This is a genomic window from Pseudobutyrivibrio ruminis CF1b (assembly GCF_000424005.1).
In the GTDB taxonomy this organism is placed as follows: domain Bacteria; phylum Bacillota; class Clostridia; order Lachnospirales; family Lachnospiraceae; genus Pseudobutyrivibrio; species Pseudobutyrivibrio ruminis_C.
This window is the reverse complement of sequence record NZ_AUJB01000009.1, coordinates 230,095-345,437: the sequence shown is the minus strand read 5'-3', so window position 1 is coordinate 345,437 and position 115,343 is coordinate 230,095. Positions and strand designations below refer to the sequence as shown.

The window sequence follows — 115,343 nt, the reverse complement described above, 5'->3', positions numbered from 1 at the left end:
TCATGCAATATATTTACACAAAAAATAAAACGTTTGTTTTGCTAATCCGTTTTTCTAATCCTTTATGGAGACTATTATAGCCCGGCATCTGCCGGGCTACTACATTCCTAAACCTCCACCTTACAAACCAACTTCTTCACCTTCTCAGGTCCACCAACCTGCACACATCCCATATGAGGTACATTTTCCTTGATAACCATAATGCTTCCTGGTCTCATGATAGTCCTAGATTCTATTATTCCATCCTGCCAAAACTCTGCATCAGACTCTACATTGTACTCACCAGCGCTAGTCAAGCCCGAGCCAGCATACAAGGTAATCCATTCACTTCCGGAAATGACAAATTGCACATCAATGTGCTCCCTATGGGATTCGATTATGCAATCCTTTGCATCTTTAGTTTCATATTCAGAGATTCTATAAGGTGTTCCATCTGCCAAAATTCCTGAAGGTACATCCTCGTATTCACCTGCTAAAAGCATTTTAGAAACTCGTTCTATTCTCGCGTCTATATCATTAATAGTTTTCAAAATCGACAAAAGTCCTTTCTTCTTTGTATTGTATTTCATGACCTCATGCTCAGTTCGGTCCGAACTCACTCCGGCGCCTTCCACTCAGCGACAACACCCTCAGGTGTCCCAGTGAAAGCCTCCATAGTAGCAGCTGTCTCTGAACTGATTCCGTCTCGCTTCAGCACTACTCGAACGGTATCCACCAAAATCTGCACATCTAACGCAAACGAAACATGCCTCACATACCACACATCCATCGCAAACTTATCTTCCCACGACACACTATTTCGTCCATGTGCCTGCGCATACCCAGTCAATCCTGGACGAACATCATGGCGATGACGCTGCTCCGCATTATACAAAGGCAAATACTGTACCAACAACGGACGTGGCCCAACAATTGCCATATCCCCTACCAAAATATTCAAAAGCTCTGGCAACTCATCCAAAGATGTACTTCGTAAGAATCTGCCATACCTATTCAGTCGCACCTCATCAGGCAACAACTCACCGTCAGCACCTCTACGATTATCCATGGTCCTAAATTTAATCAGTCTAAAAACCTTTTCATGATATCCTGGTCGTTGCTGAGTAAAGAAAGGATTCCCTCCCATAAAAACGCATCCCAAAACAATCAATATCACAAAAAGTGGAGACAGCACAACTATCCCCACTAAAGCTAAAACAAAATCAATTACTCTTTTTAAACATCTTGCGTACATAAACTCCAGCCTCGTTTACATTCTCATCTAGGAGCGCTCCTGCACCAGCGACCACGCCAGGGCAAACCGATACCTCGTCAGTAACCTTCGCACCAATTCCAATCCAATCGCCAGCACAAATATTACACTGTGAACCAACAACAGCCCCAACGGATACATGAGCAAAATCAGCCACTTTACTATCCACACTGACGACAGCTCCAGTATTTACAATACAGCCTTTACCTACAGTCACACCTTCGCTCACAACTGCCTTCGCCATTACAACTGATCCCGTACCTATCGCAGCATCATAGGCAACCACCGCACTAGGATGAATTAGTACTGGTACACATGCACCAGCAAGTTCCAGCTCGTCCATAATCCTACGTCTTATATCACTATTACCAATAGCTACGAAAAAATCTGCACCTGCTTCAACAAACTTTGGAATTTCCGATGACGTCCCTACAACCTCAAAATCTCCTAGCGTCTTAATAGCAGGATTATCATCCAAAAACACAATTTCATCGTATCCATTCAACAGTGCTATGTCCGCCACCACTTTCCCATGGCCACTAGCACCAATGACTACCAATTCCTTCATGCACTACCTCAAAAACGCCTCAATCTGCCTATCCATCACAGCTCCCACATCCTCGCCATTCAGATAAGCCACAGACCATTCAACTATCTTTTCCATAGTGGTTTCTACATTCCAAACTGGCTTCCAACCAAATGTAGTCTTCAACTTGCTACAATCAAGCTTAAGGAAATTCGCCTCATGTGGTCCACCATCATGCTTGTTAATCCAAGCAGCCTCATGCAACCCAGCACCACCAGCAGCCCCATTCCACTTATCGCAGAACAACTGCACTAGCTCACCTGTAGTCCAGCAATCACTATCATCTGGGCCCACATTATAGCTTCCAGCCAGTGCCCTATCCTTGTATTGCGCCTCCGCAATCATAAGGTACGCCATAACCGGCTCCAGCACATACTGATATGGTCGTGTAGAATATGGATTGCGCACTACAATCTCCTGCCCAGCCGACACCGCACGCACACAGTCAGGTATGATTCTGTCATTTGCAAAATCCCCACCGCCAATCACATTACCAGCACGGCAGGTTGTAACTGCAGGCGCATCCACACCATAAAGCTTCTGATACTCCGCATCAGTAAAGAAGGAATTCCTATAGCTAGATGTAACCAACTCCGAGCAAGACTTGGAATTAGAATATGGATCAAACCCATTGAGTTCCTCATTCTCGCGGTAGCCCCACTGCCACTCCTTGTTCAGATAAACCTTGTCAGTAGTCACATTCACAAAGGAACGAACGCTTGGTGTGCGACGAACCGCCTCGCAAATATTCACTGTTCCCATCACATTGGTCTCGTATGTATAAACCGGATCCTTATATGAATCGCGTACAATTGGCTGTGCCGCCATATGTATTACAATCTCTGGCTTCACCTCTTCGAACACGTTAAGCAAATGTGCCAGATTACGGATGTCCCCCTCCACAGAATTCATCTGTGTAGCCAGCCCAAGCATATCAAAAAGACTTGGTTCTGTAGGCGCCTTCAATGCATAGCCTGTCACATCTGCTCCTGCGTTTATCAATGCCTTACACATCCACGAACCCTTGAAGCCTGTGTGGCCTGTGATTAATATTCTTTTTCCTCTATAAAAATCCAAATTCATTTCAGCTCTCCTATTTCTATTCTCCCATCTTCACAATAACTCTGCCATCCACAATAGCGATAGAGCCATCATTTGGATATGTTGGCATAGCCTTCACTGCTGTTTCCTGAGCTACAGTACCGTCATCCACTGATACCTTTTCATTGCCAAAGCCAAGGTGCTCACGCATGAAGAAGAGTGAGCCTTCATAGCTAACTAAATCTGTGTATCGTGGGAATTTCTCTATCTTTACAGCGTCCAGCTGGTCGCTGTTATCTACTAATGCAAAAGTACCATCTTCTAGTTCAGCCTGACCTACAAGGATAATCTCCATATCCTCTTCAAATCCTTCACATGTCTTGATAGCTGTAATCATCTGATTAAAATATGCAACTGCCTGTTCCTGAGCAATCTCGCCTTTCATATATGCGGCATTATCCATATATGTATATCCGAGAGTCATTATCGTAATTGCGATAATCTGAATCCATGTAGCTCCTACGATTATCGTATTTACGAAACTATCTTTAGTCTGCATGCTCTGCATTTTCTCTATCAACAATAATGGCAGTATATATACAAAGATATCCCCATAAAGCATCAGAGAATCCACTTCAAACTCGCTACTTGTGGATAATAGATACACTATATTCATTCCTATTGGAAGAAGAACCAATCCAATAAGACTAAATAACTTAATAGAAATCTTTGCTTTTGCCTGAATCAACAGATAACAGATCTGCATCAATGTAATCACAAAGATTAATGCTGTAAAAGCTCGCTGATAAAGAACAGCGTTAATGCCTTCCTGTGAAAAGCCAAGGAATGCCTTTACCATTCCGATAAACACCTGAGGAAGCTTTTCCAACTGATACCCCTCATCCATGCCCTTGTAATCTACAGCCACGATATGCTTAACAGCCATGGTAACCTTGCGAAGAACAGCCCACAGTGCCAGGCTAACACAAAGATTAACAAGATAAATAAGACCAGTCTTCACATAAGCTAATGGGCTATCATAACGTTCATCTAAAACACCAAAGAAAAGCTTGATTAAATAAAGCGCTATTACCACTCCAATATATGCTTGATAGATTCCAAGGCTGACAGTACAAAGAAGTGCTGAGATTATAAATGACTTCACAACGCTCTTCCGGCATGAGATAGCATCCACTAAAACCTTTGCAGAAACGACTGCCAACAATAATGCCAGCTGATACTCCCAGCTGGTAAACATAAATGAGAATATACTGGTGACTACAGGGTACACCACCATAATCACACCAATAGCTGCAGCTAAGAATCTGCTTTCCACTTCAAAGAGCTCTACCATGAACATAGCAGCTATTGCTATAAATAAGATAGATAATATTCCATTAAATACAGGTACTGCAAATAGCTTTGTAGTCATCATCTGGATGTCATAGAAGAAACCAAGCATCCATCGACCTGATTCGTAAGTACCACCCAGGTTAAAGAGGCATGCGGTGTTGTCATGGTAAGAGATTCTATTAAAAATCACATAACCATGAGCGACTAGTCCTGCTATCAGAGCAGCTATAAAAGCATAGGCCTGCTGCTGATTAAAACGGCCTCTTAACTTCTCAAAATAATTTTCTATCGGTGCTGTAAAATTCATTGATAATCTCCCATCAAATCAATATAGCTTGAAAGAGTTTTTTCCTCTGTTTTTACTTTTTCAGTTCCATAGTGTGACACTTCACTAATTACACCGCATACCACCAGGCCGATGTACCAAAGGTAAGCGAACTGGTAAGCAAATGCCTCCACGAAGTAATATAAATTCACTCCTACAAATGCCGAAAGCAAAAGTGCCTTACAGAAAATCCCAACATGCTTATTAGCTGCAAGCATAATGGCATCTTTAATAGTTAAAATGAAGAATATAAATAGTGTTACAAACACTAGGATTCCATAATCCCTGCCATAATCCAGCCACATGTTACTAGTACTGTTATTGTATGTAAGGTCCAATCCAAAATTACCCCAGTGCTTAGTAATAATAAGATGCACACCCTCCTTGAAAGCAAGGAAGCGTTCTGTCTTCACATACTTGTATAACAAGCCAAGCAAAAGAATAACCAAAAGCCCTGTCCCTATATATGGTCTCGCGTTAGAAATTTTCTCATTTCCTGATGTCATTTTATAAATTAAAAAGAAAACACCAGCAATAGCAAAAGCTCCAATGAAAATAAAGTTAAAATAAAATGTGATTCTATTTGTATAGAATGTATCACCAGTAAATGCTACTGAATAATATCCCATTGGGTAGATTGGAGATCTTTTTGTAAGATGCCAGTCTAGCAATCCCAACACAGTAGTACCTGCAGTAATGCAACCCATAACTATCACAGATTTTTTTATAGGCTTCTCTGCCACCAGCACCTTGCCAAACAAATACATCAACATTGGCATTGCTATAGTAGTGGGTACTATTGCCTCTCTTCCTGTGTGCTGATCCAGCATTGCTTTTACAAAAAATGTCTCCATCAAAAACAAAAGGTTAATATCAAATCTTAACCTTCCTGCACATAAACTCAACACACCAATAACTGGTATAGTGACCACCATCACCCAGATATTTGCCAGCGAATTATAGTACAGGCCATAAAAAGCCAAAAACATGCAGGCCGTCACGAATATAATATTTATAATTGTATTTTTATTTTTTACCATCACTAATAAACTCTTCCAGTTTTCTCATAACATTTATAAAGTTTTTATCACAACATTCTTCCCTGAAAAAGCTGCTCCGATTTTTATAGTCTCAGCCACACCCAAATCCTTCATTTCTATGTCATAAGACTTAGCAGATATTTGAGTCAGTGCCTCCTCCGCTAAATCAGATAGAGCCTTTTCACTGAGATTATTCTTCCATTTAAATTCCATTATTATTCCCGGATACTGATTTTCTCTTGGGAAAAGAGCTAAATCAAACCTGCCATCACCGGATTCTCGATTCGATTTTATGCGATAAGTATTATCCATCATCGCGACAATTCCAAGTGTCAGGCCATGATAAAATCCTTCTGCACTTGCATCATAGAAGCTCATAGACTTATTCATGTATTCAACTAAAGCTTGTTGTAATAACACAAAATCACGAGCATACAAACTTTCAGCAATTCTATTAGCAGTGCTCTGCTGAACAGCACCCACCTGTAACAGATGACTCATGATTTCAATTTTAAATACCGCAGCAATTTCTTGATTTGGTATTTCTATTTCACATAAATAAGAACCATCCATTTGTATTTGCTTATTAACCGGCTTAAGATAACCTGCCATTAATAATAAACTATATATATTTGCAGGATTTTCTGTAAGAGACCTATAGACTACATTCTGATCTATCCTGGCTATCACTTTTTCTCCAAGCAACAGCATATTTAATCTTTCTGAGATGTCTTCAGTAGCCACATTCAGGACATCTTCCAGCACTTCGTTTTTTCCAGTGCTCACCCAGTATGCCTGGGGCAATCCATTTTTAGATACATAGTTTATTATTGACCATGGATTAAAAATTTCTGTACTTCCAAAGCAGTATCCATTATACCATTTTTCTGCTTCAGATATGTTCTCACCCATACCAAAATCATATAAGATATCAGCAACTTCTCCTTTAGTAAAACCAAAGAATTCACTATATTCATCATCCATAATGGTATTGACAGTGATATTATTAAGCCCGCTGAAAATACTCTCTTGGGCAATACGAAGAATTCCAGTTAAAAATCCAAAGGATAAATTCTTATTATCCTTAAACCCTCCAGAGAAGAAATTACGCATAAAATCTATAATATCTCCATAGAAATCTTTTGAATATCCTTCCTGGATTGGAGTGTCATACTCATCTATGATGATAATTGGAGCTGCTCCATAGTGATTATTGAGCATGCGGGATAAATTTTCCAAAGCTGAGGAAAGCTCCACTTTATTTGCAGATTTGCTCAGGACTTTGGAATAGTATTCCTTTTCATAGTCGAGCAATGCATCAGATGTCATAAGCTCCTGATGTCTTCCAAATTCAACCTGTACCAATTCTGACAGCTTATCAAATGTCTCCTCCCAGGTATCAAATTTAACATCTTTGAAAGAAAGGAATATCACAGGGTATTTACCCTGATAATCCATATATTTCTTTCCAAATTTTGCTATTTTTTTATCTTTAAAATACTTTTCCGTATCATCGCTACTAATTTCAAAAAAGACACGGAGCATATCCATATTCAATGTTTTTCCAAAACGTCTAGGTCTGGTAAAAAGTGTTACTAAAGATTTTTGATCTAAGATTTCTTTTATTAGCAGGGTCTTATCCACATAGTAATAGTCAGACTGTGCCCTTATATAATCAGAAACCCCTATAGGCATAGCCTGAGACTTTGTTTTGATATACTCACCTGTTTTAATACGACCATCATCTGGTCTCACCGCGTCGTCAGGAAGTACCCATTTGCCATTATGTTTTTCCGCTCCAAGTATTCTTCCGGCTATACACATATCACGTACAGCGCGCTCAGAAACGCCCCATTTTGTAGCAGCTTCGCTAATAAGCATAGTTCTTTTCCCTTTCCAAAGACTTTATTTATATGCTCATTATAACAAATTGCCGGAAGATTATCAATTCTACTTGATATTCTTCCGGCAGTATTCTTCCGCAAATTTTATTCCTCTCCCAGCTTCCTCTTAAAATCATCTGTAACCCTATATAAATCCATCTCGAAATCCTGTCGGTTCTTCTGATAGATTGTCTTAAGAATGATTCCAGAAAAGAATGACAGAATCGATGCAATCATCGCAAAACCGCACACAATAAGAGTAGGATACTTTGGTACCAAGCCTGTCTCCTTATAAGTCACGAATACAGGTATAAAGAAGCCTACCGATAATGCAGCTAAGATTAAAGCTGTAGTTCCAAAGAAAAGAGTCGGACGATAGAAACGGAAAAGTCTTATGATTGTAAAAAGAACCTTTGCTCCATCACCATAAGTATTAAGCTTTGACTCGCTTCCCTCTGGTCTGTCACGATAATCAATAATTACATTCTCCACAAACATGTTTTTATCAACTGCGTGGATACTCATCTCTGTCTCGATTTCAAATCCCTTTGAAAGAATAGGGAATGTCTTTACGAAACGATATGAGAATGCTCTGTAGCCAGTCATCATATCCTTTATATCGTTCTTGAAAAGTCTGTTGATACTCCAACGCACAATAGCATTTCCAAAATTGTGGAAAGGTCTCTTGTTTTCCTCGAAATATGTGGATGAAAGTCGATCTCCAACAATCATGTCCGCTCTGTCCTCAAAGATTTTATCTACCATCTCACGAGCAGCATCTGCTGGATATGTGTCATCACCATCTACCATAAGGTAACACTCCGCATCGATTTCAGAGAACATTCTGCGAATAACATTTCCCTTTCCCTGCTGGTGCTCATAGCACACCACAGCACCTGCCTCACGTGCTATCTCATCTGTGCCGTCTGATGAATTATTATCGTAAACATAGATTGTAGCTTCAGGCAAAACAGCCTTAAAATCTCTTACAACCTTCCCAATTGTAATTGCTTCGTTATAGCATGGTATTAATACCGCTATTTTATCCATAAATAAATCTCCTATTATTTACAAGCTTAGCCCCTGAAAGTGCTAACTGTATCTCTAATCTTTTGAACCACATCATCGGCTTCGTTCTCATAAGCCAGCTGCATAAGACTCTTTAGATTTCCTATAAACTCTTCAGAATCAAACTTGATAGGTTCAGCCACATGAATAAGATGATTCTCTGTCTCTTTCAGGCCTTCCTCACTCATAAGCTTTTCCTCATAAAGCTTCTCACCTGGACGAAGACCAATATATTCAATCTCGATATCCACATCTGGTTTTAAACCAGCTAACTCTATCATGTTTCTTGCAAGATCAAGAATCTTAACAGGCTCTCCCATATCAAGAACAAATATCTCGCCACCTGAAGCATTGGCTCCTGCCTTAAGTACTAATGATACCGCCTCTGGTATAGTCATGAAGTATCTAATGATATCCTTATGTGTAAGTGTCACAGGTCCGCCCTGTGCAATCTGCTTCTTGAAAAGAGGGACCACCGATCCATTAGAACCAAGAACATTTCCAAAACGTACCGCCACGTATTCACAATGTGCGCTACCTGGCTTTACGCATTCCAGCTCATTAGAATCCACATCCACATTGTGAGTGATGAGGCAAGGCATCTCATTTTCCCTATTGGAACGAACCATATAGTCGAAAGTTTGAATAATCATTTCGCATATACGTTTTGTGGCACCCATAACGTTGGTAGGATTTACTGCCTTGTCTGTACTGATAAGTACAAACTTATCACAACCATACTTCATGGCTGCATACGCTGTCTTATAAGTACCAACAGCATTATTCTTAATAGCCTCACAAGGACTATCCTCCATAAGAGGCACATGCTTGTGCGCTGCTGCATGATAACAAATGTTTGGTCTATACTTCTCAAATACAGACTCCACACGACGTGCATCGCGAACAGAACCAATCAGAGTAACCAGATTCATATCTGGATATTTACGCTTCAGTTCCAGCTGAATATCGTAAGCATTGTTCTCATATACATCAAAAATTATCAGCTGCTTAGGCTGATATTTTGCTATCTGTCTGCAAAGCTCCGAACCGATAGAACCGCCACCACCAGTAACTAAGACTACCTTTCCCTGGAGCTGGGCTGCTACATCTTCCTGATGAAGCTTGATAGGGTCACGCCCCAGTACATCCTCGATAGTAATGTTCTGTAAGTTACCGGCACTGATAACACCCGCCTTTTCTGCGTAGATATTAGGCAGCTGCTTTATACGGCAGCTAGTCTCCTTGCATATGTTTATAAGGTTTCGCTTCTCACTAGGAGTGATATTTGCAATAGCAATATAGATTTCCTTAATCTCATACTTTTCTACAGCGTACAGAATCTTATCTCTGCCACCGATAACCTCTACGCCATCGATATAACGTCCCCATTTGTTAGAATTGTCATCGATGATAGCCACTACCTTTGCCGAACCGTGGGCACCACCGTTTACAAAATTAACATCGCGAAGAATCATACGTCCAGCAGAGCCCGCACCTATAAGAAGTACATTGGTATCAGCCTCCACTGGAGCGCTCTGGTCTCTCATCAACAAAACAAATCTGTATGAGAATCTGATTGCGATTCCAAACATAAACTGGAATCCTGTGCCAAAAACAAAATACGAAACGGGCATTCTATATACCAGCAATATCATACCAAATATATTCAAAAGAGATGTAACCACTGTGGCCATAATCATCTTTTCCAGCTCATAAAAGCTGGCAAATCTCCAGATGCTTCGGTACAAACCAAATAGCCAGTATATTACTATTGAAACAGCAGCATATGGCAGTATACCCATCATATATGGATTCAGATACGATGAAGGAATAACAGAAAAATGACAATCAAATCTAAACCATAATGCAATGAAATAAGAAAAAACTATGGTAACAAAATCATAAGCTACCAACAAGTAAGCAACCTTATGCCAATGCTTTATTCTATTAATTAAATCCATTAAGATTCTACCCTTTCAAATTTATCACTCATTACATTTTACACAAATTACGTGCAATATTAAAGGGATGCTCTTGGCATCCCCTAACGATTTACTTTACTATCTCGTCATACCTTGCGCTGACCTTAGCCCAATCTAACACTTCGAAGAACTCTTTTATGTAATCTGCTCTAAGATTCTTATATTTAAGATAATAAGCATGCTCCCAAACATCCAGTGCAAGAATAGGTATCATTCCTGTGCCATCGGAAATTGGATTGTCCTGATTTCCTGTCTTTGAAACAGAAAGCTTTCCAGATGCATCTGTAGAAAGCCATGCCCAGCCAGAACCAAACTGTGTGGTTGCTGCTGTAGTAAGCTGTTCCTTAAGAGCATCGAGGCCACCAAAAGTCTTATCAATAGCCTCTGCTAGCTTACCAGTAGGAGCTTTAGCTGGATTTGGTGAAAACATTTCAAAGTAAAGATTGTGGTTATAATATCCACCGCCCTGATTCTTTAATCCTTGACGAAGTGTAGCATCGCTTACTTTATCCAATGACGCAAGAAGCTCCTCTACTGGAAGAGTAGCCATGCCAGCCTTCTCAGCAAGCTCATTGAATGTCTTAGTGTAAGTGGCATGATGCTTACCATGGTGTGTCTCCACTGTAAGCTGATCTATATGTGGCTCTAAAGCGTTTGTTGCATAAGGTAATTTGATTTGTTCGTACATTGTAATGAACCCCCTTTTTTCTTTGATTATTCCCCATGTAGGTATAAATGTCAATGAAGATTTTCTACACTTCTACAAACTCAGTACCAACAACTTCTACATCATACTCTTCTAACTTATTCCTAAGCTCTACAAGAGCTTTATATTCTGTTTTCCCACTGATAACTTGAATGAAAACCGGACTTAAATCAAGAAAGTATGAATCCCTCTTAGCAGATATTTCTCCTGTAATGTTCTCAACCTTTGTTTCAATTCCTTTAGATTTTAAAACAGCAACTTGATTCTGTACTAACGTACTGAATCTCTCATTTGCACTAATATCTCCTAATGATAGCAATGTGATATTATTCTGCTCAATATAATTAAGCTTAGTAGCTAAATCCTCTGCTATTTTCGCTGTTTCTGAAGACTTCTTTATACGCTTATATATAGCTTTATGATGTGCCAGCTCATTCAAAATCCCTCTATATGGATACTCATATGTGTTACCGTAATGACGAACCATCATAACGTTCTCAACTTCATAAGCGTTTGTAATGTACTTATTAAGTACTATAGTTAAAGAGTAAAATATTACATACATGAAAACGCCTATCCAAAATCCTATAATGATATTTTTCCCATTATATAATTCTTGCATTGATGGCATTGCCGCTTTTTTCTTATCAGCTTCAATTTTCAAATACCAACTATCATCTAAAGATTTTTTTGCAGAATTAATATTCCCTGCTTGAATATCTTCCAATTTTATTTTCTTTACAAGTGCAGTAAATACCTTTTTATTATCTTCTAATAGTGAGCCATAGGCAGCACTATATGCGTTTCTTGTATCCGAATATTCTTTAGCCAATACACCAAGTTCATCATCGCCAGAAGCCATTTTATCGTTGTATTCAATCTCTAAAGCTCGATATTGCATATATGAAGATAACGCAAAAACCATTATTTCATACTGATTTTCAAGTTCTTCATTTGAGACAACTGCTGAATCTTGTAGCAATTCTTTTGCTCCAAGGCCTAAAGGAAAAATCAACAAAAAGCTAATACCAACAATTAATATAACACGCCACTGCTCCAATATGTTCAAAAACAGCTCTTTTATCCTAAGTTCTCTTTCACATTGTTCACTGCAATACATTACTCTCCTACCTTCCATTTTCCTCTAGTAATTACCCTTAACCCATTCTTCAAACATCAACATATACCATACTTTAGTCACTCCATCACCTGTCTTTAAAAAGTGTTTCCAGGTTCTTGTAACAACCTTTGGATTAAGTATACCTTCCATTCGTATCTTATCTTCATTTAGTAAATCCTCAGCCCACTCTTTAAGCTCAGAAAATCTTAACCAATGGTCTATTGGTACAGCAAACCCTTTTTTGGGTCTCTCCATCATCTCCTTTGGAACATACTTATACAAAACATTTCTAAGCACGTTCTTTCCAATTTGTCCATTTTTATTATACTCAGTAGGTAGCGACCATGCGAATTCTATTATATCTCTATCTAATAAAGGTATTCTAGATTCCAGCGACACTGCCATGGCTGCCCTATCCACTTTCACTAATATATCATCCGTGTGATACATTAATAAATCCATTAGCATCAGATTCTTTTCTTCAGATTCTTCTACATATCCTTTACTGTATTGATTATATGCATATGGGGGAAACTCGGTTACATAGGTTAATTCCTTTGCCCAATTACCATTTCCTATTCTGGCATAAAAGTCCTCAACAGAGTCTGACGACAACAACTTTCTCACTCCCTCAATAGTTTTTTCCCCAGTATCAGGAAAGCATCCTGTCATTCCTGCCATAACCCTTCTGATTCCTAATGGAACTGTATTCAATTTTCGATATAATTGTGGGACAGTAAAATATGAATTATATCCACAAAATAACTCATCTCCACCGTCACCACTCAAGGATACAGTTACCTGTTCTCTTGCAAGTTTGCTTACCAAAAATGTAGGTATTTGAGAAGAATCTGCAAAAGGTTCTGAATATATGTAGGATAATTGTGGAATTACATTTTTTGCATCACTTGGGCTTATATAACACTCTGTATGATCCGTACCTAGATGTTTTGCAGTATCTTTTGCGAAACACGCCTCATTGTATACATCATCATCAAATCCAATAGAAAATGTTTTAACCTTTTGAGAGGAAACATCCTGCATAACACTAACTACAGCAGATGAATCTATTCCACCTGATAAGAATGCCCCAACTGGAACATCTGCTACCATCTGTCGTTCTATAGATTTATGTAATAGATTATCCAACTCATTTACCGCCTCATCAAACGAGCCTTGGAAAGGATTTTCAGAACCTCTTTTTGCTACCTCTGTGACATCCCAATATTTCTCTATATGAACACCAGCTTTTGAATATGGTCTTGAAACTCTGGCTATACATCCTGCTTGCAATTTTCCGATTTCATTATAAATAGAATATGGTGCAGGTATATATCCATAGGTAAAATATAGTGAAAGGGCAGATTTATCTATTGTTAATTCATTTCTAAAAACAACTGAAATGGAACCTATATCTGATGCAAAGCAAAATCTCCCATTTACGAAGCCATAATACAAAGGCTTTTCTCCCATACGATCACGTGCGAGAAAAACCTCTTTTGTATCCTTATCAAATAATGCTATGGCAAACATTCCTACGGAATCTTGCAAAGCAGTCTTTAGACCATATGCACTAATATATTCCAATAATATTTCTGTATCAGAATGACCTCTGAAATCTATGCATTTTTTTTCATTAATCAATCGATTTTTCAAATCCTTATTATTGTATACTTCTCCATTGAAAACCAAAACATATCTGTCATCATGCGAATGCATTGGCTGCCTTCCGGCATCTGATAAATCTAAAATAGAAAGTCTTACATGCCCAAATGTCATCTCATCGTCATCACTATGCCAATACTCCTGTGCATTTGGTCCTCGATGAATCATTCGGTCGTTCATTTTTATAATTGTATTTTTCCAAAAATCATTGCCGAAAAACCCAGCTATTCCACACATATTCTTCCCTTTTACTATTTTTATTTTACAGTACGCTAAGTAAACTTAGACGGGCCATATAGTCTCTTCTTGATAATTTTGTAAATGTTTTTGTCATTTCATTGGATTACTTTAATAAATTATTTTTCGTTTTTTGAAGTATAACACTATACAAAAATCCAATTATTTTTTTTATCTCTCTCCAATAAATTATTATTATTATCCCTAGAAAACATATCTGATAATTAGAATACTTTCCAACTAAATGTTCTACTCCAATTTGGATAATAAGTATTCCATATGAGAACATATGTTTAGCAAAATAAACCTTCATTTCTACGTATTTTTTTGCCATAACATATCTTGTTCCCCAAATAACCAAAAATGAAATGGCAGTTGAAACTGCAGCGCCAATTGTTCCTATTATATTAATCAAAATAATATTTAAAATTACATTTATTATTGTTGCCAATATAGTTGATTTTGCATATATGTCAGTCTTCATTGTCTTAATAAATGCACCACCTAAAAAAACACTCAATGCATTAAAAATTGTAGAAATTACCAAAATTGATGAATACTGCCATGCTGCAAAAAAATCTTTAGAAAATAATAATTTAGAGAGCGGGATATTAAAACATATAAGACAGCTAGCTAAACCTACTAATAAACAATTATATAAATTATATGTGTTAGAAAAAAAACCATCTTCATCGTTCTCACTGACATCTTTGATAGCTGATAACGACCACGCTTGTCCAAAAACACCATTTATAGTTGCAATAATTAGCGGGATTTTGGAAGCTACAGAGTATATTCCATTCTCATCAACTCCAATCATATAAGTAATACAATATCTGTCAAACGCACCGTTAACCCACCATGCAACATTACTAAATACAAGTGGAATACTATAAAAAAGCATTCTATCTCGAATCTCTTTGTTACATTTATTTTTAAATATTTGTATACCTATTGGCAATTCTAATCCTATCCAATAATATACTATTACAACAATTACTCCGAGTAATATAGACAATAAATATCCTAATAAATGCATTTTTAAAATCAACAAACATACAAGATTTGAACAAATAGTAACTGTTGTACCTAGTATTCCTGCAACACCTACCATCTTAATTCTATCTAATCCTCTAGCATAATTTGATAATATCCCGTTTATTGCAGAACTAAAATACATAACAATTAAAAACAAGTAACAATAGCGTGGCCATGAAAACAAATGAAACCGACATAGGATTATAGTAATAATACTACTTATCAATCCCCCTCCAATAACTATTTCTATTGATAAGGCTAAAATTGCAATAGGCTCATCTAATCTTTCAACAACAAATCTTAATACCGCATCACTTATGTTTAGTGAAAAAATATATATCATAAGAATACTTGTAGTTGAAATCAAATCAGCTATACCATACTCACTGGTTGTTAAAACTGAAGTATATAAGGGTACTAAAAGAAAGGACAAAAATTTTGTTGCAAATGAACTTATTGTAAAAATAATTGTATTTTTTATTAAGTATCCACTTTTATTTCGCATTACTTACGTACATTTCCCTTGCATTTTTTTCTTATAAAAAATTATTAATTGCTAGGTTATATATTATAAATATCTACCTTATACTTATCTAAGTTGTGTCTTAAAAAATCAATTGTCTCAGCAAGACCCTGCTCGAATGTGTACTGTGGCTTCCAGTCTGTGAGCTGAAGAATCTTCTCATTAGAACCAAGAAGACGATTTACCTCTGACTTCTCTGGACGAAGTCTGTCCTCGTCGCAGATGATTCTAGCGTTTGGATTGATCTGACGGATAAGCTCCTCAGCAAGCTGTCCGATAGAGATTTCCTTCTGAGTAGCGATATTGATTTCCTGACCGATAGTCTTATCGCTTTCGTACATAGCGATGAAACCGTTGGCTGTATCCTTTACATAGTTGAAATCACGTGTTGGTGTAAGTGAGCCAAGCTTGATTTCTTCCTTACCTGCAAGAAGCTGTGTGATGATTGTAGGAATAACCGCACGAGCTGACTGACGTGGTCCGAATGTGTTGAATGGACGCACGATAGTAACAGGTAAATCGAATGAACGATAGAATGACTCTGCAAGTCTGTCTGCACCAATCTTTGTAGCTGAATATGGTGACTGGCCCTGGTATGGGTGCTTCTCGTCGATAGGCACGTACTGAGCTGTTCCATAAACTTCTGATGTAGATGTAACAAGAACACGCTTTGTTCCAAGGTCTCTAGCAGCCTGAAGGATGTTAAGAGTACCCTTGATGTTTGTGTCTACGTAAGCATCTGGGCTGTGGTATGAGAATGGAATAGCGATAAGTGCTGCAAGGTGGAATACTGCGTCGCAGCCCTTCATAGCCTCGCGGACACCGTTAGGGTCGCGGACATCACCAGCGAATACCTCTACGTGATCCATGATGCTCTTATCAAGTGTGTCGAGCCATCCCCAGTTGTTAAACGAATTATAGTAAACGAAGGCCTTTACTTCATAGCCCTTCTTAACCAACTCTTCTACTAAATGTGAACCGATGAATCCATCTGAACCTGTAACTAAAACTTTACTCATGTTTCATCTCCTTAAAATAATTATACATAGACTCTGCTACAAGCTTGATATTGTCGTCCTGTAATCGAGCCTCACTCATTACGTAAGTATTACCCGGGCGTGAGCAGCTCATATAAACTGCAAGGTACTGAATAATGTCCTCGCGGCTAGGCTGCTTGTAATTTGCCAGTGCGCTCTCGTAATTTCCAAAGACCTCCTCAAGGTGCATAACACCAGGGGCTCCTGTGTAAACAATGTCTCCACTCATGAATACAGGGTGGCGAAGAAGCATAGCCTCCTGACCTGCTGTACCTGTAAGTGTGGCAACACATTCACTCTTGTCAATGAGGTTGATTGAATCCTCCCATGGGTCGATGAGGACCACATTTGGATACTGCTCAAGCTGCTCGTAAAAGCTGTTTGGGCGGATTCCAAGGAAGGAATAATGTTCCTTAACATAAAGTACAGTATCTGCAGGCAAAGATTTCACCAAATTATCGATGAAATAGAGCTGCTTTTCGTACTTTTGTGCACATACAATTGTGGTAGCTTCTGGCTGAAGATGAAGTGGGAAGTATACGAACTTCTTGCTGTAATCAGCCTTCTTGAAATACTTCTTAGCCTTCTGATATCTGAAATACCACTTGATTGGGTCCAGTGTAGCCTCGTAAGCCTTGTAATAGATGTATGAACCCTTATCCCTTGTGTGAGGATTAAAATACTTCTGTCGGATATAGAATAATGGAAGGATGAAAAATCTAGCCTTCCATGTAGGCTTCTTACCTGAAAACTGCATGAATGCAGGCTTTGAATGCTTCTCCTCAAACTTTGTAAGGAAAGTCTCTGCCTCTGCCTTCTGCTCTTCTGTCACAGGAATATTTGCATAATCCTCTGGCATGTTGTAAATCTTCTCAAATGGATCATTTAAAATGTAGTGATGAGTAAGATCTCTGCCGCAAGCTCTCATAAACATAAGTGAATAATAGCCTGTGTTTGTCTTCTTTCCAACAAGATATGCTGCGTAAGTTAGAAGTGTAGCAATAACCTCATCGTAATAGAAATCCACGTGATATGTAGTGAAAACGTGCTCCCAGAACGCAAAAAGACCTGCAGCTGTGTGCACGCAGTAATCATAATCTCTGTAAATTAAAAATCTGTCTGTGTAGATATATTTCCACATTGGAGCAGCATCATATTTCTGCTCGTATTCTTTGAGCTTTTCAAGTGTGAACTCATCCCAGTGCTCATTCATGAAGGATGACATGTCGCATACAACTACTTCGTCCTTACCGAACTTATCGTAGATATATTTAGATTCCTTTTTATCACAGGTAATGAAAACGCCTCTGATATCAGAATCGAATTCTTCCTTAATCTTCTTATACACGGCAGGCGAAAAATCATTGAATGGATGCCTTGCCATAAAACATATAGTGTACAATTTATACTCTCCTAATCTAAGCGGCTTTTAATAAGATAAAAAGCCTCCGCATAATTATAGTAGGCTGTAGCGCCTCTGTAGGCAGCCAGCCCCTTAATAGCTTCAGCATTTCTAGGAAATGGTGGAGCTGTAATTTCGCTTTTATATACCCTCATTATTTCAATTTTCTTGTCGATGTAATCTGTCACATCTACAAAAACGTTTGGCACGAAGCCATTTTCCTGCATGGCCTGATCTGTCTCTGAAAGAATCTCCATGGCAAGCACCGTCTTAAGATATGGTGCACGGAAAGATTTTGTGCATGAATATGCTGCCTCGAAAATCACGCGGTGATCTGAGTGCACATCGTGCTGATATGGAAGGAGTAAAAGCTCTGGCTTTACCTCCTCGAAAACTTCCTTGAGCATAGGAATGAATTTCCCAAGGTCAATCTTATCAACCCCTGCTGGCTCCAGCTCAAGGTTGTAAAAGCCGTCCACTCCGTAGAGTTCCTGGACTTTTTTAATCTCGGCGTTGCGCTCTGCAATACGCTCTGGTGTGTAGCCATACTCTGGCTTCATGTTTGTGATATTAAGCCAGTAGATCTGATGACCTTCTGCCTTCATTTTTAAAAGTGTTCCACCTGCGCCCAGAGTCTCATCATCTGGATGTGGTGAAATTACCATTACCTTCATTTAGAGATAATCTCCTTCTTTTAAGCTGACAGCGTCGCTGTCTATTATATGAACGATTCCGTCGTATGCTTTGATGACGAAATCAGTCTGTGAATTCACCTTTAATACCTTACCTGGCTCCAGGTTCTCATATTCATCTGTGAGCTCATACTCACATTTCCAAACCTTTACCTCTTTGTCCCCTGCCATAAAGTGGGCACCTACATAAGGATGTGTCAGTCCTCGTACCAGGTTGTAGATGGCTCTTCCTGACATGCGCCAGTCTATCTGTCCATCCATGCGGCCACGCTTTCTCCAGGCATTTCCTGCTTTAGGATCCTGCTTCACAGGCTTCACTGCATCCTCTGCAAATTCCTTTGTAAAGGTAAGCACCTGCTCCTTTGCCACCTCAAGAACCTTGTCATATAAATCCTGAGCGTCATCAGTCTCATCGATGATGACCTCTCTCTGGCTGATAATGTCTCCTGTATCTGCGCCCTCATCCATAATGAAAAATGTGGATGCAGTCTTTTTAAGTCCAAGCACCAACGCCCAGATAAGTGGGTGTCTTCCCTTGTTACAAGGAAGTGCTGCCGGATGGAAACCTACCACGCCATATTTTGGAAGTGCTAAAAGCTCCCTTCCAATAAGACGGGACCAGCCGAAGCAATATATTACATCAGGTGCCTTGGATTTTGCAAATCCTACTGTCTCTTCATCGTTTACATTCTTTGTGCAGATGTAATCGATGCCATATTTTTCTGCAAGTGGAACTAGTGATTTAAAGTCTGAGTTGATGGCTGAGCTTTCCATGGTAATGATTCCATCTACCTTGTAGCCCTTCTCCAGCATCGCTTCCAGCAATACATAAGAGCTTTCTACACAGCCGATGAATAAAGTTGTTTTCAATTATATACCTCTTTTATAGTAGTAACAAATATATTATTAAGCCCGGAACAATCAGTGCAACTGCAGGTCCCCAGCTTCTGATAAGCAGTTTTGTGAAGGAATATTTGAACCTTCTTGAAAGCTTGATAATCAGCATAAGTGAATACAGTGCATATGAAAGTCCTGTACCAATGGCAACCATGTTTATACTTCTCTCCACAAACACAACAAGTGCGCTTGAGAAGATGATATTGAAAATACAAAGTGCCACTGAGTTTGCAATCAGTGACTTATTCAGCTTGAGGACGCTGAAGATATTTCCATAAATCATGGTAGTGGCATATACTGCCACGCCGATTACAAGTATCTGGGTAGCTGCTGTACCGTCTGTGTAGTTAGGCATAAAGTAATGTACAAAAATCGGCATTACATAGAATACAAACAGACAGGCTGCTCCGGAAATCAGAGCTGTAATGCTGGTGAAATATCCAGCCTTATCAAGCAACTCCTTCTCATCCTGATGTGCTCCATAAAGATGAGAAATCTTTATATAGAATACCTGGGCGATTGTCTGTGGCACCAGCACCATTGTGGTAAATCCCATAGTAGGTACTGAGTAGACACCCAGTGCATCTGTATCCATAAATGTAAGGATTACATGCTTATCAACATTCTGTACGATAGTCCAGATTAAGCTGTTGATAAGAAGTGGAAGGCCTCCAATGACCATCACCTTCATGTAACTAAGGTCAAAATCAAATCTTGCACCCTTAAGAGAATCTCTATGGAAAAGAAGGATTCCAAGGATTGCTGATGACATTGTCATTCCATAAAGGCCATAGTATCCCACTGTGTTCAGCATCACCATACCGATGCCAAGAGCCAGAATAGTTCTTACAAAGCCTATGATGGCTGATTTATTATACTTTCCATTCATTCTGACTGTGGCATTTGACATATCATCAAAGCTCTTCAGCAGAATCATGATTGGGCACATGGCATAGCCAAATGCATAATAGGTCTGTCTTTGACTTACACCTATTTCGCCGTGATATCTGAATAATACCCAAGCCTCAAATACTATAAAAATCAGTGCGTAAATCATGAGCATAAATGTCATGGCACTGTTTTTCATCTTGTTTGCTGAATCAAAATCCTTTCTTCCAAGTGCCTGTGGGTAATCCCTGTTATATGCATTGAGTACACCAAACTGTGCGTAATTCATATATGTCTGTACAATAAGGCAGGTACTGTAAATTCCCATAGGGCCTGTGGGCACCTTGGATTTTGAATACACGCTGAAAATAAATGACATTGCAGAACATGCTACCGTCGATAAAGTAACCAATATGAAATCTGCACTTTTCAGCTTATTAAACAGTTTTGTAAATATCCTCATAAATTTTAAATACTTCTTCCATGTAAGTGTCAAAGTTATTCAGTGCTTTGGCACGTTTTCTGGCTCCGTTGGACTTCATGCGATATATCTCGCTGTTGGTCAGGAGCTCTTCTATATTTGAAACAAAAGCATCTCTGTCGATTGGCTTTTTGTCATTTCCACAAATCTTACCGCAGCAATCATCCACTGTGACCATAAATCCGCCCACCTTGCTGGTGAGGACCGGCTTTCCAAAGGCCATAGCTTCTACAGCCGCCATTCCAAATCCTTCGAACTTGGATGGTGCCACAAGTATCTTTGTCTGATTCATATAGATGTATGGGTTATGCTGCATTCCCGCCATCTTTATGTTGTCCAAAAGTCCAAGCTTTGTAATAAGCTTCAGACATTCGCTTCCTAAATCTCCACCACCTACGATAGTCGCTTTGACATCAGGGTGATTCTTGCTTACTTCTTTTACAATCTTAATAAATTCCAGAGGATTCTTGTCCTCTGTGAGGTAACCTACAAAAAGCAGGTCTGATTTGAAGCCTTCCAGCTTCTCCTTTGTCATCTCAGTAGCAGCCACATATCCCTTTTCAAAGATAGCCACTGCATTAAATGGAACGCCAAGCACAACAGTCCTGTCTTCCATCTTGTCCCTAAACCATGATTTTTCAAGCACTGCACTATTAGGAACAATTATTTTGGCAAAGCTCTTGCAGGCTCCGCCGTACACAACAGCCTTTGGACCAATTCGCTCTACCCACTTTGGAAGTGAGTAAAGATGGCTGATGATAGGAATCTCATCTGTCACCTTTGTACACATGAGACTCACCTCATATTCATAGGCATGGATGATGTCAGGCTTCACCTCGTCGATGACTTCCTTGATGGCCTTCTCATCTATTTTCTCCATGCCGATGTATTCAATGTTGTTGTCCAACAGCTTAGTCTCTATAGAACCGGTGGCTGTGAGATATACACAGCGCACCTCATCTGGCATGGATTTCATGATATTTATAGCCACGTTTTCCATGCCGGAGTATTTGTTTGACTTAGATATGTGTAAGACTATCATAAATCCCCCTCATGATCTCATTAACCTTCTCTTTATCAAACTCTTTCATTGTCTCGACATTGATTTGTCCCATCTCGTGACGCTTGTCCTCGTTATCTACGAGGGCTTTATTAAGAGCTGCAACCAATGTCTTGGCATCCTTTGAATCGAAGAGATATCCGCCTTCACCGTCCTGAATCAGGTCGATATTTCCTCGAATCTTTGAACAGACAACAGGCATTCCCACAGACATGGCCTCCATAAGCGCTACTGGAAGTCCCTCCTGATGTGATGGGAACACGTAGATATCGCTGGCTGCAAATACATCTGCTACATCTCTTCTAAATCCCAGAAGCTGTACATAATCCTGCAGGCCAAGGTGCTTGATGCTCTCCTCCAATTCCTTTTGGATCTTGCCTCGTCCAGCGATAAGATATTTAATCTTATACTTTGGCTGAACACGCTCATCGCTGTCTGGTGTAAGCAGTGTGCCGTTGTCCTTCATGATCTTCAGCGCTCTCAGAACCTCCCCATGGTTCTTTCTGTGAATGAGCTCGCCAACTGAAAGAAGGACGATGGTGTCGTCATCTATGCCAAGCTCCTTGCGGACACGGGCTCTGCCGTCTTCGCTTGCCACAAACTTGTGGGTATCCACTCCTGCTCCAGGAATGTATGCCACCTGCTTCGCATGAAACTTTCGTGCATTGTCGTAATCCTCTTTGTTGATGGTTATCAACAGGTCGGTGAATTTAGAACAGTACTTTTCCACATTGTAGAACACAAGCCAGTTCTTAAATGGTGCGCCCTTGAAGAAATGGAAACCATGGGCTGCATAAACCACCTTGGTTCCATACATCTTTCTGGCCCTTCTACATGCCAGTCGACAAATAACTCCGCCGATTGGTGACTGTGTGTGTACAATCTGGTATTGATTAGCCTCTACCTCTTTTTTCAGCTCCAAATAAGCCTTACGAAGTTCGCCAATATTGAATATCTTGCGCATGCTGGCCTGCTCGATAACTCGGCATCCCAAATCATCAAGCTTCTTACGGCGCTCCTTCATAGCCTCTGGGCTGAGAGCGCTGTCTTCATCTTTCCAACAACAGGCCACATCTACTGTGTATCCTAAATCCTGCAAAATCTTTATGTTGTCAATATTAAACTGGGTCACCATGTACGCCGTATGGGCGTGCATAAGTGCTTTTTTACTTGTGGACATTAGCGTTTGTTTCTCCCTCGGCCACACCCTCTGTGGCATCTTTTGTGAATATGACTCGAAGAGTCATAAGTATTAACTGTATGTCGAGAAGGACACTACACTTCTCACAGTAAATCATATCAAGCTTAAGCTTGTCGTATGATGTAGTGTTGTACTTTCCGTATACCTGTGCATAACCTGTAAGACCGGCTTTTACATGTGTTCGGAAAGCAAACTCTGGCACTTCCTTAACATATTCAGCGATGATTTCAGGACGCTCTGGTCGAGGTCCTACCACTGACATATCACCGAAGAAAATGTTGAAGAACTGTGGCAACTCATCAATTCTTGTTGCACGGATGAAATGGCCTATTGGTGTAATTCTGTCATCATTTACACTGGCAAGGCGTGCCTTTCCATCCTTTTCCGCATCCATAATCATAGAGCGGAATTTCATAATTTTATATTCTTTTCCACCGATGGTGCAGCGAGTCTGTTTATAAAGTGCTGGACCGCCGTCGTATCTGTGGATAAGTATTGCTGTTACAATCATGACTGGAGATGTAAGGATGATTCCAATTCCTGAAATCAAAATATCTCCTGCACGCTTGATTGCTGCTGAAATTCCATCCATTCCTGTATTCTTGCAAAGGTAAAGAGGTGTATCAAAAAGATTTACCTCCTCGGAACCTTTAATGAGAATATCTGAAATCTTTGGAGTGAAATATACTCTTTTGCCTGTAGCAAAGCATGCTTTTACAATATCATTTCGTGTCTCCGCTGGGACATCGTTGATAAGCACTGCGTCGTAATTTTCAAGCTCTTTTGTAATCTTCTCTATTGGCTCTCTGCAGCTAATTTCACCTGTGATGCTGTACTTGTCAGCACGCTGGTTCATTTTCCAAACCAAATCATTTTCATATCCACCAAAGATGTTAAGGATAGAAAATGGTGGGAAAATCATGCGGTAAAATTTTGTGCTGAAATATGTAACCAAAAGCACCGCCACCGCATCTACTACTGTAAGTACGATTACGTATGCAAGTGTAATCCACATCAATGCCTTGATTCGTGTCATCAAAATCAGGATGAAGAATTCCAAAACATTTACAAGTCCCATGGCAATGGCCTGTGACATGGTAAGGATAGAAATACGTCCTGTACCAATATCGAAGCCCTTGAAGGTGTTAATCATCAAAATGGTGATAACCATATATAGGGCTATCATCAGATAATTTCCTTTGCCAAGGAATCGTGTGTATGGATTCATCAGGTACTGAAATCTCATGTACCACATAACGCCAAAGAGCGTGGCTAGTACTACTACTAAAACCACGCTACTTACGAAGCGGAATAATTTTTTGTTTGTCTCTGTCGTATTTGTATTATTCATATAATCTTTCCATTAGAAGAAGGACTTATTCATATCTACGTGACCCTTGATACCAGGAACTGAACCCTTTGAAGAATACTGCCACATTGAATACTTACCGCTGTAAGTACATGATGTGTTGTACTGAGCGATCCAGATGTAAGCGTTGCCGTTGATACCGCCTGCATTCATTCTCTGGTTCATCCAGTTCTTACTGCAGTAAACACCAGCCTTGTAGCCTGATGACTGTACTGTAGAGATAAATGCGTTTGCGATAGCTGTACGCTGTGCAGCTGATAATCCGCCGCCTCTTGCTGTATCCTCCATATCGATGAAGATTGGGTATGGGCATCCACCTGCGCTATTGGCCATAGCTACAGCCATTGATGCTTCCTGTACGGCCTCTGCCTCGTTGACAGCACGTGAGAAGATGTAAACACCTGTTGCAACGCCTGCCGCCTTGGCCCCCTTCATGTTCTGATAGAAGTAAGGGTCCTCATGAAGTTGTCCGTCGGTCTGTCCGCGGTATCCGCAACGGATGATTGCGAAGCTTACAGCTGACTTAGCCTGATTCCAATCAATCTTTCCCTGATACTTGGAAACATCGATACCATTGCCCTTTACAAGAAGGCCTCCGTCAGGACCAAAGTTGTATTTAACACCCTGGATTACCTGCTCACCTGTTACCTTGTTTCCGTTCTTATCGAAGAAATAGCTTACTCCGTTAATTGACTGCCATCCGTAATATACATAGTTTGGAGCCTTATAGTAGAAAGTCTTGTCTGCTGCAAAATCTGCTGCAGTAGCTGGCTTTGTAAGTCCCTCATCAAGGAAGAGCTCATGTCCTTCCTTATCCTTAAGTCTTTCTGTAGATGCTGTGCCATAGCCTGAAACTGTGTAAGTGACCTTCAGTGTATTGTCTGTGGCCTTATCTGAGAATGTTGCCACACCTGCAAGTGTGTAATCTCCATCCTTTGTAACTGTAAATGTACCCTTGCCATCCTTCATTGTGACAGCTGTGCCATTTACTGTTACCGAACCAACATTATTAGTAGCTGAGATAGTAAACACACCGTTAGAGTAGCTCATATCAAGAGTAGCCTTTTCCTCTGTAGTGTTTGCTGCAATTCTTCTTGAAAGCTTTGCTGCCATGAATCTAGTCATGTTCATAGAAGCTGCTACTGGTCTGTTAGTAATGATTGCTGCACCATCAACAACTGTAGGACTTGGCTCCGTTGTGCTAGGGCTTGGTGAAGCACTAGGACTTGAACTTGGAGCCTTTGAAGGTTCCTTAGTAGGCTCTGTTGTTGGCTCCTTAGTAGGCTCTGTTGTAGGAGTTGGTGTAGCTGTAGGACTTGGAGTACTTGTTGGTGTAGGTGTAGCTGTTGGGCTAGGATTTACACTTGGTGTAGTTGTAGGTGTAGGACTTGGCTGGTTCTTCTTGTACTTGAACTCAACTGTAATGTTGTCCTTATCAACCTTTATCTTCTTCTGTTTCTCAGAAGAAAGAGTATATCCATCAATTGTCTTTGCTTCAAATGTCTGCTCACTGTTCTGAGCAAAAGCTTTGGTTTCTTTGCTAAGCTCCTTACCATCTTCTGCTACACATTTGATAATTACATTAAATGTCTTAGCTGCGACCTTGTGTACTACAGAAGTAACTCCGCCATCCTTCTTTGTAGCCTTGCTTGTGCCCTTTGTAGACTTAGGTGCTGCAATGTCAGAACCCTTGATTCCCTTTGCTGAGCCTCCGCTTTCAACCTTGCTTGAAGCTACATACTCTACTGTATCCTTGAGAACTGCCTCTACAGGAGCTGCTTCCTTAGGCTGATTATCCTCGGCTGCTACATCCTTCTTGATTTGCTTTTTGATTTCCTTCTGAACCTTGAACTCAACCTTGTCCTTTACATTGACTGCAGTTGCAAAATCTGAAGGCTCATAAATCTCTTCGTTGTCGAAGTCGTACATGAGGCAGGCTACATAATCGCCTGGCTCCATGTCCTTTTCAGCGATGACACCATCTTCATCTTCATCAGTGACGATAGTACCCTCCGCTTCCTTTACAGCCATAGCATATGACTGAATTGCTGTTTCTTTATCGAGAATCAGCTGATAAAGTGGGTCATCCTTGATGCGACCCTTCTGAGTATCAACAACTTCTCCATTCTCGTCAGTTACTGTAATATCTACATTTCTTGATTCGAGTAATGCAAGAATCTTTTCTGAATCAGATTGTGCTGTCTCCTCAGTAGATTCCTCTGTTGTCTCTTCTTTAACTTCTTCAGTATCTTCTGCCTCTTCTGTACCTAAAGCTCCGCCAGCCATCTCTCTGATGTCTGAATCAATCTTCTTAATCTCATCAATTGATGCCTGTAAGCTCTCAGCCTCCTTAGGCTTAATAAGCTTAATCTGGAAAGGCACGCCTGTAATAGCGTTGTCTTCTGTATCTGAAATGTAAATTGTTAAATCCTTTTCAAGGGATTCACTTGTGAGGACGATGTTTTTGAAAGCTGGGATGTAAACATCTTCGGCTGCTGCCTCTTCTTCCACCTCAACTTCCTCAACTACCTCATCTGATGCGACGTCATCATTTAAGATTGCATAGATACCTGCGCCACCTGCACCAAGTGCTGATGCTCCCACAACAGCAGCTAAAGCAATACGAGCCGCTCTGTGTGTGGCGAAGAAAAACCTTATGCCCTCAATTATTCCTCTCATTTTCATCATCTCCCAAATATATCATCTAGTATGTGCGATGTTGTCTTATCAACCAATTACTTTCCTGAATACATATCGTTGTAGTACTTCTGGTAATCACCTGAAGTAACGTTCTTCATCCAATCCTCGTGCTCGAAGAACCAAGCGATTGTCTTCTTGATACCTTCCTCGAAGCATGTCTCTGGATACCAGCCGATTTCAGCCTTGATCTTGTCTGGAGCGATAGCGTAACGTCTGTCATGACCCTTGCGGTCTGTTACGTACTTAATAAGCTTCTCTGATACGAGCTCCTTACGTGGGTCGCCCTCTGGAAGCATCTCCTGAAGTGTATCAAGGATGATGTGGATAATCTGGATGTTCTGCTTTTCGTTGTGACCACCGATATTGTATGTCTCGAAGAGCTTACCCTGCTCCTGAACCATATCGATACCCTTAGCGTGATCCTCTACATATAACCAGTCACGTACGTTCTTTCCATCACCGTATACTGGAAGGTCCTTGCCCTGAAGCGCATTGTTAATGATAAGTGGAATGAGCTTCTCTGGGAACTGGTAAGGGCCGTAGTTGTTAGAGCAGTTTGTAATGTTTGCAGGGAACTTGTAAGTATCCATGTAAGCCTTTACAAGCATGTCTGAGCTAGCCTTTGAAGCTGAGTATGGTGAATGTGGATCATATGGTGTTGTCTCATAGAAGAATGCGTTGTCATCATCTGGAAGTGATCCGTAAACTTCGTCTGTAGAAACGTGAAGGAACTTCTTTCCCTCCTTGAATGAACCATCCTCGAGCTCCCAAGCTTCCTTAGCACAGTTGAGCATTACAGCTGTACCAAGTACGTTTGTCTGAACGAAAACCTCTGGGTTTACGATAGAACGGTCAACGTGTGACTCTGCAGCAAAATGTACTACACGGTCGATATCGTTCTCCTGGAAAATCTTTCTGATTGCTTCCTTATCGCAGATATCAGCCTTTACAAATGTGTAGTTGTCGCGGTTCTCGATATCCTTAAGATTCTCGAGGTTACCAGCGTATGTAAGCTTATCAACGTTGATGATTCTAATCTCGTTGTCGTACTTCTTAAACATGTAATGAATGTAGTTAGAACCGATGAATCCTGCTCCACCTGTTACTAGATAAGTTCTCATAATTATTAAATTCCTTTCTCTCTCCCTAATCCATTCATAATCCCTATATTACTTCACTCTTTAGAATTTAAATACTAAAGAAATCTAAAGGATTTGAATTGGAAGTCTTATACATAGTCCTTTGCTTTTGCAATTAATCTATTATACGCAGAGAATAAACTGCGGATAGATGCTCTTGTAATATTTGAGCTTACGCCAACACCGAATGTTGTGTTGCCGTGGCGCTCATCACGCATCTCAATATATGCTGCAGCCTTAGCTCCAGAACCCTGTGACTGAGCAAGTGTATGCTCTGTGTAGTCGATGAGTGTGAACTCAAGCTCTGGTACGCACTGCTTGATTGCAAGCTTAACAGCATCGATAGGTCCGTTTCCTTCTGCCTCTGAATGGAACTTCTCTCCATTGTAGCTGAAGTCGAGAACTGCAACTGTATCGTCTGTCTCCTTGCTATCATGAATAACAACGTATTCAAGAGTAAGTGGCTCCTTGTTTTCAAGATACTGAGACTTGAATGCCTCCATGATGCGCTGTGGTGTAACCTCGCCGCCCTGCTTTTCAGAAATGTACTGAACAACATCAGCAAACTCACGCTGCATCTTCTTTGGAAGCTTGTAACCGTAAACTGTATCCATAACGAAGGCTACGCCACCCTTGCCAGACTGGCTGTTGATACGAACCACTGGCTCATACATACGTCCGATATCTGCAGGATCGATTGGAAGATAAGGAACCTCCCAGTAAAGATTCTGACGATCCTTCATAGCGCGGACGCCCTTATTTATAGCATCCTGGTGTGAACCAGAGAACGCTGTAAACACAAGCTCACCTGCATATGGGTGTCTTGCGTCTGTAGGCATTTTGGTAACTCGCTCACAAACCTCAACGATTTCCTTGATATCCTCAAGGTGAAGTTCTGGGTTAACACCCTGTGAGAACATATTGTAAGCGATTGTAAGAATATCTACGTTACCAGTACGCTCACCGTTTCCGAGAAGTGTTCCCTCTACACGGTCTGCGCCGGCAAGAAGTCCAAGCTCTGTAATAGCAACGCCTGTACCTCTGTCGTTATGTGGATGAATTGAAAGGATGATGTTTTCTCTGTCCTTGAAGTGTGTGCTCATCCACTCAATCTGGTCTGCGTAAACATTAGGTGTATTCATCTCCACTGTTGCAGGAAGATTGAAAATGATAGGTGCAGGAGTGGCTTTGTTCCATGTTTCCTGCACTGCTGTACAAATATCGAGTGCGAATTCAACCTCTGTTCCAGTAAATGACTCTGGTGAATATTCAAGCTGTAAATTTCCATCGAAGCGGTCGAGACGGTCTTTTACCATCTGTGTACCCTTCTTTGCAATCTCGATAATCTCATCCTTTTCAGCATTGAAAACAACATCACGCTGAAGAGTAGATGTGGAATTGTAGATGTGGAAAATTACATTTTTGATACCCTTGATAGCCTCAAAGGTACGGTCAATTAATTCTTCACGGCACTGAGAAAGTACCTGGACTTTTACGTCATCAGGAATCTTATTCTCTGCTACTAACTGTCTTAAGAAGTCAAATTCTATCTGGCTGGCTGCGGGAAAGCCAATTTCAATCTCTTTAAAGCCTAGTTTGATTAGGAGGTCAAATAGTTCCATTTTTTCGTCAACCGACATTGGTTCGACGAGAGCCTGATTGCCGTCACGTAGGTCAACTGAGCACCAAATTGGAGCTTTAGTGATCTGCTTTTCAGGCCATGTACGCTCAGGAAACTTTAACACTGGGTTCGCTTTGTAACGCTTGTAGTTCAACATTATTCTGTCCTCCTAATATATCTCTCGCCTGTTACGGTAACAAGCCATATGATTTCTACACTCAGCTATAGAAAGCTTCGCTTAAGAAATATATGAGCTTGTCTCCTACAGGCTATTTTTACTACTCTCCTAATCCTGCTTCAATTGAACTAACGAGATCTGCTAAAGCATCTATCTCGTCTGCCCCATCGCAGCATATCTCAACTTCTTCACCACTTTTAACACATGCACCAAGTACACTTAATACTGACTTTGCATTTGCTTCATAGTTGTCACCGGTGTGAAAAGTGACTTTACACCCATATTTCATGGCTATCTCGCAAAGTAGTCCCGCTGGTCTCAGGTGCAAACCTGTGGCATTCTTAATCTTTACTTTTTGTGAAACCATTCCAAATCCCTATTCTATGAACAAAGCTTTACATTAAACTTTGAATTTAAAGCATTGTATTTGTTATTAATTCTGCTAACGCTTTGGCGTCGTTTTCGATTTCTGTCTGGTCCTTGCCCTCAATCATGACACGAACCAAAGGCTCTGTGCCGGATGGGCGGATAAGGACACGGCCTTCACCTGCGAACTTCTTCTCAAGCTCTGCGATTGCTGATGCAATCTCAGGATACTCCATGTAGCTTTCCTTCTTGTGGTTTGGTACCTTTGCATTTACAAGTGCCTGTGGCAATACATCCATAATAGATGCAAGCTCTGAAAGAGATTTCTTTGTCTCCACAAGAACACGAAGAAGGTGAAGAGCTGAAAGAAGTCCATCACCTGTGGTGTTGTCATCTAAGAAGATAACGTGACCACTCTGCTCGCCGCCGATGTTGTAGCCCTTGGCAAGCATGTTTTCTAATACATATCTATCGCCTACCTTTGTAACCTCTACATTGATGCCCTGTTCCTTTGCCATCAGTGTGAAGCCAAGATTTGTCATTACTGTAACAACACAGGTATCTTTCTTAAGAGTACCCTTGTCCTTCATGTGCTTAGCGCAGATAGCCATAATCTGGTCACCGTCAACAAGGCGTCCCTTCTCATCTACTGCAAGCATTCTGTCGGCATCGCCATCAAATGCGAGACCAACCTGTGCATTCTCTGCAACAACACGAGCTCTAAGCTCATCCATGTGAGTACTTCCGCAGTTGCTGTTGATATTTGTTCCATCTGGATTGTTGTGAATTGTGATAAGCTCAGCACCCATCTCTGAAAGGCAAGCTACGCTTGTGCGGTAAGAAGCACCTTCAGCACAGTCGATAACAATCTTTAATCCTGATAAATCAAGTGGAACTGTCTTCTTAAGGAAATCTACATACTCGCGACCAAGATCGAAACGATAATCAATCTTTCCAATCTCTGCGCCAGTAGGAAGGCTTACGCCCTTCATATCTGCTTCGATAAGAGCCTGAATCTCATCCTCTAACTCATCAGAAAGCTTGAAGCCATCTCCGTTGAAGAATTTGATTCCGTTAAACTCCATTGGGTTGTGGCTGGCTGAAATAACAACTCCAGCGTCAACCTTGTGCTTACGAGTAAGGTAAGCGATTGCAGGTGTTGGAAGTACTCCAACGTAAACTGCATTTGCTCCAACGGAGCAGATGCCTGCCATAAGTGCAGATGCAAGCATTGTGCCTGAGATACGAGTGTCACAACCAACGATGATTGTAGGCTGGTGGCTAGCCTCCTTTGTAAGCACGTAAGCTCCTGCCTGACCAAGTGCACGAGCAAGGTCTATTGTAAGCTCAGAGCCAGCTACTCCTCTGACTCCGTCTGTTCCAAATAATCTTCCCATTATTAATCCTCGTTTCTTTTTCTTCACTGTAAGCGAAATCTATTCTTTTTTCGCTTCAATTACCGTAACAGTGACTGATGTATTCTGAACAGTGATACCCTCAAGGTTATCAAACTGTAAAGCTGCGTTTTGACCTTCGCCAACGCTGAGATTAGAGCAATCAATGTAGCCCTTAACATTATCAGCTTTTAGTCCAGCCAAAGCTTCTTCGCTACCAAATACATCGGTAGTGATTTTTTCTACATCCAATGAAACTGCTAGTCCCTCAGGAACGTTTCGAAGTTCGATGTTGTCCGCCGGAACAGTGACTGTAGATGCGGTCTCATTAGCCATAGTGACATAGATAGAAACCTTAGAAGAGGTACCCTCTGCCAGCTGAACACCCTCAGGCAGATAAGCTGAAATATCTACTGATGTGGTGAATGAGCCTGTAAGGTTTGACAGATTGATAACTGTTTCTGGAATGGTGATGTTGCTCACTTCATTAAGTGCGCTAGGCTCACCAATAATCATTACAGATGATGGATCTGTCTTTATACTTCCAAGGGTAAGCTCAGGCGACAGGATGCCGCTGGTCTTAACCACTATGTCTGCTGCCTTCGTATTTACGAATGAAACGCTGACGCTGACAGTAGATACTGACATGTTCAGTGATGATGTATCTACCACCTCGCCCTTAGCATCGTAAAACTTAGGGATAACGTTTTCTGTAAAGTTGCCGGTAACACCAGTGATGTTTGCTGAAGCAACAACAGATTCAATCTTATTTACAATATCCTGTGGTCCCGTAACAGTGATAACTGTAGGGCTGCAGGTCACTTCTTCAACTGCAAGCTCTGGCTCCAATTCGCCAAATGTCTGAGCATCAATCAGGAATCTCTCTGTAGTAAGATCTTTAAGATTTACATAGAGATAATTCTGTCTGCTGGAAATAGTGATGTAGTTAACGTATGATTTCGCCGCAATTGTAACCGGCACACGCTCACTGTTTTCCAGGTTGTTCATATCAGCCACCGCAGAGAAATCTGAAGGCGAAAGCTTCTCTATAATAGAACGCTTTGCTGTAACTCTGAAGCTGACTGTATTGACGCCATCCTTTATCTCGTAAAGCTTACCAGCCTGGGTAAGCACATCCTCGTTGGTAACTGTAACAACTGAGGTAAATGTTCTGGTCTGCTTAGGATCATCGATATTTACAACAACAAGCCAAAGCAGGAACGAGAATACGATAGCTAAAATCTTTAATCCTACGTCCTTTGTGAGGGCATTAATTATTTTCTGCTGCATTTATTTGCCCTCCTTTTCACTTTTTGTGAACGCTTCTGCCGCTTCCTCAGGATTCTGGAGACGCTTAAGCTCTGCAATAAGCTCGTCTTCCTTTACATCGCGAACGATGCGTCCCTCTCTGGCGTAAGAAACAGTTCCTGTCTCCTCGGAAACAACGATAGTGAGGGAATCAGATACCTCACTGATACCAACTGCCGCTCTGTGTCTGGTTCCAAGGTCCTTTGAAAGGGCCATGTTATCAGAAAGTGGCAGATAGCAGGTAGCCGAAACCACCCTGTCTCCGCGGACGATGACAGCTCCATCGTGAAGTGGAGTGTTCTTTTCAAATATATTGATAAGCAGCTGTCTGCTGACCACTGCATCAATGCCAATACCTGTACGTTCAAACTCTGTGAGCTGCATATCCTTTTCCACGACGATAAGAGCACCAGTCTTAACTGCTCCCATCTCGTAGCAGGCTGTAACAAGACCAACGATTGTAGAGTCATCGAATTTCTTAGCGCCTGTCTTAAGGATGTTCCATGTGAACAGCGAAGTGATTTTTCTTCGACCAATCTGCTCCAGTGCTCGACGAAGCTCTGGCTGGAACACCACGATGAGCACCGTCACCGCTACTGATACCAGCTTCTCGCCCAACCACAGAATGGTATTCATCTGGAAAATAGCTGCCAGTAAGAAGAACAGCATGATAATCAGCACGCCTCGGATAAGCATCCAAACGCGGCTGTTCTTAACCCAAACCAACAGGTGGTACATAAAATATGCAATTATAAAAACCTCGATTACATCTGTGATGGAAACATCGGGAATATTTACATTGAAATAATCATCGATGAAGGCATCTACAGCGTTTACAAAATCAACCACCGAAATTCCTTCCTTCTACCCAATGGGAATTTATTATATTTTCTTTACTTCCTTGTCCTCTTCTGCAAGTCGAATCTTTGGAACTGCTGTGACGTAGTAGTAATAGTCATCATCCTCAAACTGAACCTTTTCGATTCTTGAGTAATCCAAATCCAATACAAAATAATTCAAGATAAAACCAACCGCAAATACGATAATGTTGCCGAGAATGAGGCCTGGAATCTCTCCCTTCTGGCTGGTGAGAAGATATCCTGCAAGCATGATGATAAATTCAACTGCAACACCTGCTGCATTGGCAATCATCCAGGACATGTTTATGCTGGACTGACGTAGCATATAAACCACCAAAAACATGGCAACCATGGCTGTGATGAAGAACCAGAACATGCGGTTCTGCAACATCTGCTCCTGAACCAGTGAAAGCACTGATACATCGGAAGTCTCGTCCACAATCGCAGTGGTATTATCCTTGATAACATGGAGATAAAATGCGATAACCGAGCCGCATACTACTGATGTGAGCTCGTTAATATTTGACATCAGGCCTGCGCCCAACGACATGACATATGGCGCACCAAAGGAATAACAGATTGGTACGGTCACCATATTAGAAGTAACTTTGCTTCTAAAATAAGCACAAACAAAGTAACCCACTACCACCAAACCAAGTGCCACAACGGCCACCATTGGCGAAAGTGAGACCAAATTGATCAATAAAACTATTGTAAGAATAATTGAAACACCCTGAATAGGGAAAAATGCGCAGATGATAGCGATAATAATGGAAACCCAAAACTGGCTCACGTGCTTATTGTGTCCAAAATTGGCTCTGATACACATGAGACCTACGAATGCCACAAGGGCGCTCCATATTTTTAAGAAAAGCATTTCTCGCGAAAGTACAAATCTTCGTACATCATCTCGTAATCTAATAAAAGCGTTCATTTAGAATTCCTCTAGTCCTTTTCTGTCGTCGTAATCTCTGGCAAGAAATGGGCGTGTTTGCTGCATTTCTGCCTCGTACATATGATTGAGCTTTGAGTATTTTACTGCCAGCTCCTTGATAAGGCGTTTGCCGTGCTTGTAACGCTTTGCTGCCCGTGCTCTGGCTGAGTGCACATGGATAATAATGTAGGCTGCGTAAACTAACAGCCCGGCCAAAGCTATCATTAATATGTACATAGTAGTGATATTCTCAAGAACGTTGCTAACCAGATATAAAGCAATGGCTGCATATATAACACCGTAGAAGAGAGTTCCTGCTAAAAAGCCTCCCCAACCGTGAAGTGCAATATACTCTTTCTTCGAATAGCGAAGCATAGGCTGGTATTCAGGGCCCATTTCCTTCTCGAAAATGGCCATAGCAGTCATATGCCTAACGCGCTCTTCATTTATCATAAACAATTATCCTCTGTCTTCTACACCTAGTAATTCAGAATCAGTATAGCATAAACAGTTTCTAAAAAAAACACCTACCGAGATTAGTCGGTAGGTGTATATTCGTATCGCTATTGAATAAACCTCATCTTGTTTTCTTTCTTAGGTTTCTGTACAGGTGGTGGTGGAGCCTGTGGCTTTTCGATAGACTTAGACAAAGCGTCAGCTGTCTTATTTTTACAGTTCTCACAATACTTACCTGTTTTAATAGTAGCTCCGCAGATTTCACACTCAATGCCTATTGGAGAATCATCAGAAAACTGCAGACGCTCTTCACGAATCCACTGGCGAATCTGCTGTGGTGAGACCTCGTTAGCCTCAGAAATCTCCTGAATGTTTGCACGAGGATTTTCTCTGATATATTCCTTGGTATTCTGGAACTTCTGCTCAATGTCAGCGCGGCAAGCCTCGCAGATACTTGGGCCGCCTAAATAGTTAAACAACCTTCCACAAGTTTTACAGTTACGCACATCCATAGATGATACCTCCTAATTTACTGCATCTCTCCAATGCAGACACTCATGCCATAAACCTGGTCTATTCCCCCTTGCTTAAGCACTTTAGCGACCTCATCCATTGTTGTTCCAGTTGTGTATATATCATCAACTAATAGCACTTTTCTAAATTGTACATCATTTTTTCGTAAACTGAAAGCTTTTAACAGATTTTTCTTTCTTTTTAGGGCATTTAACTGTTTCATTGCCTCGGTATCTTTTTCTCGTTGCACAATTTTATCTTCCACCGGAATGCCTGTAACTTCGCTTAAAGCCTGGGCAAACACCGTAGCCTGGTTATATCCACGGCTCTTTTCCTTAGGTTTATACATGGGAACCGGCACAATTGCCTCTATGCCTTTCTCGCGGATCCAGCTTCCATAATAATGAAGTCCGTGGGCGGCAAAGGTCCTAGCGTAACATCTTCTGTTTCCATATTTAAATCTATACATGGCGTCCTTCATGTCGCCTGTGTACTGATAAATAGCTTTGCTTTGGACGAAAGCCCGGGAGGTCTTTTTGCAATCTTTGCAGAATTCTTCTCTGGCATCTGCTATTGGGGCGCCGCATTTCATGCAGACCACCGGCCCCACCAGCTTCACTTTTGTACTGCAGGAGGCGCAAAAACCCATTTCTTTTTCTATTTTTAATAAAACTTTGTCACAAGCCACGCATCGTTTTGGATACAATACACCTAACAAGGGGGCTATAATACCTTTTATATGTAAATACATTCAATACTCCTTGAAAAACACAAATCACTGCATATATAATTTAGTCACCAAATAAAAAAGGAATTTTAATATGAAAAAACGATTTTTAAGTTTGATTTTAATAGCAACCATGGCATTTTCCATGACCGCATGTGGAAATAAGACTGACTCGCAGCCTGCTAATGAGGTAAAAGATGAATCTGAAAATGATTCGTATTGCTATAATATATCAGCACTTTTGTCAGAAGACAATACCTATAATCAGGTTCTGCTTCAGGGATTCACTGATTGCCTTACTGATTACTTGGGCCAGCAGCATTTCAAAATCTCCACAGCAGTAGTCAGCGAAGAGAATTCCAGCGAGATGCTGGCAGCCCGCGCCATTTCAAAATCACCAGATATGATTTTCACAGCCGGCAAATCCACTCTTCTTTCTGCAAAGTCAGGCACTGACATTATCCCTATCGTTGCCACAGGCATTATCGATTTCAAGGGTACACTTCGAATCGCCAGCCTTAATGGTAAGTCATGGGACAAGACCACTGGCACAAACGTTACTGGTGTCAGCAGCAAGCCTAGCATTGTAGATCAGGTTTCACTTATGATTGAGGCCACTGAGGATTTACAGACTGTAGGTATTCTTTTCTCGGCTGAGGATACAGATGCTATCTATCAGAACGAGATTTTCGAAGCATATTTAAATCAGGCCGGCATCCCATGGAAGGAATATTTGATTCCATCTCCTGTGGATACTACTGTTACTGAAGATCAGAATTCTACTGCCCTTTCAGCCAGCAAATATGTAGCTTTTTCGGCTAAGCAGGGCATGGACAATATGGTTGTGTCTCTGGGCGAGACAGACGAAGACCCAGGTCTTAACTCTACATCTTCTACTCGTGTAGCTTTGATTTCTGAGTTCTGGGAAGGCGGCAAGGTTCTTCCTGCTACAGAGACTGAGGCTGAGGAAGATGGTGAAGCTTCTGAGACTGCTGAGGCTTCTGAGACGTCATCTAAGGATGCTAAGTCAGGCAAGGCTTCTGATGAGGAAGAGGCTGCTCCTACTCTTGAAGAGCTCATTTCTGAAGTATGTTCAGAGTGCTCAGCTATCTACATTCCTTACGGCAGCTCACTTTCTGGCGAGATGGATGTCATAGGCGACATCACTACAGCAGCTGGTGTTACTGTAGTTGCTGGGGACACTGAGGTTGGCCAGCACTCACTTGTTACACTTTTCCAGGATCCTTACACTCTCGGCTATGCCGCTGGTAAGAAGGCTGTGAAGGTGTTCAACGGCGATGAGATTTCTTCTATTAAAATTGGCACAGGCGACGGCGATGACGCTGTTAAGCTTTACAATGGAAAAATCGCCGAGAAGTTCGAAATAGAATTTCCAAAGTCATTCAAGGAAATCAACGAGTTCCTTGAGACTTATGAATATGGCAGTACTACAACAAGATATACTGCTTCGGGGGAAGAATAATTTATGATTCTACACGTAATCAAATCCAACATTTATTCCGGTGCGGAAAATGTTGTGTGTAACATAATCAAAGGGCTTTCAGGCAAGGAGGAGTTCATTTACATGGCTCCTCACGGCCCTATTGAAGACAAGCTCAAATCTATCGGTCTCTATGATTGCTACTACGGCATCGACAAGCTGGACGTAGCCACTATCAAAGCCGCTGTGGACAAGTTCCATCCTACAGCACTCCACGCCCACGACTTCACAGCCAGCGTTCTTTGCGGGCTCGCTGTACGAGGCAAGGTTCCAGTGATTTCACATCTTCACTGCAATCCACTCTGGCTCAAGAATCCATTACATCCAAATACAATTTCATATCTGTTTGCCAGCAGATGGTTCAACCAGATTATCACCGTATCGGAATCTGTGGAGAAGGAATACTGCTATTCTTCCAGATTGAAGTGCCCTATCAATGTACTGGGAAATCCATTCTCTGCACAGACTGTTTTGGATGCTGCCGCTGATTGGGATAATTGCGATGAGCTGACTTCGGACCTGCTTTATGTGGGCCGCTTCAATCCAGCAAAGAATCCACTTGGTGCTATAAAAGTTTTCGAGGCCCTTCCAAATAGAGATAATCTTGTATTTAGAATGGTAGGAAACGGCGAGCTTTTGGACGAATGTAAAGAATACGCTGCCAGCCACGGCCTCACCATCAGCTTCGAAGGCTTCCAGGATAACGTATACAAATACATGAAGAACACCAAAGTCCTTCTGATGCCATCCATCTACGAAGGCTTCGGCCTCGTCGCTTTGGAATCCATGACCCTCGGCGTTCCCGTCGTCTGCTCAGGCGTCGGCGGCTTACCAGGCATCGTGGATGATAGTTGTGGATACGTATGTAAGGAGACTTCAGATTACGTCGATTCGATTACAAGTTTACTATCATCAGATTCGTTATATAGTTCAAAATCATCATCTGCAAAAACCAAATCTTTAAAGTTTGATAATTTATCTAGTTATTTAGATACTGTTTCGGATATATACCAAGATTTAAAATAAGGCTGGTAGGTATCAAGCTCTGAGTGATACTCAAGCGAAGCATTCCCGCTGAGCGGAGTATTATCTCAGGCTTGAGACCGTAACCAGCCTTTTCTCAACCCTGGATTGAGAGCGTAACCAACTTTTTCTATATCTAGGTTAATTGTCTGAAAACATTACAAAATATGGTGTGTTTACAGATTTTATTTTGTATGGTATTATGATAGTAACTATAAGTATCGATATCTGTGTCCCGGCTTAGGCAAAGGATTGTCGCAGGTTATTTTATCAAGGAAGAAAGGAGGGACGTCTCATGGCACGCATTGATGCAGCGTACAACTATTTCATGACCACCTATGGCAGTAACATAGGCTCTCGTTATGAATCCCATAAGAAAAGTGAGTTACGCGACACATACAATAAAATAGTGAAGGCCAACAAGGACGCTCCTCTGTACAAGATAAAAGACACAGAGGACATGGGTCAGTTTGCCATTGATATCAAAGAGCACGCCAACTCTATGTCTCTTTCTGTTTCTAATCTTTCTTCTGCGGGAGACAGCATTGAGGATATTTTGAATAAGCGTATTGCTTCATCTTCTAATCCAGATTCAGTCGAGGCAGTATTTGTCGGCGACGAATCTACACCAGCAGATGATTTTACGATAGATGTTCGTTCACTTGCTACTCCACAGGTTAACATGGGCAATTTCCTTCCAGCAGATGGACACAACTTCGAGGAAGGCCAGTACTCATTTGATTTGGATATTAAGAATCACTCTTATGAGTTCCAATTCAATGTTAACGCAGGCGAGTCTAATCAGACAGTTCAGCAAAAGATTATCCGTCTGATTAACAGCTCTGATGTTGGCCTAAGTGCATCGCTGATGACCAGCAGCAATGGGGACAACGCTATACAGATTACTTCCAAGGCCACAGGCCTTCCAGAAGGTGACACATCTCTGTTTAATATTTCTTCTAATATTTCATACAGAGAGCTGAATATGCTTGGCATAGACAGGACCGTTCAGGAGCCAGTCAATTCCGACTTCTCACTTAATGGCGTTGATCACACATCTATGTCCAACACCTTCACAGTTAACAAAGCTTACGAGATTAGCCTGCGAGCTCCTTCAAATGGCGAGGTTACAGTTGGTCTTATGAACGACACAGAAGCCCTCACCGATGGAGTTAACCAGCTGCTCACCAGCTACAACGGCATGATTAACATAGGCCTGAAATACAATCGTGCTCACCAGAACCGCACCCTTTTAAATGAGATTTCTTCTATCGCAAAGGGTATGCAGAGCAGCCTTGAATATGCCGGCATCCACATCGACGAAGTTGGCCATTTGATTTTAAATGAAGCCCAGCTTTCACAGGTGATTAACAGCGACGACAGAGCCGAGGCTTTCACAGTTCTCAATGAATTAAAAGCAGCCATCAGCAGGGCGGCCTCAAAGGCTTCCATTAATCCGATGGCTTACGTTGATAAAGCTGTAGTTGAATATAAGAATCCAGGAAAGAGCCTGTCAGCACCGTACGCTACCAGCGCTTATTCCGGAATGCTCATGAACTACGGTCTCTAAGATTATATAGTTTCTAAGATTTCTTTAATGCGCTGCTCATATGAGCAGTGCATTTTTATGTACTCATATCCTTCTCGGGCAATTCGCTGGCGCTCAGTATCGTGGCGCAGATAATAATCTACCTTCTCGTATAAATCCCTCTGGTTGTAATACCATACCATGTGTTTTTCATTCTCGAAAAACATTGGTAGCTCCGCCTGGAAGTTTGTAATGCAAAATCCCCCTGCCCCTAAAATATCGTAAACACGAAGTGGCACTCCGCTCTTGATATTTGGGATAGTCATGTTCAGATTGATTTTCGAGCCACGGAATACCTTTGGCATCTCCTCCCAGTAATCTACACTACCCCTGTAATTTACCCTAATCAAATCATGCACATTCGAGTTGGTGTAAATGCTCACATCGTGATGCTTTGAAAGCTCTATGAGAATGCTTCTGCGCTGCTTTTCTGCTATCTTAAATCCCAAAGTTGTCACCGAGAAAATCAGATTCAAATCAGACAGGGAATCCTCTGATTTTTCCAGCTCAAAATACTGCTGCAACTCCATAAGAATTTCTGGTGTCAGCATCCTATCAATAATGTTGATTCCATGCAAATCCTTCTGTGCTTCCATGGTAGCTTCAAAGTATCCTCTCAAATAATCAGGTAATGTAAACTCCATCTTGTCGTAGGAATTTTTCTCATAGAGGGAGCCCACAAAGCTTATCTCATTTTCATATAAATCAAGGTCTGTGGAATTTGCAAAAAGATAATCCAGTCTCTCTGTGTCCACCGCCAGCGGAAGGTGATAGATATGGTCTGCACCCATTCCCGAAAACTCTTCCACATTTGTCAGGTCAAATAGAAAAATACGGTTCACATCGTTGAACACCGATTTGTGGTACATGGAAATCAGCGGATTGTCGCAGCTCCAGCACACATAAAGGAGCCCGCACTCCTGGCACACATTGGATATGAGAGGAAAATAATTTACGGTGAAGAAGAATTCATATACGTCTTTACGAATTATGCCCTTTAGCTTTTCGGCGAACTCTTCATCCACATCATAATTGAGGAGGTCCTGGTAGACCTCCTCCACTTCGTACCCCAATTTTATGAAGGTATACTTTATATCTTTGTAGTTATACGCTTTCCAGCGATACATTAAGATTTTCATACATGTAAAGTTTCCACACCATATGTGGACTTAATCGCCATTATCAACTCCTGATAAGTCGCTACTGCTTCATCCACCTGCCCCGCAGCATCCAGCTCCGCTATCTGCAAAAGTATCTGCTCCTCCAGGTTGTACATCTCCTGAAATTTGACTGGATTTTTTGCCCTGAGGGCATCCAGCTGCTGCTTCCTGCCGTACATATCAGCCAGCTCTCCAATTGCTGGGTTCATAACAGGTCGTCTTCCAATCATATCTTTTATGTAAGACAGCGCCTTTGGCACATCCTTGCTTTCACACTCTATGAAGTCATTGATATCACATCCCAGTTTTGTCTCCTGAGCCAGTGTGAAGGATGGATTCTCTGATGGGAACATTGAATCATGGACTCGCTGCCACTTCACAGTCAGCTGTGCATAAGCCTCCAAAATATCTAAAAGCTGCTTGAAGCTGTCCCAGGATTCGATGCTGGATATCTGATGCTCCAGGATTCTCACATCCATGAAAAGGTTCAGTTCCTTTTCACCTTCAGTAGTCTTGAAGGCGTTCTTAATATTCAGCAGGCCTTCCTCATCAAAATCAATCACTGCTTCATCTATGATTTTCTCAAGAAGATTTCTAAAGCCTTCGCTGGTGAAGAACTTGTTCAAAACATCCCTGATTTCTTTTTTGTATCCTACCTTGGCCGCCTCTGCCACAAGAGTCATAACAAAGCCTCGGTTCAGTCTCACAACTTTCGAATTCCAGGTGATTCTTCTGTAGTAATGTACCAGTGGGCCATAATCTCCCTGGCGCAAACCGCAGGTCATAGCGTAGCAGTACATCAGATTCATGTTCGTCTCATTGAAGGTATCGTTTGAGAAAATACCGCCCTGAATAAACATGAGACCTATATCTTTTCCTACCTTCTCATACACGTCAAAGTAGTAATCTATCTCCGCCTTACACTTATCATTCTCATCGTTGATGAAGTGGACCTTGGCTGCATAGAAGGCAATCTTTGCCATAGGAAGCGGGAACAGATTCTTCTTTTTCTTCAATTCCTCGTAGAATGCCATCAGCTCATCCAGCATCTCAAGCCTTGCCATGGCAATGACAATACCACAGGCAAAGCTGCCGCGATATTTCTTATCAACTTCTTCCTTGCTGTCGGCTATCTTGTTATAAGTAGCAGTGCAAAGGTCCAAAAGCTCTTTATTATATTTGATAGCCTTGTACTCCTGAGCCAGCTGATATGGCCAGCGCAGCTCGTCAGGCTCCTCTTCCATCATCTCGATGAGGAGTGGAATATTTCTGAGGGAATGCTTTACATTTTCCTCTTCAGACTCGTATACGTATCCGAAGTGACCGGCTCTGGCATCCATAAACATGGTGTTGCCGCAGCCCGGATAAATGTACTCATGGATTTTTCCCTTGAAGCACACATCAGGATCCACGCGGCACATTCTCATTACCTCTGTGTCCTCGTACTCCTTGCCTTCAAAGTCCAGATAATTTCTCTGGAAATAACCACCCACGTTGTACTCAGTACATCTAGGGTCCTTGAAAAACTCGATGATATATGTGGTATCAAGGAACCACTCATCATCGTCTATATACAAAAACATCTTGCCGTTAGCCTGATCCAGCTGGAAATTTCTGGCTGCTGCAAAATCTTTAACCCAGGTAAACTCGAAAACTTCATCTGCATATTTCTCGATAATCTTGCGAGTCTCCTTGCTGCATCCAGTGTCGATAACCTGAATTTCCGAATCAATTGCCTCGCGAATAGGCATCAAAGATTTAAGGCAGCGCTCTGTTGTATCAGGTCTGCCACAACATAAAAGTGAAATTGTAAGAAGCTTAGTCTTTGGTTTATTATTCATTTTTTCCCCGCCCCATAATCACCAAAAGGCTCGTCATGTGACGAGCCTTACTTTTTTATTATTAGTATGTTCCGATTACTAGTGGTCTGTACATTTCCTCTCCTTCTTCAAGTGGTCCTGCACTGCTTAAGCAGGAATCAATCAATCGATTGATTTCGTTGCTAACGATGCGTTTCTCTCCGGGAGCATCTACCAATCCTCTAAAGTCGTAAATATCAATACTTCTAATTTCTACTATTCTGTTTTCTATCTCGCTAATGATGTCGCAAATCTTGTGATCGATTCTAGCTTTTCTGTCCATTACTAAAACTGTATCACTAAGGTTTTCACTTATATCGTAAACCATGTTGCAGTAGTTTTCAAATTTTTCTACGATGTCCGAGTAATCCATGCCCATCGATTCTAAGTACTCACCAAGTACTAAGGCTTTCTGCTGGCAAGCGATGAGGACTTTAAGATCTTCTGCATCATCCCCTGTACCGCCCTGTGCGAATCTTGTGTTCGCTGTGTAAAGCTCCAAAACCATTGTTAACATCTTGTTTCTTGTAAAATATGCCATAAGCCTTACCTCTTTTCTATCTATGAATCCACCGAAGTGGAATTGTTTTCTTAGTTATTAGTCCTTCTTAGTAATTTCCCCACCTCGGTGAGGTGGGGAGTGAGATTATGGTATTTATCAACAGGTGTTACTGTAGGAGATTCATAACACCCTGTGTTGCCTGATTAGCCTGAGCCAGCATTGACTGTCCTGCCTGCTGTAAAATGTTGTTCTTGCTGTACTCAACCATTGTATCAGCCATGTCTGTATCACGGATACGAGACTCTGCAGCTTCTGTGTTCTCAACTACGTTGTCGAGGTTTCTAATTGAGTGCTCTAATCTGTTCTGGATAGCACCAAGTTCTGCTCTCTGAGCTGATACTCTCTGGATTGCATCGGCGATAGCGTCGATTGCGTATGTTGCTGCCTTACCTGTTGCATCTGATACGTTAAGTCCGTTGATACCGATTGACTTTGCGTTCATAGCTTCAAGAGTAACGTTGATCTTGTTTGTCATGGCTGCGTCTGCACCAACGTGAAGGTTAAGTGTAAGTGCGTTCTGGATATTTACGTAGCCCTTTGTAAGTGTGAAGCTGATTGATGTAACCTTTGTTGGCTCCTTATCACCACCGATTGTCTTAGAGATGACTGCCTGTTCCCAAACAGATCCAACACCATTCTTATTATCTTTATCCATATCTACAACTGCTGCTGCGCCGTCTGTTGCGCCTACAGAAGATGCTGCTTTAAGCTCTGTTGCAACCATGTTGTATGCTGCAGTAGCCTTGATAAGTGTTACGTTAGCATCATCAATACCTGTCTTTGCGTTGTATGATGTTGAGAATCTCTGTACTTCGTTACCGTTGTACTTAATAACTGAACCTTCAGTAATAAGCTTGTTGAGGTATCCGTTTGTAACCTTTGCGTTAGCTACATCTGTTCCTACTGTATCAGGATTGATTGTGTATGTCTTGCCATCGATTGAAATGGTATCACCTGCATCAATTGACCATGCACCTGTTTTTTTATCGTATGCACTTTCAAGGTGAAGAGCCTTAGCTGCTTCTTCATTTGTTGTAGCACCGATTGTGTACTGGATACCACCGATTCTATATTTCTCACCTGCTTCGAGGGACTCCATTGTGAATGTAGCCTTTGTTGTATTCTGAATGAGAGTTCCATCAAGACCTGCATCGTGAGCGTTGATATACATTCTCTTTAATCCGATATCGCCCTTAAGAAGGAATGTCTCGTTAAACTTTGTTGTAGAAGCGATTCGATCGATTTCCTGTGTAAGCTGATCAATTTCGTTCTGGATATCATCACGATCTGATTCTGAGTTTGTACCATTAGCTGCCTGAACTGCCAACTCATTCATTCTCTGAAGCATGTCATGAACTTCTGTGAGGGCACCTTCAGCTGTCTGTACTGAAGAAACACCGTCTGAAGCATTTGTAGATGCCTGGGTCAAACCACGAATCTGTTTTCTCATCTTCTCAGAAATTGAAAGACCAGCTGCATCATCTGCTGCTCGGTTAATCTTATAACCACTTGAAAGCTTTTCAGTACTCTTTGACTGAGAGTCTGTTGTAATGTTCAATGTTCTTGAAGCATTAGCTGCCTGCATGTTATGTTGTACTACCATAATAATTCCTCCATGAGATTCTGCTAAATCCTTTTAGCATTTAAATCCGTTTTTGCTGATAGCCCAACATCCGTGTCCGGCCCTGGTTATTTAATTTGTTTTCTAATAAGATTCGAATTCGATTTTGTGAAGGAAATTGTTCCTTACACCTTATTTATCGAGACCCTGTCCAAAAACTTTACCCCTTTTTCTAAAAAAGTTTCATTTTATAACAATTTTCTCATTTTGTGCGCAATATAAAAAACTCGCGCAGCCCTTGATTTTACTGGGTTTGCGCGAGTTAAAATTTTGTCTGAAAATTTATTAAATTTTTTGTTACATTTTACTTCTTTTTGTCCCAAAAAGCCGGTTCATCCACCTTATTATGGGCCATCATATTCTTATAATATGATGAAACCACATCCCCGGACTTCTTCACTTCCCTCAGATCCTTCTTGATATTTGAGAAGCGGGTCTTGGCATATTCCTTGTTCTTATATTCAGTAGCCTCCACATCTGCAGTGAGCTCTGTAATCTTTCTTATCAAATCCTGCATCAGACGAATCTCATCTGCATAGGTCGCCCTATCCTCATCCAGAATCGCCTTCACACGGTTGAACAGCTGCTCGAACCCATCATCCAGCATCACAATCCTGTCAATGAGCTCAGACTTCATGTTCATATTCTTCTCCAAATCATCTGGCGAAGTATTAGGATCCTGCAATATTGCTGCCTGCTCCTTATTTCTTATAAGAAGCACCTCCAAAATGTCCACCTTCTTCTCCAGCGACTCACGTAGCATCACTACATAATCCATATTTTCCATAATCCCCTCCTCCATTTGTTACGCTCTTAGCATAAAATATGGCTCCTCGGATTACGAGGAGCCACATTACGTTTACGTGTTATCCAGCCTGCTGCCCATCCAGCTTTTTACCATTGGCTGTGAGCTTCATAACATCCTTCCAGGTGTCGCGCATAGTGCGCAGGTGCTTCAGCACCTCCTGCAAGGTTTCTGGATCCTTATCTATCATAGCATGTCTTAAACAGCTCCTAAGATAAGAATACACAGCATGGAAATCCTTTGCAACAGGATATTTCTCGTCGAGGGTAATCTCAAACTCCTCGATAATTCTGTCTGTCTTGCGAATATTAATGTGAGCCTTTTCAATATCCTTATTTTCACATGCCACAATTGCTATATTACAAAACTTTATTGCTCCTTCATACAGCATCAATGTCAGCTCTGCGGGACTAGCTGTTAATATTCTGTTTTTTGCGTAAGCATCATACCCATTCATTGGTGTCATATAAACCGCCTCCTCGTAAATCCTTTTTGCTGTCTATACTTACTAGTCTCATCATCCACCAAGCATTGATGTAATTGAAGATGAACTATTCTGCAGCTTAGCCAGTGCTGACTCCATTGCGGCGAACTTCTTATAATAAGCGTCCTCCATATCGGTAACTCTGTCAGCCCAGGTTTTGATAAGCTTTGAGTAATTAGAATACTCTGAAGCCATTTCCTTATCGTTGTAAACCGTGTATACAGATTTAACTGAGGTAGACTTCATCTTGGCATCCAAGTCAGTATAGAGTCCTGATGTAAGCTGTTTCAGGAAATCGATAACAGCATCAGGATCATCTGCCAAAGCTTCTCTCAGCTTATCCTGCTTTCCTGAGGTCTTGGAATCCTCTGAATCACCATCAATATGGTATGCATAGCCCTCATTCTTTTCTGCATTCAGGCTACCAAGAGTGTGGATTCCCAAAGTACCACTTAATGACCATGTCTTTCCATTGATTTCGTAGGTCCTCATCATGGACATAGTCATTGTAGAAATGATACTGCTCAAGCTTGTATCCCTGCGCAGCAATGAATCCTTGATCTTCTGCTCCCACTTCTCGATTTCGCTTTCGGACATCTCATTCTTCTCATCATCTGTAAGAGGTTCATAGTCCTTGGCAGAATCTGCATTGTAGAGCTTCTGCATTTCATTCATTAAGCTGTTGTACTGTGATAAGAAATCCTTAATCTTGTCATATAAAGCATCTGTATCGTTAGATACAGTTACTGACAATACTTCGTCCTCCGCTGTCTCGCCAAGGGCTTCAACGGTAAGACCATTTACAGTAATTGAATTGGTGCTGCTGGTGTATGTAACACCGTTGAGAACAATCTCAGCGTCAGTACCATCAACCTTTGTACCTGTGTTAACCTTTGTCAGATCCATCTCTCCTGACTCTATCTTTTGTGCCAGGTCGATTCTGTACATTACACTGTCTGCAAGTGCAAGGTTATCACTCTGTGACCAGAATTTACTGTAGCTTTCATCAGTGTCACTATTTTTACTACCAAAGGTATTCTGAATATACTCAGCCCATTTTGCATTTGTTGGATCTTCAAGAGCGGTATCAACTTCTGCCTGTGCTTCTGCAATGGCTGCTGCTCTAGCTGTTTGCTCTGCAGCCGTCTCGTTAGGCATAGCATTAGCTTTTTCCAACTTAACATATGCATCTCTGACTGCATTAATGGATACAACTAATCCACTTCTTGTTTCCGCTAATGAAGTTGAATTTATTTCACCTTTGTCATATATTTCCTTGCCGTAAGCTGTAATCTGCTCATCAGTCAAGGTAGACCAGTCAAAACCATCTTTAGATTCAAGATACTCAACAATATTCCTTATAGCAGGTTCACCCAATACAGCTTGAGCCGCTGACTTGTCTTCATCTAATGCGCTAGCATCATTGAGAGTGGCTTTCGCTTCCTTAGCATCTTTAATCCATTCTGCAAATCCACTGGCTGTAGCAACTCCAGCGCCATACTGCTTCTTAATAAGGTCTGCACCTTCAGTACTTGTGGTTCCGATGGAGTTAAGCTCTGAATCTGTAAGAAGTCCTAATTTTGAAAGAGCATCCAAACCAAGTGCATTATCTGCCTGAAGAGAAAATTCTCCAGCTTCACCAGACTGCTTTCCACTTACGAATATTCTGTGATTCTTGGAATCATAATTAGCCTGTACTCCAGCTTCATTCAACTTAGAAATAAACTGATTTACAGTCATGCTGCTTTCAATGTCTATCTTTGTAGTACCGCCACTATTAGTTTTAACCTGAATAGTCGCTTTCTCATCAGTACCAGTTTTAATTCCTAAAGCCGCAAGTGTAGAGTCTGAGCTAATATTACTTGCAAGCTTACCACCTGTGATATAGGCAGTCTTTGCAAGTGAATTAACCTTCAGAGTCTGGGTGCCGTTGATTGCTTCACCACCTGCTGTAACCTTAGCCTTTGAACTATTGCTTACAGATGCCTTCTTGGTCACATAGCTTGAGCTGTAACGCATGTTACTAACAGATGTATAGAAGCTATACACCTTTGTATTCAGGTCCTTCCAGGCATCCTGTTTCCACGAGAGCTTGGTCTGGGCTTTTTCGTATTTTTCTTTCTTAAAACTGTAGGCAGATACCAGAGCCCCTACAATGGACTCGGTATCAAGACCCGAAGTTAGTCCCGAAATTCTAATAGGCATAAATAACCCTCCTATCGTCGAAACATACTATCTCTTCTCATCGACCATAATTCCTGCAAGCTCCCAAGCTTTAGCAATAAGGTCAAGTGTTTCCTCTGCTGGGAATTCCTTGATAACCTTCTTTGTCTGCTTATCAACCATCTTGATTGTTACGCGGTTTGTACCCTCATGGATACCAAACACTGCTTCAGCATTGCCCTGAGCAGAATTGATTTTGCTGATGGCTTCCTTCAATGAAGATGAAGCCTGCATAGCCTTATCTTCTGCTTCTTCCTGCTCTGGATTTGAATTAGGGTTTTTATATTCAGGCTCGCTTGCGCGTATTTCCTTAGCTGCTGTTGCGAAATCTACTGGTGTACTCTGTGTAGCTTGAACTGGCGCTGTCTTTCCTGAACTTCCCTGTCCCTGGTAGTTGCTAACTGCACTACTTACTTCGCCTATTTTCATGGTACTCCTCCTTTTAAACTTCCTTGTATATATAAAAAGTTTTATAGTCTTCTAACTCCTATATCGTACGTATAGCTCTAAAAGTTTATAGTAATTTTGAAAAATTTATAAAAAAAATAAGCTAGTCAATAGACTAACTTATTAGATGAGCTAGTAGGAAACAAGCTCTTAGGTTTCTTAAGCGAAGCTTTCTTCAGCTGAGCGAAGAAACACTAAGGCTTGTTGCCGTAACTAGCGGGTTATAATAAATTCTTGAGTGCTTCAACATCATCCATTGAAATCTGCTGAGCTGCCTCGTTCTCTTTCTGAATCTCAAGGTAAACTTCCTTGCGATATATTGTTACTTCTTTTGGAGCTGAAATACCTAATTTGACCTGATCACCGCGAACTTCAAGGACTGTAATCTCGATGTTGTTGTTGATCATAATAGCGTCGCCTGTTTTTCTAGTTAATGCCAACATCGCTACTCACCATCCTTTCCATGTATTGCGTCATGAATAAGGTATCGTACCGGCTCATTTCCGTCAATAATTATTTGGTCACCTACGTTAATGTCGGTATTGATTACGATAGGAGCCTTTAAATTGATAGATGCTTCCTTTGGATTCTTAGGTACTCGTACAGTAACAAGTACGTAAGTATTATCTTCTGTCAAATCACCAAGTGGCTCTAAGGAATCCTCGTTTAAAGCTGGAGCATAATCCGGCTTAACTACGTGAGGAAGCATAACTGGCATAGCAAAATCCGGTTCGTCCAGAGATTGCAGCCACATGATATTGCCTTTGTCCTTCTTTTCTTCGTCGAAAATGAGAGTGTATCTCTTCATGTCTGGAAAACCTATAAGCCCATGAACAAGATTGATGACTTTTTCATCGGAAATTTCAATTTCGCCGAATAGTCTGGTTTTTACGCGCATTATCCTTTCTCCTTTGTGAAATAATTGGTTACAAGTAATTCAACAACGTAGACTCGCCCAGCTTTCCAGCGGCTGTAAGCGAGGCCTGATATGCGGTGTAAGCGGCTGTATAATCGATAATTATCTGGGATAAATCTAAATCATCGTTTGTAGACTGAAGACCTTGTACAGTTTCTCGCTGATCCCCCACGCGCTTTTCAGTAAGCTTAAGCGAGTCCTTCTTACATCCCAAATCAGTAATACCTAAACTTATTGTAGCATAATATTCATCTATTTTGCCTAGTTCTGTACTAAAAAGTTTTTGTAAATTGTCCTCGAAGTAATCTGCTTCCTTCTTTAAGGCATCGTACCAGGTGGTCAGATACTCCTGATATTCATCAGATGCATACTGACTTTCGCCCTTCATCTTTGTGATTTCATCCAGCTTATTATGTGCCTCGATTGTCTTCTTTACAGCGTCAATCATCTCTGCCAAATCACGCTGAATATCGCTTGTGAACACATCACACGCCTCTGTATTAATGGTAATAGTCTGATTGGCTGCTACCGTATATTCGATATCGAAATAGATTCGCTTTCCATTTTCATCAAACTTTGTGTAAGGAATGTTAGTATCTACATCGTTAGGGTCATATCGCTTCTGACAGTTGTAATAGTACTCAGGTCTCAGCTCGCCCTCTTTAAATCCAGTCTTATCGTACTGAATGTCAATTGTTGCATTATTGTTCTTCAAAGATGCAGCAACATTCTTTCCAAGAATGATGTCACCAGTCTCTTTAATAATTATAATCGCATCATCAGGAACAGTCTTAGTTCCCTTTGCGCTCAATATAGTTGATGAGTTTGTGGCATCAGTAATTTCTGCATTGCTCCAGTCTGTCTCATTTGCAAATACAAACAGATTAATTCCACCATCTATATGCTGGACTGAATTATCATTTACAACCACATCTGTTTCATCTTCAGTTAAACCTGTTGTTGTATCAAAATAAGAGAATTCTGCTATCTGATTTCCATTGCCATCTTTAATTGTCATCTTATTTATAGAATCGGCATTATCAGTCAATCCATAGTTCAGACGCATTCTGTAGTAATTGGTCTGCTCCATATCATCGATGAAAGTATAATTAGCATCTGTTGGGTCAAGACCAAGGAATGGATTCTTCACTTCATCAGCTGTGGTAGGCACCTTATTTACGCCATCGTAATATCTGTGCTCTTCCATGTCTGTCTCTGCTGAGAGAGTCTGATTAATTCTATATATAGTGTCGTTTTCATCCTCTGTGAAAACCAGATTACTGTTGGTTCTGTAGCCTGTAAAAACAGTACGCTTTGCATAGTCAGCATTACCTTCAGCAAATACCTGCTTCTGGAGAGATTCGAGCTGAGTGATCATTGTGTTTCTGTCTTCTGCATTGTATGTATCTGTAGAACCTTTAACTGCAAGTGAACGGCAGTCTGTCATAAGACTTCTGATATTGATAAGAGAAGTCTCTGTAACGTCCAGCCAGCTTGTTGCGTCAGGAATGTTCTTGCTGTAGTACTGTGTTACCTGAGAGAGTGTTGTAGACAATCTGAGGGAACGAACAGCAACTACCGGATCATCAGAAGGACGATCAATTTTCTTCTGTGAAGTCATTTGTTTGTTTCGTGTGTTGACGCACTCCTTCGCGCTATTGATATTTGAAGATGCGTTGTTCATTATCATTTTGTTTGTAACTCTCATAGTACTACCTCATCTGGCTAAAAAACCTTAAACTCCTGTCTGTAAAATCAATCTATCATATATTTCGGCGAATACTGAAATACACTTAGATGCCAGGTTGTAGGCATTCTGGAATTTCATCAAATCCAGAGCCTCTTCATCTTCATCAACACCTGATACCGACATTCTCTGCTCAGTGATTGTGGTACTGATGTTGGTAAAGTTCTTTGTGAAAATGTTGCACTCCTGGGTATCTACAGTTACATCTGCGTAAATACACTGAAGGAATGAATCTCCACCGCCACCTCTAAATAACTTTGTGGTGCCCTGTAATCTCTGCAAATCTTCTACCAGGTGTGCTGCGTCTACACCATCTGTGTAGTTACCCTTTGTGGTGGTAGCAAATGCGCCAGCATCCCTGTCGGATTCTTTTGCTATTGAAACATTCTTCGCTGTCAAAAGATAATATGATTCATATTTTCTAGTGTCGTCATCCACATCACCAGCGCTGTAAATAGTTGATGATGTAATGTCAGTTCTCATCTGATGCTCAACGTTAAGGTCGATCTTATCTTTGGCGATAAAGAACGCATTCATCAAATCACCATTAAGGTCTACTCCCATCGTGTTGATGATGCTGTTGAGCTTTTCCTGATCATCGATAACATTTCCTGCTGCATCATATACTTCATTAATCTTAATGTCGTTGATGTCCGTTACAGCATTTCCATTTGCATCATAAACTTCTGCACCAATTTCGATTTTATTGAAAGCCTCGCAGAAGTTTCTCAGGAAAAGATTCATCTGATTCTGGTAATAAGGGATTCCCATGTAATCCACATCATCGCCTGCCTGAAGCTTCTTTGAAATCAGATTTCCCTGCTCTTCCACTGTAAGCCCCTGGTTCAGATAGAATGTGATGTTGGTAATATTTCCCTTCTCATCTGTCTCATAGGAAAAGCTGTTGTATGTATATTCCTTGTTGTTTACATCTAGTGAGCCACGTGTTGGCATGTTCAGCTCGTTGATATCGGTAATTGTTGGGTAGCTGACGGTAATTGTATCGCTACCTGTTGCTGTTACCACACCGTGAAGATTCTCGTTGTTGTTACCATCGCGAACCTCAAACATGGCCTTCAGCTCTCCACCATTTCCACTTGGAGTAGCGTTGAACTTGTTTCCATCAACAGTCCAAACGATTTCATAAAGACCATCGATATCTGACTGATTATGATTCTGGTCCAGCTCTCTTGAAACTACTGCAAGAGTGTTGTGCTCGTAGGTATCTACCAGAATCTGGCCGTTTATATATACCTGATAGTAGGTTGCACCTGTTTCCATATCAGGATTATTGGAATTCTTTACCTTCTTTTCAGTAGCAGAAACATCTACTATCTTGGAAAGCTTGTCGACCAGAACCGCGCGCTGGTCGCGAAGCTCGTTGGCATGTCCTCCACCCTGCTCAATAATGTTTATCTGCTTGTTAAGGATGGCTATCTTTTCTGCCATGGAATTAATATCATCTACTGCTGTTTTAATTTCATCATTGATTGAGCTCTGTAAATCATCAAGCTTTGTAGACAACTGGTTGAAGTACTCTGTCAGCTGCTTTGCTGTAGATGTAAACTGCTTTCTTACTGTCATATCACCAGGATTTCCCTGAAGGGTACTCATGGCATTAAACATCTTTGTGTAGATGGTGGTAAATCCTGTGTCCAGATTGGTTTCATTGAAGTAGTTTTCAATCTGCTTCATGTAGTATTCTTTCTTCTCGTAGAAACCAAGGGCAGAAGAATTATTCCAATATTTTTCATCGTAATATAAATCTCTGCGCTGAGTTACTGACTCCGCCTCAACACCTGTACCGGTAGTACCCCAGCTCTGGTAACAGCGAAGTGCTGATGAAGCTACGGTGTTTACAACCTGACGGCTGTATCCATTCGTATTTACGTTAGAGATGTTGTTTGCAGTGGTGTTAATCTGGGCCTGTGATGTATTCAGACCAGATGCTGCAATTGTTAATCCAAAGAATGTTGATGACATAGGCTAACCCCTCCTGTCATTTACTGATTAAACATGTCCAAGTGATGTAACAAGATGTTCAATCATTTCGTTTACTACATTTATATATCGGCTGGCAGCGTTGTAAGCTGACTGATATTTAATCATTATTGTGAGCTCTTCATCAGAAGATACGCCGATAACGCCCTGACGGCTAAACTCGATTTCTTCCTTTGTTCCTAGAAGAGATTCTGCTGTAGTCTTGTATACGTTACCTGTATTTCCGATTTCACCAATCCACTTTACATAGAATCCTGAGTATCCACATGGAGTGGTATCACTAGGATTAAGATTGAAGGTCTGATTGGTCCAGATCGCACTGAGGGCTGCTCCCAAATCATGGTTTACAGCTATCTTATTTTCCTTGTACATAAGATGAGGAATATAAGATTCCTGCTTCTCAAGTACCTCGTTCATTCGAAGGTTCTTTAATGTATAACAGGTGTTGGCGTCGCTTAAATCTTCTTCGTTGTATACATATACCTGAACTGTCTGTTCATAAGTTCCGCCGTTGCCATCGTCTATTGTGAGTTTCACATCCATCAGCTCGTTATTTTTAAATCTGTCGTAGGCGCTTCGTACGAAAAGCTCTCTTGGTGGATATTCCAAATCGCTACCCAGTGAACAACTTGCTGTATCGAGAATGTGAACCTTGCTTGCATCAAGTGTTACTTCCTCACCATTTTCATCGATGTATGTGGCTGTAAGTGCACCTGAATAAACTTTGTCCACAGCTATGATTGGGCTGTAAATGTTGTTGATTTCAGTTACTACCTGATGAATCAATGTATCAAGCTCTGCCTCTGAGTTCATCATGATGGAGTTTGCCACGCCATCTTTATAAACATCAGATGCAATGTAATTCCCATTCTCATCATAGAAATCTCTGTAATCACTCCAGGTCTCACCTCTTGCCATAAGAAGTGCCTTTACCTCTCCAATATCTGAATCTTTCTCTGCGCTGACGTTTGTCAAATCATATATTGGATAGTAGTAATTCTGAGTAGGGTCGTCAGGATCATTAATCTCTGACATGTGTGGCCAGTATGGTGTTACGAATCCAGTCTTTCTGTCTGTAAGATTTCCAACTGGATGATATGTAACCTCGTCGATAAACTCTACTTGCTCCAGCTCCACATGAACAACCCCCATGTTGTCCTCACGATATGTGATTCTTGCAAGTCCTGAAAGTTCATCTATCAACAGATCTCTCTTGTCTCTAAGGTCCATGGCCTTCTCAACACCTGCCGACTCAATGGCCTGTATTCTTAAATTCAACTCAACCATCTCTTTTCCAATCTCATTGATGCGGTTAAGCTTCTCAGAGATTTTGGAATTGATAATGGTCTGATAATCTTCAAATCCATCTTCAACCGCTGTTGCGCGGGACAAAAAAAGGCTAGCCTTCTGCAATACCAGGTTCTGGTTAACAGTATCTGAAGGATCTTTGGCAAACTCCTCGAAGGCCTCCTCAAAATCTTTGATGGCTGCCTCGAAAGCCTGGCCGTCAGATTCCTGCAGATGAGTGATAACCTCCTGCACTGCTTCTGAACTAGCTTCATAAAAAGAATGTCGCCCATTCTCACTTCGATATGCTTTATCTAAAAAGATATCGCGAGCGTGGACGATCGTTCCTACTTCCACACCGAGTCCACGATACTGTGTACTCACTGCGGCTTCACCTATTTTTTGATAATTTCTATCTTCATAAACAACCTGCTCACGAACATAACCTTCGGTGTTGATGTTCGAAAGGTTGTTAGCTGTTGTATTTAAACCATGTGATGCTGACTGTAGGCCAGATGCTCCAACATATAAGCTTCCAAAACTATTAGCCATAGGTCCTCCTTAAAGCTTGCTAATCTTTAAGGACATCCGTTTCCTACTGTTTAGCGTCAAATCCCGATTTACCTAACAAATCTCCTGTAGTCTCTGCATCCCTGCCATAGTTGGACGTCTGTGGTGCCTGTCTTGCACTCTTGATAAGGGTAATGTCAAACTCAACCATCTCAAGCGCCTGGCGCAGAAGATTTTGAGTCTGAATATTAAGCACCTGTGCATTGTCAGCTGCTTGTATTAATTTGCCCCTGGCAGTTATAAGTTGTTTTCTCTCTACAGGCTGGTTCGCCAAATTATCGATCATCCATGAAACGGTAATCTGCTCCCCGTCGTGACCCATTACTGCTGCTATATGGCGCAGTAACTCGGCGCGTCGTTTCTCCAACTCCAATAAGGAGTCTGCGATGGCTTGCTCCTGAGAGGTAATAGCTTCCAGTACGTCAAGCTTCTTATGGATAATAGAATCCTTCTTTTCTCCATTAAGACTAATTAACTTTTCATACTGCTCTGTTTCACCGTCCATAGTTAAGAGCAATTCATCCATTAAACTAGCCACGCATCTTTCCTCACTAAACTAAATCTGACCGAACTGAGACAATAACTTCTCTGCGAAGTCCTCTGTGCTGACTTCGTAAGTACCAGCTTTGATTCTAGCTTTGATGTCTGCTACTAGATCTTCTCTGATATCTGCCGCCTCAGATACTGCTGCCTTTGCTACATGGTAGTCCTTACCTGTAGATGAAATCTGAACCTGGTCACGGCCCATTCCATTTGTTTTTGCAGCCTGTGTCGTGTTTTTAGTGTTTGATGACTGATAGAGCTGAGCTACCTGATTGTAAGCCTCTATACGCATATCGCCACACTCCTTTCCTCCCTGATTTTGAACCATTTTATTCTTCTTACATTCCATTTATCGGACGACTTAATATAAAACTTTATAGTCATTCTAAAATTTTTTAACAAAATTTTCAAAAATATTTTTGTCATTATTTATATCGGCTCTAAATAAAAAAAATTGACCCCGAGGTTGAGAGGTCCTCGGGGTCTGTGTTGAGAATTGTATCGGATAGAGAATTACGAAATAAGCAATTTAGTTAATCCCAAGGAGCTAAATCTCCGTCAGGATCTTCGTAGACATAGTCATCTGAATCTGAATAACCATAGCTTTCATACTTTCTTGAGAAATCATAATTTGTGATTAAGTCTTTCTCATCTGAGTAGAAGCCCTCATCCTTTAATGCCTTCAATGTGTTTGTGCAGTCTGTATTCAACTCTACATAAATGCTCTGCTCGTGCAGTACATCTCCGCTGGTTCCATAATCATTGTCGTAAAATGTGTCAGAATCAGAGAAGTATAACACGTCTGGATTCTTTATTACAAAATCAAACGAATTGTACAATGTTGTCTTCTGGTTAGCGTCATACTGGTAATCGTAGCCGGCGAAACTCTGTTGGAATACTTTTCCTGCATCTACATCTTTAAGGAATTCATCGTACACTCTCTTGAACTTAGCTTTTTTCTCCTTAGTAGAAAGCTCGTCAAACTCAGTGTACTCCATGTAATAATCATGTGTCTCTGGCACATCTATTACAATGCCGAAGTCCATAGACTTAACCTCGCAGTTATTCCAGATATTTCCAATGACATGTTCCTTGATTCTTCCGGGATTATTTACGAAATCAAGGATTGGCTGTGTGGCTGCCAGATACTCTGACGATACCACTGACGCCTCTGTATTAATAACAGGATAGCTTCGGATGACTATATCTCCATTTTTTAGCTTGTAGCGAATAGAGAATGTTTTTCCATCCACATCTGGATAATTGTAATTAATATTTCTAAGTTCCTTCTTATCTGTAAGGAAATTCTGGTGCATCTGTCTGAAGGCTTCAATCTCCATCTCATCTGTAAATACCATGGTGTAATCGTTCTCGATGCCTGCCCACTCAATATCCTTCAAAGCTGGAACTTTATTCTCGATGCCAATCACATCAAGTCTCATGCAAAGTAAAATAGCAAGTGCTGCAAGTGAGTAAATTCCGCAATGGAATGCTTTCTTTGCGCAGAAAACTCTAAGAGTCTTCTCGATAAGCATCTGAGTAGCAAAGTATATAATAACTCCCAAAATCAGTGCTGAAATAATGGCGATTCCAAATTTTGTGTCGTAGCTAAGTGGTGTAAGCGCTTCAACCATTCCAGAAATGAAAGCGCCTGCTACCATTGAAATGAAGAATGACATTCCAACAGAGAACACTGGCTTCATAAATGGAACAGCGATGAAATCAAGCACTGTCTCAAGCTTCTTAAATCTATATAACTGATAGCTGACAATAATAATTACAATGGCAGCTACTGCATAAATTGCAAGGATATCTCCTCCCATAAAGCTATGATCGAAATGAATGACCTGTGTGTAATTATCATCCATAACTATGTTTGAAAGGACTTTAGCCTTGTCTGGAATATATAACACTGGAGTCCAAATCTTGTACTGGATTCCGTTCATGGTCTCAGAAAGTCCCCAGATAAGGATGCTTGCTGTAAGGCGGAATGCAATTTCCATCATAAGATAAAGGAAATTGAATATAAAATAGAAGATAATGCCTGTAACAATCTGTCCTGAGATCATCAGGGAGAATATGGCTATAGCTGTAAATAACAATGTAGATACCGCTACGATAAGCGCCCAATACCAAATGCAGACAAGTCCACTACATCCTCGCGCAGCTGCTGCAATCGTCATGATAACGGATACCAAAACAACTGGCAGTAAGCTGACAGTAAGACTAGATAAAATACCTGTAAAAAATAAGCTTCTTCTGCTTACTGGGAACGAATGCATCATGTAGTTATCTCTTCTATTAAACAGGTACCAAAATGTAATTCCTGTAACAATGATGGAAATAATGATAGCTAGAAAGGTGGTTGGAATACTACTCATATGCTCATAAAGTCGCATCTCCATTGTGTAGCCCAGTCTTGTGTACCAATCATCTCCATTTATATTGGCCGTGTTGATTACGAAATATACTGGAAGCATCAACAGTAGTAGGACGAAATATAACAGTCCGGCAATCCAGGTTCTGCTTATGTTCTTTTTGAACAAAGCCATATTAAAAAATGATGTCTTTGACTGCATAGTTCTCACCTCCCAGCTCATAAATAAATATCTCTTCAAGGGTAAGTGGAAGCACATCCATCAGAAGAGGATTCATCTGACCGATAGCCTGCTCTGCAGCTCTGGGTTCTCCCTTGACTATAAGTGTATGTACTCGTCCGTTTGTAATCTTCTTTAAAACTGTAATATCATCTGGAAGCTGTGGCATATCGCCTTCAAATGCAATCTGAATCTTTGTAATGGAAGTCTGAAGCTCATCAAGTGAACGCTCAATAAGAATCTTTCCATTATTCATGATTCCCACATGGTCACATACGTCCTCAAGCTCTCTAAGGTTATGTGAGCTAACAAGAACTGTAAGACCATTCTCCGCAACATCGGACATAATAAGGCTCCAAATCTGACGGCGCATAACAGGATCAAGACCATCCACTGGCTCATCCAAAATCATAAGCTCTGGTCTTGCTGCAATAGAAAGCATAAATGCTACCTGCTTCTGCATACCCTTTGAAAGGCTACGAACCATCTTCTTAGGATTAATCGCTGGAAAGCAATCCATAATCTTCTTGAAGAGTGCCTCATCAAAGTTTGGATACATATTCTTATAAAACTTCATCATGTCCATTGTGTTAGCCTGTGTGAAAAAGAATATGTCATCTGGAATCACTGTATATCTGCTTTTGATGGCCTGATTTTCATAAACTGGCTGTCCATCAATAAGCACCTGACCAGCATCCTGCTTATATACACCACAAAGGTGGCGAATGATTGTAGACTTACCTGCACCATTTGGCCCTACCAAACCATAAATGGCGCCCTTCTCTACATGCATATTTAAATCGTCAAGGGCAATGAAGTCTCCAAATTTCTTAGTAACATTACTTACCTGAATCACTCGCTGCCCCTCCCTTCGCTATCTCTTCAATTCTTCTGATAAGGATATCCTTATCCTGGCACAGATACAGAAGTTCTTTTACTATCTCATCGAATTCTTTCATAAGTTCTTCATTCCTCCCAGTTGCAACATCTGCTCTTTGAGCTGCATAGCTGCCTTTACCTGCTATTGTGTAAATGTACCCTTCCTGTTCCAGCTCTCTATAAGCCTTCTGGATGGTATTTGGATTAATTGATAAGCTTGTGGCCAATTCACGCACACTTGGTAGCTTTTCATCTGTCCGTACAGCCCCAGACACCACCAAACGTCTAAGACCATCCTTTATCTGCTCATATATAGGCTTAGAATCTCTGTAATTTAGATGAATCAAGCTAGTACCTCCTCACGGTGTTAACTTATACTGTATTAGCTGTTCTAATACACTTATAGCACACCACATATTTTGTGTCAAATACTTTTTTGCAGCATCCTAGTTTTTCTTGCTCCCGCAAGCCATCTCCCATCTCAGAACCTTTGACTACATGTCAAAGAACCTGAGCGGGGCCGTCTCCGTTCCACTCCGGTCGGTGCTGAACAAAGGTCCACTGGACCTTTAGCACCTTGCTCGCGCTTGCCTAGTCTATGCAGCTGCAAATTAAAAGTCCCTCTCATAATGAGAAGGACTATAATGTATTAATTACTTATACGTCATCTTCCTTTGCTAAGTCCTCTGCACTCATGTATTTACGGAAGACGCGCTCGAGGATTGGGTGAACGGAAGATGCAATCATTCCTGGAAGGAATAACAGGAAAATTGGGAATCGATATACTAATAGACCAAGAAGTACCAAAACTCCAAGTATAGCGATACTCCAACCAATATTAAGTATCATGAATATTGCTGATACCTTAAAGGATTCTTTAAATCCATTCGAAAATCGTGCAATGTAAGCAAAATGATAAATCGCCCAAATAATAGTAACCACTAGCAACACTGTAAAGAAAATAAACATTCCAGCAAATGGGCTATCGTGACTAATAACATTTTTGGTGATATAAATATCTCCTGAAAGGATTCCAAACATCACCATAAAGATAAGCCATGATAATGTAGACTGCTTGAAGTTTTCCTTAAATGAGTGAAAGAACTCTAATGTGTAGCCTCTGCCCCTATAAACACATTTGTGAATCGCATAATAAAGTGCTGTAAGGCTGGCTCCAATTGTAAATAAAGGAATGGAACAAACTAAAAAATAAAAACCTATTATAAGCATGTCTGTAATCTTGGAGATGCTATCAAAAAATCTGCTGTTAAAAAATCTTCCCACAATTATTCTCCTGTTTCTATCTCATATAATAATTTATAAAAATTCTGCAAATATTCTTCGCTTCCACTGAGGTCCGCAATCATCAGATACTTCATATTCTCATCAAGTCCAAAGTATTCCTGAATTCCCGTACCGCTGATATCTACTGCTACATCATAATTTCCAGTGATGCCGTCATCATCTGTCACATCTACATTGTATAATCGACCTTCACTGGTCCACAAATCCAAAAGCTTATCTGGTGCTGTTGTTTTTAAATCTCGAACAACACCCATATCTACTAGATATTTAACTCCCACTTCGTCAGTAAAAGCAAAATCAAGCTGACCAGTCATAATATAAATATCCAGCTTGTTTCCATAGCCACCCATGTTTTCCGTATCATTGGTGTAGAAATCTCCAGAGAGGCTAAAGCCATCGTGCTTTTCCATCCCCAAGGTGTCATGCATGGATTTGGCAACCTGCTCATTGTACTGGCCAGAATTGATAATCATTCCATAAAACTTATATTGAACATAAGTCATGGCATGATGAATGCCCCAGCTGATAGCTCCGATTATTAATAATGTCACTAATATATGTAGCTTGTAGTACTCCCATATATATTCCAGCTTTTGTCCAAAGGTCATTTGGGAAAGCTTCTTTTTCTCACCCTTTAAGGTCTTGGTGACCTGTTCTTGTTCTTTATCTACGTATTCCATATTTACCTCTTACTGTTACGCTAATTTTCCTATGCAACAGCCATTTAAAAACCTAAGTGATATGTTAACGTAAAAAAAAGGCTACTTCAATAAGAAGTAGCCAAATTTTATAAAGATTTTATAGTCACGTAATTAGATATCAAGTAACTTTGCATAAGCTGCAAGGGCGTCTGATGTATCACCTGAAAGAACCTTCTTTGCAAGTGTCTTTCCAAGCTGAACACCTTCCTGATCGAATGAGTTAAGGTTCCATACGAATCCCTGGAACATAACCTTGTTCTCGAAGTGTGCAAGGAGTGCACCAAGTGTCTCAGGTGTAAGCTGATCACCAACGATGATTGATGATGGGCGGTTACCCTCGAAGTACTTGTTTCTGTTGTCGTCATCCTTACCACAAGCGAAGGCCATAATCTGAGCTGCTACGTTAGCGCAGAGCTTCTGCTGTGATGTGCTATCCTCGATAACAACATCTGTAGCCATCTGGCTCTTCTTGAAGCCAACGAACTGAAGTGGAATGATATCTGTTCCCTGGTGAAGAAGCTGATAGAAGCTGTGCTGTCCGTTTGTACCTGGCTCACCAAAGATAACTGGTCCAGTAACATAATCAACAGGCTCGCCGAAACGGTTTACACTCTTTCCGTTTGACTCCATATCAAGCTGCTGTAAGTGAGCAGGGAAACGGCTAAGTGCCTGTGAGTATGGAAGAACTGCTGTTGTCTCGTAACCGAGTACATTTCTCTCATAAACACCGATAAGAGCATCAAGCATTGCAGGGTTCTTGCGAACGTCTACGTTGCGAGCAAGCTTATCTTCTTCTGCTGCACCATTTAAAAATCTAGCGAATACATCTGGACCAAATGCAAGTGAAAGGATTGCGCCACCTACTGAAGATGTAGATGAGTAACGTCCACCGATGTAATCATCCATGAAGAATGCATCAAGGTAATCAGCTGACTTTGCAAGTGGTGAAGCATCAGATGTAACAGCAATCATGTGCTTAGATGCATCAAGTCCAGCCTTCTTTAAAGCGTCCTTAACGAATGACTCGTTTGTAAGTGTCTCAAGTGTAGTACCTGACTTAGAAACGAGGATGAAAATTGAGTGAGCAACATCAACACCAGCAAGAACTGATGCAGCATCATCAGGATCTACGTTTGAAATGAAACGAGCCTCCATCTTGAATGTGCCTGTTACCTTTGCCCAATTCTCAAGAGCAAGATACATAGCGCGAGGACCAAGGTCCGATCCGCCGATACCAATCTGAACAGCTGTAGTGAACTTCTCACCCTTTTCGTTAACGATTTCACCTGAGTGAACCTTGTTAGCGAACTCTGCGATACGCTCCTGCTGCTTAACATAGAACTCCCTTTTGTTAACCCCATCAGCAATAACATCCCCGCCAAGCTGACCACGTGTAAGCTGGTGAAGAACTAATCTCTTTTCCCCTGTATTAATAACCTCTCCATTGAAAAGTGCTGAGTATTTGTCGATAAGCTCTGCTTCGTCAGCAAGTCCCTGAAGTGCTTCAAGAACAGTATCATCAACCTGCTTTGCAGCGAAGTTGTATGCCATACCATTTGACATTGGAACTGAGTACTCTGCAACACGCTTTGCACCGTTTGCTCCAGACATAACTGACTTAAGCTCTACCTGATTCTTCAACCCCTGAAGAGTCTTGTAAGATTCAAGCTTATCAAAATTATTCCATGCTACCATTTTCTTACTCCTTTTATTGTGTAAATACTAAAAGCTCTCTTAAAATAGCTAAAACGTTTTCTAAGCAAAAATTTTATAATAAAACAGGGTGTAATACAATAGATTACACCCATTTTTTCATCATCTAATTTCAGTTAATACACATTGTTTTTTATTAGTGTTTGAGCAACTTTGCGCAACCTTTAGATTGCCCCCAGCTGCATCTTATAATACTTCTCGTAGATGCCGCCTTCTTTGATTAGCTGCTTATGTGTTCCGCGCTCTTTTATTCCATCTCCATCTAAAACAATAATCTCATCTGCGCCGAGAATTGTTGAAAGTCGATGGGCAATTGTGATAGTAGTTCTTCCCTCAGCAAGCTTATCCAGGCTCTCCTGAATGTATCTCTCACTCTCGTTATCAAGAGCTGATGTAGCCTCATCCAAAATAAGAATAGGAGGATTCTTAAGGAAGACTCTTGAAATAGCGATACGCTGCTTCTGTCCACCAGAAAGTCTGGTGCCTCGCTCTCCTACCTCTGTATCAAATCCATTTGGAAGGCTCTCGATAAACTCGAGAAGATCTGCATTTCTGGCAGCCTCCACAATCTCTTCCATTGTGGCATCAGGCTTTCCATAGGCAATGTTCTCTTTAATGGTTCCATTGAAAAGGTAAACGTCCTGCTGCACGATTCCTATATATGATCGAAGTGACTTTTGGCTCACTGTTCTGATGTCCACTCCATCGATAAGCACCTGTCCGCCTGTTACATCATAGAATCTAGGAAGCAATGCGCAAAGTGTAGTCTTACCACCACCTGATGGTCCTACGATTGCCACTGATTTACCTGCTTCCACATGAAGATTAATATTCTCAAGGACTGTCTCCTCGTCCTCATAAGCAAATGAAACATCCTTGTAGTCAATTACACCCTTAACCTCTTTAAGCTCACCTGCGTCAGGGGCATCAAGGATTTCTGGCATGGTATCCATAACCTCTGTGAATCTCTCGAATCCAGCAAGCCCCTTCTGAAGCTGCTCAGTAAATTCTACAAGCACGTTTACAGGGTTGATGAAAATATTTATATAGAGGGCATAAATCGCCAAATCCTCGCCTGTAAGCTGTCCCTTTGCAATAAAGTATCCACCTGCAACTAAAACTGTAATGAACATCAAACCTTCAAAAAGACTATTTCCGGCATTGAAGGTACCCATGAGCACATAGTTCTGTCTCTTTGAAGAAAGAAAAGCGATATTGCTATTATCAAACTTGTTAAGCTCGATATCCTCACCTGTAAATGACTTCACTACTCGGATTCCTCCCAGAGTATCCTGAAGAGATGAGTTGATTCCTGCTATCTTCTTGCGATTGTCAGCGAAAGTTGCACGCATCTTTCTGTTCTGCTTTACGGCAAAAATAGTCATAAAGAATACGACTACCATCAGGCATGTGGTCATCGGTACATTGATTCGCATAAGAAGAATCAGTGAACCGATTATTTTGATTACAGAGATGAAAATATTCTCAGGTCCATGATGTGCCAGCTCTGAAATATCAAACAAATCAGATACCAGCTTACTCATCATCTCACCAGTGTTGTGATTGTCATAATATGAAAATGAGAATGCCTCGTAGCGCTCGAAAAGCTCTCGTCTCATTCCCGATTCCATCTTTGCACCCATCATATGTCCCTGATAGCTGACATAATATCTGCAGGCGCTTCTCACAAGGTACATTGCCAGCAACAGGGCTGCGATAATACCAAGTTTGCTGAGAATCACTTCTGGCTCTTCAAGAAATAATGTAGCCCTTAAGATTCTCAAGAACTGCGGAAATGTAAGATCAATAATTGAAAGCACTGTAGCGCAGATCAAATCTAAAATAAATACCCCAATATATGGTTTGTAATATGGAATAAATCTTTTTATTAGTTTCATATAGCTCCTTTGTGTAAATTGATTGTGTTCAATTCATATATGATACTAAAAAAAATGCAGATACTCAATTGGTATCTGCATTTTAGAATTTCAATTTTATTCTGCCTGAGTAGCTGTCTCTTCCATTGCTTCGGCTTCAACCTCGCCTCTTTCAATCTTCTTTTCATATCTTGTGTAGATAATCCAAGCGCCAAGACCGAATACTACAGGGCCACTGAGTGACCAGAATGTAGTCTTGATATCACCATCAAGAGCTGGCTGAATAATCGCAAATACATTAGCGAAGAATAATGTAAGTGTAACGATGTATCCCCAGAAGTTTGCTGAAGTCTGTGACTTAAATACAACGAAGCTTCTGTCAATTCCGTTAAGCTTCTTGAACTTAGGGAATGCGAATGAAATAAACATGTAAGGTACTGTCATACCAACGTTAACCATAGCTGTAAGGATAACGAAGAACTGCTGCATTGTATCGCCACCGAATGAAACCATGAGGACCATGATGCTAACGATGGCGCACTGAATCCACATAGCGTTCTTTGGCATACCGTCCTCTGCAAGCTCACCCATCTTACCTGGCCAAAGCTCCTTTGGAGTACCTTCGATAATCTGCTTAAGTGGTGAGTAAACAAGTGTAAACATAGCACCCATAAGTGCAAGAAGCATGATAAGTGCATATACACGAGCAAAACCGTGAGCAAGAGAAACCTGTGTAGCTACTGAAGCGCCAAATACCTTACCAATCTCTGCTGCAAAGTTTGACATGATTACATATGAAACATTTCCAAGTGTAATGCTGTCATTGCCAAGGATCTCACTGTAATTTGTGAATGAACCTACTAACATAATAAGTGAAGCATATCCAACTACGATAACCATAGCTGCAATAACGATACCCTTAGGGAAATTCTTCTTTGGATTCTCTGTCTTATCTACAAGACCACCAACTGCCTCGATTCCGCCGTATGCGAAAAGTGCATACACGATGAATGACAGAAGCATGATAGGGCTTCCCTGATATGCAACATTAAGTGGAGTCTTAAGTGACTCAAGGCCCTCAAATGGCTGCTGAAGCTGACCACCACGGGCAATAATCATAAGTATTGAACCAACAACTACCATGATGTTGATTGTAAGAACGGCTGTACCACCGATAGATGTAACCTTGCTAATCTTATCGACACCCTTTGAATCAAAGTATGTGATGAATGCAAAAAATACTACAGCCATAAGACCAAGTAATCTTGAACCTGATAAAAACTCTGAGCCAAAGAATGACCAGCCTGAAGTACAGTCCTCACCAAAAATAAGGTTTGATACTGGAACCCAGATACCTGAAGAAACATTTACCATCCAAAGTACATAAGATGTGTACCACATAAATGTTCCGATGAATGCGTACTTTGGACCTACTGACTTGCACATCCATGAGTACATACCACCTGTCTCATCCTTAAATGCTGAACCGAACTCTGCTACCATAAATGCAAATGGTACAAAGAATAAAATACCTGCAATAACAAACCAAGGAATAGCTGCATAGCCCATTAAATAATAAGATCTTGGAATGTTGTTAAAACCATAAACTGATGTGAAAATCATCAGTATGAGGGACATAAGCCCTAACTTCTTTTCATCTTTCATTACTAACTTCCTTATAACAAAATATATTCTTTATTTAATTTCCGGAAGGCCGAAAACTTAAATATTATATCATGCCACAGGGTAATTCTCTATATTTTCGTTATATAAAACAGCGAAAATACAATGCATTAGCACTTTAAAACGCAAAAGAAATATAGACCATTATTTATTTGTGACGAATAGCATTCATCACAAAAAAATGTCGTTCAAAACATTATGATTAAAAATCCATAAACGTTAATGTAATATCACAATGTAACAATAAAGTTTTATGGGTTTTTATGTTTTAAAAGAAAGTGGTAATATCTATGGAAGAAAAAAGAAGTCTTTTAGCTGCAAAGATTGTAGTATCCTGCTGCATTTTAACAAATGTTTGTCACATAATTTTTTATAGGACAAATATCTTTAACATATTAGCTATAGCGATGGGAATAGTTGCTTTGGTTTGTTTTACCTTAGATGAAAGAAAAAAATAGAGGTGCCGACGATTGGCACCTCTTTTATTTTTATTAGTATAATTTTGCACCAGCTGGAATGTGGTTATCTACCATGAGAAGGTGAAGCTCCTCACCGTCTGAATCCTTAAGGTTGTTAACTGCTGAAAGTAACATACCGCATGACTCGATACCCATCATCGCACGTGGTGGAAGGTTTGTGATAGCGATAAGTGTCTTACCAACAAGCTCCTCTGGCTCATAGAACTCATGAATACCAGAAAGGATTGTTCTGTCTGTGCCTGTACCATCATCAAGTGTGAACTGAAGAAGCTTCTTTGACTTTGGAACAGCCTGGCAAGCCTTAACCTTTACTGCTCTGAAATCACTCTTTGAGAATGTCTCAAAATCAACTGACTCCTCGAATAAAGGCTCAATCTTTACATTTGAAAAATCAATGCTGCTGTTAGGAGCGAAGAAACCGCTCTTGTCATCTGCAGCTGTTGCACTCTTCTTTGGTGCATCAAGGCTCTTCATTGTAGGGAAGAGTAATACATCACGGATAGCCTGGCTATCTGTAAGAAGCATGCAAAGTCTGTCGAGACCGTATCCGATACCGCCTGTAGGTGGCATACCAATCTCAAGTGCGTTGAGGAAGTCCTCATCTGTGTGCTCAGCCTCATCATCACCAGCTGCTGCATTAGCATCCTGAGCAGCGAAACGCTCACGCTGGTCGATAGGGTCATTAAGCTCTGAGTATGCGTTACACATCTCCCATGTATTGATGAAGAGCTCGAAACGCTCTACCTTTGTAGGGTCGCTTGGCTTCTTCTTTGTAAGTGGAGAAATATCAATTGGATGATCTGTGATAAATGTAGGCTGAATAAGATTCTCCTCACAGAACTCCTCGAAGAAGAGGTTAAGGATATCACCCTTCTTGTGACGGTCCTCAAACTCAACGTGCTTTTCTCTGGCGATAGCCTTTGCAGCCTCGTCATCAGCGATTGTATCAAAATCAACGCCTGCGTACTTCTTAACGGCGTCAGTCATTGTCATTCTCTCGAATGGCTTGCCAAGGTCGATTTCGATTCCGTTGTAAGAAATCTTTGTAGAACCAACAACCTTCTCAGCAAGACGACGGAACATAGTCTCTGTAAGCTCCATCATGCCTTCGTAATCTGTGTATGCCTGGTAAAGCTCCATAAGTGTGAACTCAGGATTATGACGAGTATCAACACCTTCGTTACGGAATACACGACCAATCTCGTAAACACGCTCGAAACCACCAACGATAAGTCTCTTAAGGTAAAGCTCAAGAGAGATACGAAGCTTAACATCCTCGTTAAGTGAGTTGTAGTGTGTCTCGAATGGACGAGCTGCTGCACCACCTGCGTTAGAAACAAGGATAGGTGTCTCAACCTCCATGAAATCGCGCTCTGCAAGGAAATTACGGATTTCCTTCATCATAAGTGAACGCTTAACGAAAACATCACGTGATTCCTTGTTCATAACAAGGTCAACGTAACGCTGACGATATCTCATATCTGTATCTGTAAGTCCATGGAACTTCTCTGGGAGAATCTGAAGAGACTTAGAAAGAAGTGTAAGCTCCTCAGCGTGGATTGAAATCTCACCTGTCTTTGTTCTAAAAGCCCAACCCTTGATACCATAGATATCACCAATATCAGACTTCTTGAAATCCGCGTAAGACTCCTCACCGATTGCATCTCTCGCAACATAAACCTGAATGTCACCCTTGCGGTCACGGATGTTGCAGAAGCTAGCCTTACCCATTACACGCTTGAACATCATACGTCCTGCAATGCTAACGTGGATTGGCTGAGCATCCATAATTTCACGGCGCTCATTGTAATCATCGTTAACTGCCTGCTTTGCAGCCTCTTCGTCCATGCCATCAGTGTTTACTGGCTGACGACCTGCAAGAAGCTTAGCCTCGTGCTCTTCGTATAAATTTCTAGCCTCATCTGTGTGATGAGTCTGGTCAAACTTTGTAATCTGAAATGGGTCCTTGCCTGCCTCCTGAAGTGCAACAAGCTTTTCGCGGCGAACCTGAAGTAACTGATTTACGTCCTGGTTGCCACCATTGTTCTGCTGTGCCATATTTTCTCCTTTATTATTTCATATATATTTAATTAGATTAGTAATTACATAAAAAGTCATTCAATTATAGACCTAGAAAACTCTAGGTGTCAAGGGTACATCCCTGAGAGTTTATACCATCTGTACAAGCCAAACATCACTCTTCACCATGAAGTATCCCATGATGTTTTTGATGAGCTCCGTGCCCTGTACAAAGAAGTAAACCCAAACGATTCCAAGCCCTGTGTAATGAGCAAGAATAAATGCACATGGTGCCACAACTATCCATGTAAACACTGAGTCGAAAAGGAATGTGACAAGTGTCTTTCCACCGGAACGAAGTGTGAAATAAGAGCAGTGACTAAAGCTGCATGATGGCATCCAGATTGCAGCCACCGCAATAAATCTTGTTGCGAGAGAGCGAATCTCTGGAGCGACATTGTATATGCGTGGGAACAATCCACCAAAGGCAAACATAATGATTGCCATGATTGTGCAGCAAAATACGCTGAAGGCAATCATCTTATTATCTGCATCCTTTGCTTCCTCAAGCTCACCAGCTCCCAGATGCTGACCAACCACAATACTGATACATGCACCAAGCTGTATGAATACAATATTGAACAAGTTCGCAATGGTATTCGACATACTAAGTGCTGTCAGTACATTCATTCCTCTAACAGAGTAGCTCTGGGTTACCATACTCATGCCCGCAGCCCAAAGGACTTCGTTTAACATAAGTGGCGCGCCCTTTATAAGAATCTGTCTGAAAACATCTGTTGGAAGACCAAAGCCTGTGTATGCTCCCTCAAGATATCTATTAAGCTCTCTGTGTGAGTGAGCCCATATCAATACGATTGCGCACTCTATGTATCTTGCTATAACTGTAGCCAGCGCTGCACCTCTTACACCCATTTCTGGGAATGGTCCAAAACCAAAGATTAAACAGTAATCCAAAACAGCATTAGTAGCTACTGCCACCATACCGGCCACCATAGGCACAACCGTCTGGCCTGTCTCTTTGATGTTAGTAGCATAAGCCTGATTAACTGCAAATGGAATAAGTCCCACAAGGATTATTCCTAAGTACTGAAGACCATACTCCAAAGCCAGCTCTGGCGAAGCGCCTTCACTTTCTGTAAGGAAAAGTGAAATTAGCTGACTACCAAAAATCTTGAAAATCAAAATTCCTACGAAGGTGGCCAGCAATGTTGCATAAAGCTTAAATCGGAAAGTGTACATGTGACCTTTGTGGTCTCCCTTTCCAAAATACTGGGCACCATAAATACTTCCTGCTGAGGCTGCACCAAATACTGCTAATGCAAATACGAAGTGAAGCTGGTTAACTGTTGCGACGGCAGAGATTGCTTCCTGTCCAAGCTGACCTACCATGATATTATCCAAAAAACTTACAAAGTTTGTAATGAAGTTTTGGATAATCATTGGAGTAGCAAGGAAAATGTATCTTCTGTAAAAAGCTTTATCACCAATAAAAGTTTTCTTAAATTTTGCTAGCATTTTGTCCCTCCTGTGAATGTAAGCAAGTCATTAGTCTTCCCCATTGAAAACTAAAAAAGGCCACAACCCATCTGGTTGTGACCTAATAATATACCTAATTACTTAGACTTCTTAGCTGCAAGAATCTTGTACTCGAATGCACCAGCCTCAGTCTCAACTGTAACTGTATCGCCCTTCTTGTGTCCAAGAATAGCCTTACCTACTGGTGACTCGTTTGAAATCTTGCCCTTAAGGCTGTTAGCCTCTGTAGAACCAACGATTCTATACTCTACTTCCTCGTCGAACTCTACATCAAGAAGTGTAACTGTCCAACCGATGTTAATGTTCTTTGTGTCGTGCTCGTCTGTAACTACCTCAGCGTTCTTAAGAATCTTCTCGATCTCCTCGATACGAGCTTCGATATCTCTCTGCTCATCCTTAGCTGCATCGTACTCAGCGTTCTCTGAAAGATCGCCCTGCTCTCTGGCTTCCTTAATCTTCTGAGATACTTCTTTACGTTTATTGACCTTGAGATCCTCAAGCTCATCCTCTAATACTTTAAGTCCTTCGGCTGTAAGTAAATTCTTCTTTGCTTCCATGTTTTTCCTCTCCATTCGGATGTATTTTTCAATGGATTTTACGCATAAAATCCCTCTTATTTCTTAGTAACTTAGTGAATTATAAGCCACACACATATTGATGTCAAGAATTCCCATATTGGTTCATAAAACTTTCAAAAAGTTTTTCTAAATCATCATATGACTCAACATTATTTATTGCCCCACGAAGCTTGCTTGCGCCCTTATAACCAGCGGTGTACCAGGCAGCATGTTTTCTCATTTCTCTGATACCAAGATAGTCGCCCTTAAACTCAATCTGAAGCTTTGCGTGACGAAGCATTGTCTTCACCATTTCTTCCATAGGTGGCTTTCCAATGAGCTCACCTGTCTCAAAATAATGAAGAATCTGATGGAAGATCCAAGGGTTACCCTGAGCACCTCTTCCTATCATAAATCCATCGCAGCCAGTCTGCTCTTTCATGGCAATTACATCCTTTGCATCAAGGATATCTCCATTTCCAATAACTGGAATTTTAACAGCTGCTTTTACATCAGCGATGATGCTCCAGTCAGCTTTGCCAGAGTAATACTGCTCTCTGGTACGTCCGTGAACTGCTACAGCAGCTGCGCCAGATTCCTCTGCCACGTGAGCCATCTCTACCGCGTTAACATGTTCATCGTCAAAACCTTTTCGAATCTTAACTGTCACCGGCTTATTAATGGCCTTTACCATGCTCTCGATAATCTTTCCTGCAAGCACAGGATTCTTCATAAGAGCAGAGCCGTCTCCATTGTTGACAACCTTTGGTACAGGGCAGCCCATGTTGATATCCAGGATATCAAAATTTCTGTGTTCAATCTTTGCAGCCATGGCTCCCATAATCTCTGGGTCAGAACCAAAAAGCTGAAGGCTGACAGGACGCTCTCTCTCATCAACAGTAAGAAGGCTCTCAGTATTTTTATTGTTATATAAAATTCCTTTGGCACTAACCATTTCCATGCAACAAAGGGCTGCTCCCTGTTCTTTGCATAACAAACGAAATGGCAGGTCTGTTACGCCTGCCATTGGTGCCAAAATCAAATTGTTTTCTAAAGTTACGTTTCCGATTTGTAATTTCTCTATCATTATTTCTTCTGCTTATCGTAAATAAACTTCATACCGTAAAGTGTAAGATTTGGGTTGTAAATATCGATGCACTGAGTCTCACTTGAAATAAGATTTCCAAGACCACCTGTAGCTACAACCTTAACATTTTCATAGCCACTTTCCTTGATCATATTCTTAACAATATATTCTGTCTGACCAATCTGTCCGTAAACAAGACCGGCCTGCATAGAAGAAATTGTTTCCTTTGCAAGAATCTTCTCAGGCTTCTTGATTTCGATCTCAGGAAGCTTAGCAGCGTCTTCCCAGAGAGCCTTTGCGCTGATACGAATACCAGGCGCTGTAACTCCTGAAACGAATGCCCCGTTTGCATCCACCAAATCATAAGTGGTAGCTGTACCAAAGTCAAGTACAAGAACTGGTCCGCCGTAAAGCTCGTAAGCACCTGCCGCATCAACGATACGGTCAGCACCAATCTGCTTAGGATTCTCTGTAGCGATTCTGATACCTGTCTTAATGCCAGCCTCTACGATGATTGGCTGAATATCAAAATATTTAATGATTGAACTTGTAAGTGAGTGCATTACGTTTGGAACAACAGATGCAATAATTACATCATCAATCTCTGTGTAGTCTATATTATTCGAACGAAGAATCTCACGGAATGTGATTCCGAATTCATCTGATGTACGATTAATCTTTGTAGTAACACGGAAGCTTCCTAAAAGCTCCTCGCCATTAAAAACACCTAAAGTGATATTTGTATTTCCAACGTCAATTGTAAGAAGCATTACATGCCCTCCCCTAAGAATACTACTTTATAATATGTCTCAAGAGCTTCAAATAATTCCTCGCGCTCTCTTTGCATTCGCTTTACTATCAGTGCCGAACCAATCTCATCATAGAGAAGGTCGTCCTCATTGTGATCCACCTCAATGCGAAGGCTGCCTTCCTCATCGTAAATCATCTGGATGGTACCGCTGACTTCCTCTGTGTACATAACGCACATGATTTTCAGCTCATCCTTTACCATTGGAGGGAGTCCCTCAAAGTCTGGATTTAAATAATATTTTTTAGTGTAGCAGCTGGCGCCACAAAGTACTACTTCATCTTCCATTAAACGTATCCATATATTCCGCGAACGGAAACCTCTCCGGTGCGGATTATCCTTTCTACTCCATCGACTTCTACTATCAGTTCGCCTCGGTTATTAATACCTTTGGCCACTGCTTCGTAAGAATCTTCCTGAGCCTCTATTCTAACACGATTGCCCCGATTAGCAAGATGATTTTCATATTCTTCTCGAAGGCCGGTCATATCCTGTGTCTCAATGAAGATATTATAATACTTTTTGAAACTGTTCCATATCTCTTTTGTAAGTTCTTCTCTGTGGCCATGTCCGCCACCTGTTTTCGCCAGCTCCAAATCCACCGAAGTAGCCTTGAATGCAATATCCTCTGGGAAGTTTTTATTATGTACATTTACGCCGATGCCAACTACAACATACCAGACCTTCCCATCCTTCATCTCCATCTCGGTAAGGATGCCGCAGATTTTCTTTCCATCAAGCACTATATCATTCGGCCATTTTATTTTACCATTTAATCCGTAAATACGATACAGTGCATCTCTCACAGCCATAGCCGCCACCACAGTGATGGTAGGGATGGCCTCCAAGGAAATCTCCTCTGGTCTAAGTAATAGGGATGTGGCAATAGAGTCGTGAGAAGGTGATTCCCATTTGCGACCGATTCGTCCTTTGCCGGCAGTCTGCTGCCCTGCGGAAATAACCAGGCCCTGAATCTCATCCTCACGAGCTCTTAGCCTTATTCTATCGTTGGTTGAATCTACTGATTCAAAATACTCATATCTAATGTCGTTAAGCATTTCCTAATGTTGCGTACATAACCGCCTTGATTGAGTGCATACGATTCTCTGCCTCATCAAAGACAATTGAACGCTCACTTTCAAATATTTCGTCTGTAACCTCCATACAGTCGATTCCAAACTTCTTATGAATCTCTTTACCGATGGTAGTATTTAAATCATGGAATGCTGGAAGACAGTGCATAAACTTCGCATCTGAATTCGCATATGCGAATGCCTTTGCATTAACCTGATATGGTGAAAGGTCAGTGATACGCTCCTCCCATACCTCGTCAGGCTCTCCCATTGATACCCATACATCAGTATAAATCACATCTGCATTCTTGCAACCCTCAGCTACATCCTCTGTAAGAGTAATGGTAGCGCCAGTCTCCTTTGCGATGGCCTGACACTTCTCCACAAGAGATGCCTCTGGGAAATATTTCTTATTTGTGCATGCCACGAAATCCATGCCAAGCTTTGCACATGTGACCATAAGCGAGTTACCCATATTATAGCGGGCATCACCCATATATACAAACTTAATTCCTTTGAGCTTTCCAAAGTGCTCCTTGATTGTCATCATGTCGGCAATCATCTGTGTAGGATGTGACTCGTTTGTAAGTCCGTTCCAAACAGGTACGCCTGCATATTTAGCCAAATCCTCTACGATGGTCTGCTCGAAACCACGGTACTCGATACCATCATACATGCGACCAAGTACGCGGGCTGTATCAGCAATAGACTCCTTCTTTCCAATCTGTGAACCAGATGGATCAAGATAAGTAACATTTGCTCCCATATCATAAGCTGCAACTTCAAAAGAACAACGGGTACGTGTAGATGTCTTTTCAAATATTAATGCAATATTCTTTCCTGCCATGTAATCCTTCTGAGACTTACCCTGCTTCTTCTCAGCCTTAAGCTGTAAAGATAACTCAATCAAACCATTGATTTCTTCAGGTGTAAAATCCAACATCTTTAAAAAGTTCTTTCCTTTTAAGTCCATAACGTACCTCCTTTGTTCAAGTGCATAAATATACAATAATGGTGAGTTATTATGCATTATATACCAAAAAAGCCCTTGGGTAAACCCAAGAGCTTAAATTTTTATAAATTTATCAAACTAGTAGAATACGTGGTTTCCAATTATAAGACCTTCTCTAGAACCAGCGCGTCTAAAGTGTGTACGTCCACCTGTAGGGTCTGCACCTGCCATAGCGTCCTGTGCTGCCTGAATGCAAGATGCCTTTGGTCCCTTTGAAATAACGGAAGACATACGTGATGTAGCAAACTGACCCTTCTGGAAGATAACGCCTTCGATGTTGTTTGTGTATGAACCACTGAGAACACGATTCATTACAACTGCACCTACTGCTACCTGACCATCGTAGCACTCGCTTCCTGCCTCAATCTGAATAATAGCTGCAAGAAGAGTAACGTCATCTGCTGAAGTAATAACTGCCTGCTTTGCTGCAGCTGCTTCTGCTGCTGCAATCTTAGCCTGCTCTGCCATAGCAGCCTGCTCTGCTGCCTTTTTAGCTGCTGCTTCCTCTGCTGCCTTCTGAGCTGCGGCCTCCTCCTCAAGAGTAATAGCCTCGCCTGTCTCCATATCTACGTCAACATAATCTGCCTTAACGTAGCCTGTCTTATTTCCAGAAGTAACAGCTATCCAGCCTTCTACTTCCTCTGCTTCATCATTTACCTCAAGCTTTGTTCCCTTAGAAACAACCTTGATAATCTTAGAGTCTTCTGAAGCCTCGCTTCTCATACGAAGACCATTAACGTCTGTAGTAGCATATGTATCGCATACGTCTAAAGCATACTCGTATGCATCGATACCTGTAATGCAATGCTCTGCTGAAACAAAACCGTGAGCATTTCCAGACTCAATTTCGTACCAACCATCAAATACATCTACTAATGTAGCGATGTCGTTTTTACGAAGTTTTCCTATAACCTCTGATGTCTGATCAGCATCCTCACGGATATAAAGGTAATCATTAATGTCCTTAGCCATTACCTTATCTGACCACTCATCATAAATATCATCATCAAATTTAACCTGATCTGAAGTAGCTGCAACTACAGAAACATCTGCAGACGCAGAAACTAAACCAGTACCAGCTGACGCGTCCATTGCTGAAACCGCAGAAAATACACCTGCTGTGCTAGCTGGCTGGATATCAACATTTGTTGTAACCTTTCTTTCTGAAGGGGCACAAACTACAGCTCCTGAGATTAAAAGTACCATGGCCACCGATAGAGCTGCTGACTGCATGGTTCGCTTGTTTAAATATTTCTTGTTCTTTGTACAGAATGAAGAAATGGTATTGCTGTTTCTAATCATAATCCTCCGCTTTTTAAATTTAGCTTTTTACAAAAAATACAAAATATTACAAACTTGTTACGTTGCTTAATATAGCATTGTTGCACAAAAAAGTCAAATTTTGGCCATTTGACTTTTAACAAAACCTTGATATTATAGTGTTTGTAGCCATTTTTAGTATGGTTTGTACAGATAAATAATTACGAGGATTTACATATGAAAACAATAGTAATGACAGGTGGTGGCACTGCCGGCCATGTCACACCAAATTTAGCTCTTGTTCCTTATTTAAAACAAGAAGGTTACGAGATATTCTACATTGGTTCCTATAATGGGATTGAAAAAAAGATGGTAGAAAACGCTGGAATTACCTATTATGGTATCTCTTCAGGAAAGCTTCGTCGCTATCACGATTGGCAGAATTTCACTGATCCTTTCCGTGTTATCAAGGGATTTTCTGAGGCTAATCAGCTTTTAAAGCATCTTAAGCCTGACGTGGTATTTTCAAAGGGCGGATTTGTTTCTGTTCCTGTTGTTATGGCTGCTGGACGTCAGCATATACCTGCCATCATCCATGAATCAGATATGACTCCAGGTCTTGCAAACAAACTTGCTATTCCTTTTGCCACAAAGGTTTGCTGCAATTTCCCTGAGACAATGAACTATCTTCCTAATGGAAAAGCTGTTCACACTGGCTCACCTATTCGCCAGGAACTTTTCACTGGTAATAAAGAAGCTGGACTTTCATTCTGCGGATTTAATAATGAAAAGCCTGTTATGCTCATTATGGGCGGCAGCATTGGTTCCCGTTTCATTAATAATGCAGTTTGGGAATCACTTGATACTCTTCTTGAGAAGTTCCAGATTGTTCACCTTGTAGGTAAAGGAAATATCAACAAGGAGTTTGAGGGCAAGGCAGGTTATCAACAATACGAATTCATTAGTGAACAGCTTAATGATATTTTTGCAATGACAGATTTGATGATTAGCCGCGCCGGCGCCAACTCTATCAGCGAAATCCTTGCATTAAAGATTCCTAACATCCTGATTCCACTTTCTGCAAAGGCCAGCCGTGGTGATCAGATTCTTAATGCTGAAAGCTATGAAAAGCAGGGATTTTCAACAGTTCTTCAGGAGGAAGACCTTACTGCAGAATTGCTTATCAACTCTGTTAACGATGTATTCGCACGTCGCGATGAAATCAAAGAAAAAATGGCATCCAGCAAGTTACTGGACGCCAATAAAACTATCATTGATTTGATTTTACATGCTTAATTTAGAAACAACTTCTTTTGTCTCTTCTTCGCTGAAGCTAAGGTGATCCCATTCCTTGATTGCCTTATCATCAACGTAACGTGGAATTACATGAATATGGAAATGGTGAACTGTCTGTCCGGCAGCTTCACCATTGTTCTGTAAAACATTCACTCCCGCACATCCAAGCTTATCCATCATATTTTTAGCAATCTTCTTTGCAAGTGGAAGTGCCTTTGCAGCCACCTCATCATCAATCTCAAAAATATTAGCAAAATGATTCTTTGGTAAGATAAGTGCATGTCCCTTTGTTGCTGGCGCTGCATCAAGAATTACCTTGAAATCATCATCCTCATAAATTGAGTTTGTAGGAATGTCTCCGTTTGCAAGCTTACAAAAAATACAATTGTTGTCCTTCATTTCATTATCCTCCATTTATTTAGTTAAAAGTAAATATCTCGTCGAGAGTTCTAAGGGTTCTAAAATTACCCTTTGCTGTCATATCACCTACAGAGAATGCTCTCTGGAAGGTCTCTCTGCCAGCCACGATGTTATCCATGATGCCGCTGTTGAGCTTCATGTAAACATCTATATTATCCTCTTTTCCATAGTGGCAATCCATCTGATCCCCGGAAATCCCAAGGAATAGTGGCTGTTCCTTGCCATCTATCATAAAGAGATATTTTGCTGCGAATTCTGGATTCCCCTTAAAGTGAATCTCAAAATCATTTATATATTCGTTGCTGCTGTCTTCCTGCTTTTTGCCCATCATGTCTCTGAACATGCTAGTGAGATCTGCAATATCAGCCTTCTGTGTCTGAACATATTCATCGTCAGAAACAAATTTTGAAAGCTGCTCAGACTCCTGAGGAGAAAGCTCCAACTGCTGTGTACGCAATATGCTTCTTGTAACCGCCTGATTGCTGGTAGGCAATCCTTTTGTATGCTGGGAAATTGTTCTGTAAAGAGTCTCCACCTTTTTTTCGATGATGTGAGCATACTCAGTGTTCTCTCTGAATTCCTTCACATCCTCCACATAGCCGCAGAAACCTGAGCATGGCAATCCTCCAAGAATCTCCCATGCATTTTCAAGAGTAACCATGGCTTCGCGCTCACCATAAGTGGTGGACATAACCACAGGCTGCATGTATGTGGTGGCAAGTGCGGTCTTGTCAGCATAGAGCCAGCAGGCATCCAAAAACTGATTCATGTATCCGCCGATTCCCAGCCATTCTACTGTGGTGGCAAGAATGATTCCATCTGCGTCCTTCAAAGTCTGTGGCAGCATGGAAATCGCATTCTTCTGCTCGTAGATGTTGTAAAGATGAACTTCAACCTGAAGCTCGGTAAGAACCTGCTCCATCTTGTTGATTACGTAAAGTGTAGGGTCTTCAAGCAGACCTCTACCGCCATAGTAAATGTTTACCTTCATAATCGCCCCCCGCGAACCTTCTCTCCCTTAATTTTAAGTATAGGGATTTTCCTCATCAAAATCAACGTAACCATCATTCTTCAAATTGTGAATTAATGTTGGTATTCCGTAACTTATAAATGTAAGAATAAAACCTGCTATCAAACCTCCCAAATGTCCCACATTGTCCGTTCCTGCTGTAGCGAACCCAAAATATAATGTAAGAACTGCCATGAAAATCATTCTCTTGGCGCTGATACCCTTATATCTTCCCTTATTTACAAGTACAACTATTATCATTCCACCAATAATGCCAAAGATGGCTCCCGATGCGCCTGCAACAATATCATTTTTCCCCATGAGACACATATAAAAGAACGACAAGAAGGAACCTGCCAGGCCAGAGCCCAAGTAGATTCCCACATATCTGGTGGTACCTACTGCTCGCTCGAAAATCTGCCCTAAAAGGAATAACAGCAGCATATTGTTAGCCAAGTGCTCTATTCCAAAGTGCATGAATGTGGCTGAAAACAAGCGGTACCACTCGTGATTATATAAAACGAGATACGGATTCATGGCGCCACTATATAACATAAAGGCGCCGTCCTCTGTATCTCCTTGAATTTCCAACACAATAAAGACAATTATATTAATTGCCACTAATAAAAATGTGATTGGACCGTTTTTTGGTTTTAAAAAATCTTCTTTATTACTTTTCACACTACGCAAGCATTTCCTGTGGCATTCTGCTGAGCAACTGGCTCATTGCCACCTTATGCTTATCCTCCATCTCTGTAAGTGGTAGTCTAAGACTACCTACATTAAATCCTAACATATTCATGGTGGATTTAACAGGGATAGGATTTACCTCGCAGAAAAGTGCATCCACAAGCTCGAGATAATCAAGCTGAAGCTTGCGTGCCTTATCTTCGTTGCCATTTAAATATTCCATAACCATGTCGTGTGTGCCCCTAGGTGCCACATTTGAAAGTACAGAAATAACTCCAACTCCGCCAAGGGAAAGAATTGGGACAATCTGATCATCGTTTCCAGCGTAAATATCAAGGCATCCTCTGCAAAGGCTTGCAAGCTTTGTAATCTGAGAAATGTTTCCACTTGCTTCCTTAATACCTACTATGTTTCTAAACTCGAGAGCAAGCTTCATAGCTGTCTCTGGAAGAATGTTGCAGCCTGTACGGCTAGGTACGTTGTACATGATAATAGGAAGATCTACTTCCTTAGCGATTGTCGAATAATGCTGGTATAAACCTTCCTGTGTAGCCTTGTTGTAAAAAGGTGTAACAATAAGAAGTCCGTCCGCACCAAGTGCTGCAATCTTCTTAGATAAATCGATAACAAGACGAGTGTTGTTTGCACCTGAGCCTGCGATTACAGGAACGCGGTGATTTACACGCTTTACAGTGTACTCAACTACTGAAAGCTTCTCCTCCTCGCTCATTGTAGCGGCCTCACCTGTAGTGCCGCATACGATAATCGCATCTGTTCCACCATCAATCTGTCTGTCAATAAGAGTTCCAAGCATGTCATAATTTATGGTTTCATCTTCATTGAATGGAGTTATAAGAGCTACTCCTGCACCTTTAAATAATGTCATTGCCATCCTCCTTAATAACATCGGCGATAAGCTCGCGCTCATCCATGTGGTGTTTTACACCCTTTATTTCCTGATAGTCCTCGTGGCCCTTGCCTGCAAGAACTACAATATCTCCCTCTTTTGCATTTACGAGGCAGTAACGAATAGCCTCCTTGCGGTCTGGGATTGTAACATACTCACCATCAGCCTTCTTTACGCCTGTAAGGATATCGTTAATGATGTCCATTGGCTCCTCGTTACGAGGGTTGTCTGATGTAATAACTGTAAGGTCAGCAAGCTTTGAGCTTACCTCACCCATCTCATATCTACGTGACTTTGCTCTGTTGCCACCGCAACCGAAGAGGCAAACAAGTCTGCCTGGGTCGTAAGCCTTAAGAGTTGTAAGAAGGCTCTCAAGTGCCATTGCGTTGTGAGCGTAGTCAATCATAACTGTAAACTTCTTTGAAACTGGAACAAGCTCAATACGTCCCTTTACGTGAACGTCCTTAAGAGCTGCCTTAATCTTGTCCTCAGCTACACCGAACTGCTTGCAGATAGCAACTGCAGTAAGTGAGTTGTAAACAGAGAATGTACCTGGAACGTTAACCTCAACGTCCATATTCTCCTGTCCTGAGATGTGATACTTAACACCAAGTGCACCGTGCTCTTTTAAAAGCTCTACATTCTCAGCAACAAGGTCATTGTCCTTGCCGTAACCATATTTAATAACGTCGCATGTGTGATTCTTTAAGATACCCTCGATGTGCTCGCTGTCACCATTGAAGATACCTGTCTTACACTGCTGGAAAAGTAAGCTCTTGCAGTGCATATAATCTTCGAAATCCTTGTGCTCATTGTCACCAATGTGATCTGGCTCAAGGTTTGTAAATACGCCAATGTCGAAAGTGAAGCCTGAAACTCTGTGAAGCATAAGAGCCTGTGAGCTTACTTCCATAACTACTGCATCAAGACCTGCGTCAACCATCTGACGGAAAAGCTCCTGAACGCGGTAAGACTCTGGAGTAGTGTTAACTGCTGGAATACGCTCCTCGCCTACGATAGACTCGATTGTACCGATAAGACCTGTCTTGATACCAGCCTTCTCAAGGATAGACTTAACCATGTATGTAGTAGTGGTCTTGCCCTTTGTTCCTGTGATACCGATTGTCTTAAGCTGCTCTGCTGGATGACCAAAGTATGCAGCTGATGTATAAGCAAGTGCCTGACGGCTGTTTGCCACCTTGATATATGTAACGCCATCTACTGGCTCAACGTCCTTCTCAATGATGATTACGCTGGCACCCTTTTCGATTACATCAGGGATGAAATCGTGTGCATCTCTTACTGTACCTGAGATACAAACAAATACGCTGTCCTTCTCTACTTTTCTTGAATCATATGTAAGTGTAGTGATGTCGCGGTCAAGCTCACCTGCATATAATTCGTAATCTAATCTATCTAAAAGCTCTACTAATTTCATTTTAAATCTCTCCATTAAATACTTCAGTTGCTGGTCCTGTCATGAATACGTGGTTTGTCGCGCGGTCGTATTCGATTGTCAAATCTCCACCACGAAGGTGAACAAGAACCTTATCATCAGTCTTTCCATTTAAGATACAAGCCATAACTGTGGCGCATGTACCTGTGCCGCATGCCCAAGTCTCAGCTGAGCCACGCTCCCAAACTCGCATGTTTGCCTCAGTTCTAGAAAGAACCTGAACGAACTCTGTATTTGTACGCTTAGGGAAGCGCTCATGATTCTCAAACTGTGGTCCGTACTTCTCAAGCTCGAAGTGCTCTGTGTCATCTACGAATACTACTGCGTGTGGGTTACCCATTGAAACGCATGTCATATTCCATGTTTTTCCACCAACCTCGATTGGCTCGTCGATTACCTTGTCGCCATCGGCTACTACTGGAATCTGTGAAGGCTCAAGGATTGGCTCACCCATATCTACTCGAACCTGCTCTACCTTTCCGTTCTCTACGAAAAGTGTGAGATATTTAATACCTGCTCCTGACTCAACAGAAATCTCTGTCTTGTCTGTGAGCTTGTGATCGTAAACGTATTTTGCTACGCAGCGGATTCCGTTGCCGCACATCTCTGCCTCTGAACCATCTGCGTTATATATTCTCATTCTGAAATCTGCTACGTCTGAAGGGCCGATTGTGATGAGGCCGTCTGAGCCGATTCCGAAGTGTCTGTCGCTAACTTTAATAGAAACTGCTGCAGGATCTTCAATCTTTTCCTCGAAAAGATTTACATATACATAGTCGTTTCCGCAGCCGTGCATTTTAGTAAATTTCATAAGCTATCCTTTCTAGTCGTTGATAGTTCTACTGATAGTTATTCATTCTAAGGTCAGTATACTCCGCACTTTTAACTATGTTAAGGACTGTTAGTGCCTATTATGTTGCAAATAGTGCTATTTGGATTTATACTCAAGCTAGGATATTACTATGGAATTGTGAAGAAAGGATGACGCCATGACTGAATACAGCAAAAAAGGTTACCTGTATTCCAACTTCAAAATCTTCCATCTTTCAGACTCAAATCTTGGAGAAATCGATTTTCACTACCACGATTTCCACAAGGTTTTAATTCACTTGTCCGGAAATACATCCTATTCTATAGAAGGTCAGACCTTTGATTTACAGGCAGATGATATTGTTTTTGTAAATGCAGGGGAAGTTCATCGACCTATTTTTCACGATGACTCCACCTATGAACGTATCATTATTTATATTTCCAAGGAATTTTTGGCTGAATATAGCCGCGATGAAAATGATTTATCTTATTGCTTTAGAAATGCCATGGAAAACAATTCCCATGTATTAAGACTGCGCTCTTTTAAGAATTCCAGAGTGGCTGCTTCTGTAAATAAGCTCATCAATAATCTTGGTAAAGATGAATATGCCAACGAGCTCTTCATGCAGGTTCTGTTTTTGGAATTTATGGTAGAGCTTAATCGTGCTGCCATCAGCGATGAGGTAGAGTATCTTTCTACCAACTACGCGGGAACAAAGATTAATTCTATTATTCAATATATAAATGAAAATTTGGCTTCGGATTTGTCGGTAGATATTTTGGCTTCCAAGTTCTTCCTGTCTCGTTATTATCTCATGCACACATTCAAAGACGAGACAGGCTACACTATTGGAAATTACATAACAATGAAGCGCCTTTCCCTTGCCCAGTCCCTCATAGACTCTGGCACATCCATCGTGGAAGCCAGCGAGCAGGCAGGCTTCGGCACCTACTCCACTTTCCTTAGGGCATACAAAAAGACCTATGGCACCAGCCCCCGCAAGAAAGCTGAGTCACAGGCCTCATTATCGTTTTAAAATTATTTTACTGCCAGGTACTCCCCAATATCTCTCAGATTTAGTTCTCCTGGATTGATGAGCAAAAGATAAATAATCTTATTGTTTGATTTGTCCATCAGGGCATATTCATGTATATCTGCTTTATCCACATCACTCATAATATCTTCTGGAAGACCTTCTACCTTGCCTGCACGAACTACATATGCAGGATAATTATAATCCGAGTTGTTATATGTGGCACAGGAATACTCTTCATCCTTTAATCTGTCTTCTTCAGCTTTATAATCTTCTTCTGAATACTCTGCTTCCAAAAATACATAGCCTGAATCATCATCCCTGCTATATCTAAAACGCCCATCCTTTACGTTATTAATATCCTTAGGAAAAGCTAATAATCCTGAAATACCTTCGAAGGCATTTTCTAATTCCACTTTATTATAGGCGCCTAATCCATAAACAGCGCTATGTCCGTTATATGCCGGCACCTGATATATGTTATAAGCAGTACTATCCTCGTAAGTAGTATTCAAATGGCTCCCATTTTTTAGCGTCAAACTTTCCTCGTAATCATTTGGAAGATATTCTTGTGGAATCTTTTTCAAACTTTTCTCTGAGTTTTTAAAAGCTACGTAGATATAAGCTATGCTGTCATCTCCCAAATCCAATGCGTACTCATAAGAAAAATCATTATGGTCTATTGCAATATAAGCAGGGTAGGCAAATCTATCTGAATTATCATAAATCAGTGTCTTTTTTCTGTCGTCATAGGTAGTGTATGTCTTTTCCACAGAACTAAGTCTGTCTATCTCGCTCTTATAGTCCTCATCACTGTACTGGCACTTAAGATATACCTCGTAAGTAGGGTCATCCCATGTATCCTGAAATGAATTATAAAACTCTGGCTTTGTGTCCTGGTTAAATGCGCTGGCTGGAATTTCTTTAGGGAACGTAATAAATTCTGTTCTAGCCTTACCGTATTCTCTGGTCAAATTCTCTTCCATCGTCTGTTCATATTTATCTACATTTTTGGTAACCTTTGGTGGGCCTCCAAAAAAGAACAATAAGAGAAATATAAAGATAACCGCAATTACGGTAATGATTCCAATAATTAGTCCACCTACAATACCTATTGCTATTTTTGTACCTTTTTTCTTTAACATATCCTTCTCCTTTTATTTAAGAATTCATAGAAATAAACATCAACCAAATGATAAATGCCAAAAAGGCTAACAGTGGTATTCCAACACCTATAGCCATTCCTATTACATAGTGCTTATACCTCTTTATACCTTTTACAAATGCAGCATCGTTTTCTTCTATCTGCACTTGTCCTTCAGCCAGTTCGGATTTTAACTGACCGAGTTTTTTCCTGCATGCCTCGCAGCTTTCCAGATGAATTTCCACCGCTTCATTTACAGAATCCGATAATATTTCATCCAGATACGATGGCAACAAATCTTCTATTATTTTGCACGGTACCTTATTCTTTTCCATTACAACACCCCATTCACAAGTATATAGGTGTAAATTACTAGTCCGATTACCACTATCACAAGGTAGCCCAGAACTATTAACACCATTTTTCCTATACTGTTAATCCTGAATTTTTTCTTATAAGTTGACCGCTGATTCTCCACAACAACTTCACCAACCATTGCCTCGTACAAATCCCTGCACTCCTGACATTCCTTAATATGCTCTTCGATAAACTGATTGGTCTCAATTGATGCTTTCTTATCTATATAACCAGGAAGAAGATCATTAACTAATTCACATTCAAATCTATTCATAGTTACTCATCTCCTTTCCTATTTTTGCCTTAGCTCTGTAAAAGGTCACTCTGGCCCAGTTTTCTGTTTTATTTAAAAGCTCCCCTATCTCTTTAAAGGACAGCTCACCAGTCAATCTAAACAACACTACATCCTTTGTCTGGGCATCTAGCTTTTCTATGCTTTCATATAAGACCTTGTTTGTTTCTTCCTTGATGTACATTTCTTCAACCAGTTCTCCAGCTGAAACATTCATTAATTCATCTAATGGCACCTGTTTATACTTCTTTGATTTGTCTAAGTACTGCCAAAATGTGTACTTTGCTATCTGGCACAACCAGGTCGAAACCTTACAATCACCACGAAAGCTTTTAATATTTTTTATTGCTCTATAGAAAGTTTCCTGTGTTAAGTCTTCTGCCAAATCTTTATTTCCATTAGTCAGAGTAAGAAGGTACCCCAGCACCAGTGGATAATATTCTTCGCAAATTTTCTTTATATTCACCCCAGGGCAACCTCCTTTCTTTTGTTCTAATAGATTAGTCTATTATTTTTATATTTCGTTACATAAAATTTATTTTTTTATCTAAAAAAGGTCTATGATATATCCCGCTAAAAAGATAATCACAGACCTTTTGGTGATATTTTTATTTATTAGTTATCCTGACCGAAGATTGCTCTCTTGTTCTTATCAAGTGCTGTCTTAAGGATAAATCCAAGGATGCACACGCTGATAACTTCTCCGATACCAACTGTCACAACCAGGAACCAGTATGCATCTTCAACCATGTAAGCATAACGAAGAACAAATGGTACAATCGCCATGTTTGCAATTACTGGTGGCAATGTAAAAATGAACTTTGTCTTTCTAAGGAAATATGTTCCAAAGGCTCCAATAAGTGTTGCAAGGCTTCCGAAAATAATATCCCAGATGACACATCCATTTATAATATTCGAAATAAGACATCCTACAAACAATCCTGGGATGGCTGCAGGTGTGAAAATAGGGAGAATGCAAAGTGCCTCTGAAAATCTAACTTGAATAGCTCCATTTGCAAGGCCCAGTACGTTTGCCACCCATGTAAGTACCACATAAAGGGCTGCAATCATGGCTCCCTGTGTAATCAATAAAATCTTATTTCTGTTTTTGTTCTCGTTATTACTCAATTTCTTTTATACTCCTATCTGCTCAATTTCATCGATAATACTTCCGATGTAATCGATTGTATCAAGAAGCGCTGCATCTGTTGTCACATCAACACCAGCCATCTTTGCAAACTCTACTGGAGTCACTGTACCACCTGCTGCAAGTGTCTTCTTCCAATCTTCGACAGCAGGCTGACCCTCTTTGAGGATTCTCTTCATAACCTGCGTCGCGATAGTAAGACTAGCACTATAGCTGTAAGAATACAAGCCCATATAATAATGTGGCTGTCTCATCCATGTAAGCTCACAGCCCCCAGTGAGCTCTACTTCGTCGCCCCAGAACTTTTTAAGGACGTTTTTATAGATTTCATTTAATGTCTCAGCTGGCACTGCTTCACCCTTATCAACAAGCTTATATACCTCGCGCTGATAAGCTGCCTCCAGAAGATGTGTAACAAAATTGTGGTAGTAAGTATTTGAAATCTGTGAAGCAAGGACCCATCTACGGAAGCGCTTGTCATCACCACTTTTGCTCTTAAGATACTCTGCCATAAGGAGCTCATTGATAGTAGAAGGCGCCTCAACGACATAGTTTGAAACCTCTACATCAAGTGCACTCTGGGCCTTGCCGCAGGCTGCAAAATGTCCTGCATGACCAAGCTCATGAGCAAGTGTGAATACATCACTCATTCTGTCGTTCCAAGATAGAAGGATGTATGAACCCTTCTGGTATGGGCTGGCACAGAAACCACCTGTTGATTTACCGATGTTCTGGGCAAAGTCAACCCATCTCTCCTTATATGCTGTCTCAAGCATTTCCTTATACTCAGGACCCATGATTGAAAGACCGTCTATGATGTATTCCTTTGACTTCTCGATAGTAACCTGTGGGTCGTAATCTGGATCTAAAGCAATCTTTAAATCTGCATATGTCATCTTTTCAAGACCGTTTGCTTCTTTTAAAAGACGTGCATACTTTCTCATGTGAGGAGCAAGCTTTTCCATGATTAAATCTATCTGACGGTCATACATTTCACGGGTTACCTTCTGCTCAAAAAGAAGATAATCTAAAACACTATCGTATTTACGTAATTCAGAAATAGTCTTTTCTGTTCTAACATGGCTACCATAAACTGTAGCGGTTGTGTACATATACTCACGGATTTTCTTTGAGAAAGCATCAAATGCTGCTCTACGAACCTCTGTATCTCTTTCATATTCATAGTTATCTTCAAATAATGAATAGCCAAGAGGATGCTTCTCTCCATTTGCTTCAAAATCAGGGAACTGAATATCAGCAAGCTTGCTTGTCTCATATATTTTATATGGAGCTTCAATTGTATCTCTAAGAGCTGCTATTGCTGCTTCTGTCTCTGGTGTAAGACGGTGTGGTCGCTGACGCTCAACATCTTCTAAGTAATGCTTACCAACTGTTGCTGAGTTAATGGCCTCCTCGATTAATTCCTTTGGAGCCTCTGCCAACTCACTGTCTACAAAGGATACAGTGCTAAGTGCTCTTGAAAACTCACTCATGACAAGAGCTTGCTCCTTCTGAGCATCAGCATTTGTGTAATCTACAGACACATTTAACTCTACATAGTTATATAAGTGGTCTGCCATAACATTCCACTGATTGAGCTTATCCATGCAATCATTAATTGCCTCAGCTGATGTAAGCTTTCCTTTATATTCCTTTTCCATGTCAGATGTCAGTTTCTTGAATTCCTCAAGCGCTGACATAAGCTCCTTAGATGACTTAAAAAGTCTTGATGTATCCCATGTTAATTCAACTGGGACTTCACTTCTTTTTTTCAATGTTTCTGCCATTATTCTTCTCCTATCTTAATTATCTGTATTGTAAATTTTTGCTACTGCTTTTCTGTTTCCACCGATGATGACTACCGCTGCTGCAACTGCAATCAGGTTAAATACTAAAATAACTATTCTTGCGTCAACAATCTCTGCTATAGCTCCTGCTATCATCTCACCAACCAGCATTCCACCTGTCATAAGAATAAAGAATACTCCGTTGAATCTTCCCTTCTTCTCATCTGGAACATAATTCTGAGTAGAAGATATTCTAATTGTATAACTTGTCACGCCTGCCAATCCTGCCATAAATGACATAACCATGGCTATCTTTATCGGCATGAAAGGGTATGAACCTTCGAATATACCTATAAATACATAAATGAACATCGCAAATGCGAATTTATATTTTACAGGTATTTTTGCTTTATAGTGAATCCCTCCACCTAATGCTCTTCCAACGAAGGCTGCACCAAATACTATAACATAAATGTACTCACCGTTTGTAAAATTCCCTTTATAAAAAGGTAAAAGCAATACGTCTTGTGCTCCACATGCCATCATATTGAAAAGGAAATATATTGCGATGGCGAGTAATCCTGGCTCACCTTTCAGATATTCCAAACCTTCTTTAATATCTAGCAACATTCTCTTTCCGCTGCTTACCTCTTCTCTGGTTTCTGCTTTTCTTTTTTCTATGTATTCCTCTTCATGCTCAATCTGCGTCTCAAATATAGCCGCAATTAAAAAAGTAACCGCATTCATCACCATTAATGGTCCGATTCCGACGAGATTATAAATAAATGTCGCCACAGGAACCATTACCACAGTCATAGTTTCAAGCATGGAAGAAATAGAATATGCCTTCTGGTAATTTCCCTCTGTAATTAATAAAGGATAAAAGCTGTCATAAGCAACCATGTAGGTACTTTGAATTCCTCCAAGTAAGAAACAAATTCCAGCAAATAAAGGGAAATTAAATGTCCCAGATATAAGCAATATTGCCATAATTAAATACACCCCTGCACTAATAAAATCCAGTGTGTAAATCATCTTCTTTCTAGAAAATCTATCCAATATTGCACCCGAAATAATTGGTGCAATAAGCTGTGGCAATGTAAACATAACCATATAAACAGCATAAAGCATAGGTGAATTAGTATAATCCAACACCATTAGACTCATAGCAAATCCAACCATTGAGTTTCCCAACATCGAAACTACACTTCCTATGGTAATGATTGTATAATCTCTAGTCCATAAGGTGTTTTTATTATTCGTTTGATTTGTAATAGTACAGTCCGTCATAAGTCCTCCTATGTAAGCCAGCGTCTCCTTGCGTAAAAAAGCATAAAGAAAACCCCTTGAAGAATAATTACTTCAAGGGGTTGGTTTCGTAAATACGATAATACTATACGCTTCTATTCACACAAAGAGAGCGCACCAATCTTAAAGTAACAAGTGTTTAATTTAATTGCATTTCCAAAATTTAAAATGCTCATTAGTGCGTCCTCCTTTCTTGTATTTTTAATCTGCGAAAATAATAGCATAATGATTTTTATGCGTCAATAAAAAATAATTGTAGATTTCACTTTAGCGCAATAAAAAACAGCTAATCGACTTAGTCGATGTAGCTGCTCTTTAAATAATCAATGAATGTCATCATTGTTCCGTTTTCGCTATCAAATAACTCTCTGAAAATGTTCATAATAAAAACCTCCTATAAACTCTTTTCTTATCTGCCTATAGGATATCATGATTTTCAGATAATTCTACTGACTTAGTGTATAAATTATACAATTTCGGCGTTTAGTTTTTGTACATCTTGCCCAAAGATTGCAATTTTAATATTGCATTCAAATTTTTCACCACTTATAAACAATACTTTTTTATTTTTCTTTCAAATCTTCTGGAATCAAATCCTCTAGCATCTGATTCCATTGTTATTATAAGATTATCACCCAATTCCAATCCGCTCATATCATAGTCATCCAGCTTCTTGAAATTTCTATTTGCATAATCTTCTTTATCTATTAATCCCAAATGTTCCCAATATATAGTCTTTCGCAACCTAACATTTAATATAACAAAATCTGGATATACTACATTTCCATTATTGAGTCGAAAACTTGGCTCATAGCAATATGGGATGCTATATTTTTCGAACAAATCTGCAAGAATCTTTTCTGATTTTGACCTTACGTACTCACCTTTCGCAGTATAAACTCCATTATCTATAGGATATGAGTTCTTCCCTCCGCTATGTTCCTCTAGCCACCTTGCTATATATTCTTCATTACTCTCAATCATTGGAACAATCAGGTTTCTTTTACTCGCAGGTTGTTTATCATAAATAGACATTATTTCTATAAGTTCTGTTTTTGGAAGCTCCTTGATAACTCTAGAAAGTATTTTTTGCATAGAAATAAGCTTTTTATTTACAGCAGCTTCATAATCTCGCTGTATTATATTTGCATAACCAGATATCTCATCTCTTTTAATATACTTCTTTTTCCCTGTGTCAGAATCATATTTATATAACTGCTCACGTCCATTGCTATAGCAGGATTGCACATGTATATTTTCCAATCCCTTATATTTTCTCAGGTTTATGTTGGATTTCTCTACTAACTCATTTATATATGACAGATTCTCTATTATTGCTCTCGAATCCTGTATCATTATTCCTCCTCTCTTGTTACCTTAATTTATCCCCTCCATTATACTTTTCTTCTCAATTTCTCTTAAAAAAGCAGTGCTATAATTCTTTCTAGTTTTTTCACTGCCAATATAGCAGTGTAATGCATACTCTCATCTTTCTGCACTGCCCTCAAAACAGTATTTTGAGCCAATTCCTTTTTTCTAATTTACAAACAAGCAGTACTTTTTTAAGCTATCCTTATCTCACACTGCCATGTAGGCAGTAGAATTACTACAGCACCTTTATAATACTGCTTCAAAAGCAGTACTTGGACTACTTTCGAGTCATATATACTGCTCAAACATCATATAGACCAACAAAATGAGCAGTACCATTTTGTTATGCGTAAATAGCACTGCCTTTTGCAACCTACTTTACTTTTTTAATATATCCACCGTGTGTGCACTTGCCCCTAAAAGATCGGCTCTTTCACAGACTGACATCTGATAGTTTATGAATTGCTGGAACTGTTCTTCTGTGAGGGCATTTATCTCGCGGCGCATATGATTTGCTGGGCCATCTGGAGAGATAATCTGCATGCGGTCCAAGCCTGCTTCTGCATTAAGACTCTCTATATCTTCTGTTCTCATGAACATGTAAAGGTCATCTTCACCTGGGCGTACATGGAAAGTTTCATCAAGCTTTCCATCTGCGATGTTTTCTAAGACATGACCTTCCTTGATTCCGTATGTAAGGAAAGCGTATTCATTCATGACATAGGCTACTAATATATATCCACCTGGGCGGGTAACGCGCTTAGCCTCTGTTAAAGCTTTTAGCTGCTCTTCTCTGGTCTTGAGGTGATACATAGGTCCAAAAAGCAATGTGAAATCAAAACTGTTTTCTTCAAATCTCTTAAGCTTCACTGCATTTCCCTGGAATGCTTTTACTCCTGTACCTTTAGCCTTTAGCATGCCCAGGTTATGCTTTACAAGCTCCACTGCTGTTACATCGTAACCTTCTTCCCAAAGAGGAATACTATAACCTCCTGTAGCTGCGCCAATATCAAGAATCTGGATATCAGACTTAGACTTGCCTGTTTCCTCGGCAAGCTTGTCTAAATATTTGTGGACATATTTCATAGTCACAGTATATTCCATGATTCCATGGCGACTGTTTAAGCGTTTGTCTTCGTTGAATTTGTTGTAGTACTCTTCAAGATTAGTCATATATCTCCTTTAAAAAGGACCTCATACGTTGTATGAGGTCCTACACTGTTTATACTATTTTTATTATTTAGCCCTACCACAGCATTGTTTATACTTCAAACCACTTCCGCAAGGACATGGATCGTTAGGGAAGACCTTCTTTACTTCGCGCTTCTTTGGAGCACGTGTTGCTGTGTCGTCCTTATTTGTTCCAGTAACCTTTGCTACTTCCTCACGCTCTACCTTCTTCTCGATGCGGATTCTGTAAAGCATTGTAAGTGTGTCGTTGATGATAGCTGCGTTCATTGCATCGAGCATATCGTAACTCTGTGCCTTGTACTCATCAACTGGGTTACGGTTACCATAAGCCTGAAGACGGATACCCTGACGGAGCTGCTCCATATCATCAATCTCTTCCATCCACTTACGATCGATAACTCTAAGGAGGATAACTCGCTCAACCTCTCTAAACTGCTCAGGCTGCTCGAACTCTCTTTCCTTAGCATCGTACATCTTAAGAGCGATGTCAGTAAGCTTTTCTTTAAGCTCCTTCTTGCTCTTGATATTTCCGATAGAAAGCTGTGTCATAACAGGAACTGGAATTACTGGGCAAAGGAGATGATTAAGCTCCTGAAGCTCCCATAGTTCCTTCTCAACATCATCTGGAATAGTCTTTTCAATACACTCGTCAACCTTATCGCGAATCATGCCGAGAATCTGGTCGTGCATATCTTCACCCATAAGTACTCTGTGACGCTGTGCGTAAATAAGCTCTCTCTGCTCATTCATAACCTGATCGTAATCAAGAAGGTTCTTACGAGCTGAGAAGTTGTTTTCCTCAATCTTCTTCTGAGCCTTTTCGATTGCATCAGAAAGCATCTTGTGCTTAATCTGTTCACCCTCTGGAACTCCAAGAGCGTTGAACATGTTGATAAGTCTCTCTGAACCGAAGAGTCTCATAAGATCATCCTCAAGTGAGATGAAGAACTGTGACTCACCCACGTCTCCCTGACGACCTGAACGTCCACGGAGCTGGTTATCTATACGACGTGACTCGTGACGCTCTGTACCGATGATCTTAAGACCACCTGCTGCACGTGCATCCTCGTCAAGCTTAATATCAGTACCACGACCTGCCATGTTAGTAGCGATTGTAACTGCGCCATGCTTTCCTGCCTCAGCTACGATTTCAGCTTCCTTCTCATGAAACTTAGCGTTAAGTACGTTGTGCTCGATGCCTTCTCTGCGAAGCATCTTTGAAACGAGCTCTGAAATATCAATATCAATAGTACCTACAAGAACAGGCTGACCCTTTTCATGAGCCTTCTTAACCTCTTCTACAACGGCCTTATACTTTTCTTTCTTTGTCTTATATACAGCATCATCGTGATCGATACGCTGGATAGGACGGTTTGTAGGAACCTCTACAACGTCCATTCCGTAAATATCACGGAACTCCTGCTCCTCTGTAAGAGCTGTACCAGTCATACCAGCCTTCTTATCATACTTATTGAAGAAGTTCTGGAATGTGATGCTTGCAAGAGTCATAGACTCACGCTTAACTTCAACATGCTCCTTAGCCTCGATAGCCTGATGTAAACCATCTGAGTAACGACGACCTGGCATGATACGTCCTGTAAATGAATCAACAATCATAACCTGATTGTCTGCAACTACATAATCCTGATCCTTAAACATAAGGTTGTGTGCACGAAGTGCAAGGATGATGTTGTGCTGGATTTCAAGATTCTCTGGATCTGCAAGGTTCTCGATATGGAAGAACTGCTCAACCTTCTCGACACCCTGTGCAGTAAGGTTAACAACCTTGTCCTTCTCGTCTACGATGAAATCACCAGTCTCATTTCTCTCAACGCCCATGATAGCGTCCATCTTAGAGAATTCTGGAAGATCCTCACCACGCTTAAGCTGACGAGCGAGAACATCACAAAGCTCATAAAGCTTTGTAGACTTTCCTGACTGACCAGAAATAATAAGTGGTGTACGTGCCTCATCGATAAGAACTGAGTCAACCTCATCGATGATACAGTAGTGAAGGCCTCTCTGAACAAGATCCTTCTCATATACACACATATTGTCACGGAGGTAATCAAAACCAAGCTCGTTGTTTGTGATGTATGTGATATCACAATTGTAAGCTTCCTGACGCTCCTCCTTTGTCATGTCATTTAAAACCACACCTACTGTAAGACCAAGGAAACGGTGAACCTCACCCATCCACTCAGCGTCACGCTTTGCTAAGTAATCATTTACAGTAACGATGTGTACGCCCTTGCCCTCCAAAGCATTCAAATATGCTGGAAGTGTAGATACAAGAGTCTTACCTTCACCAGTACGCATCTCTGCGATACGACCCTGATGGAGGATAATACCACCAATAAGCTGAACTCTAAAGTGCTCCATGCCAAGGGCACGCTTACCTGCCTCACGAACAGTAGCATATGCTTCTGGAAGAAGGTCGTCTAATGTCTCTCCATTTGCAAGTCTCTCTTTAAACTCAGCTGTCTTTCCACGAAGCTCCTCATCTGTAAGAGCCCCCATAGCATCCTTATACGATTCTATCTTATCAACGATAGGCTTAATTCTCTTAAGCTCTCGCTCCGAATGTGTTCCAAATACCTTGTCAATAATATTCATTACATCTAATCTCCTAACCTAAGGGATTTTAACAGTTACAAAATCCCACAAACTGCATCTATTTTAACAGAAAAAGGCTAGTTTCTCAATGTTTTGATGAACTTCGCTTTATTGAAAAATATAATTTACGTTGGCAAAGGAAATTTTGTCCATTATCTTCAGTTTTCTAGGGATTTTGTACACTAATGGCTCATTATTCAGGTATGTCTGATTTGTGGAATTCAAGTCGGAAATATAATAGTCATCACCTTGTCTGGTAATCTTCGCGTGACTGCTGCTAACAGTTCGTTCTTTTAAAACTGCATCATTATTTCTTCCTGTGCCAATTCTGAAAACATCTTTGTTTACAAGAAAATCATCCTCCTGCTTCTGACCATCATAAACAAGCTTGCCTGTGGGCTTTACATCTGTCAGTAATACAGTCTTTTCCTCAAACTCGTAATCAGGGTCCACTATGAAATCCTCAAATGAAGATTCTTCCTCATCCTTAAACTGAATTCGCATATTTAAAAATGATTTTACTGAATCAAACAAGTTGCTAAATCTGCCTGAATTCACCGGCTCATGCACATCATACATTTCTGCAATACTATCTGCCTGTGGGATATATTCATCCTGATAGAACTCCATTTCCTCAGTAGATTCCATGGCGTAAGGATCCACCTTTTCCACATATGTTTCCTGCTCTGGTTCCTCCTGAAGACTATCCAGTATTTCCTGGAAGGTAAAATCTTCCTTTAGGCATAAATCATAGGCATTATATATCTGCTCTGCCAACTTTCGATTGTCCTTGGGAACCAGCTTTAAAAAATATTCCATCAGCTGCCTGAACTGCTGCTGTACACCGCCCATATCCTCAGGATAGTAGCAGAGACTCACCTTGAAACTATCGTTTGATTTCTCAAGAAAAACCGTCTCCTTACTAAGAAAAATATGATTTTCATCAATTAAATATCTTGCTATCTCTTCATAGGCAAGTTGAATATTTAAAATCAATCTTCTGAATACATCCAGAGTCAAATCTCTAGCCTCAATAAAATCCTCCAGATTTTCTTTCCTGCTTATGTTGTAGTTGTACTGCTGCACTCCATTCATCTTTACCTTTGTATACTTAAGCAAAGCTGATATATCATTTTCTTCTATCATTCGCTCTTCATATCCGGAAGAAGCTTCTGCAACTTCCAGAACCATAAAGCTGTCGTTATGCTGTCGTTTATAATTAATTTCCATAATCTACCTAATTAAATATGGCATGTATCACGCCAACAACTCCTTCCTTTTTTCTAAAGAGACCAACTGCATCAAATGCATCCGGCTGGTAGCTCACATAATCCAGGGCTTCATAAAACAAATCAAATGCTATGCAGATTGCCATGCCTACAATCAAAATACAAAAACTGAATACGTAGGCAGCTTCCACTGTGTAACTTCCCTTTAAACGCATGCCACGATTCCTCCCACATTAGTAGCTGTAAAAAGTAGTAAATATCCAACTAGCAAAAAAGGTACAAAGGGCAATTCCGAATCAATCTCAACACGATGTCTTTTTACGTGAATGGTGCCGACAATGGCAGCCAAAACAGTGCTTACCCATAAGACCACCAATGTATCTGTGAATCCCAGATATAATCCTGTGACGATAATCAAAAGTGCGTCGCCCTTGCCGATTTGCTCTTTTGATAAAAAACTAAACAGGTAAACCAGCAATCCAACTATCACACCGCCAACAACACTAATTAAATCGTGGGGCCTATATACAAGATTGATAATTATTCCAACTATGCCAAATATCAGAATATCTCTTACCTTTATCTGTCTGTCCTTCAAGTCATCAAAGGCTGTCATACAATACATACAAACCAATCCAAATACTTCCATATCTTTCCTCTACTTTTCTCCCGTGCATTTACTGCAGGGTCTCATGCTATTTTTTACTTCCTCATATAAAACTTTTCGAATGTTATGTTTTATTTCTTTGCAATTTATATCGCTATGCCAGGCGGCTCCATAGTCAGTCACATACAAAAAACCTCCAGGCTTGGTATCTTTACATTTGTGGCATTGATAATATATTCCGCCACTTTTATTTCGTGCTGTTTTTATATCTTCAGCAGATAATTTATGTACTGAAGGATTTAAATATGTGCACATATAGTTTCTGTGATAGGCCTCTCCCTTGTCGGTTATATACACATACCTTGCATCAAGTGAAAACTCGGCCTTGTCATAACCTACCCATTTCCTGCATCGGGACCTTTGGGTAATCTCATATGTGTAATTTCCAAGCAATCCTATTGGGAACGTGAGATCATAGCTCACCTTCAAATCTATGTAGTTGCCCTCGACAGAGGAATCACTGAAATCAAATCCAGCCGCCCCTCCATCTATATATTCTATGGGCACCTTATGTTCTACTACCTCATAACCAGCCATTGTAATGGTGGCAATCAAAAGGCCTGCTTCCGACAGTTCTCCCGTTAATGTTGGCTCCTGAGTAGCTGGGTCTATATCATTATCAGACTCACCTTCGTTTGCCATATTTCCCAGAGTGACTGCCATTCTTCTGCTTGCTGTATCCAGGGACTGCTGCACCCCTGACTGAACCTGTAGCATTCTGAAAATAAACATTCCAAAAACCATAAGGGTGATGAACAATGGCAAAACCACCGCCGCCTCTATGGTGTAACTGGCCTTTTTAAAGGAGGCATAAAAAGGCATCTCTTTATTGTTGCGCTGGTGCATAGCGCTTTTAGTATCATGGGAAAAAGGTTGACCTTGAATACTGGGTTTAATATTCAAGAAAGATTTATAGTTACTTAGAGACACCTATTTACACCTCCTTTCAAAAAGTTAGTAAGACATAATTTTATTTCTAACAAAATAGTAGTGTCCCACGTCTCCTCTTTTCACATTGCCTCCTGCAAAAAGAGATAAAAACATTTCCTCTGCAGAATATGTAAGCTCAATATCTGCAGCCCAAACCATGTTGTCCACCTTTACATTCTTGTAATCATCAGTGGAATTAAGAGCATTCTCCATAACATCCAAAGCTCTCATTGCCAGTTTTTCATTACTTCTAAGGGCTAGAAATCCAATAAGATATTCCTTATAGCCCGTTCCGCTTCCGCAGTCCATGGCCTTGAAATTTACATTACCCACATTGGATAAATGCCAGACATCTGAAGTCCACTGATCCAGATTTTTAATTGGGGCAATCTTTCCACCAGCCAGTAACAAACGAACATCCAGGGTTGCTTCGGCATACGCCCATGCGCCAATCACCGCATATTTGACTGCTTCAATAATTGCCGGATTCATGGTAAATCCTGCCATTGCTTCAGCCGCTGCTGTTGCCTGAGTCTTCAATGCTGGTGTTTGCATAATTGTGGCGTAATTAGCAGCTTCTCTCACAAGAAGAATTTGCTCCACAACCGATGCCAGACACTGAGGATCTGTCTCCTTTCCTGAAAGAAGATATTCCACCTCATATTTCAAGCCATCATGCTTTAGGTCATTTCCAAAATAGCTATAATTGGTCATCAGATAATCTATAAACAACGCCTTATCTATTATGCCTTCGCCTTCTTCAACATCCATGTTTCCCTTCGACAACTGACGATGAGAAGGTAAATTCTCTAACTGTGTGCTTTTATCTGAGAGTGTCTCTGCATTTGTCACTGTGGCAAGCACACCTTTAGAAAATGATTCCTTCAAAACATCAAAGGCATCTAATGGGTCATCTTCCATCTTTGCAGGTTCCTGATAATCATCAGGATTGGTATCGGGATTATCATCTTCGGCTGCGGCTCTTCTTTTTTCAGCCAGTTCAGCTTGGGCGTTATTAAGAGATTTTTTCCCGCTTTCTATTTTTATTTCCACAGGGATTTTTTCGATACCATTAACACTGTCTATATGGTCCTGTATTCCATCGATAATCTGACTTGTCATGCCATACTCAGCTGCACTGACGCCAAGGCCAACAACACCTGCGCCATCCTTATCAGTGAGTACAGCGTATTTTTTCACTGAACAGTTTTCTGCCGCCATTCTGGCAAAACTAAATCCACTTTCCACATCAGAATTACATTTACAAAAATCCAATGTTCTCTGCTCCATCATTCCGGGGCCTGCCAGATTCTCGCCATAACCCATATCTACAGCCAGCATTTTATAATTTGCCCAAAGATATGGATTGTATTCTGAAAATGAACTTTCCGCCGCCATATCTGTATATTCCTGCGCAAAACTCTGCATTTCGTATAGCCTGATACATTCACTCATTGTAAATACCAGACACATAACAGAAACCAGAATAAAAGTGAAAAATACAGACACGGACCCTTTAGCCATTAAATTCTCTTAGCCTGAGAATTGATTGTCTTGAACAGGCTCTCTACCAAATCATTAAGATTGTCCTTGAAGATAAGGACTATTCCGATTAAAACAACGAACATTTGTGGCGAGGGGACTTAAAGCCAGTAATATCAATGCCTTTGACGACATCCACAGTGTGTTTACAGTCCTTAAAATAGGGCCAAAGCGTCAATCTGACGTCAGGTTTCTTATCATTGTGACGTCGTTTTGGCGTCAAAAAGCCCCGACCGTTTAAGTCGAGGCTTCCTGTACCATTACATATTGATTAAATGATTAAGAATTGCCAGCATATCTGTTTCATCAAGGCTCTTTTTTACAAAAGCACTTCTGATATTCCTGTCTATTCTCCTGTAGGTGGTTTCTATATATTTTGTAGAAACATATTCTTCAAACTCAGAATTAGGAGCAATCCCGCTCTTAGGCCTTTCAATGACAATTCTCTCGTAGATAACTTTGTCACAAGCCTCAGGTGCCGCCTTGCACATATCGATCAATCTCCTATCGCAGGCAATCTCTTTGTTTGTGGTTTCATCCAGCCTAAGGCGAAGTGACTGGCGGTAAATATACATCTCATACTCAGGGTAAGCTGACATGTCTTTCATAAATTCCTTAATAATCTCCTGTTGCTCAACCGAGTCGAACTTCTTCTCTTTATAATTTGCTTCATAATCCGTTAAGTCTTCAAGGTATGAAGCATCTTCCATAGCAGCCATTACATCCCAAATCTGATCCATAGAAAGCTCCATAGAATCATTCGCCAAGTGCTGGTTCTTGAAAATGTCTTCCACCTTGAATACAGTACTTCCATTTTCCATATGAAGAGCTGCCATAATCTTTTTCACATGACTTTCCCTCTTCATCTGATATTCCTTACGTTCACGCTTCATTCCAATAATCTTTTTGGTCACGCCGCGGGTTCTTGCCCTGACAAAAGCGTCAATAGAATATGTCTGAGTGCCCTCTAAGTATGCAGGATTATTGAACTTGTGGATTTCTTTGAGGATATCTATTCTGAGCTCATTCTTATAATCATCCTCATAATCATCCAGTTTACCGGGTGTCATTTTGATAACACGTCTTGTTTCAGTGCAAATAGTCTTTTCAAATGCTTTGCACATTTCGTTTTCGATTTCTTTCTGCTCCTCTGAGCCAATGGAAGATACCAGTTGCTGATTTGCAACGGAAGCGCCGTCATTTCTTAAAGCGCCTAAGATTGGAGACATCCTTGTAAGATATGCTGTGGCAGTCTCCTTCTGTGGATCGAAAATAAACTGTTTTCTCATATTATTTACCTCCTACTTGGTCGTGGGGCACGATTTGCCCTAATCCGGAACTCCGGAAAAACTTTTCTGAGGTAAATTGGGAACTTTGTTTTTTTCTGTTCATGTTCTGCTCCTTTCGATGTGTCCGAAAGGATATGGACATGTGGTTCCCGAGACTTGCAAAAAAAAGCGACGCACGAATCTATGGTTATGAACCATCTCTTTCAGTCAAAATTCTTCATTCTGACCTTTTGAGATTTATGTCCATACCCTTTCGTGACGTCACTATGAAATGGTATTTCTCAGCCTTGTTCTTGCTGAGCTACGCTCAGTATAAGCGCTATAAAAACGCATTAACATTAAGTGGTATTTAATGTTTGACGCACAAAAAAAGAGCCTTCCCAGCTCTCTTCTAAAACAGAAAACTGTGAAGGCTCGCTAATTGCCTATTCTATCCATTAAGTCCCACTTAATGATTTTCATGAAATTTTTTTGTTTTTTTCCATTCTCTCCTTTACCATCTTCACAACCGGATTCTTATTTGGAATCCAATCATTAGTAACCTTTGCCATTATCAGCTTTTCAACCCACTGTTCCCACGTATCATCCATGTGATCTGTAATAAGGATTCTGATAAACACATTTGATACAGCTAACGCTTCAATATTGTAACCTGCTGCATTTAGGAAATAGATTGCCTGATGCTCCTGAAGGTAAAGTCCCTTACATAAAGCTAATGCTGTACCTTTTTCGATACTGGGATCAATACCGTTTCGATAATTGCTTATGCTTACTGTACTTACTCCGCATCTTCCCGACAATTCTTCTGCCGTAATGTTATTGTCGGTCATATAGAAATCCAGTGCGCCAGCGAACCCTGCTTTCATTCCACTACGGACATCCTGCATTTCATCATTTATCTGAGCCATAATCTTATCAATCTCGTTCTGCATCTGCTCCTTGGACTGATTTATCTTATGGTCTGGATCATATTTTACAGGTACATATTCATCGGCATCCACTTCCCTGCAAAGGAAGCATCTGCGGTAGAATGTGTCTTTATACTGGTCACTTGCATTATAGTCTCGTCTAAACAGGAAGCAGCACTCATCAACATGCTCAAGACCATACTCCGTCAAAATGTACTTCCCGTTTTCGTTTAATTCAACATATTTAGGATCATTCCATGCAAGTGTACAATTTGCATATACAACAACTCCATGAAGATATAACTCCAATAATTTAGCATTAGTAGCGATGCTCATTAACAGGTTCTGTTCATCAACCACAAAGCTATGTTGTTTATCCAATGTCCCTTTTCTGAACGCATAGGGCGGTAACATCATTCCATCACAATATACAAAAGTACCTTCAACCTCTTCAAATCCAAGTTCAAAAAGACGTAATTTTGCAGAAAGTAATGATACCGAAAAATAATTCGCAACACTTCCAACAGTGTTCTGCAAAACCTCAGCATAACGCCAGTTGGGATGTGTCGTGTGAATATCCTGCAAATACTTATTAAATATCCACCTTGTAGTCTTTTCCGGCATAAGTATTCTTGGTGCTAGCTGATTAGCCTGCCATTCCATCCATTTTAGGGCTGATTCTTCGGGTCCAATTCCGTTATAATCACCCTCAACCATTTCACAAGAAATGTGATTAGCTCCACCTTCAAGAACACTTTGCAGTTCAAATGCTCTTCTATGCCTGTCCCAGTGAACGCACTCATGAATGATAGTGTTAAATGCGGTTCCTATGTTTCTCATAAAGAAAACATCGGGATTTATGAGCATGGTTCCGGGAGTAGCAACTATTTGAAGCTCGTTCTTATTTACCAGATCATCGTAAACTGTGACCGTTTCCTCTCCGAAGTAAGTCTTACCAAAAACCTTATCTCCAAGAGGCGCATAATACATTTTCATACCCATCGCTTCAACAACCTCGAAGGGGTCTATCCTCATAGGTTGGAGCAATGCTTTCCCATAATTTCTCCGAAGGAAGTCCTCGGCGTGCTTATCAACATCCTCTTCATACATATATGGTACGAGGCTCTGACTTAAGCTTCTATTCTTATCAAACCTGTTTTCTTCATAATCATCTACCTTTGTGATTGATACATCATGAAGGCCGTTCCGTAGCAGTGCTTCAAAAAACACATTATAAGTTCGATTGGCAGAATCCGTCTCGTAACCGTAACGGGTCCTTCCACGAACCTCAACAACCGCATCTATAGATGTGCGGATTTCAAGCTTGTCTTCTCCCAGATCCTTAAATGTAACCCCGGATACCTTAAAATCTGATAACTCAGCATAATTGATATCGTAAATCTGATCACTCTCAAAACTGCTCTTTTGCCGAATAATATGCGGATTAAGAGCTGCCCAGATTTCATTATAGTAATTGTCGTACATGAAATCCTTGAAATTTGTGTACTTCTTCATAACCTTACCCAATTTGAAAATACCCTCTCTTTTTTGTTTTATCTACATATAATCATATGGTGATTTTGTCCTTCCTTTTTGCTTTGTTTGTATAGATGACTCTGCATCCTCCCTTGTTGCAAACAAGCGATGTTCCTTAACTTTTATTCCGCCTCCGGAATCCTTAAACTTTATGAGATACATACCACCGGCAAAGCTTTTTATCTCTACCTCTCGTACAATTCTATTCGATTCCACAATAAAGGCTGTATCCCCTGCTTTCATTTTTGCCATAACAAATACCTTTAAAACTTGACGGTTATCTTATTTGCCTCTTCTTCAGTAATATCCTCGTAATCCCAATCTTCACCACAAAAGATACAGAGTGCTTCCCTTTCTTCAAACCATGTTCCATCAATTTTCTTTCGCTCCATAAGCCCATGATCATACCTATAAACACGCTCTGCAGTCATTTTCTCGCGGTCATATTCATATGCTATCCAAAACTTATCTATAGACATATTCATCATTCTCCCTTAAGCTCTGTAAGCATTTTTCTAATTTGTTCCTTCAACCTATCCCATTCCTTCGGCTCTATTTCTACGTCAAATCTACCAAGTCCTATATAACTGAGATCAACATGTTTATCTTGGTGCTTCGCTTTTACTCTGTTTGTCTTATGGTATTTTTCATATTTATCTATCAGTCGAATTGTCTCATACTTTGGGCTTTCTACAATCTGATCATCAACTATTGTCAAAAACATCCAGGTCAGCCCATCTGTAAATAAAACATATCCTCTGTCAAATGCGTTTATCTCAGCTCGAATCTCGCTCTCATTTTCACTAATATAGTCACTTAGATCCCGATAATGGATTCCATCATCTAAGATAGCCGGCTTCTTCGTTTCTACCATAAGATAAGGATTCATAGGATTATTAAAACTATATTCCAATGGAACATAAATATAGTCCGGAACAACATAGTTCCCATCATCCTTCTTTGCGCATATCGTTGCCATACGCTCTTTTGTTGGTGTCGTAGCCTCTGTCTTGGGTCCTGTTGCTCGGTCATCAAAAACTGGGACTATCTTTACTCCATCTATGCTGCAAGACTTTAAAAATGGAATAAATATTTCACATAAGTAATGTTCATGATTACACTCTGCTCTAAGTTCAAATAATCTGCTTATAAATTCATCAAAAGTGATGTAATCATTGCTTGTAGCTATCTCCATCTTGTAACATCTCCTCCAGATCTTTTATGCAGCCTTCATCCGCACAAATAGAGCACCCATAATTCAAATCCGTGATTAGATTAAATTCCAACTCATTCACTTTGCACTTATATACATCGCAATAAGGCATCATTTCGGCCTTACCTATTTCAACGCCTCTCCCTATAAGGAACTCCCTTATCTGAGAGAATTCATCCTCAGGTGAAACCTTGTATCCAAAGCGAAAAAACAAGTGTGTATTATCATTATCCATATGAAAGATTTCCATAGATACAACCTCCCATATTCAATATGCCATATTTCCTGTACTATAAAACGGACTCAAACACATTTTTGTCCAAAAAACTCAATTCAACTGCATAAATCCTAATAATTATATATCGACATTATTTCTACCCTTTATTATAACAAACGTTACCCTATTTAACATTAAAAGAGCCCCGTTTCCGGAGCCCTTTCGCATAGGTTATTTCTGATAAATGTGGATTTCGCCATAGTTGATTGCACGGTTCATGTTCTCAATCTCGGCTGCCTTTACATAGACTGTAAAGCTCTGGGCTACACCTTCCTCTGTGGTAAGCTCATTGCCGGAGGAATCAAATGCTCCTGCCACGTATACATCTTCCACATATAGAGTGAGTTCATCTGTTGCAGGGTCAACTGCATATACATCAATGATTGCTCCCTCTCTTAGCTTTCCGTTTACGCCCTTATCGAAGTTCGATACTGCGATACTGGTAATCTCATATCCGGACTTATATTTATCAAGCCTTGCATCTGTGGGCTTGATATTACCGGAGTAAAGGATCTGACCGCTTCCGATCGGGATATTGGTATAAAATCCTTTTTCTTTTAAATCCTTAAGAGACGTATAGGCATTCTCTGCTACTGCATTCCCGTCTACCTGGATCACATCAAAATACTGATCAACTTCATCCGGTGTGATATAGGCGTTTACCCTGATATCCTGGCTGGCTACAACCACATTCTTAAGAAGGGTCTCACGCTCTGTCATCTTATCCATCACAAGATAGATGGCTGCAACTAAGATCGCCGTAATAAGAAGCGGCACAAGTACTATCTTTACAACTCCCGGTGCCTTTACCTGCTTTTTTTCTTTCTTTTCCTTTTTCCCCTGCTTAGGGGTTTCCTTTACATTAACCTTTTTCTCAAACATTATTTTGCCTCCTCGTAACTTTCTTCACTGTTTATTTCCAAAGTACAATACAAATCTCTGCTCTTTCCTATGGGCTCGCCTCCGATAAGGCTCTGTAAGTCAAATGTGACCTTCCCATAGGCGCTTGTTTCTTTTACTGTTTCGCCTGTCGGGGTTTTTACATCTCCAAGTGCCCCATGACTCTCACTCCTTCCGCCTGACTCATTAAAGGTTGTGATGGTAACTTCCCCGTCTTCCACTTCATAACAGATAAATGTGGGATAGCGGATATTTCCGTAAAAGTCGTTCTTTGATTCAATGGCATCCTTCATGCAGTCCCTGTAAAGCCTATAGCTTTCATCAAGATCCCTGAATCTTACTACCGCCGTTCCTGTCCCTTCCCAGGTCTCAAAGTAATAGATATCATCTGCAACAAGAGCTGCAAGGACACTATCTGCCAAAGCATCATCCACATCGTGCTGAATGGTCTGTAATTTGCTGCTTGCAAGCATAAAGAGCGTAATGATTACCATAATGATAGCCATTGTAAAGAGCATCACATATCCGATTGCCCCGGTTGCTTTCTTCTTTTTCATACGCCCTCCTTACTGCTTTGCCGTGGTCTGCCTATGGATGGTTATGGTTGTCGGGTGGTGGGCTACCTTTGAGATACCTCCAGCAAAAGCGAGAATATTGTCATCATAGGTTCCCGTGATCTTAAGATATATCCTCTCTCCATAGTCAACTTCTCTGGTTGTGGTGCCGGAAAGACTAATATTGTATAACCCATAACCTTCAAGCTCATGTATGAGTGCCTGTTCATCCTCCGGCTTTAGATACCCTTCCGTTTCCATGATAAGAAGCGTCTCTCTTGCTGCCTGCCTCATAGACCACTTATCATTAATAGAAGAAAAGGCTCCAAAAACGATCACAAGAAAGGCACAGACCATAACGATACTGATAAGACTTACAAGCACGTTTTCAATAACTGATGCCTTTTTCTTCTTTAATAAAAGATTTCTCATAGGGCCTCCCTTCCTAAAATGCGATCTGCATATCAAGTAGCTTCATGATGATGCAGTATAAAATCATGATCAGAAGATCAAACGCTATAAGTAACACATACACCATCGTTTTATTTTCAAGGACGATGCACTTTCGTTTATTTACACCAGCCTGACCACGCTCGATGTTATTTTCCAGAGTCTTAAGAGCTTCCTCCACATGTCCTGTTGTCTGCAGAGACTTAATAACTGTACAAAAGCTTGCAATCTCAGGTGTTGTAAAGCTCATCTCAAACTCGTTTAAGGATTCCTCAAGACTGCGTCCTGCATCGAGATTACTTCTTAGCTTTATCATTCCCATCTTAAGGCGCTTGTTCTCAACAACTATGCAGGCATCCTTTATGGCATCAATGATGTACTGACCACCACGCTTTCCGTAAAGGACCGACCTACTCATCTCGCAGATATCCGGCATCATGGCTTCATTACTCTGCTTATTTTCCATAGACAGATACAGATCAAGGAAAAACCAGGCAAATGCCGTAACTGCTGCTGTAATAATGTACCCTGCGTCCGCATGAAAAACCTTTACAGATAGTACAAAAGTGATCACTCCCGCTACAGAAGCAAAAAGCGCTTTATACAGATACCACTGGGATACCAGGATTCCATCTCTTACAAAAATATCTGCCCCGTACTTTTTAAGCTTTATCTGTTTTCTGAGGACAAATTCCTTAAGCGTCCGCCTTTCTTTTAGATTTTCAAGCTGCTCTTTTGCATAGGTCTTACTATCTGATCCCTCTTTTCCCTCTTTTCTAAGAAGAAGGGTCTGTATCGTAGTAAAGACAAGTGCAAAGATCAAAAATAATAAAAGTCCTACTATCATCTTCTCCTCCTTACTTATCCACTCCGAAGAGCTTTGTGGTTACAAACAGATACAAAAGACCTGTGATAAACAAAATGAACTGGCCTGCCATGTTTCCTGTAAGTATCGCTTTTACATCTACTCCGATACCCTTTCCGATAAGAGCAACAATTATGACGCTCATGATGGATATAGACACAAGAGTGATCTTCATGGAAAAGAGGATGTTCTTCCTCTCTTCCCTTGCGCTCATGGCTTCCGCTACCTGATTCATCATCTGCTGCAATACCTCTTCATAATTTGCCTGGTAGTGCATACAGTTCTTTAGGTTTACAATGATGGTCTGAAATGTCCTGTTATCCACAGATTCCTTCATTACATCAAAGGCAATGTCGATATCCCCGGTCTTTTCTGCATCAAGAAGGAACTTTTTTATAAGCTCTCTTATGGGACCGTCCATACTTGGCAGGGTTCTTGTCATAATGGTTACGATATCTGAGCTACCCTTTGCATGGTTACTTAGGATTGAAATAAAAAGGCTCGTATCCTCTTCGATCTGGTTGTAGGTTCTTCCCGATAAAAAGATCACCACCAAAAACTCTGCCGTAACCACTGCAAGAGCAACAAAAAGTCCAAGGAACACGTTACCTGCAAGGTTAGATACCAAAATCGCTGTAGTAATAAGGCTTATGAACAGTATCCCTATAAAGACTTCACCTGACAGGTGCGGAAATGTCTTTTTTAGTCCGCTCATGGTAATCAGCCTGTCGATTTTATAAAGAAAGCTCCTGTTTTCGATCACTCCATACTTTGATACAAACCAGTTCTCTTCCTTTACCTTCTTTTCAAGGTTTCCTTTATACTTTCCGTAGATTTCCTGAAAGATGCTGCGCTTTAAAAACTCCTTATGGATAATGAGGCTTACGATAAATATGCTAATTGCTATCACTATCCAAAGTGCTACCCTCACTGGATTCATCTATCTCACTCCCTTCTGTTTCTTCCTCTTCTTCAGGACTTGCCCCTATCACAATCTCTGACTCATCAAGCCCCGGATCGGAATTTTCTTCTATATCTTCATAATCAATGTCAAGGCTTGGATCAAAGATACAGACTCCGTACTCGTCATACTGCTTTATAGGATCATTCCAGTTAATGCCCGGATCATACGCCTTCCCGTTATAAGCTAAAAGGTCTTCATCCGCTACATATCGAAAGAGTCCTACGCCCTGCACGAAGTAGTACCCTGACTTAAACCACTCCGGAATCTCAATCTTTATACAGTTGGCATGTAAGAACTCATAATCATGACAGACAAACCGCTCAAGCTTTCCAAAGCTATGGATGTTGGCTTTTAACTTAAAGTCCTGATAAAAGGTGCCTGTGTAAAACTCGCAGATATAAGATTTATCTTTTTCAAGATTCATTACGGTTCCGCCATCTGATACGGTTTCCTCATTTACTTCCATGCCGCCCACCTTATCAAGGTAAAGTCTTGCTATAGTATCAAACTCTGTTACCTGAGCTGCTTCTGATTTCATATCCACGTAGTATTTGTAATCATCCTCATCGGTCTCTGCATAAGTTATGAAATAGTGTCCGCCTCCGTCAGCTTCCATGTTTGATACTCCGATGGAATACCCGTAATCAGCAAACCTTTCAAAGATGATCTCCTCCGGAACTGTAGTATCTGAAATATAGATAAGAGCATTCTTACTGGTTACAGTTGGGATCTGATCATCTATATCTGACGGGATCCAGATACTTCTTGGATACTGGTCGATATCTGACAGTTCATCTCCCTTAAAGTTGATATCACCTAAGGGGCAAGCAAAGAATACCGGATCTCCTACCCTGTCCTGAGATAAATCATTTCTGATATCTGTTTCTCCCTCATGCTCCCAGACATAAGCTTTGCCGCTACTTAGCTCATAGACATTTGAGTACTCATTTGGCTTATCCTCAGTCTGTCCCTCTAAAGTCTGAAACACGCTGCAGCCCGTTAAGGAAAGAGAGAACACGCTTGCAAGTACTGCCGCTACTATGTTTTTCATACTGCCTCCTTCGTAAAGGGATAAACCTTTTCAAGTACGAGCTTTCCTTTTTCATGGTCAAAGTCCATGATCCTTACGATCTCATCCACACGGAAATTTCTTAGATGTACCACATACTCAAAACCAAGAAGCTGCTTTAATGCTTCCCTGTTTCCATAGCCTGTTGCCTGAGAGATATAATCTGCCATCTTCTCTACTGCCATCTCACAGCTTTCGCCGTGTACAGATGTCCAGCACTTATGCCCTGTCATAGAAGCTTTGGAAAGTCCGGCAGCTTCCGATCCTTCCTTAACCTCTCCAACGATTACCCTGTCAAGGTCTACAAGAAGTGCTACTCTTGTAAGGTCTCCAAGGTTATAGCTAACCTTACTATCTCCGCCATTTACCATGACATGTGCAGCGATAAGGTCTGGGTGATTAAGGTCAAAAAGCTCTGCATTCTCCTGACAGATCATGACAGAATCTGTTTCAGGGATCTTTTCAAGACAGGCATTCATAAGAGTTGTCTTACCTGATGCACCCTTCCCTGTAAAAAGGATGCCTCTGCCCCTGATCATGCGGTGTAAGAGGATATCAAACTCTGACTTATCCTCTGAGATATAAAAGTCCGTGATTTCTTCCTCCGACATGCTCTTTGCCACCTGGTCTGAAAACATTCCCATCTCATCAAGTTCTTTAAGAGAATACTTATCCTTCGGAATCTTTCTTATGACCACACATGGACTTCCGCCTACGATCAAAAGACCGCTTATGACTGCAAGACGCAGGATAAAATCATCCTGATCTGCATCGGTAAAGGTCTGGATAGCATTAGCCGTACCAAGATTTACCTTGTTTCTCTCTAAAAGTCTTGTTACAAACCTCTCATAGCTTTCCTCTGACGGAAAAGTAATGGCGCTACTCTCCCTTTTTCCTTCACGCTTGATTCTGATATGGTTCGCATCATGGATCTTAATATCTGAGATAGTCTTATCATGGATAAGCTCATCAATAAGCCCGTATCCCCAGATCTCCTTATTTACAAAGGAAAGTACCAGATCTTTATCTTCCTCTGTCATCTCATTTCCGTTTTCATCCTGAAAATCAGAAAGGCTCTCCCTGATGCTTTGTAAAACCTTATCCTTATCGGATGAAAGGTTTCCGTATGTTCTTTTGTTTAAGTTATTTAAGACTCCCTGCCCCTGGTTCTCGTAGAACTCTTCTACAAGGGTTAGGGCAAGGGTTCTAAGTTCAGTTTCCCTGTTCACTTTCTACCTCCGTTTCCTCTATTACTTCATGGTGATAACTTACAGGACGCACAGCTTTTACATAGATAAGTGCTGATACGACTGCTATTACCAAGACAAGAACAAATGCAAGGAGCTTAACAAGGAGCTTTCTTTGTGCTTTCGGATCTGCCTCCCTTTCCTTCCTAAGAAGCAGCTCCTCTTCCTTTTTTAGCTCTTCTGCCTTTTTCTTGATGCGCCCGATATCTTCTGTGGATTCATACCGCAGGGTCTTTACCGGCTTAAAAAAGTAGCAGTACATGTACTTTCCGTATGTCATGTCCTGAGTGTAATTACATCCAAAAGCAATGCCGATAAGGATAAGCCCAAGAAATATGAAAATACATACCGCTCTTGGCGTTCCAAGAAACATCGGCATACATACATTTGCTACAATCCCCGCTCCAAGGCAGGTAAAGAAGATGATCTTCTGCAAGATGCTTTGACCTTTTAATGCATCAATCCCAAAGAGCGCATCTGAGTCTATTTCCTCTAAATTTACGTTTCTTTCCATCTGTGCCATAACTAAACCTCCTACAGCATCCTTGCTATGATCGAATCTGTTCCTCTTACAAGGCCTGCGATCACAATCGGTGTAATCGATGCCTGAACTGTCATCATGATGCAGTTTTCAATATCACTTCCACCGGAAAGCCCTGCACTTACAAGGTCTGTACATAAGGTGCAGCCTGTCTTTATGATGACAACCATCATTGCTCCAGAGATGCAAAAGCCAAAGAAGGTCTTTAAAAACTGAAGCATGCTTCTTCCAATCTCATGACCACCTGCTCCCATTGCTACCGCTATCCCTGCAAAAGGCATGATGATAAGTGGCTTTAAGATTCTCTGAAATGCAGAACTGATAATGGAAAGGCAACTGGCAACCATCACAAGTACAAGGACTACTCCGCCGATAAGTAGAAGTGCTGCGCAGCCAAGCGCTTCAAAGAGTTTTCCTATCCACTCTCCCGACAGTTCAAACTCCGGAAGCTCTAATGAGTCATGTATTATCCTCTCCAAATCTCCTCCCATCGAAAGGGTGTAGCCGCTTGCCGTTCCAAGACTTGATGTAATTCCATCTGAAAACTCTATGATGTAGCCAAGGATTTCCCACAGATGCGCTGCAACAAACAAGATGATGCAGTATCTGACCGCATCCATTAAAAACCGCTGCGCCTGCTGTTCCGGCGGAGAAGTTACCACCGATTTATAAATCGCTATAACGAAAAAGCAGGTGGCTATGGGAATGGTAGCTGCTGAGATGCTGTTATAAAGCGAATGCACCGTTCCGTAAGGTGAGCCACCTGCCGCACTCGTCGGACTTGTGGAAAATAGCGTCATGGCAAGACCCATCAGGGTGTTCCAGATAGTGAAGGAAGCGTTATAGAGTGCTTTTACAACTGTTTCCATCACAAACCTCCCTTTTTAAGTTAAAACTGCCACGAGTGCTCCAAGCCCAAGAAGCACGCCGCCTGCTACCACCGAGTAAACTGCCTGGTGCTCGCCCTGCTGATCCATCTGACGAAAAGCCATTGCAAACTTGATGCCGCCGTAAACCAGCATAACTGCGCCGATCGAGGTACCCAGTGTGATGAGGACTCCTTTAAGTGAGTCGATTGCATGTGTATAGCCCATATCCGTTTTCTCCTTTCGTTTTGGTAGGACATCCTTCGCCCTTCGTAAGTTATGTGGGACATGAGCCTTGCTAATCCGAAACAGGATTTTAAAAATTTGCAAAAAAATACCCCGAACCGTGATTTTTCACGATTCGAGGTTTATAAGTTTTTGTATGAAGCCTTTTGATAGCGGATTTTTTAAGTTTTTTATTATGGTACCATTCCGACCCCAGCCCCTGCCCGACTCCCGGGGATGGATAGATTTATACTGGAATCTTTGAACTTAAGCCTACGCGAATGGTCTTATCCTACTGTTTTTCTTCATCAGGATATCATGAATTTATGCGATTATGACTCAACAAAAGAATTGATTTCCTTCTCCAAAAGACGAAATACATTAGCAACCAAATATCCATCTGCAATTGCGTGATTAAGTCGAACAGTTACAGGCATAACAAGTCTACCGTTTTCCTCTCTGTATTTCCCCCAATTGATAATAGGAGCAAAGAATAAATGTCCATCAGGCAATTCAATATTAAGCGAGTCATATGAAAGCCATGATATATAAGATGCATCAAACCAGTTTGGATGATTTGCCATGTCTAAACCATATTCACGAGTCTTCTTCGCTTCCTCAACATCATTTAAAGCACCAGTGTAAAACTTTTTATATTCCTCAAAATACTCTGTATATACCGGCGTACAGGTTTCCGTATCTTCATGAAAAACATACTGCGTAGGATTTATTACGTCATAGCAAATCAGCTCATCTGTCTGCCAAAGATACCCCATTCTGTAATCTTCACGTGAGTTCAAAACTTTTGATAGAATATAAAGGAAATTTATATAAAACTTTGTCCCATTTCTTTTGGAATACTCAACGAGATACGTAACGTCAATTCTTGCAGTCATTGAAGTCGAACATTTACAGTCTTCCGAGAAGTGGCGAAACACTCCTTTTCTATAGTATTTTTCTTTATCAATTATCTTATAGTTCATTTTTATTACCCCTACAAACTTGAAGTTGTTTAACTCCCCGATTCTATCTTTTTCATAGTGTCTTCTAAAATTACCTCTCGCAATTCTGTAAGCCAAGAGGAAAACGCTACTGTATCAAATGCGTAGGTCTTGTTGAGTTCAAACTCATTTTCAGACCAAGTATCAAGTGGCGATTCATTATGCTGAATCAAGGCTTCTAGTTTATCTAGTGATTTATAAAGCTTAGCTTCCTTAGTTTCTTGTGCATCCATTTCTTTATAAAGTGCC

Annotated in this window: 109 protein-coding genes (1 of these 109 running past the window's edge); 5 read left to right on the top strand and 104 right to left on the bottom strand. The window is 40.8% G+C overall.

Annotation, left to right across the window (positions count from 1 at the left end; all coding sequences use genetic code 11):
- Positions 1–107: 107 nt before the first annotated feature.
- The 32 genes from G592_RS0108275 to G592_RS0108120 form a co-directional block, all read right to left on the bottom strand.
- Positions 108–599, bottom strand: coding sequence for a YhcH/YjgK/YiaL family protein (locus G592_RS0108275; RefSeq protein WP_196801828.1), 492 nt, complete (start codon positions 597–599; stop codon positions 108–110).
- Complete coding sequence (locus tag G592_RS15985) at positions 596–1,234, bottom strand: sugar transferase (protein ID WP_036952240.1); 639 nt, start codon at positions 1,232–1,234, stop codon at positions 596–598. The genes G592_RS0108275 and G592_RS15985 overlap by 4 nt, the downstream gene beginning before the upstream one ends.
- On the bottom strand, positions 1,203–1,820 hold the full coding sequence (locus G592_RS0108265; protein ID WP_028247418.1) for a NeuD/PglB/VioB family sugar acetyltransferase: 618 nt from the start codon (positions 1,818–1,820) through the stop codon (positions 1,203–1,205). The genes G592_RS15985 and G592_RS0108265 overlap by 32 nt, the downstream gene beginning before the upstream one ends.
- A gap of 3 nt (positions 1,821–1,823) precedes the next feature.
- Positions 1,824–2,921 (bottom strand): CDP-glucose 4,6-dehydratase, encoded by a 1,098-nt coding sequence (gene rfbG, locus G592_RS0108260; protein WP_028247417.1) that lies wholly within the window; start codon positions 2,919–2,921, stop codon positions 1,824–1,826.
- 16 nt (positions 2,922–2,937) lie between these two features.
- On the bottom strand, positions 2,938–4,539 hold the full coding sequence (locus G592_RS0108255; protein ID WP_028247416.1) for a glucosyltransferase domain-containing protein: 1,602 nt from the start codon (positions 4,537–4,539) through the stop codon (positions 2,938–2,940).
- Positions 4,536–5,597 carry a hypothetical protein gene (locus tag G592_RS0108250; protein ID WP_028247415.1) on the bottom strand — a complete coding sequence of 354 codons (1,062 nt, stop codon included), beginning with the start codon at positions 5,595–5,597 and terminating at the stop codon, positions 4,536–4,538. The genes G592_RS0108255 and G592_RS0108250 overlap by 4 nt, the downstream gene beginning before the upstream one ends.
- A gap of 33 nt (positions 5,598–5,630) precedes the next feature.
- Positions 5,631–7,478, bottom strand: coding sequence for an AAA family ATPase (locus G592_RS0108245; RefSeq protein ID WP_028247414.1), 1,848 nt, complete (start codon positions 7,476–7,478; stop codon positions 5,631–5,633).
- A 107-nt stretch (positions 7,479–7,585) separates the two neighbouring features.
- Complete coding sequence (locus G592_RS0108240) at positions 7,586–8,530, bottom strand: glycosyltransferase family 2 protein (RefSeq protein ID WP_028247413.1); 945 nt, start codon at positions 8,528–8,530, stop codon at positions 7,586–7,588.
- A gap of 26 nt (positions 8,531–8,556) precedes the next feature.
- Positions 8,557–10,509, bottom strand: a complete 1,953-nt coding sequence (locus tag G592_RS0108235) for a polysaccharide biosynthesis protein (protein ID WP_036952235.1) — start codon at positions 10,507–10,509, stop codon at positions 8,557–8,559.
- A gap of 91 nt (positions 10,510–10,600) precedes the next feature.
- Positions 10,601–11,218 carry a superoxide dismutase gene (locus G592_RS0108230; RefSeq protein WP_028247411.1) on the bottom strand — a complete coding sequence of 206 codons (618 nt, stop codon included), beginning with the start codon at positions 11,216–11,218 and terminating at the stop codon, positions 10,601–10,603.
- 64 nt (positions 11,219–11,282) lie between these two features.
- Positions 11,283–12,356 carry a hypothetical protein gene (locus G592_RS0108225; protein ID WP_028247410.1) on the bottom strand — a complete coding sequence of 358 codons (1,074 nt, stop codon included), beginning with the start codon at positions 12,354–12,356 and terminating at the stop codon, positions 11,283–11,285.
- A 24-nt stretch (positions 12,357–12,380) separates the two neighbouring features.
- Complete coding sequence (gene asnB, locus G592_RS0108220) at positions 12,381–14,258, bottom strand: asparagine synthase (glutamine-hydrolyzing) (protein ID WP_036952231.1); 1,878 nt, start codon at positions 14,256–14,258, stop codon at positions 12,381–12,383.
- Positions 14,259–14,364: 106 nt separating this feature from the next.
- Positions 14,365–15,801, bottom strand: coding sequence for a lipopolysaccharide biosynthesis protein (locus tag G592_RS0108215; RefSeq protein ID WP_028247408.1), 1,437 nt, complete (start codon positions 15,799–15,801; stop codon positions 14,365–14,367).
- A 56-nt stretch (positions 15,802–15,857) separates the two neighbouring features.
- Positions 15,858–16,838 (bottom strand): NAD-dependent 4,6-dehydratase LegB, encoded by a 981-nt coding sequence (locus tag G592_RS0108210; protein WP_028247407.1) that lies wholly within the window; start codon positions 16,836–16,838, stop codon positions 15,858–15,860.
- On the bottom strand, positions 16,831–18,258 hold the full coding sequence (locus G592_RS0108205; protein WP_155942175.1) for a hypothetical protein: 1,428 nt from the start codon (positions 18,256–18,258) through the stop codon (positions 16,831–16,833). The genes G592_RS0108210 and G592_RS0108205 overlap by 8 nt, the downstream gene beginning before the upstream one ends.
- A gap of 11 nt (positions 18,259–18,269) precedes the next feature.
- Entirely contained in the window at positions 18,270–18,932 is a 663-nt protein-coding gene (locus G592_RS0108200; RefSeq protein WP_028247405.1) for a PIG-L deacetylase family protein, read from the bottom strand.
- Complete coding sequence (locus G592_RS0108195) at positions 18,933–19,820, bottom strand: formyltransferase family protein (RefSeq protein WP_028247404.1); 888 nt, start codon at positions 19,818–19,820, stop codon at positions 18,933–18,935. It lies immediately after the preceding gene.
- A gap of 13 nt (positions 19,821–19,833) precedes the next feature.
- Positions 19,834–21,063: a lipopolysaccharide biosynthesis protein gene (locus G592_RS0108190; RefSeq protein ID WP_196801827.1), complete on the bottom strand. Its 1,230-nt coding sequence runs from the start codon at positions 21,061–21,063 to the stop codon at positions 19,834–19,836.
- Positions 21,064–21,172: 109 nt separating this feature from the next.
- Positions 21,173–22,258: a glycosyltransferase family 4 protein gene (locus G592_RS0108185; protein WP_028247402.1), complete on the bottom strand. Its 1,086-nt coding sequence runs from the start codon at positions 22,256–22,258 to the stop codon at positions 21,173–21,175.
- The gene (locus G592_RS0108180) at positions 22,236–23,456 is read right to left on the bottom strand and encodes a glycosyltransferase family 4 protein (RefSeq protein WP_051194820.1); all 1,221 of its coding nucleotides are present in this window, start codon (positions 23,454–23,456) and stop codon (positions 22,236–22,238) included. The genes G592_RS0108185 and G592_RS0108180 overlap by 23 nt, the downstream gene beginning before the upstream one ends.
- Positions 23,443–24,828, bottom strand: coding sequence for a sugar transferase (locus tag G592_RS0108175; RefSeq protein ID WP_028247400.1), 1,386 nt, complete (start codon positions 24,826–24,828; stop codon positions 23,443–23,445). The genes G592_RS0108180 and G592_RS0108175 overlap by 14 nt, the downstream gene beginning before the upstream one ends.
- 12 nt (positions 24,829–24,840) lie before the next feature.
- A complete protein-coding gene (locus tag G592_RS17015) occupies positions 24,841–27,525 on the bottom strand; it encodes a GH25 family lysozyme (protein ID WP_051194819.1) in 2,685 nt (894 codons plus the stop codon).
- A 56-nt stretch (positions 27,526–27,581) separates the two neighbouring features.
- Positions 27,582–28,667 (bottom strand): dTDP-glucose 4,6-dehydratase, encoded by a 1,086-nt coding sequence (gene rfbB, locus G592_RS0108165; RefSeq protein WP_028247399.1) that lies wholly within the window; start codon positions 28,665–28,667, stop codon positions 27,582–27,584.
- Between the two features lie 107 nt (positions 28,668–28,774).
- Positions 28,775–30,463, bottom strand: a complete 1,689-nt coding sequence (gene leuA / locus G592_RS0108160) for a 2-isopropylmalate synthase (protein WP_028247398.1) — start codon at positions 30,461–30,463, stop codon at positions 28,775–28,777.
- A gap of 121 nt (positions 30,464–30,584) precedes the next feature.
- Positions 30,585–30,851 carry an HPr family phosphocarrier protein gene (locus G592_RS0108155; protein WP_028247397.1) on the bottom strand — a complete coding sequence of 89 codons (267 nt, stop codon included), beginning with the start codon at positions 30,849–30,851 and terminating at the stop codon, positions 30,585–30,587.
- A gap of 46 nt (positions 30,852–30,897) precedes the next feature.
- Entirely contained in the window at positions 30,898–32,247 is a 1,350-nt protein-coding gene (gene glmM / locus G592_RS0108150) for a phosphoglucosamine mutase (RefSeq protein WP_028247396.1), read from the bottom strand.
- Between the two features lie 39 nt (positions 32,248–32,286).
- A complete protein-coding gene (locus G592_RS0108145; protein WP_028247395.1) occupies positions 32,287–33,534 on the bottom strand; it encodes a YbbR-like domain-containing protein in 1,248 nt (415 codons plus the stop codon).
- Positions 33,535–34,401, bottom strand: a complete 867-nt coding sequence (gene cdaA / locus G592_RS15975; protein ID WP_242830153.1) for a diadenylate cyclase CdaA — start codon at positions 34,399–34,401, stop codon at positions 33,535–33,537.
- A gap of 33 nt (positions 34,402–34,434) precedes the next feature.
- Positions 34,435–35,346 (bottom strand): hypothetical protein, encoded by a 912-nt coding sequence (locus G592_RS0108135; protein WP_028247394.1) that lies wholly within the window; start codon positions 35,344–35,346, stop codon positions 34,435–34,437.
- On the bottom strand, positions 35,347–35,799 hold the full coding sequence (locus G592_RS0108130) for a hypothetical protein (RefSeq protein ID WP_028247393.1): 453 nt from the start codon (positions 35,797–35,799) through the stop codon (positions 35,347–35,349).
- Between the two features lie 110 nt (positions 35,800–35,909).
- On the bottom strand, positions 35,910–36,314 hold the full coding sequence (locus G592_RS0108125; protein ID WP_028247392.1) for a flagellar protein: 405 nt from the start codon (positions 36,312–36,314) through the stop codon (positions 35,910–35,912).
- 17 nt (positions 36,315–36,331) lie between these two features.
- Positions 36,332–37,066: a ComF family protein gene (locus G592_RS0108120; protein WP_036952226.1), complete on the bottom strand. Its 735-nt coding sequence runs from the start codon at positions 37,064–37,066 to the stop codon at positions 36,332–36,334.
- Positions 37,067–37,136: 70 nt separating this feature from the next.
- Here G592_RS0108120 and G592_RS0108115 point away from each other — a divergent pair, with 70 nt between their 5' ends.
- The 3 genes from G592_RS0108115 to G592_RS0108105 all read left to right on the top strand — a co-directional run bounded on the left by G592_RS0108115 (position 37,137) and on the right by G592_RS0108105 (position 41,136).
- Positions 37,137–38,525 carry an ABC transporter substrate binding protein gene (locus G592_RS0108115; protein WP_028247390.1) on the top strand — a complete coding sequence of 463 codons (1,389 nt, stop codon included), beginning with the start codon at positions 37,137–37,139 and terminating at the stop codon, positions 38,523–38,525.
- A gap of 3 nt (positions 38,526–38,528) precedes the next feature.
- Positions 38,529–39,569, top strand: coding sequence for a glycosyltransferase (locus tag G592_RS0108110; RefSeq protein ID WP_028247389.1), 1,041 nt, complete (start codon positions 38,529–38,531; stop codon positions 39,567–39,569).
- Between the two features lie 292 nt (positions 39,570–39,861).
- Positions 39,862–41,136 carry a hypothetical protein gene (locus G592_RS0108105; RefSeq protein ID WP_028247388.1) on the top strand — a complete coding sequence of 425 codons (1,275 nt, stop codon included), beginning with the start codon at positions 39,862–39,864 and terminating at the stop codon, positions 41,134–41,136.
- Positions 41,137–41,138: 2 nt separating this feature from the next.
- Here G592_RS0108105 and G592_RS0108100 read toward each other — a convergent pair whose 3' ends face one another.
- The 32 genes from G592_RS0108100 to G592_RS15955 all read right to left on the bottom strand — a co-directional run bounded on the left by G592_RS0108100 (position 41,139) and on the right by G592_RS15955 (position 78,028).
- Positions 41,139–42,293: a CgeB family protein gene (locus G592_RS0108100; RefSeq protein WP_028247387.1), complete on the bottom strand. Its 1,155-nt coding sequence runs from the start codon at positions 42,291–42,293 to the stop codon at positions 41,139–41,141.
- Positions 42,290–44,155 (bottom strand): glycosyltransferase, encoded by a 1,866-nt coding sequence (locus tag G592_RS17010; RefSeq protein WP_028247386.1) that lies wholly within the window; start codon positions 44,153–44,155, stop codon positions 42,290–42,292. The genes G592_RS0108100 and G592_RS17010 overlap by 4 nt, the downstream gene beginning before the upstream one ends.
- A 61-nt stretch (positions 44,156–44,216) precedes the next feature.
- A complete protein-coding gene (locus G592_RS0108090; protein ID WP_028247385.1) occupies positions 44,217–44,714 on the bottom strand; it encodes a hypothetical protein in 498 nt (165 codons plus the stop codon).
- Between the two features lie 127 nt (positions 44,715–44,841).
- Entirely contained in the window at positions 44,842–46,338 is a 1,497-nt protein-coding gene (locus tag G592_RS0108085) for a flagellin (RefSeq protein WP_028247384.1), read from the bottom strand.
- A 322-nt stretch (positions 46,339–46,660) separates the two neighbouring features.
- A complete protein-coding gene (locus G592_RS0108080) occupies positions 46,661–47,143 on the bottom strand; it encodes a hypothetical protein (RefSeq protein ID WP_051194818.1) in 483 nt (160 codons plus the stop codon).
- Between the two features lie 79 nt (positions 47,144–47,222).
- A complete protein-coding gene (gene fliS, locus G592_RS0108075; protein ID WP_028247382.1) occupies positions 47,223–47,627 on the bottom strand; it encodes a flagellar export chaperone FliS in 405 nt (134 codons plus the stop codon).
- Positions 47,628–47,678: 51 nt separating this feature from the next.
- A complete protein-coding gene (gene fliD, locus G592_RS0108070) occupies positions 47,679–49,850 on the bottom strand; it encodes a flagellar filament capping protein FliD (RefSeq protein WP_028247381.1) in 2,172 nt (723 codons plus the stop codon).
- A gap of 27 nt (positions 49,851–49,877) precedes the next feature.
- Positions 49,878–50,297 carry a flagellar protein FlaG gene (locus G592_RS15965; RefSeq protein ID WP_036952221.1) on the bottom strand — a complete coding sequence of 140 codons (420 nt, stop codon included), beginning with the start codon at positions 50,295–50,297 and terminating at the stop codon, positions 49,878–49,880.
- Positions 50,298–50,536: 239 nt separating this feature from the next.
- Complete coding sequence (gene csrA, locus G592_RS0108060) at positions 50,537–50,758, bottom strand: carbon storage regulator CsrA (RefSeq protein WP_028247380.1); 222 nt, start codon at positions 50,756–50,758, stop codon at positions 50,537–50,539.
- Between the two features lie 2 nt (positions 50,759–50,760).
- Entirely contained in the window at positions 50,761–51,213 is a 453-nt protein-coding gene (gene fliW / locus G592_RS0108055) for a flagellar assembly protein FliW (protein WP_028247379.1), read from the bottom strand.
- Positions 51,214–51,241: 28 nt separating this feature from the next.
- Complete coding sequence (locus G592_RS0108050) at positions 51,242–52,939, bottom strand: hypothetical protein (RefSeq protein WP_028247378.1); 1,698 nt, start codon at positions 52,937–52,939, stop codon at positions 51,242–51,244.
- Positions 52,940–52,966: 27 nt separating this feature from the next.
- Positions 52,967–54,961 (bottom strand): flagellar hook-associated protein FlgK, encoded by a 1,995-nt coding sequence (gene flgK / locus G592_RS0108045; protein WP_028247377.1) that lies wholly within the window; start codon positions 54,959–54,961, stop codon positions 52,967–52,969.
- A gap of 27 nt (positions 54,962–54,988) precedes the next feature.
- Complete coding sequence (locus G592_RS0108040) at positions 54,989–56,818, bottom strand: flagellar hook-associated protein FlgK (RefSeq protein WP_028247376.1); 1,830 nt, start codon at positions 56,816–56,818, stop codon at positions 54,989–54,991.
- Between the two features lie 43 nt (positions 56,819–56,861).
- A complete protein-coding gene (locus G592_RS0108035; protein ID WP_051194817.1) occupies positions 56,862–57,374 on the bottom strand; it encodes a flagellar protein FlgN in 513 nt (170 codons plus the stop codon).
- A gap of 18 nt (positions 57,375–57,392) precedes the next feature.
- Entirely contained in the window at positions 57,393–57,707 is a 315-nt protein-coding gene (flgM, locus tag G592_RS0108030) for a flagellar biosynthesis anti-sigma factor FlgM (protein ID WP_330365421.1), read from the bottom strand.
- Between the two features lie 205 nt (positions 57,708–57,912).
- Positions 57,913–59,958, bottom strand: a complete 2,046-nt coding sequence (locus G592_RS0108025; RefSeq protein ID WP_028247373.1) for a hypothetical protein — start codon at positions 59,956–59,958, stop codon at positions 57,913–57,915.
- Positions 59,933–60,832 (bottom strand): ABC transporter ATP-binding protein, encoded by a 900-nt coding sequence (locus G592_RS0108020; protein ID WP_028247372.1) that lies wholly within the window; start codon positions 60,830–60,832, stop codon positions 59,933–59,935. The genes G592_RS0108025 and G592_RS0108020 overlap by 26 nt, the downstream gene beginning before the upstream one ends.
- Positions 60,816–61,202 (bottom strand): GntR family transcriptional regulator, encoded by a 387-nt coding sequence (locus G592_RS0108015; protein WP_028247371.1) that lies wholly within the window; start codon positions 61,200–61,202, stop codon positions 60,816–60,818. Before G592_RS0108015 ends, G592_RS0108020 begins: the two co-directional genes overlap by 17 nt.
- 310 nt (positions 61,203–61,512) lie before the next feature.
- Entirely contained in the window at positions 61,513–62,139 is a 627-nt protein-coding gene (locus G592_RS0108010) for a YesL family protein (protein WP_028247370.1), read from the bottom strand.
- Positions 62,140–62,141: 2 nt separating this feature from the next.
- Positions 62,142–62,840: a hypothetical protein gene (locus G592_RS0108005; RefSeq protein WP_028247369.1), complete on the bottom strand. Its 699-nt coding sequence runs from the start codon at positions 62,838–62,840 to the stop codon at positions 62,142–62,144.
- Positions 62,841–62,972: 132 nt separating this feature from the next.
- A complete protein-coding gene (locus G592_RS0108000; RefSeq protein ID WP_028247368.1) occupies positions 62,973–64,556 on the bottom strand; it encodes a glucose-6-phosphate isomerase in 1,584 nt (527 codons plus the stop codon).
- Between the two features lie 182 nt (positions 64,557–64,738).
- Positions 64,739–66,472 (bottom strand): ABC transporter ATP-binding protein, encoded by a 1,734-nt coding sequence (locus G592_RS0107995; protein ID WP_028247367.1) that lies wholly within the window; start codon positions 66,470–66,472, stop codon positions 64,739–64,741.
- 96 nt (positions 66,473–66,568) lie between these two features.
- Positions 66,569–68,116 carry a glutamate/gamma-aminobutyrate family transporter YjeM gene (yjeM, locus tag G592_RS0107990; protein WP_028247366.1) on the bottom strand — a complete coding sequence of 516 codons (1,548 nt, stop codon included), beginning with the start codon at positions 68,114–68,116 and terminating at the stop codon, positions 66,569–66,571.
- 509 nt (positions 68,117–68,625) lie between these two features.
- The gene (gene lysS / locus G592_RS0107985; protein WP_028247365.1) at positions 68,626–70,671 is read right to left on the bottom strand and encodes a lysine--tRNA ligase; all 2,046 of its coding nucleotides are present in this window, start codon (positions 70,669–70,671) and stop codon (positions 68,626–68,628) included.
- Positions 70,672–70,782: 111 nt separating this feature from the next.
- On the bottom strand, positions 70,783–72,168 hold the full coding sequence (locus G592_RS0107980; RefSeq protein ID WP_028247364.1) for an MATE family efflux transporter: 1,386 nt from the start codon (positions 72,166–72,168) through the stop codon (positions 70,783–70,785).
- A gap of 98 nt (positions 72,169–72,266) precedes the next feature.
- Positions 72,267–72,746 (bottom strand): transcription elongation factor GreA, encoded by a 480-nt coding sequence (gene greA, locus G592_RS0107975; RefSeq protein ID WP_028247363.1) that lies wholly within the window; start codon positions 72,744–72,746, stop codon positions 72,267–72,269.
- Between the two features lie 103 nt (positions 72,747–72,849).
- Positions 72,850–73,833, bottom strand: a complete 984-nt coding sequence (gene dusB / locus G592_RS0107970; protein ID WP_028247362.1) for a tRNA dihydrouridine synthase DusB — start codon at positions 73,831–73,833, stop codon at positions 72,850–72,852.
- Complete coding sequence (locus tag G592_RS0107965) at positions 73,833–74,603, bottom strand: type III pantothenate kinase (RefSeq protein ID WP_028247361.1); 771 nt, start codon at positions 74,601–74,603, stop codon at positions 73,833–73,835. Before G592_RS0107965 ends, dusB begins: the two co-directional genes overlap by 1 nt.
- Positions 74,603–74,929 carry a DUF6145 family protein gene (locus tag G592_RS0107960; protein WP_028247360.1) on the bottom strand — a complete coding sequence of 109 codons (327 nt, stop codon included), beginning with the start codon at positions 74,927–74,929 and terminating at the stop codon, positions 74,603–74,605. Before G592_RS0107960 ends, G592_RS0107965 begins: the two co-directional genes overlap by 1 nt.
- Positions 74,929–75,699, bottom strand: coding sequence for a biotin--[acetyl-CoA-carboxylase] ligase (locus G592_RS15960; protein WP_051194816.1), 771 nt, complete (start codon positions 75,697–75,699; stop codon positions 74,929–74,931). The genes G592_RS0107960 and G592_RS15960 overlap by 1 nt, the downstream gene beginning before the upstream one ends.
- Positions 75,692–76,687, bottom strand: a complete 996-nt coding sequence (gene argF / locus G592_RS0107950) for an ornithine carbamoyltransferase (protein WP_028247359.1) — start codon at positions 76,685–76,687, stop codon at positions 75,692–75,694. Before argF ends, G592_RS15960 begins: the two co-directional genes overlap by 8 nt.
- Before the next feature lie 117 nt (positions 76,688–76,804).
- Positions 76,805–78,028: a cell wall hydrolase gene (locus G592_RS15955; protein ID WP_051194815.1), complete on the bottom strand. Its 1,224-nt coding sequence runs from the start codon at positions 78,026–78,028 to the stop codon at positions 76,805–76,807.
- Between the two features lie 195 nt (positions 78,029–78,223).
- On the opposite strand from G592_RS15955, the gene G592_RS0107940 reads away from it, so the two are divergent.
- Positions 78,224–79,282, top strand: coding sequence for an undecaprenyldiphospho-muramoylpentapeptide beta-N-acetylglucosaminyltransferase (locus G592_RS0107940; protein ID WP_028247358.1), 1,059 nt, complete (start codon positions 78,224–78,226; stop codon positions 79,280–79,282).
- Here G592_RS0107940 and G592_RS0107935 read toward each other — a convergent pair.
- From G592_RS0107935 to dapF, 6 genes are all read right to left on the bottom strand, one after another.
- The gene (locus G592_RS0107935) at positions 79,271–79,681 is read right to left on the bottom strand and encodes an HIT family protein (RefSeq protein ID WP_028247357.1); all 411 of its coding nucleotides are present in this window, start codon (positions 79,679–79,681) and stop codon (positions 79,271–79,273) included. The two genes, G592_RS0107940 and G592_RS0107935, sit on opposite strands and share 12 nt — an antisense overlap.
- A 19-nt stretch (positions 79,682–79,700) precedes the next feature.
- The gene (locus tag G592_RS0107930) at positions 79,701–80,693 is read right to left on the bottom strand and encodes a hypothetical protein (protein ID WP_028247356.1); all 993 of its coding nucleotides are present in this window, start codon (positions 80,691–80,693) and stop codon (positions 79,701–79,703) included.
- Positions 80,694–80,726: 33 nt separating this feature from the next.
- Positions 80,727–81,266, bottom strand: a complete 540-nt coding sequence (locus G592_RS15950; RefSeq protein WP_051194835.1) for a rhomboid family intramembrane serine protease — start codon at positions 81,264–81,266, stop codon at positions 80,727–80,729.
- A 127-nt stretch (positions 81,267–81,393) separates the two neighbouring features.
- Positions 81,394–82,287 (bottom strand): 4-hydroxy-tetrahydrodipicolinate synthase, encoded by an 894-nt coding sequence (dapA, locus tag G592_RS0107920; protein WP_028247355.1) that lies wholly within the window; start codon positions 82,285–82,287, stop codon positions 81,394–81,396.
- Positions 82,274–83,746, bottom strand: a complete 1,473-nt coding sequence (locus G592_RS0107915; protein WP_028247354.1) for a UDP-N-acetylmuramoyl-L-alanyl-D-glutamate--2,6-diaminopimelate ligase — start codon at positions 83,744–83,746, stop codon at positions 82,274–82,276. Before G592_RS0107915 ends, dapA begins: the two co-directional genes overlap by 14 nt.
- A 1-nt stretch (position 83,747) precedes the next feature.
- Positions 83,748–84,575, bottom strand: a complete 828-nt coding sequence (gene dapF, locus G592_RS0107910) for a diaminopimelate epimerase (RefSeq protein WP_028247353.1) — start codon at positions 84,573–84,575, stop codon at positions 83,748–83,750.
- Between the two features lie 178 nt (positions 84,576–84,753).
- On the opposite strand from dapF, the gene G592_RS0107905 reads away from it, so the two are divergent.
- Positions 84,754–85,611: an AraC family transcriptional regulator gene (locus G592_RS0107905; protein WP_028247352.1), complete on the top strand. Its 858-nt coding sequence runs from the start codon at positions 84,754–84,756 to the stop codon at positions 85,609–85,611.
- 2 nt (positions 85,612–85,613) lie between these two features.
- On the opposite strand, the gene G592_RS0107900 is transcribed toward G592_RS0107905, so the two are convergent.
- From G592_RS0107900 to G592_RS0107735, 34 genes are all read right to left on the bottom strand, one after another.
- Entirely contained in the window at positions 85,614–86,753 is a 1,140-nt protein-coding gene (locus G592_RS0107900) for a hypothetical protein (RefSeq protein WP_028247351.1), read from the bottom strand.
- A gap of 16 nt (positions 86,754–86,769) precedes the next feature.
- Positions 86,770–87,087 carry a zf-HC2 domain-containing protein gene (locus tag G592_RS0107895; protein WP_028247350.1) on the bottom strand — a complete coding sequence of 106 codons (318 nt, stop codon included), beginning with the start codon at positions 87,085–87,087 and terminating at the stop codon, positions 86,770–86,772.
- Positions 87,087–87,383 carry a zf-HC2 domain-containing protein gene (locus G592_RS15945; RefSeq protein WP_051194814.1) on the bottom strand — a complete coding sequence of 99 codons (297 nt, stop codon included), beginning with the start codon at positions 87,381–87,383 and terminating at the stop codon, positions 87,087–87,089. The genes G592_RS0107895 and G592_RS15945 overlap by 1 nt, the downstream gene beginning before the upstream one ends.
- Entirely contained in the window at positions 87,376–87,867 is a 492-nt protein-coding gene (locus G592_RS0107885; protein ID WP_028247349.1) for an RNA polymerase sigma factor, read from the bottom strand. Before G592_RS0107885 ends, G592_RS15945 begins: the two co-directional genes overlap by 8 nt.
- A 149-nt stretch (positions 87,868–88,016) precedes the next feature.
- The gene (locus G592_RS0107880; protein WP_028247348.1) at positions 88,017–88,529 is read right to left on the bottom strand and encodes a QueT transporter family protein; all 513 of its coding nucleotides are present in this window, start codon (positions 88,527–88,529) and stop codon (positions 88,017–88,019) included.
- Between the two features lie 6 nt (positions 88,530–88,535).
- Positions 88,536–90,335, bottom strand: coding sequence for an oligoendopeptidase F (pepF, locus tag G592_RS0107875; RefSeq protein WP_028247347.1), 1,800 nt, complete (start codon positions 90,333–90,335; stop codon positions 88,536–88,538).
- 15 nt (positions 90,336–90,350) lie between these two features.
- Positions 90,351–91,625: an MFS transporter gene (locus G592_RS0107870; protein ID WP_081660344.1), complete on the bottom strand. Its 1,275-nt coding sequence runs from the start codon at positions 91,623–91,625 to the stop codon at positions 90,351–90,353.
- A 564-nt stretch (positions 91,626–92,189) separates the two neighbouring features.
- Positions 92,190–92,999 (bottom strand): hypothetical protein, encoded by an 810-nt coding sequence (locus G592_RS15940; RefSeq protein ID WP_036952214.1) that lies wholly within the window; start codon positions 92,997–92,999, stop codon positions 92,190–92,192.
- A 393-nt stretch (positions 93,000–93,392) separates the two neighbouring features.
- Positions 93,393–94,187, bottom strand: coding sequence for a class I SAM-dependent methyltransferase (locus tag G592_RS0107855; RefSeq protein ID WP_028247345.1), 795 nt, complete (start codon positions 94,185–94,187; stop codon positions 93,393–93,395).
- A 63-nt stretch (positions 94,188–94,250) separates the two neighbouring features.
- The gene (gene secA, locus G592_RS0107850) at positions 94,251–96,821 is read right to left on the bottom strand and encodes a preprotein translocase subunit SecA (RefSeq protein ID WP_028247344.1); all 2,571 of its coding nucleotides are present in this window, start codon (positions 96,819–96,821) and stop codon (positions 94,251–94,253) included.
- A gap of 108 nt (positions 96,822–96,929) precedes the next feature.
- Positions 96,930–98,051: a DUF6382 domain-containing protein gene (locus tag G592_RS0107845; RefSeq protein ID WP_028247343.1), complete on the bottom strand. Its 1,122-nt coding sequence runs from the start codon at positions 98,049–98,051 to the stop codon at positions 96,930–96,932.
- 7 nt (positions 98,052–98,058) lie between these two features.
- Positions 98,059–98,265 (bottom strand): hypothetical protein, encoded by a 207-nt coding sequence (locus G592_RS0107840; protein WP_028247342.1) that lies wholly within the window; start codon positions 98,263–98,265, stop codon positions 98,059–98,061.
- Entirely contained in the window at positions 98,256–98,699 is a 444-nt protein-coding gene (locus tag G592_RS0107835; RefSeq protein WP_028247341.1) for a prepilin peptidase, read from the bottom strand. Before G592_RS0107835 ends, G592_RS0107840 begins: the two co-directional genes overlap by 10 nt.
- Before the next feature lie 9 nt (positions 98,700–98,708).
- Positions 98,709–99,647, bottom strand: a complete 939-nt coding sequence (locus G592_RS0107830; RefSeq protein WP_028247340.1) for a TadE/TadG family type IV pilus assembly protein — start codon at positions 99,645–99,647, stop codon at positions 98,709–98,711.
- 24 nt (positions 99,648–99,671) lie between these two features.
- Entirely contained in the window at positions 99,672–101,171 is a 1,500-nt protein-coding gene (locus tag G592_RS0107825) for a DUF5702 domain-containing protein (RefSeq protein ID WP_028247339.1), read from the bottom strand.
- Positions 101,171–101,275 carry a Flp1 family type IVb pilin gene (locus G592_RS18075; RefSeq protein ID WP_081660343.1) on the bottom strand — a complete coding sequence of 35 codons (105 nt, stop codon included), beginning with the start codon at positions 101,273–101,275 and terminating at the stop codon, positions 101,171–101,173. Before G592_RS18075 ends, G592_RS0107825 begins: the two co-directional genes overlap by 1 nt.
- 174 nt (positions 101,276–101,449) lie before the next feature.
- Complete coding sequence (locus G592_RS0107820; RefSeq protein ID WP_028247338.1) at positions 101,450–102,478, bottom strand: hypothetical protein; 1,029 nt, start codon at positions 102,476–102,478, stop codon at positions 101,450–101,452.
- Positions 102,479–102,936: 458 nt separating this feature from the next.
- On the bottom strand, positions 102,937–104,901 hold the full coding sequence (locus tag G592_RS15935; protein WP_155942174.1) for a helix-turn-helix domain-containing protein: 1,965 nt from the start codon (positions 104,899–104,901) through the stop codon (positions 102,937–102,939).
- A gap of 42 nt (positions 104,902–104,943) precedes the next feature.
- Complete coding sequence (locus tag G592_RS0107810) at positions 104,944–105,174, bottom strand: hypothetical protein (protein ID WP_028247337.1); 231 nt, start codon at positions 105,172–105,174, stop codon at positions 104,944–104,946.
- A gap of 11 nt (positions 105,175–105,185) precedes the next feature.
- Positions 105,186–105,401 carry a hypothetical protein gene (locus tag G592_RS0107805; RefSeq protein WP_143001139.1) on the bottom strand — a complete coding sequence of 72 codons (216 nt, stop codon included), beginning with the start codon at positions 105,399–105,401 and terminating at the stop codon, positions 105,186–105,188.
- A 5-nt stretch (positions 105,402–105,406) separates the two neighbouring features.
- A complete protein-coding gene (locus G592_RS0107800) occupies positions 105,407–106,117 on the bottom strand; it encodes a hypothetical protein (RefSeq protein WP_028247335.1) in 711 nt (236 codons plus the stop codon).
- Positions 106,095–106,385, bottom strand: coding sequence for a hypothetical protein (locus tag G592_RS0107795; protein WP_028247334.1), 291 nt, complete (start codon positions 106,383–106,385; stop codon positions 106,095–106,097). Before G592_RS0107795 ends, G592_RS0107800 begins: the two co-directional genes overlap by 23 nt.
- A gap of 198 nt (positions 106,386–106,583) precedes the next feature.
- Positions 106,584–107,294 carry an SAF domain-containing protein gene (locus G592_RS0107790; RefSeq protein WP_028247333.1) on the bottom strand — a complete coding sequence of 237 codons (711 nt, stop codon included), beginning with the start codon at positions 107,292–107,294 and terminating at the stop codon, positions 106,584–106,586.
- On the bottom strand, positions 107,294–107,869 hold the full coding sequence (locus G592_RS0107785) for a hypothetical protein (RefSeq protein ID WP_028247332.1): 576 nt from the start codon (positions 107,867–107,869) through the stop codon (positions 107,294–107,296). The genes G592_RS0107790 and G592_RS0107785 overlap by 1 nt, the downstream gene beginning before the upstream one ends.
- Before the next feature lie 9 nt (positions 107,870–107,878).
- On the bottom strand, positions 107,879–108,298 hold the full coding sequence (locus tag G592_RS0107780; protein WP_028247331.1) for a DUF4320 family protein: 420 nt from the start codon (positions 108,296–108,298) through the stop codon (positions 107,879–107,881).
- 13 nt (positions 108,299–108,311) lie between these two features.
- Positions 108,312–109,163, bottom strand: coding sequence for a type II secretion system F family protein (locus G592_RS0107775; RefSeq protein WP_028247330.1), 852 nt, complete (start codon positions 109,161–109,163; stop codon positions 108,312–108,314).
- A gap of 10 nt (positions 109,164–109,173) precedes the next feature.
- On the bottom strand, positions 109,174–110,121 hold the full coding sequence (locus tag G592_RS0107770; RefSeq protein ID WP_028247329.1) for a hypothetical protein: 948 nt from the start codon (positions 110,119–110,121) through the stop codon (positions 109,174–109,176).
- The gene (locus tag G592_RS0107765) at positions 110,078–111,196 is read right to left on the bottom strand and encodes a hypothetical protein (RefSeq protein ID WP_028247328.1); all 1,119 of its coding nucleotides are present in this window, start codon (positions 111,194–111,196) and stop codon (positions 110,078–110,080) included. Before G592_RS0107765 ends, G592_RS0107770 begins: the two co-directional genes overlap by 44 nt.
- Positions 111,193–112,443, bottom strand: a complete 1,251-nt coding sequence (locus G592_RS0107760; protein ID WP_028247327.1) for an ATPase, T2SS/T4P/T4SS family — start codon at positions 112,441–112,443, stop codon at positions 111,193–111,195. The genes G592_RS0107765 and G592_RS0107760 overlap by 4 nt, the downstream gene beginning before the upstream one ends.
- Positions 112,427–112,984, bottom strand: coding sequence for a hypothetical protein (locus tag G592_RS0107755; RefSeq protein ID WP_028247326.1), 558 nt, complete (start codon positions 112,982–112,984; stop codon positions 112,427–112,429). Before G592_RS0107755 ends, G592_RS0107760 begins: the two co-directional genes overlap by 17 nt.
- An 11-nt stretch (positions 112,985–112,995) precedes the next feature.
- Positions 112,996–113,622 carry a hypothetical protein gene (locus G592_RS0107750; RefSeq protein ID WP_028247325.1) on the bottom strand — a complete coding sequence of 209 codons (627 nt, stop codon included), beginning with the start codon at positions 113,620–113,622 and terminating at the stop codon, positions 112,996–112,998.
- 264 nt (positions 113,623–113,886) lie between these two features.
- On the bottom strand, positions 113,887–114,096 hold the full coding sequence (locus tag G592_RS0107745; RefSeq protein WP_028247324.1) for a hypothetical protein: 210 nt from the start codon (positions 114,094–114,096) through the stop codon (positions 113,887–113,889).
- Between the two features lie 329 nt (positions 114,097–114,425).
- Positions 114,426–115,076, bottom strand: a complete 651-nt coding sequence (locus G592_RS0107740) for a CatA-like O-acetyltransferase, family 3 (RefSeq protein WP_028247323.1) — start codon at positions 115,074–115,076, stop codon at positions 114,426–114,428.
- Between the two features lie 29 nt (positions 115,077–115,105).
- Positions 115,106–115,343, bottom strand: the 3' end of a protein-coding gene (locus tag G592_RS0107735) for an HD domain-containing protein (RefSeq protein ID WP_028247322.1). The gene runs 326 nt beyond the window's last position; the window shows 238 of its 564 coding nt (coding positions 327–564); its start codon lies off the right edge, out of view; it ends in the stop codon at positions 115,106–115,108.

Coding starts and splice junctions, on each gene's coding strand:
- G592_RS15985 (WP_036952240.1), bottom strand. CDS start 1,234: ATGTACGCAAGATGTTTAAAAAGAGTAATTGATTTTGTTTTAGCTTTA.
- G592_RS0108265 (WP_028247418.1), bottom strand. CDS start 1,820: ATGAAGGAATTGGTAGTCATTGGTGCTAGTGGCCATGGGAAAGTGGTG.
- rfbG (WP_028247417.1), bottom strand. CDS start 2,921: ATGAATTTGGATTTTTATAGAGGAAAAAGAATATTAATCACAGGCCAC.
- G592_RS0108255 (WP_028247416.1), bottom strand. CDS start 4,539: ATGAATTTTACAGCACCGATAGAAAATTATTTTGAGAAGTTAAGAGGC.
- G592_RS0108250 (WP_028247415.1), bottom strand. CDS start 5,597: ATGGTAAAAAATAAAAATACAATTATAAATATTATATTCGTGACGGCC.
- G592_RS0108245 (WP_028247414.1), bottom strand. CDS start 7,478: ATGCTTATTAGCGAAGCTGCTACAAAATGGGGCGTTTCTGAGCGCGCT.
- G592_RS0108240 (WP_028247413.1), bottom strand. CDS start 8,530: ATGGATAAAATAGCGGTATTAATACCATGCTATAACGAAGCAATTACA.
- G592_RS0108235 (WP_036952235.1), bottom strand. CDS start 10,509: ATGGATTTAATTAATAGAATAAAGCATTGGCATAAGGTTGCTTACTTG.
- G592_RS0108230 (WP_028247411.1), bottom strand. CDS start 11,218: ATGTACGAACAAATCAAATTACCTTATGCAACAAACGCTTTAGAGCCA.
- G592_RS0108225 (WP_028247410.1), bottom strand. CDS start 12,356: ATGTATTGCAGTGAACAATGTGAAAGAGAACTTAGGATAAAAGAGCTG.
- asnB (WP_036952231.1), bottom strand. CDS start 14,258: ATGTGTGGAATAGCTGGGTTTTTCGGCAATGATTTTTGGAAAAATACA.
- G592_RS0108215 (WP_028247408.1), bottom strand. CDS start 15,801: ATGCGAAATAAAAGTGGATACTTAATAAAAAATACAATTATTTTTACA.
- G592_RS0108210 (WP_028247407.1), bottom strand. CDS start 16,838: ATGAGTAAAGTTTTAGTTACAGGTTCAGATGGATTCATCGGTTCACAT.
- G592_RS0108200 (WP_028247405.1), bottom strand. CDS start 18,932: ATGAAGGTAATGGTAATTTCACCACATCCAGATGATGAGACTCTGGGC.
- G592_RS0108190 (WP_196801827.1), bottom strand. CDS start 21,063: ATGGGAATTTACAGTACCTGCCTTATTGTACAGACATATATGAATTAC.
- G592_RS0108185 (WP_028247402.1), bottom strand. CDS start 22,258: ATGATAGTCTTACACATATCTAAGTCAAACAAATACTCCGGCATGGAA.
- G592_RS0108180 (WP_051194820.1), bottom strand. CDS start 23,456: ATGTCCACAAGTAAAAAAGCACTTATGCACGCCCATACGGCGTACATG.
- G592_RS0108175 (WP_028247400.1), bottom strand. CDS start 24,828: ATGAATAATACAAATACGACAGAGACAAACAAAAAATTATTCCGCTTC.
- G592_RS17015 (WP_051194819.1), bottom strand. CDS start 27,525: ATGAGAGGAATAATTGAGGGCATAAGGTTTTTCTTCGCCACACACAGA.
- rfbB (WP_028247399.1), bottom strand. CDS start 28,667: ATGAGAACTTATCTAGTAACAGGTGGAGCAGGATTCATCGGTTCTAAC.
- leuA (WP_028247398.1), bottom strand. CDS start 30,463: ATGTTGAACTACAAGCGTTACAAAGCGAACCCAGTGTTAAAGTTTCCT.
- G592_RS0108155 (WP_028247397.1), bottom strand. CDS start 30,851: ATGGTTTCACAAAAAGTAAAGATTAAGAATGCCACAGGTTTGCACCTG.
- glmM (WP_028247396.1), bottom strand. CDS start 32,247: ATGGGAAGATTATTTGGAACAGACGGAGTCAGAGGAGTAGCTGGCTCT.
- G592_RS0108145 (WP_028247395.1), bottom strand. CDS start 33,534: ATGCAGCAGAAAATAATTAATGCCCTCACAAAGGACGTAGGATTAAAG.
- G592_RS0108135 (WP_028247394.1), bottom strand. CDS start 35,346: ATGAACGCTTTTATTAGATTACGAGATGATGTACGAAGATTTGTACTT.
- G592_RS0108130 (WP_028247393.1), bottom strand. CDS start 35,799: ATGATAAATGAAGAGCGCGTTAGGCATATGACTGCTATGGCCATTTTC.
- G592_RS0108125 (WP_028247392.1), bottom strand. CDS start 36,314: ATGGATGTGCGTAACTGTAAAACTTGTGGAAGGTTGTTTAACTATTTA.
- G592_RS0108120 (WP_036952226.1), bottom strand. CDS start 37,066: ATGTATTTACATATAAAAGGTATTATAGCCCCCTTGTTAGGTGTATTG.
- G592_RS0108115 (WP_028247390.1), top strand. CDS start 37,137: ATGAAAAAACGATTTTTAAGTTTGATTTTAATAGCAACCATGGCATTT.
- G592_RS0108110 (WP_028247389.1), top strand. CDS start 38,529: ATGATTCTACACGTAATCAAATCCAACATTTATTCCGGTGCGGAAAAT.
- G592_RS0108105 (WP_028247388.1), top strand. CDS start 39,862: ATGGCACGCATTGATGCAGCGTACAACTATTTCATGACCACCTATGGC.
- G592_RS0108100 (WP_028247387.1), bottom strand. CDS start 42,293: ATGAAAATCTTAATGTATCGCTGGAAAGCGTATAACTACAAAGATATA.
- G592_RS17010 (WP_028247386.1), bottom strand. CDS start 44,155: ATGAATAATAAACCAAAGACTAAGCTTCTTACAATTTCACTTTTATGT.
- G592_RS0108090 (WP_028247385.1), bottom strand. CDS start 44,714: ATGGCATATTTTACAAGAAACAAGATGTTAACAATGGTTTTGGAGCTT.
- G592_RS0108085 (WP_028247384.1), bottom strand. CDS start 46,338: ATGGTAGTACAACATAACATGCAGGCAGCTAATGCTTCAAGAACATTG.
- G592_RS0108080 (WP_051194818.1), bottom strand. CDS start 47,143: ATGGAAAATATGGATTATGTAGTGATGCTACGTGAGTCGCTGGAGAAG.
- fliS (WP_028247382.1), bottom strand. CDS start 47,627: ATGACACCAATGAATGGGTATGATGCTTACGCAAAAAACAGAATATTA.
- fliD (WP_028247381.1), bottom strand. CDS start 49,850: ATGCCTATTAGAATTTCGGGACTAACTTCGGGTCTTGATACCGAGTCC.
- G592_RS15965 (WP_036952221.1), bottom strand. CDS start 50,297: ATGAAAATAGGCGAAGTAAGTAGTGCAGTTAGCAACTACCAGGGACAG.
- csrA (WP_028247380.1), bottom strand. CDS start 50,758: ATGTTGGCATTAACTAGAAAAACAGGCGACGCTATTATGATCAACAAC.
- fliW (WP_028247379.1), bottom strand. CDS start 51,213: ATGCGCGTAAAAACCAGACTATTCGGCGAAATTGAAATTTCCGATGAA.
- G592_RS0108050 (WP_028247378.1), bottom strand. CDS start 52,939: ATGAGAGTTACAAACAAAATGATAATGAACAACGCATCTTCAAATATC.
- flgK (WP_028247377.1), bottom strand. CDS start 54,961: ATGTCATCAACATTCTTTGGATTAACAATTGCAGCATCTGGTCTGAAT.
- G592_RS0108040 (WP_028247376.1), bottom strand. CDS start 56,818: ATGGCTAATAGTTTTGGAAGCTTATATGTTGGAGCATCTGGCCTACAG.
- flgM (WP_330365421.1), bottom strand. CDS start 57,707: ATGGTTCAAAATCAGGGAGGAAAGGAGTGTGGCGATATGCGTATAGAG.
- G592_RS0108025 (WP_028247373.1), bottom strand. CDS start 59,958: ATGCAGTCAAAGACATCATTTTTTAATATGGCTTTGTTCAAAAAGAAC.
- G592_RS0108005 (WP_028247369.1), bottom strand. CDS start 62,840: ATGGAATACGTAGATAAAGAACAAGAACAGGTCACCAAGACCTTAAAG.
- G592_RS0108000 (WP_028247368.1), bottom strand. CDS start 64,556: ATGGTAGCATGGAATAATTTTGATAAGCTTGAATCTTACAAGACTCTT.
- G592_RS0107995 (WP_028247367.1), bottom strand. CDS start 66,472: ATGAAACTAATAAAAAGATTTATTCCATATTACAAACCATATATTGGG.
- yjeM (WP_028247366.1), bottom strand. CDS start 68,116: ATGAAAGATGAAAAGAAGTTAGGGCTTATGTCCCTCATACTGATGATT.
- lysS (WP_028247365.1), bottom strand. CDS start 70,671: ATGGCACAGCAGAACAATGGTGGCAACCAGGACGTAAATCAGTTACTT.
- G592_RS0107980 (WP_028247364.1), bottom strand. CDS start 72,168: ATGCTAGCAAAATTTAAGAAAACTTTTATTGGTGATAAAGCTTTTTAC.
- greA (WP_028247363.1), bottom strand. CDS start 72,746: ATGGAAGCAAAGAAGAATTTACTTACAGCCGAAGGACTTAAAGTATTA.
- dusB (WP_028247362.1), bottom strand. CDS start 73,833: ATGATAGAGAAATTACAAATCGGAAACGTAACTTTAGAAAACAATTTG.
- G592_RS0107965 (WP_028247361.1), bottom strand. CDS start 74,603: ATGCTTCTTACAATTGACGTTGGAAATACAAATATCACTTTAGGTGTT.
- G592_RS0107960 (WP_028247360.1), bottom strand. CDS start 74,929: ATGGAAGATGAAGTAGTACTTTGTGGCGCCAGCTGCTACACTAAAAAA.
- G592_RS15960 (WP_051194816.1), bottom strand. CDS start 75,699: ATGCTTAACGACATTAGATATGAGTATTTTGAATCAGTAGATTCAACC.
- argF (WP_028247359.1), bottom strand. CDS start 76,687: ATGGACTTAAAAGGAAAGAACTTTTTAAAGATGTTGGATTTTACACCT.
- G592_RS15955 (WP_051194815.1), bottom strand. CDS start 78,028: ATGATTAGAAACAGCAATACCATTTCTTCATTCTGTACAAAGAACAAG.
- G592_RS0107940 (WP_028247358.1), top strand. CDS start 78,224: ATGAAAACAATAGTAATGACAGGTGGTGGCACTGCCGGCCATGTCACA.
- G592_RS0107935 (WP_028247357.1), bottom strand. CDS start 79,681: ATGAAGGACAACAATTGTATTTTTTGTAAGCTTGCAAACGGAGACATT.
- G592_RS0107930 (WP_028247356.1), bottom strand. CDS start 80,693: ATGAAGGTAAACATTTACTATGGCGGTAGAGGTCTGCTTGAAGACCCT.
- G592_RS15950 (WP_051194835.1), bottom strand. CDS start 81,266: ATGTTATATAGTGGCGCCATGAATCCGTATCTCGTTTTATATAATCAC.
- dapA (WP_028247355.1), bottom strand. CDS start 82,287: ATGACATTATTTAAAGGTGCAGGAGTAGCTCTTATAACTCCATTCAAT.
- G592_RS0107915 (WP_028247354.1), bottom strand. CDS start 83,746: ATGAAATTAGTAGAGCTTTTAGATAGATTAGATTACGAATTATATGCA.
- dapF (WP_028247353.1), bottom strand. CDS start 84,575: ATGAAATTTACTAAAATGCACGGCTGCGGAAACGACTATGTATATGTA.
- G592_RS0107905 (WP_028247352.1), top strand. CDS start 84,754: ATGACTGAATACAGCAAAAAAGGTTACCTGTATTCCAACTTCAAAATC.
- G592_RS0107900 (WP_028247351.1), bottom strand. CDS start 86,753: ATGTTAAAGAAAAAAGGTACAAAAATAGCAATAGGTATTGTAGGTGGA.
- G592_RS0107895 (WP_028247350.1), bottom strand. CDS start 87,087: ATGGAAAAGAATAAGGTACCGTGCAAAATAATAGAAGATTTGTTGCCA.
- G592_RS15945 (WP_051194814.1), bottom strand. CDS start 87,383: ATGAATAGATTTGAATGTGAATTAGTTAATGATCTTCTTCCTGGTTAT.
- pepF (WP_028247347.1), bottom strand. CDS start 90,335: ATGGCAGAAACATTGAAAAAAAGAAGTGAAGTCCCAGTTGAATTAACA.
- G592_RS0107870 (WP_081660344.1), bottom strand. CDS start 91,625: ATGACGGACTGTACTATTACAAATCAAACGAATAATAAAAACACCTTA.
- G592_RS15940 (WP_036952214.1), bottom strand. CDS start 92,999: ATGATACAGGATTCGAGAGCAATAATAGAGAATCTGTCATATATAAAT.
- G592_RS0107855 (WP_028247345.1), bottom strand. CDS start 94,187: ATGACTAATCTTGAAGAGTACTACAACAAATTCAACGAAGACAAACGC.
- secA (WP_028247344.1), bottom strand. CDS start 96,821: ATGAATATTATTGACAAGGTATTTGGAACACATTCGGAGCGAGAGCTT.
- G592_RS0107845 (WP_028247343.1), bottom strand. CDS start 98,051: ATGGAAATTAATTATAAACGACAGCATAACGACAGCTTTATGGTTCTG.
- G592_RS0107840 (WP_028247342.1), bottom strand. CDS start 98,265: ATGCGTTTAAAGGGAAGTTACACAGTGGAAGCTGCCTACGTATTCAGT.
- G592_RS0107835 (WP_028247341.1), bottom strand. CDS start 98,699: ATGGAAGTATTTGGATTGGTTTGTATGTATTGTATGACAGCCTTTGAT.
- G592_RS0107825 (WP_028247339.1), bottom strand. CDS start 101,171: ATGGCTAAAGGGTCCGTGTCTGTATTTTTCACTTTTATTCTGGTTTCT.
- G592_RS18075 (WP_081660343.1), bottom strand. CDS start 101,275: ATGTTCGTTGTTTTAATCGGAATAGTCCTTATCTTCAAGGACAATCTT.
- G592_RS0107820 (WP_028247338.1), bottom strand. CDS start 102,478: ATGAGAAAACAGTTTATTTTCGATCCACAGAAGGAGACTGCCACAGCA.
- G592_RS15935 (WP_155942174.1), bottom strand. CDS start 104,901: ATGAAGAAGTACACAAATTTCAAGGATTTCATGTACGACAATTACTAT.
- G592_RS0107810 (WP_028247337.1), bottom strand. CDS start 105,174: ATGGCAAAAATGAAAGCAGGGGATACAGCCTTTATTGTGGAATCGAAT.
- G592_RS0107805 (WP_143001139.1), bottom strand. CDS start 105,401: ATGTCTATAGATAAGTTTTGGATAGCATATGAATATGACCGCGAGAAA.
- G592_RS0107800 (WP_028247335.1), bottom strand. CDS start 106,117: ATGGAGATAGCTACAAGCAATGATTACATCACTTTTGATGAATTTATA.
- G592_RS0107795 (WP_028247334.1), bottom strand. CDS start 106,385: ATGGAAATCTTTCATATGGATAATGATAATACACACTTGTTTTTTCGC.
- G592_RS0107790 (WP_028247333.1), bottom strand. CDS start 107,294: ATGTTTGAGAAAAAGGTTAATGTAAAGGAAACCCCTAAGCAGGGGAAA.
- G592_RS0107785 (WP_028247332.1), bottom strand. CDS start 107,869: ATGAAAAAGAAGAAAGCAACCGGGGCAATCGGATATGTGATGCTCTTT.
- G592_RS0107780 (WP_028247331.1), bottom strand. CDS start 108,298: ATGAGAAATCTTTTATTAAAGAAGAAAAAGGCATCAGTTATTGAAAAC.
- G592_RS0107775 (WP_028247330.1), bottom strand. CDS start 109,163: ATGATAGTAGGACTTTTATTATTTTTGATCTTTGCACTTGTCTTTACT.
- G592_RS0107770 (WP_028247329.1), bottom strand. CDS start 110,121: ATGAATCCAGTGAGGGTAGCACTTTGGATAGTGATAGCAATTAGCATA.
- G592_RS0107765 (WP_028247328.1), bottom strand. CDS start 111,196: ATGAAAAACATAGTAGCGGCAGTACTTGCAAGCGTGTTCTCTCTTTCC.
- G592_RS0107755 (WP_028247326.1), bottom strand. CDS start 112,984: ATGGCACAGATGGAAAGAAACGTAAATTTAGAGGAAATAGACTCAGAT.
- G592_RS0107750 (WP_028247325.1), bottom strand. CDS start 113,622: ATGGATGCGGTCAGATACTGCATCATCTTGTTTGTTGCAGCGCATCTG.
- G592_RS0107745 (WP_028247324.1), bottom strand. CDS start 114,096: ATGGGCTATACACATGCAATCGACTCACTTAAAGGAGTCCTCATCACA.
- G592_RS0107740 (WP_028247323.1), bottom strand. CDS start 115,076: ATGAACTATAAGATAATTGATAAAGAAAAATACTATAGAAAAGGAGTG.